The sequence below is a fragment of the Porphyromonas pasteri genome (assembly GCF_014647755.1).
Classification (GTDB): domain Bacteria; phylum Bacteroidota; class Bacteroidia; order Bacteroidales; family Porphyromonadaceae; genus Porphyromonas; species Porphyromonas pasteri.
In genome coordinates this window covers 288357-403699 of sequence record NZ_BMPU01000002.1, presented here as the reverse complement: position 1 = coordinate 403699, position 115343 = coordinate 288357, and the positions used below count along the sequence as shown (strand labels likewise).

Below are 115343 nucleotides of genomic sequence, written 5' to 3'. Positions count from 1 at the left end.
GCTTCGCTCAGCTGTACCAACTGCCCCGAAGTCGTCCAGGCGCTGAACGTCATGGCACTCTACAACGAAGGCCTCGAGCACGAGATGGTCGACGGCGCACTCTTCCAGGACGAAGTGAATGCCCGCAACATCAGCTCTGTCCCCGCCGTCTACGCTGGCGACACGCTCGTACATATCGGTAAGGCTTCCCTCGGTGACCTCCTCGCCGCCCTCGAAGAGAAGATCGGCGCCGAGCCCGTCTCCGCTGAGCCTATCCGCCGCAGCTACGACCTCATCGTCGTCGGTGGCGGTCCCTCAGGTATCGCTTCGGCTATCTACTCTGCTCGTAAGGGGCTCCACGTCGCCGTCGTCGCTGAGCGCATCGGTGGTCAGGTGAACGAGACTACGGGTATCGAAAACATCCCCTCCGTCAGTGCTACCACGGGTACGCAGCTCGCTGCTGACCTGCGCAAGCATGCGGAGATCTATCATATCGACCTCCTCGACAACCGCCGCGTCGAAGCCGTCATCGATGGTGAGACAAAGCTGGTGAAGACGAACCTCGGCGAAGAGCTCTCCGCCGCTCAGGTCATCCTCGCTACAGGTGCCTCTTGGCGCAAGCTCGGCGTCCCTGGCGAAGCTGAATACATCGGTCGTGGTGTCGCCTTCTGCCCCCACTGTGATGGCCCCTTCTTCAAGGACAAGGACATCGCTGTCATCGGCGGTGGGAACTCTGGTATCGAGGCAGCTATCGACCTGGCTGGTATCTGCCGCAGCGTCGTCGTCCTCGAGTATATGGACACCCTGCGTGCCGACATCGTCCTGCAGGAGAAGCTCGCTACGCTGCCCAACGTCACCGTACGCAAGGCCGTAGCTACGAAGGCCGTCCTCGGTGATGGCACGAAGGTCACGGGCCTCACCATCGCTCCACGTGATGGCGGCGACGAAGAGACGATCGCCCTCGACGGCCTCTTCGTACAGATCGGTCTCGCAGCTAACACCAAGCCCTTCGAGGAGCTGGTCGAGCTGCGCCGTGGCGAGATCGTCATCGACGAACGCTGCCGCACCTCTGTCCCTGGCATCTATGCTGCTGGTGACTGCACGACGGTGCCCTACAAGCAGATCGTCATCGCTATGGGCGAAGGCGCGAAGGCAGCACTGACCGCCTTCGACGACCGCATCCGCTCGGCGAAGTAACCCCACCCTATCTTTAGTCCATAATGCCGCAGGCCCCCGCTCTCTGGAGCAGGGGCCTGCGCTGCTTTTGGGGCGATCTACAAGTCCTTTTCAAAAATTTTACGCTGCAATTAAACGCACCCTCCACCCCGTACTCTAAGAGAGAAAGCAAACTCAAGAATACAGCATTTATGAATAGACTCCGTAGCCGCTCCATCATCGGCCTTATGAGCCTCCTGCTCTTGCTGCTTGGCCTGCCCACAGGCCTGCGCGCTCAGGACTCATTATACACGATCACCGGCCGTATCCTCGACGAGAAGAGTGAAGCACTCCTCGGTGCCAGCGTGAGCCTCCTCCAGAGTGACGGCAAGCTCAAGACGGGTGCCATCACCGTCAAGGACGGCGCCTTCCACCTCAAGGGAATCGCCGCCGGAAGCTACACCCTGCGCGTCTCCTACATCGGGTACAAGACCCACACCTCCCCCATCCGTCTCGAGAAGCAGTCACTCACGCTGCCCACCATCACCCTCCAAGCTGAGGGCGAAGTCCTCGAAGGGGTGAAGGTCGTCGGGAAGGCCAGCGACGTCGTCATCAAGGGCGACACGATCGAATTCCACGCTGGCAACTTCACCACGAACCAAGGGGCGGTCGTCGCTGACCTCATCAAGAAGCTCCCTGGAGCCAGCATCGATGAGAACGGCAATATCACCATCAACGGGAAGACCGTCAAGCAGATCATGGTCGACGGCAAGCGCTTCTTCGAGGGTGACCCGAAGGTAGCAGCCAACAACCTCCCCGCCGAAGTCGTCGAGAAGGTACAGGTCCTTGACCGTGATAGCGAGGCAGCACGCCTCTCAGGCTTCTCCGACGGCAATGAAGAGACCGTCATCAACCTCACCATCAAGGCGGGGAAGAAGAAGGGACTCTTCGGTACAGCCTATGCTGGTGCAGGTACGAGCAAGCGCTACGAAGCGAACCTAACCCTCAGCCGCTTCGCTGACGACAATCAGTTCTCCATCATCGGAAGTCTCAACAATACGAACAACGCTGGCTTCACCGACATCAGCCAAGACGGCAATCAGCTCGGCTTCATGATGGGCATGGGTGCAGGTCGTCGTGGCAATAGAGGTGGTGGCGGTATGCCCCGCCGTGATGCCAACGGTATCCTGACCTCGAGAATGCTCGGCGGCAACCTCAATCAGACGCTCTCCTCGAAGCTCCAGCTCAATGCCAACGTCCTCGGCGGTCGCAACACCACCAACAAGATCACGGACAGCTGGCAGCAGAACTACCTCTCCTCCGGCTCAACGACGGAGACAGGCAAGAGCACGGAGCGTAGCGACAAGGACTCCTACGGAGCGAACATCCGCATGGAGTGGAAGCCTGACAGCCTGACGGAAATCATCGTCTCCCCCGAGCTCCGCTACGGCCGCAGTCAAGGCACCTACACCTCCACGACGAAGACCCTCGAGGATGCCACGAGCACGCTGATCAACTCCAGCGACCTCACGCAGAACACCCTACAGAAGAATATCAACGGGACGCTGCGCCTCGATGGTAGCCGTCGTCTGAGTGCCGCAGGGCGTACCCTCACGCTCTCCACGCGCTTCGGTATCGAAGATGAGACGGGCGAGGGGAAGTACCTCTACAACCTCTTCGACCGCACCTCGACGACGAATCAGTCCGTCGACCAGCGCATCGACAGCCGTACGCGTAGCACGAACTATCAGGCACGCCTCGGCTGGGTAGAGCCTCTCGGCAAGGGCTACTTCACGCAGCTCACCTACCAGATCAAGGGCTCACAGAGCAATAGCTCACGCGATGCCTTCGACCCCGACCTCACGGGAGCCTACACGGTGCACAACGCGACGTACAGCAATGAGTTCCGCTCAGAGTACCTCACGCATCAGGCAGGGATCGCACTGAAGAAGAAGGGCAAGACCTACGATGTGACTGCTGGGATCAACCTCGAGTCATCGAGCATCAGCAGCCACTCCGTCGTCGGCGGTATCACGGCTACGCCTATCTCCCGCACGACGCTGAACTTCTCCCCTACCCTGCGTATGAGCTACAAGCCTCAGCGTGGCACGGAGCTTCGCCTCGACTACTTCGGTCGTAGCTTCGCCCCAACCAACGAGCAGCTCTCCCCCGTACAGGATGTGACGAATCCCCTCATCTCCTACGTCGGGAATCAGGACCTGCTCCCAGGCTTCCAGCACAACCTCTTCGGGCGCTTCAGTAAGTACTGGACGAAGACGCAGACGTCGCTCTCCGTCTTCGGTCGTGCTCAGGTCGTACAGCACGATATCATCCAGCGCTCACTCTACGACGTCACGACGGGTAAGCGTACCATCGACTATACCAACGTAGACGGCAATGCCTCGGTCGGTATCGGTGGCTTCCTCACGCAGACCCTCCCAGGGAAGAAGTTCTCCATCCGCGTAGCGTCCTTCAACGACCTGGCTCGTAGCAATACTTATATCAACGGTGACAAGAACCGTAGCCTCGCCCTCCGCCTGCGTGAGGAGCTCGGTCTGAACTACCGCATCACGGGCATCGATATGACCCTCAAGGGTGGCTTCGGCTACTACAACGCCTCGAACACGCTGGCCTCAGCCGTCACTCCCGCGACGAAGGACTACTCGCTCGGCTATACGACCAATATCACCCTGCCGCTGGGCTTTGCCTTCGAGGGTGAAGCGACCTACACCACCTCACGTGGCTACGCCGCTGGCTACAATCAGGATCAAGTCCTGCTGAACGCTGGCCTCTCCTATAGCTTCCTTGCTGGGAAGAAGGCTACCATTCGCCTCAAGGGCTACGACCTCCTGAATAGCCGTCGCAGCATCTACCAGAGCATCACGGCGATGTCCAGCACCATCGAAGAGTCCAACACGCTCGGCCGCTACGCTATGCTCCACTTCATCTACCGCTTCGATAGCTTCAGCGGTGGCGGTAGCAAGAGCGATATGAAGCGTCAGGGCCCTCCAGGACCACCCCCATTCTAAGAAAGTAGTAGTGTATTAGAGAGTGTATTTTCTGTGTATATGCATATGTGTGTGTGATGTGTGGCGGTGGGACTTCGGTCTCATCGCCACATTTCTTTGCTATGCTCCTCGATAGTGAAGCGAGCTATCCTATTATAGAGAGGTGATGTAAACCACTATTGGTCCGTGGTCGGACCAGTAGTGCTTCGCGAGCGAACCAGTAGTGGTTCACGCGCAGACCAGTAGTGGTTCGTAGTAGTGACCAGTAGTGGTCCGACCACGGACCAGTAGTGGTTTATACTACCCCCTCTTACGGAAGTCACTTCTGCAGGCAGAGAAGCACCCCATCTGACGGAGTAAGAATAGGCATAATGAAGAGGCAAGCAAGGGCTTCACCTTGCGAGCACTATCCCCAATTGCTTGGACTAAGATTTGTACCTTTGTAGCCAAATAGATACATAGTAATTACCGATGACCTCCTCGTCTACGTCTTCGGCCCTCACGCCGCTCGGCGCTCAGGTCCGACTTCTCCTCCTGCGCTTCCTCCTCTCCTTCGTCATTTACAGCATCTGCCGAGGGATATTCTGCCTATACAATCAGGATCTCTTAGAGATCGGCTCGGCAGGGCAGCTTGCCCTGATGTTCTGGGGCGGCCTGCGCTTCGACCTCAGCGCTATCGTCTACACGAGCCTGCTGCTGACGACACTAAGCCTCCTGCCCCTACCACAGGCCTACAGCCGTGGCTACCAGCGTATGCTGACGGGGCTCTATCGCATCGTCACGAGTCTGGCTATCATACTGAACCTCGGCGATGTCGTCTACTATCGCTTCACGCTGAAGCGTACGACGCTGGCCGTCTTCGAAGAGTTCGGAGGTGAGAATCCATTCCAGTTCCTCCGCTTCTTCGTGGACTATTGGGGGATAACGCTCTTAGGGATCGGACTTATCATTCTCTTCTGTATCATCGAGGGGAAGCTCTCCCGTCCTAAGCAGCGCCCCACGGGCCGTATGTGGGCCTTCTACCTCACGTCACTGATCCTCCTCGGCGGGAGTATCTACCTCTCCATCGTCGCTGGGCGCGGTGGCTTCACCAGTGAGACCCGCCCCATCACACTGAGCAATGCGAACATCTATATACGCCGTCCTCAGCAGCGTGCACTGGTGCTGAACACCCCATTCAGCCTCATCCGCACCATCGGCAAGTCAAGCCTGCCAGAGTACCAATATATGCCCTTCGCCGAGGTGCCGAAGTACTTCAACTCCGTCTACACCCCTGGCTCGACACCTGTCTCAGGGAAGTACAAGGGGCGCAATGTCGTCCTCATCATCTGGGAGAGCTTCGCACGCGAATGGGTCGGCGGGCTCAACCAAGATATCCCGGGTTACCAAGGCTTCACGCCCTTCATTGACTCGCTGATGCAGCGCTCCTATGTCTTCACCAACGGCTACTCCAATAGTCAGAAGTCCATCGATGCGATGCCTGCGATCTTCGCCTCGGTCCTCAAGCCCCACGTCCCCTTCGTCCTATCGATCTACTCGGGGAACAACATCACGGCTCTACCCGCACGCCTTGACTCGATGGGCTACTCGACGGCCTTCTTCCACGGTGCGCCGAACGGCTCTATGGGCTTCAATGCCTTCGTAATGCAGGCAGGCGTCAAGGAATACTATGGCAAGACGGAGTACGCCAATGATGCTGACTACGACGGCAACTGGGGGATCTGGGATGAGAAGTTCCTCCAGTACGTAGCTCGCCAGATCGGCACACTTCGCCAGCCCTTCTTCGCGGCAGAGTTCACGCTCTCCTCGCACCACCCCTTCCGTGTGCCCGAGGAGTATCAGAAGGTCTTACCCAAGGGTACGATCCCGATGCACCAGGCCGTAGCCTACACGGATATGGCGCTGCGGAAGTTCTTCGAGACGGCGAGCAAGCAGCCTTGGTACGACAATACCCTCTTCGTGATCGTCGCTGACCACGCCGTACCAGGTGCGCTACCCCAGTACAAGAACTCGACGGGTGCCTTCCGCATCCCTATCATCATCTTTGACCCACGAGGCGAACTCGTCGGCCGCGATACGGAGCACCTCGCCTCCCAAGCCGACCTGCTTCCCACGATCCTCGACCTCGTCGGGGATGACAAGCCGATGGTGACCTTCGGTGGTAACCCCTTCGACACGACACGTCCCCGCTTCGTCGTGCAGGATATGGACGGCATCTACCAGATGATCGAGGGGGACTACGCCCTGCACTTCGACGGGCAGAAAGTCACCGCCCTCTACAACCTCAAGACCGATCCCCAGCAGCTCCACAACATCAAGGACCAGCCAGGGACGCCTCTTCCCGCCATGCTTCTCCGCCTAAAGGCCTACCTCCAGGACTACGCTTGGCGCATGAAGTACAACAAGCTCACCGAGCTCCACCCTCAGCGATAACGAGATGACTACTACCGCTCCCGCCACATCTCCCGTCAGAAGCAGCCGTCCACCAGTCAGCTCGCTCTACGTAGCGAAGGCCTTCGCCGCACTGCTCGTCGTCATCGGGCATACCCCTATGGGTATAGTCAAGGAGTGGCTCTACCCACTTACCCTGAGTGCCGTACCTATCTTCTTCCTGATCTCGGGGTACTTCCTCTACTCTCCAGATGAGTCAAAGAGTGCCGAGCGAGCATGGCGCTCCATCAAGAAGATTGTACCCATCTTCCTCATCGTCACACTCATCTACTGGCTGATGATCCTCCCCAACCACGGCAACACCGTCCGTAGCTGGGAGCAGATACGGCACTTCCTCATCTATGGGCAGCTGACGACGGTGCACCTATGGTTCCTCATGGCGATGATCCAGGGGCTATGTGTTCTCGGCCTTGCCCTACGTTGGAGACTGGGCCGCTACCTCTGGATCTTCGTACCGCTGATGCTGACGGCACTCCTCGGAGGGAGGTACTCCTTCCTCATCACGGGGGGCGAACAGCAGAACCTCATCTACGTCTTCAATAGCCTGAGCTATGCCCTGCCCTTCATGTCAGCTGGCTACCTCATCAAGAAGTACGAGGACAAGATCCCCACGCACTTCCCCTGGGTGGTGCTTACGATCCTCATGCTGACTCTGGCCATCGTGGAGCAACCCTTACTGCGCAGTTATGGTTATAACCACGGAGAAGGTCCTTATATCGGGAGCTTTCTCTTCGCAGTAGCCCTCTTCTTCACGGGCATCACTCACAAGGGCTTCGGTACGGGTAGCTGGGCAGAGACTGTCGGCGCTAAGTACTCGGGCAATATCTACTATTTCCACATCGCTGTAGCGACGGTCATAGCTCCGATTTTCATCAAGCTTGGGGCGGGATCCTTCTATATGCAGACAGGGGCTATCTGGGTCTTCGTAGCCTCGCTCCTTCTGGCCTTCGTCATCGTCAAGCTCCAGGATCGTCTGGGGATACATATCCTTCAGTAAGCCCTCTCATAGCCAAGCAATGAAACCAGCTTCGTCAGCGATCAATTCGCTCTACATACTCAAGTGTCTCTTCGCCTTCTTAGTAGTCACTTGCCACACGCCTATGGGGGCAGTCAAGGTGATGCTACAGCCCATCGCCATGGGTGCCGTATGTGTCTTCTTCCTCATCTCAGGGTATTTCCTCTATAGCCCTCAGGCGGAGAAGAGCTACCAGCGAGCGGTGAAGTCTCTCCGTAGCACGGTCAAGATCTTTCTCGTCGTCTCACTCTTCTACTGGGCGTGGCTGTTGCCGAATAACGGGAACCTGCTGAACTCCTTCCAGCAGCTGTGGTCACTCCTTCTCACGGGCTCGCTCTTCTCGGGACACACATGGTACCTCATGGCGATGATCCAGGGGCTCCTTGTCCTCGCCTTGGTCTTCCATCTCGGCATCCAGCGCTATATCTGGGTCCTCACTCCCCTATGTATCTTCGGCCTACTCGGCAGTCAGTACTCCTTCCTACTGACTGATGAGCGTGCAGACTACTACTATTACGTCTACACCTCCATCAGCTACTCCATCCCCTTCATGTCAATGGGCTACCTGATAGCCAAGCACGAGAGCAAGCTACAAGAGTTCCGCCACTGGGGCATACTCTATGCTCTCGGTGTAGCCCTCGCCTATGGAGAGCGCGCCCTCCTCTTCTATGCCGGCTATGACTATGCTGCTGGGGCACTCTTCGGGAGCTTCGTCACCGCCGTCCTCATCTTCATCTGGGCACTACAGCATAAGAGCTTCGGAGCGGGGACGTGGGCTGAGACGATCGGCGCCAAGTACTCGGGCAACATCTACTACTTCCACATCGCTGTAGCGACCATCATCTCTAAGGCACTCTATGCCGCAGGTATGGGGCCCGTCTATGAGCAATTAGGCTCGGCACTCGTCTTCGTAGGGAGCATCGCCGTAGCCTATGTGATCGTGCGTCTACAAGACAAGATCGGGATCCACATCCTCAAGTAACATCCCCCTATAGACTTACATGCAAGATAAGATAAGAGACCTCACCCAAGGCGACCTCTCGAGCCACCTCTACCGCATCGCCCTGCCGATCATGGGGACGAGCTTCGTGCAGATCGCCTACAACATCACCGATATGATTTGGCTGGGGCGACTGAGCTCGCAAGCCTTAGCAGCGGTGGGTGCGGCCTCTGTCTTCCTCTGGATAGCCGTCTCCTTCGCACTCATCAATAAGATCGGGAGTGAAGTGACCATCTCACAAGGCATCGGTGCTGGTCGTCGTGACGAAGCCAAGAGCTACGCCTCGCAGAACGTCTGTATGAGCCTCCTCCTGAGCGTGGGGATGCTGGCGATCTACCTGCTCTTTGCTGGCAATCTCCTTGACCTCTATGCGCTCATCCCGAGCGTACGTGCTGAGGGTTTGAGCTACCTCTACCTCTCGCTCGTAGGCTTCCCCAGCATCTACCTCACCGCCTCCTTCACGGGTATCTACAATGCGATCGGCGATAGCCGTACGCCCTTCCGTATCTCCATCCTCGGGCTGGCGACGAATATGCTCCTTGACCCGCTCTTCATCTTCACCCTCGGCTGGGGTGTGTCGGGTGCGGCACTGGCTACCGTCGTGAGCCAAGGCTTAGTGCTCCTGCTCTTCCTCTATCAGGTGAAGCGTGACAAGCTCTTCGGGGGCTTCCCTTTCCTGGTCCGATTGCACTGGACTCAGATACGACGCATCCTACAGATAGGTGTACCACCTGCCTCGCTGCAGGTCCTCTTCGCCTTCGTCAGTATCTATATCGGCCGTCAGGTGTCCACTCTCGGTGGGCATATCGGCGTGGCGACGATGACGACGGGTGCACAGATCGAGTCACTGACGTGGAACACCGCCTCGGGCGTCACCGAAGCCCTGACGACTATCGTCGGGCAGAACTTCGCCGCAGGCAAGCTCCGCCGCGTCTATACGGCCTTTTGCCGAGCCCTGAGCTTCACGCTCATCATCGGCGTACTGGGGACGATCCTCTTTGTCTTCTGGGGTGAAGAGATCTTCTCCCTCATCGTCCCCGAGGAAGCCGCCTACAAGGCAGGTGCGGTCTACCTCGGTATCGTCGGGCTCTCGCAGGCCTTCATGATGCTGGAGATCACTGCCGAAGGGCTCTTCTACGGGCTCGGACGCACCTACCTCCCCGCAGCGGTCAGCATCGTCGGCACATACCTACGCATCCCGATGGTCCTGCTTTTCGCTTCGTGGGGCTGGGGTATCCGCGCTGTCTGGTGGGCGATCTCCATCTCCTCGATACTCAAGGGGCTCACCATGCTCTACTTCTTCCTGCGCTGGAGACACCGCACTCGGGAGGAGCGGAGACAGCAGAGCCTCGCATAGCGAAGCCATCCTATATATCAACCAATATCCAATTCTAACTTACTCCTCTTATGAACCCTCTTTTCTTCGCACAGATACTACCAGCTGACTCGGCTGCAGGCTCCGAGCTCAAGGAAGCCATCGGAGCTGCTACGCAGCCCCTCAACCTCGACATCAAGCACTGGTTCAGCCGGAGCATGCTCGAGGAATGGCTCAATGCTGGTATCAACTTCGGGCTGCGCGTCATCCTCGTAGTGGTCCTCTTCTGGCTCGGTAAGGTCGTCATCACCCGCCTGAAGAAGATCTTCAACGGGATCCTCCGCCGCCGCAATATCGAGGGAGTAGCCGTCTCACTCCTTGACTCGGTCTTCACTGCGATACTGTACATCGCCCTCTTCCTCTTCTTGGCTGGTGTGCTCGGCGTAAAGTCCGTATCCTTCGCCGCTGTCCTGGCCTCTATGGGTCTGGCTGTCGGTATGGCTCTCAGTGGCCAGCTGCAGAATCTGGCTGGTGGGGTCATCATCATCGTCACCAAGCCCTTCAAGCTCGGCGACTTCATCTCGTCGCAGGGTACTGATGGCACGGTCAAGGCCGTCCGTCTCTTCCACACCGAGGTACTGACGCCCGACAACAAGGCGGCCTTCATCCCCAACAGCCTCCTCAGCAGCAACAGCGTCGTCAACTACTCGCACGAGAATACCCGCCGTGTCGACTGGACCATCGGTATCGAGTACAATGAGGACGTCGACCGCGCTCGCAACCTCCTGCGCAGCATCATCGAGTCCGACGCACGCATCCTCAAGACCCCCGACTACACCATCGCTCTGCTCTCTCTCGGTGCGAGTAGCGTGAACATTGTCATCCGTGCTTGGACGGCAAACGAGAACTACTGGGACGTCTTCTTCGATATCAACGAACGTATCTATAAGGAGTTCAACGCTGCCGGCATCGGCTTCCCCTTCCCACAGCTCACCGTCCATCAGGCGAAGTAATCGCCCTCCCCTCGGATCTATCCAAGTCCCCAGCAGTGGGTCATCTCCATCACCCGCTGCTGGGGATGGAGGTGACCCACTCACTATATCCTCTATATCCCCTCTATCGCTCCATCTATGTCCTTCAAGCTCACCTCACGCTTCCGTCCCACGGGAGACCAACCGCAGGCCATCGACGAACTCGTCCACGGCTTTGAGTCGGGTGTCCCCTTCCAGACGCTCCTCGGGGTCACAGGCTCGGGGAAGACGTTCACCGCGGCCAACGTCATCGCCCGCCTCGGCAAGCCCACCCTTGTGCTTAGCCACAATAAGACCCTCGCAGCACAGCTCTATGCGGAGTTCAAGGCGTTCTTCCCCGACAACGCTGTCGAGTACTTCGTCTCGTACTACGACTACTATCAGCCCGAGGCCTACATAGCCGCCTCCGACACCTATATCGAGAAGGACATGGCGATCAACGCCGAGATCGAGAAGCTCCGCCTACGTGCCACGGCTTCCCTCCTCTCGGGGCGTGAGGATGTCATCGTCATCTCCTCCGTCTCGTGCCTCTATGGCATGGCGGATCCCAAGGCCTTCGAGGAGAAGATCCTGCGCCTACAAGAGGGACAGCGCTACAGTCAGGAGCAGCTCAAGCGTGACCTTGTCCTCAATCACTACGTCAACGACCGCCTGACCTTCACCCCGGGTTACTTCCGTGTCAAGGGTGACACCATCGATATCTTCCCCTCCATCGAAGGCTTCGACGGTGTGGCGTATCGTGTGACCTTCTGGGACGATGAGATCGAGCGCATCGCCTCCTTCGACCCACAGAGCGGTAGAGAATACGGGCCGATGACCCGCCTCATTGTCCACCCCGCGAACCTCTTCGTCACGACACAGGAGCAGGTCAATTCCGCCGTCGGGCAGATCGACGTCGACCTCGGTCAGCGCGTGCAGGAGCTGGAGGACGAAGGCCGTGCCTTCGAAGCCAAGCGCCTCTACGAGCGTACCACCTATGATCTGGAGATGATCCGCGAGCTGGGCTACTGCTCAGGCATCGAGAACTACTCCCGCTACTTCGATGGTCGCCAGCCTGGTGAGCGCCCCTTCTGCCTCCTCGACTACTTCCCGAATGACTTCCTCCTCATCATCGACGAGAGCCACGTGACCGTACCACAGATCCATGCGATGTACGGTGGTGACCGCTCGCGTAAGACGAGCCTCGTGGAGTACGGCTTCCGCCTGCCCGCTGCGCTGGACAATAGACCGCTGAAGTTCGAGGAGTTCGACGACCTCACCCCACGCATCCTCTATATCAGTGCGACGCCTGCCGAATACGAGCTCACCAAGAGCGAAGGCGTCGTCGTCGAGCAGCTCATCCGACCCACGGGCCTTCTCGATCCGCCTATTGAGGTACGCCCCACGCTCCATCAGGTCGATGACCTCGAGCATGAGATCCAGATCTCCATCGAGCGAGGTGAGCGCGTACTCGTCACTACGCTCACCAAGCGTATGGCCGAGGAGCTCTCCGAGTACCTCATCAAGCACGGCGTCTCATGTAGCTACATCCATAGCGACGTCGATACGCTGACACGTGTGCAGATCATGGAGGACCTGCGTAAGGGCGTCTATGACGTGCTCATCGGTGTGAACCTCCTGCGTGAAGGCCTTGACCTACCCGAGGTAGCCCTCGTCGCCGTCCTCGATGCCGACAAGGAAGGCTTCCTGCGTAGCCACCGCTCGCTGACGCAGACGGCAGGGCGTGCCGCGCGAAACGTCAACGGCCGCGTCATCTTCTACGCCGACCACATCACCGAGAGCATGCGCCTGACGATGGACGAGACCGCCCGCCGCCGTGCCAAGCAGATCGCTTACAACGAGGCCAACGGCATCACGCCCCAGCAGATCGTCAAGAATAGCTCCTCCGCCTTCCCCGACAAGAAGGGCGCCGACGAAGCCATCCCCTATATCGAGGCTTCGCCCGAGGCTGCTGTCGAAGACCCCATCGAGCAGTTCCTATCACTCGACCAGCTCCGCGAGCTTGCCGAGACGAAGCGCAGCGAGATGATGGCTGCTGCGAAGGAACTCAACTTCGTCGATGCCGCCCGCCTGCGCAACGAGCTACAGCGCCTCGAGGAGAAGATTCGCCTACTGCAGTAGCCTTCCCCATACATATAGCTATTTTCTTTTAAGCCATGGCACAAAACTTTTCCAGCAGAGAAGGAATAACCTCCACTCCTGCAGAGATCACTATCAGATACGATGCTCCCGAAGGGCTTCGCATCTTCTTATTTGACACCCTACTAAATAGGCTAAAAATAGGCTCCCAAAGGGCACTCTACATCATCAGCGGAATACTGCTTGAGCCAACAGAAGGGAACTGGACACCCGATTTTGTAAAGGATGAAATTCTTAGACTCCTCACTGATGATCGCAGATGTCCTTGGAATAAGATCTATGATATTATAGAGGCATTCCACAGTGAACTCAATGGCTATGCAGAAAATCAAAGGCTATTCACTGAGCAAATAAATGGATACTTCCACAAACATGGAATTGGATGGGAGTTGGAAGATGGGCAGGTTATGCGTAGAGGAGATGACGACTTTGAGCAAGGTTACAAAGAAGCTATTGAACTATCACACAAGAAAGATCTCCCCACAACAGCAGAACATCTTAAAGAGGCGCGCACCGATCTCTCCAGACGACCTGAACCCGATACAAATGGAGCCGTAACACATGCCTACCAAGCCATAGAGTGTCTAAGCCGTGAAGTGGTAGGCAGTAAGAAGGAGACGTTAGGTGAGCTATTAAAAAAGCATCCCGACCTCTTCCCATCTCCTCTCAATCAAGCCTTGGCACAAGTATGGGGATTTGTAAGTAATACTGTGCGACATCCTCGAGAGAGAGAAGGTATATCTATAGAAGAGGTAGAATTACTTGTGGGTATCATTCCCCCATTAGCAAAGTATCTTCTGCATAAATTCCCTGAGAAGGAAGACGACCCACTCCCTTTCTAACAGGGAACAGTGTCTATCTTTTTCAGAAGAAGAGCACAATTAACCCGCTATTCCTATCCCCCCCAAAGCACTCCGCCCCGCTATGCTCACTCGTTGGTGAGACATAGCGGGGCGGAGTGTATTAGCGGATATCGCTCGCAGCGGGGCTATCGATTGATGCGGTAGCTGACGCCGAGGTTGAGGAAGACGTGACGCAGCGAGTAAGGCATGACCTCGAAGCTCTTATCAAAGATCTTCGGCAGACCTACGTTCATACGCGCCGTAAGCCCCCAGTGCGGGTCGATCTGGTAGTCTGCACCGAAGCGCACACCGACGTCATTGCGCACGAGGAAGTCCCCGAGGCTGAAGGCAAGCACCGCGCCCTCCTGATAGACACGACCATCCATGAGGCCGTCACCATCGAGCTTAGCGGTGAACTTACGCTTGAGCGCGTGAGCATAGTAGCCCCCAGCCATGAGGCGGAAGGAGCTATTAGGCAGAGCGTAGCTCACCCCCACGGGCACCACGACGTAGCGCGTATCCATCTCGACACGCTGGTAGCCCGTGTAGTGCTGCTCCTTGAAGTCCTCACTCTGATAGCGGATGGGCATATCTTCGGCTTGGACGGTGGTGCTAAAGCTACGGATATCGTACTCCAGCCCGAGGAGGAGGGAGAAGGGGCTTGCAGGCGTAAAGCGGTAAGAGAGGTCCAGCCCCACGTTGGGCGTCCCCCCGGGCATGAAGGCCGTGACCTTCTTGACGGGCTTGGGGACGGAGGGAGGCAGAGCACCACCGATGTTGAAGCCGAGGTGCACGCCTACACCGAGGCGTGAGGGCTGCTCGTCACCCGTCTCAGCGGCGCGAGCGGGTAGTGCGAGGAGGCCAAGAGAGAGGCCGAGGAGGAGGAGCGTTCGAATCATCTTCATACGGCAGGACTAATGATGGGGCTTAATGCGGTCCTGGAGCTTGACCTCGCGCAGGCGTAGCTCGCTACCCACAGCACCGATGTACTCGGCACCACGGAAGCTCGAGGAGAAGACCAGAGCCAGACGATACTTCTTCTTCGTGAAGTCCACGGCTTCGTAGCGTGCTTCGTCGACGGGCGTGAGACGCAGGCGATAGGTCTGCCACGTGTCAGCGGGAGTCGTAGGCTCCAGCTCGACGTAGCCCTTCGCCACGATGCGCGCATCCGTCTGCAGCGTCACGCCATTGAGGTAGCTCGCATCGTCGGTGACTTCGTAGAAGACAGCCGAGACAGCGGCACGGTCTTCGCTGGGAAGCTCGACCTTCTTATCCTGCCCATGGATGACCTTCTCCCCCGCCTTGTACTGATAGGTGAAGTCCACGATCTCGGGGATACCGCTGGAGTAAGGCTGACCGAAGAGCGTCGACTCGAGGGGCTTCCCCACGAGATTGCGCGCATCGACCTGCCCCGTATAGAGGGCACCCGCGATGACGTTCGTCCCGATACCGAAGAAGTAGAAGCCCTTAATCGAGCGGATGATGGCGCCATGAGCGGCTCCATTCTCCTCAAGTGGCACGACGGGATAGTCCGTAGGCGAAGAGGAGAGCATCGTGTAGCCCTGATTGCTGGCCGAGGCCCAATAGGTATTCTTAGCATCTTCGTCAGCGCTGATAGCGGGCAGACGATAGGCGCCCTTGCTCACATCAATCCAGCGCGTGAAGTCGAAGCTCTGGCTGGCGGTGAGTACACCCTCCTTGTACTGGCGATCGATGAGGCTGCGCTCCTTGCGCGTGATGGGATCATCACACGAAGCGAAAGCCACGGCAAGAGCCATGAGGGCAAGTGAAGTGGAAATTCTTTTCATCAACATCTATGTGAATATAAGCTGGCTATCCCCCGAGGGGATAAGCAAGCATCAGCCCCATCACCGAGCGTGTCGGCGATGGGGCTGTATGCTTGGCATGAAGGCTTGGGGCACCCGTCCGCCGTGAAGCGGAAGAGATCCCCGAGGTCTTCTTACTTCTCAGCGACGTAGCGGCGCTCCTTGATGCGCGCCTTCTTACCGGTGAGGGCACGGAGGTAGTAGAGCTTAGCGCGACGTACCTTACCGAACTTCTCGACAGTAATCTTTTCGATGAAGGGGCTTTCGATCGCGAAGATACGCTCTACGCCTACACCTTCGCTGATTTTACGAACCGTGAAACGCTTCTTGTCACCGTGACCGCTGATGCGGATGACGACACCACGATAGCGCTGGATACGCTCCTTACCCCCTTCGCTGATGCGGTAGTCAACGGTGATAGTGTCACCACTACGGAAGGCGGGGTGGCTCTTACCAGTAGCGAAAGCTTCGTTGACGATCTTAATAAAGTCCATTGTTTGTCCTTTAGCTTATTTGATTAGTACTACACTAAACGCAATATAACAGGCCACACTTATTCATATATTCCTGACAGAGATTACGCAAAGCGTCGCAAAGGTACAAAAAAGCGCGCAATCACAAGGCCTTATCACGCAACACGTCAGGGCTTCCGCATCAAAATCCGAGTACCTGCTTGAGGTAGTCGGATTTGATGCGGGAGCCCTGAGTGAGTAACCCTTACGGGTGAAACTCCAGAGGAATAAATCTAAGCTTAAGGTTAATGTTTGTGTATCCCTCTATTATAAAGGTTTGACTCATAGCTCAATTCTAAAGTTCCGTTCCTATTCCAACCCTCCTTAATGTAGACTGTATCTTATCATTAATATTGAGCAGCTCACTGGAGGGACAAGGGTACTCAGCTAGGATCCTCTCAAGCAAGGATCTTAGATTCTTTAGCGCAGCGCATGCCTGAAATACATTGTTATGGTCTTTTATAATCAATCGATTTAGTTTCCTTTCTGTCTCCATCAGTAGCTTCTGTGACTTTTCTTGGAGCGCTTTAAGGGATCCGTTAATGAGACAAAGCCCCATAACGAGAGCATCAGGTCTGTACTTGGGTTCACTCTGTATATATTCATCAAAGAGAGATTCGGTTAATGTGCGAGATAAAATGTCACGGTCTAATCTGCCATCTTGAATCAGTGGTTCATAAATCTTCCTGATGTACGTTTCTTGCAGCTCTAAAGGATAGTAACCTCTTAATATATCAAGGATATTCTTATAGGCGTATTCTATATCAGATTCCTTGATCTCTTCTGTCAGAAGGTCGTAAATATCATCTCTCTTAATATTCTGTTCCGATGAAAATATGATAGTATTGCATAACGTGATGCGTTCGTCATGACTCTGTAATAGTTCAAGGTGAGGCTTAATATCAAAATTAGAGTCATTAGCCTTATAGATAAGAATAAGAGCGCCGAGTCCTCTACACCAATCGTTACCGTCTATTAGCATTTTCTCCATTAGATCACCGTCCCATCCAAATACTACGGAGTTAAAGATCATACACAGTAGCGTATTTGTAATCTTATATATCGAGGTAATAGTTTTGTCTGTCTTGATACTTACAAGCTGATCTCGTAGCTGTTTAAGGGCGTCAATGGTATCTTGAGCAGAAGCCCTAATAAGTAGCACACAAGCATACTCCATACCCCATATAGGATGGCTGAATCCTATATAGGAATTATCTATCAGATGTGTGTGGTTACGATGGATAATCTTATGATAAGAAAACTCTAAAATATCAGGGAAGTGATTGTTTCGATAACCCCTCCCAGAAAAGCCTTCGAACCCTATAGGAAATGAAGACTTATGATGCTCAAGTATAAAGCTCTTTAGAGCTTCAATAGCTTTAGGATTATTAGCAATTCTAGCTCCCATTACCTGGTGTGTGGAGAGAAGTTCATCATCGCTAATATGTGCGAGATAATAACCAAAGGTTGAAATCCTATCAGTCGTTTTCTCCTTCAGAATATCATTCAAAACTTGATCAAGGCAGTCAGGATCTAGTGGATGATTCATCGCCTGTAGGCAGTCATAAAAATCGGCGTCAGCAATCTCTTTCCCCTCTTGTGTCGAGCTTGATGTACGGTCAGAATAATGATATATGGTTTCAACCTTATCTGGGTCAATGAGCTTGGCAATGTGTTTCTTTACCTTGACTAGCACAGGAGTCCCTATTCGTGTGATAAGTAGCGGGCTTTTCTTGGTGGCCCCTTGTAATGAATTGGATAACATATAACCTTCACATCTACCATCGTCATATCCTATGAATAGGTACCTGTCATGTAGCTTGGGGCTTGACCCTGGCATATCTCGAATGATAAGTTGAATAGAACCATATAGGCTTGGATTATCCTTAATCAAGGATAGAATCTTAGCCTTCCGTTGGGAGGTGCCACTCATAGATATGGTATTATCTGTATTCGTCTTTAGATCTGTTTGTGTAAGGATTATACATTCCCCCTGGATATCTGAGAGGGCAATAAAGGACAAGGCAACATCTTCGAAATAAGGATCCTGGAGGAATACCGACTTAGCCCCTTTGGTTTTAGCTTTGAACCATTCCAGAAATGATAGAGAGCCTGATTCCTGAGTTTCACAGTCCCAACCAGCAGGAAAATAAGCGTCATCACAGCGTTCAATAGGCTTAATCGTCACCTTTCTTTTTAGCCATTGAGGTAAGCCTTTATTTATTCTGTGGTGTGACTCACTACGAGTCCTTTGAATTGACGAGGCTTTGTCGACAAGCTCCTTCTTATGCTTAGGCATAGCTCCCCTAACCCTTTTTAACCAATCCGATTGTATATGAATTTCACTCTGTACTATACCTAGACTGAAACATATTTCTCCGATAAAATGATGAGTCGATAAGTGCACTAGCCTAACCTCAGAGGATTTAGTTAGCCAGATCTTAATCTCTACAGCTTGTGGGGGATATTCAGAGGGTATGGAGAAGGTAGTATTCTCGTTATCATTTGGTTTATCTGACAACAGTGTATCGATGGTTATAACTCCCCCTGCTGTCAATTTAATATTGACAGTCACTAGATCAGCTCCATCAGTAAGTTTGGAAGACAGCTCTACATGTTGAGTAAAGGACTCTTTGTCTTGCCAATGCTTGACTAAGGATCTTCCATAGATATCTTGATCTGGAGCGATAAGTATTTCTAGATTGCCGATATGGTCGTAGCTTGTATCAAATGGTAGGCCTGTTGCCTCCCTAAGCTTAACACTTAGAGTACGCATAGCGTCATCCAACTCTTCTTGTTCTAGGAGATATCCATCGATCTTGAATAGGGTCTCAGGCTCAAGCATGCAGATATACCTACTATCAGATAGCTGATTCCCTAAAATATTTGCTTTATGCCATGGGACAGGAACCCCACCTCGCATATATTCTACATCATACATGAGGTTATCATTGCTGATGCCATATCTACGAAGGCTCTCCTTAAGAGAACTCCCGATGGATAGAGCCTCATATATTCCTAAGATGCTCTCTATCTCGGAGCAAATAGAAATACTCGCTAGGTAGATCTTCTTATTGTCATAGCTTCCAAGCTTAGAAAAGTCACTCCCAGTGGCTTTCTCCATGGCGTGATCACTAGGGGACACAACACCATAGGCTATTCTATAAATAGGATTATTCTTGTCTTCCCCTATCCTTAAGATAAATAAGCGTAGAGATAGATGCTTTATCTCTGGTTTAATAAGGTCACTATTATATGACATAAGACTATACTACCGATTAATTAACGATGCACTTTCCTCAGGGAAGTCCAGCTCATCATCTGCACAAATTTAGAAAGAAAACAGTATAAATAGACAGCAGCACAGGGCTCCCGCACCCAAGGGGCAGGAGGAAAAAGGCGTCGATGAAGCCCCCTCTTCACCGTCCGCTACCCCGCCTCTCCGTGAGCAGGGTGTGACGACCTATATAGGTCACTGCTCCGACCTATATAGGTCACGCGCGCGACCAATAGTGGTTCGTATGCGGACCAATATAGGTTCACTCGCAGACCACTATAGGTTTCACATGCATTCCACTATTGGTTCGCATATGGCACCAATAGTGGAATGACCACAAACGACTATTGCTCTGCCCCTCCCCCCACTATTCCTCCTCCGACACGCACCATACACCCCCCCCTTCAGCAGTGCATCTGATAGGATGCACTACTGAAGGGAAAAGCAACCAGTACTGGTCAGCATCGTGACCAGTACTGGTAAGTAGTGGCGAGCAGTACTGCTTACTGAAGTGACCAGTACTGATCCGATCGGCGACCAGTACTAGTCACTTTTACCCCTCCCAAGAGTTGCTCTACATCAGTGCATTAGGACGGGCAAAAAATGCGCGAAAGCAAAAGTGCCCGCTGCGACCGAAGTCACAGCGGGCACTCGCCGATAGAATATCGAAGGGGGGAGAGCTACTATTCTGCGCTTTCAGCAGCAGGAGCTTCAGCCGTAGCCTTCGTAGAGCGGCGTGAACGACGCGTCTTAGGAGCAGCCTTCTTGTCAGCCTTTTCCTTGAGCATGTTCTCGTTGAAGTCTACGAGTTCGATGAAGCAGACAGCAGCGTTGTCACCGAGGCGGTTACCCGTCTTGAGGATACGAGTGTAGCCACCAGGACGGTCAGCGATCTTCTCAGCAACGGGGCCGAAGAGTTCCTTGACAGCAAACTTATTCTGCAGCTCAGCGAAGACGATACGACGTGCGTGCGTGGAGTCTTCCTTAGCGCGGGTCAGCAGGGGCTCGACGTATACGCGAAGAGCCTTAGCCTTAGCGACCGTGGTGAAGATGCGCTTGTGCAGGATGAGCGATGCAGCCATGTTGGAAAGCATAGCCTCGCGGTGCGCCTTCTTACGACCGAGATGATTGAATTTCTTATTATGTCTCATCTTTCTACTTAGTCATTATCTAAATTGTACTTGCTAACATCCATCCCGAAGGTGAGTCCGAGTCGCTCCATCAGCTCGTTGAGCTCGTCCATAGACTTCTTACCGAAGTTGCGGAACTTGCTGAGCGTATCAGCGTCGAGGACGACGAGGTCGGCCAGACGGAATACGTTGCCGGAGCGGAGGCAGTTCTGCGCACGGACGGAGAGATCGAGATCCTTGAGATCAGTACGGAGCAGCTGAGATACGCGATCGATCTCCTGCATGTCCAGTACCTCCTCGTCGCCTTCCTCGATGACTGCATTCTCTTCTACCTCGACAGGGTCAGAGATGAAGAGGCTGAAGTGCTCGATGAGGATAGCTGCTGCGTCCTTGAGAGCCTGCTGGGGATGAATGCTCCCGTCAGTGGTGATCTCGAGGGTCAGCTTCTCGTAGTCAGTCTTCTGCTCTACACGATAGTTCTCCGTGAAGTACTTGACATTACGGATAGGCGTATAGATCGAGTCGATAGCGATCGTCTGCAGCTCATTCTCCTGAGCCGTGTCGACCAGCTTCTCATCAGCGGGGATGTAACCACGCCCCTTGTTGATGGAGAGCTCGATAGTAAGGGTATACGCCTCATCGATGTGGCAGATGACCAGCTCGGGATTGAGGACTTCGAAGGAAGTAAGCTTGCCGTTGAGCTCGCCAGCGAGGAACTGCTGCTGACCAGAGATCGTCAGGCTGACGGTCTCCTCAGTAGCGTCCTGGACGAGGGCACGGAAGCGGACTTGCTTCAGGTTGAGAATGATGTTAGTTACATCCTCCAAGACACCCGGAATAGTAGCAAATTCATGATTGACACCTTCGATCTTGATGGTCGAGATGGCGTAGCCTTCGAGTGAAGAAAGGAGTATACGACGCAGGGCATTACCGACAGTGGTACCATATCCCGGCTCAAGAGGGCGGAACTCGAACTTAGCGTACGAGTCCGTCGCATCCATCATGAGGACGTTTTCGGGCTTCTGAAATGCTAATATTGCCATGTGAGTGAGATAATAGGGATTATTACTTAGAGTATAGTTCGACGATCAGCTGCTCCTTGATCTCTTCGGGGATGTCTTCACGCTGAGGAGCGCTGAGGAACTTACCGGAGAGAGAAGCCTGATTCCACTCGAGCCAGCTGTAGCTGCTGTGGCTACGACCAGCCAGAGAGTCGGTGATGACCTCTAAGCTCTTCGCCTTCTCACGGACGCCGACGACCTGGCCGGGCTTGAGGGTGTAAGAAGGGATGTTGACTACCTGACCATCGACGGTGATGTGACGGTGCGAGACGAGCTGACGAGCAGCTGCACGCGTCTTAGCGATACCGAGGCGATAGACGACGTTGTCGAGGCGGCTTTCCAGGAGCTGGAGGAGCACTTCACCCGTGACACCCTTCGTGCGCTGAGCCTTTTCGAAGAGGTTGCGGAACTGACGCTCGAGTACGCCATAGGTGTACTTAGCCTTCTGCTTTTCCTTGAGCTGGATGCCATATTCGCTCGTCTTACGACGGCGGTTGTTGCCGTGCTGTCCAGGAGGATAGTTCTTCTTGGAGAGTACCTTGTCGGCACCGAAGATAGGTGCGCCAAGCTTACGGGCGATCTTTGATTTTGGACCTGTATATCTTGCCATTGTCTTCTGTTGTTGAAGCAGTACGAGCGACCTCTCGGGGAGAGGCAACGCTGGAGGCAGAGAGCAGCGAGTGGCGGGAGGGAGGCGGAGTGCAGCCGCGACCGGTTATGAGGAGAGGATAGATATATGAAAGTATAGCCAATCTTTCACTCGTCGTCTACCTCGGCGCCTTGCTTAGCTCAGGACTCTTAGCGTTCGCTCGCGCCCTTGTGCTCGATGGAGGGAGCACGGTGAGCGAAGCGTCTCTGGGAGTGTACTGCGATCTTTATGAAACTACTCTGTGATCTGAAGCGAAGTCAGGGATTAGACGCGACGACGCTTAGGAGGACGGCAGCCATTGTGTGGCATTGGGGTCACGTCGACGATCTCAGTGACTTCGATACCAGCGCCATGGATGGTGCGGATAGCAGACTCACGGCCGTTACCTGGACCCTTGACGAAGACCTTGACCTTGCGCAGACCGAGGTCGTAAGCGACCTTAGCGCAATCCTGGGCCGCCATCTGAGCAGCGTAAGGGGTGTTCTTCTTAGAGCTACGGAATCCCATCTTACCAGCCGAAGACCAGCTGATGACCTGACCTTCGTTGTTGGTCAGAGAGATGATGATGTTATTAAAAGAAGAGTGGATGTGAGCCTGGCCCACAGCGTCGATCTTGACGACCTTCTTCTTTGCGACTACTTTCTTTGCCATATCAATCTCTATTACTTAGTAGCTTTCTTCTTATTTGCGACAGTCTTCTTCTTACCCTTACGAGTACGAGCATTGTTCTTCGTACTCTGACCGCGTAGAGGCAGACCGATACGGTGGCGGACACCACGGTAGCAACCGATGTCCATCAGTCGCTTGATGTTGAGCTGGACTTCGGAGCGCAGATCCCCTTCGACCTTATACTCGGCACCGATCACCTCACGGATAGCGGCAGCCTGGTCATCGGTCCAGTCCTTTACCTTGATATTGCGATCGACCCCAGCCTTATCGAGGATCTTGGTAGCGCTGCTACGACCGATCCCGAAGATGTAAGTCAAGGCAATTTCTCCTCGTTTGTTTTGTGGCAAGTCGACGCCAACAATTCTGATAGCCATACTTATCTTAGTTCGTTAAAATATAGTCCGATGGTTAGAGACTACCCCTGGCGTTGCTTGAACTTGGGGTTCTTCTTGTTGATTACGTACAGACGCCCCTTGCGACGAACGATCTTGCAGTCGGCGGTGCGCTTCTTGAGTGATGCTCTTACTTTCATATCTATATAGGGTTATTTATATCTGAATGATATACGCCCCTTAGTCAAGTCGTAGGGAGACATCTCTACCTTGACCTTGTCACCTGGGAGGATCTTGATGTAGTGCATACGCATCTTCCCAGAGATGTGGGCGGTGATGACGTGTCCGTTCTCGAGCTCGACCTTGAACATTGCGTTCGAGAGCGCTTCGAGGATGACACCGTCGAGTTCTATAGCTGCTTGCTTCGGCATATACTGTGGTTGCGAGATTAAAACTCTCTGTCTACCAAGACTTCCTTGATAAAGTCAAACGAAGAGAGGATATCAGCCTTGCCATCGCGGATAGCGATGCAGTGCTCGAAGTGGGCTGAAGGCTTGCCCGTCTTAGTACGGACGGTCCAGCCATCGCGATCGAAGATGACATTCTTCGAGCCCATGTTCACCATTGGCTCGATGCAGATGCACATCCCAGAGCGGAGCTCAGGCCCCGTGCCACGGCGCCCGAAGTTGGGCACACCTGGCTCCTCATGCATATTCTTCCCGATCCCGTGGCCTTCAAGTTCGCGGACGATATGATAGCCACGTGCCTCACAATACTGCTGGACGGCAGCGCCGATATCACCGACGCGCTTACCCGCTACAGCATGCTCGATGCCGATGTAGAGGGATTCCTTCGTTGTGCGAAGGAGAGCCAGAGTCTCGGGAGCTACCTCACCTACAGCGAACGTGTAGGCGGAGTCCCCAGTGAAGCCTGCGAGCTTCGTACCGCAGTCGACGGAGACGATGTCACCGTCCTTGAGTACGACCTTCGAGGAAGGGATCCCGTGCACCACATGGTCATTGACCGAGGTGCAGAGACTCCCAGGGAAGCCATTGTAGCCGAGGAAGGCGGGAGTCGCACCGTTGTCACGGATGAACTCCTCAGCGCGCTTGTCCAGCTGCAGGGTCGAGACCCCAGGAGCTATGATCTTAGCGACCTCGGCGAGCGTACGACCGACCAGGAGGTTGGCCGCGCGCATGAGTTCGATCTCTTCGTCTGTCTTTAAGTAGATCATCTTAGTAAGCAGCTACAGAGCCGGTACGTCCCTTGATACGACCACTCTTGAGCAGACCATCGTAGTGGCGCATCAAGAGGTGGCTCTCGATCTGCTGGAGCGTGTCGAGGACGACCCCGACAAGGATCAGCAGCGACGTACCACCGAAGAACTGAGCGAATCCCCCAGAGATACCGATGACACGAGCGAAGGCAGGCATGATAGCCACGATAGCGAGGAAGAAGGCACCGGGGAGGGTGATGCGGTCCATGATCGCATCGAGGTAGTCCTTCGTAGCCTTGCCAGGCTTCACACCGGGGATGAACCCATTGTTACGCTTCAGGTCGTTGGCCATCTGCGCAGGGTTGATCGTGATCGCTGTGTAGAAGTAGGTGAAGAGGAGGATGAGGATCGCGAAGACCAGGTTGTACCAAATGCCCGTATTGTCCATAAAGGCCTGTACGAAGCCGTTGGCTTTGTCACCCTGTGCCCAGCTGAGGAGCGTGATAGGGAGCATCATGATCGTCTGCGCGAAGATGATCGGCATGACGTTAGCGGCATTGACCTTCAGTGGGATGTACTGGCGAGCACCGCCGTACTGCTTGTTTCCGACGACGCGCTTAGCGTACTGTACGGGCACACGACGCGTACCCTGGACGAGCAGGATAGCACCGGCCATGACGGCGAGCAGGAAGACGATCTCGAAGAGGAACCACACGAGCCCCCCAGCACCGCCAGAGGCGCGCGTCCCCCATTCGGCGAGCACAGCTCCTGGGAGGCGAGCGATGATACCGATCATGATGATCAGAGATACACCGTTGCCAAGACCCTTGTCTGTGATACGCTCACCAAGCCAAAGGACAAACATACTGCCTGCAGCCATGACGACGATCGCATAGATATCGAACCACAGTCCTTCGGGCAGTGAGCCCCCTGCTTGGCGCAGCTGCATATTCAGGTTGACCAGATAGGCCGATCCCTGGACGAGCAGCAGGACGACGGTTAGATAGCGTGTCCACTGGTCGATCTTGCGGCGCCCGCTCTCCCCTTCCTGCTGCAGCTTCTGGATAGAAGGCACAGCGATAGCGGCGAGCTGCATCACGATAGACGCGGAGATATAAGGCATGATCCCCATAGCGAAGATCGAAGCATTAGAGAATGCTCCCCCTGAGAACATATCAAGGAGTGCCATCAGACCTTCGCTTGTCTGCTTGTGCAGGGCGCTGAGCTGGTTAGGATCGATCCCTGGGATGACGATGTACGATCCCAGGCGATAGATCAGGACGAAAAACAAGGTGGTGAGGATCCGCTGGCGCAGCTCCTCTACCTTCCATATGTTTTTCAGTGTCTCTATTAAGCGCATGAGCTATTAGAGTTTTACTGCACTACCTCCCTGTGCGATGATAGCTGCTTCTGCGGACTTGGAGAAGGCGTTAGCCTCGACCTCGAGCTTCAGGCTGAGCGTCCCGTTACCGAGGATCTTGACGAGGTCGTTCTTACCGACCAGGCCAGCCTCGATGAGGTCTGCCTTAGCGATGCGAGTCAGGCTCTTAGCTTCTGCCAGGCTCTGCAGCGTGGAGAGGTTGACAGGTGCATATTCGACGCGGTTGATATTCTTGAAGCCGAACTTAGGCAGACGACGCTGGATAGGCATCTGACCACCTTCGAAGCCGATCTTCTTAGAATAACCCGAGCGGCTCTTAGCCCCCTTGTGACCACGAGTAGAAGTACCCCCGAGACCAGAACCAGGACCACGACCGATGCGCTTACGCGTCTTGACGGAGCCCGCTGCGGGCTTCAAACTTGATAAATCCATTTTTCTTCTGTCTTTCTTTATAGGGTGATTACTCTACGATGCGCACCAGGTGCTTTACCTTCTCGACCATCCCGCGGATCTGGGGATTGTCCTTGTGCTCGACCGTCTGGTTGAGCTTCTTCAGACCAAGTGCCTGAAGCGTGAGCTTCTGAGTCTTGGGGCTCTTGATCTGGCTACGTACTTGCTGGATCTTTATCGTTGACATTGTACTTAGAGTCTATGGATGATGATTAGCCCTTGAAGACCTTTTCGACAGAGACGCCACGCTGACGAGCGACCATCAGAGGCGAGCGCATCTGACAGAGAGCTTCGATCGTAGCCTTGACGAGGTTGTGAGGGTTAGACGAACCCTTGCTCTTAGCGAGGACGTCCGTTACGCCGACACTTTCCAGGACGGCACGCATAGCACCCCCAGCCTTAACCCCGGTACCGGCAGAAGCGGGCTTGAGGAAGACGCGAGCACCACCGAAGGATGCGGACTGTTCGTGAGGGATCGTACCCTTGTGGAGGGGGATCTGCTTGAGGTTGCGGCGAGCAGCAGCACCACCCTTCTGGATAGCTGCGGATACTTCACCAGCCTTACCCAGGCCGAAGCCGATACGGCCTTCTTCGTCACCGACGACGACGATAGCTGCGAAGGTGAAGGTACGACCACCCTTGGTAACCTTAGTTACGCGGTTGATGGCCACGAGGCGCTCTACGAGCTTATCCTTCTGCTCGGTATCTCGGTTTGTCTTTGTGCGATTATCTGACATTGCGATAGACAGTATTAAAAGTTAAGACCTGCCGCACGTGCAGCATCAGCGAGCTCCTTCACACGGCCGTGGTAGAGGTAGCCATTACGGTCAAATACTACGGTGGATACACCTGCGGCCTGGGCAGCCTTAGCTACCTCCGTACCTACGAGTGCTGCGATCTCCTTCTTCGTACCTTCAGCATTGAGCTTGAGGGAAGAGGCGCTTGCGATCGTGACGCCATCGACGTCGTTGATCACCTGAGCATAGATCTGCTTGTTGCTTCGGAATACCGTCAGGCGAGGACGCTCTGCCGTACCGCTGATCTTGGCACGTACACGCGTCTTGATCTTCTGTCTTCTTATTTCTTTCTTCAACATGATTGCTTTATACGTGTTTTAAGCGGTTACTTACCAGCTGACTTACCCGACTTACGGCGGATGACCTCACCTTCGAAGCGAATACCCTTACCCTTATAAGGCTCTGGCATACGGAAGGAGCGGATCTTAGAGCACACCTGACCCAGCAGCTGCTTGTCAGCAGAAGAGAGGATGATCAGGGGGTTCTTGTTACGCTCAGTCTTCGTCTCCAGGTTGATTTCCTTAGGGAGCTGGAGGAAGATGTTGTGCGTGAAGCCGAGGCTAAGCTCGAGGATCTGACCTTGGTTGGATGCACGATAACCGACACCGACCAGCTCAAGCGTCTTGGTGAAACCTTCGGAGACACCGACGATCATGTTGTTGATGAGGGCACGATAGAGGCCGTGCAGTGAGCGCTCCTGGCGATCATCGCTACCGCGACGGACGACGACCTGAGCATCTTCTACGGCTACTTCGATACGAGCATCTACGCTCTGAGTGAGTTCGCCCTTAGCGCCCTTTACAGTGACGACACCATCCTTCACGGACACCGTTACGCCAGCAGGGATGCTAATGGGGTGCTTACCTATTCTTGACATAGTTTGTACCTCCTTGCTTTAGTAGATGTAACATAGCACTTCGCCACCTACCTTGAGCTGCGAAGCTTCCTTATCGGTCATGACACCCTTCGAAGTAGAGAGGATAGCGATACCGAGACCATTGAGTACGCGGGGCATCTCACGATAGCCGACATACTTACGAAGACCTGGGCGAGAGACGCGCTTCAGGGCCTTGAGGGCGTTCACACGACCCGAGCGGTCGTACTTCAGAGCCACCTTGATGCTCCCCTGAGGGCCATCTTCGACGAACTTAAAGTTGAGGATGTACCCCTTGTCGAAGAGGATCTTCGTGATCTCTTTCTTTAGATTAGACGCGGGGATCTCGACCACACGATGGCCAGCCTTCACTGCATTACGCAGGCGCGTCAGATAATCTGCAATAGGATCTGTCATTAAATTGAGAATTAAATTGATCCGGACGTCCCGGACAATATTTAAACATACTGCTTAGTGCCTTCTTTGCAGCCAAGTACGACCTCTAAAAGGAGCACATCGGCGCATAAAAAGCATGCAAATTTACGAACTATTTGTCACACTTGCAACTCACACAAGCATAAGCATATCATATCAACTCAAAGAGGCAAATCGGAGGGATAAATTTGCCCCTTCAAAGACCCCCCTCCGCCTACCCCACCCCACCATCAAGACACAGAGCCTCCTGAGATGCATGCCACAGCAGGACACACACCTCACGAGAAAAAGGGGGAAAGGAGCTATAACTAGGCTATCCCTCAGAAATAGGACAAGGCAAACATACCGCCCGCGATCACCAAGGAAGCCAAAAGCAAAGCCCGGCTATTCCTCTCTAAACGAGTGCTATAAACAACCCCAAAGCACCATATCGCCGCCACAAAAGCAGGATACAGCCCAAAGTCCGACCAGTCCTCAAGACAGAAATAGAAGGAGAGACTCAGCAGGAGAAACATCAGGTACCGAAGAAAAGGAGAAAGCTTTACCATACGTGTAATTGCTTTGTATTAGAAGTATCAAACAAGGAACCTACTCACGGCAAGGCAATACCAGCGAGCAAGAGAGGACGGATGCAAGAACGCGGACACCCGACCTTGACGACATATGCGAAGGTAGGAGTATTTCTATAAATAATCAAGGACTCCCCAAGCTACCCCACCCCATTCCAGCAGAACAAGACTGCACCCTACACCAAAACACGAAGCAAGGTGTCTCCCGAGGAGGAAAAATCAACCTATACTGGTCCGTGAGCGAACCACTACTGGTCAACGCGCCGACCACTACTGGTCAGAAAACGAACCACTACTGGTTCGCTCACGGACCAATAGTGGTTCATACCACCCACCTACGAGGTACCCTATCTTACAACAGCACAGGAGCACCACATCCTCCTACAACAAAGCGAGATACCCCTCCCACACAGACAAAGAATACCGCCAAGCGCCAGCCCTCTTGAGGGAGCTGGCGCTTGGCGGTATTTGGATGGAGCGGAGCTATAGCCCGCTACCAGTATAGGTCGTAGACGCGGATCTCACTGCGCGTACCTACGCGGTAGGTCGCACCCGCCGAGCCGATACCTGAGGAGATGCACACCTCACGCTCACCCACAGGGCGCGTACCCGAGACCATGCCGTAGCGCCACCAGACCATCAGTTGGCCGGGCCAGATCTGTCCGCCGTGGGTATGACCACAGAGGATGAGGTCCACGGGGCTATCGCCGATGCTATCTATCGAGGCGGGCGTATGCTCCATGAGCACGACGGGTCCGCGCAAGGGATCCGCTTCGTTGGCGATGACCTCGAAGGGCTTTCGGTTGCCATTCACCCAGTCATCACGCCCGATGAGCGTAAGCGGGCCATCCCCAGGGAAGGCGATACTGTCGCGAAGGAGCGTACCACCGACCTCGGAAACCCAGCGGATATTGGCCTCCAGATCGTCACGATATTCGTGATTTCCCAAGACGTAGTACACACCCAGAGGCGCATGGAGTGAGCGGAGCGAAGCCATCACGCGCGGATCATAAGCGTAGACGGCGCGGTGATCGATGAAGTCCCCACCGCAGAGGATGAGGTCAGGCTGCTGGTCTTGGATGAGCTTCACCGCACGAGCGATATAGTCGGGCGTCATCGCTTCGCCGATATGCAGGTCGGAGAAGAAGACCAGACGCATGCGCTTCTCGGGCTGTGCCCCTTCGGGCACTAGACGCTTGACGGTGTACTTCTGATACATGACGCGCGGGTAGCGCACATTGCGGTGGCCGATGACCATCGTCGTGAAGAAGACGGCAAGAGCAGCGATGAAGACAATGACCTTCATCCCCTGCTTTACCGCAGGGCGAGCCGAAGCGTAAAGCTTGAGCGTGCGCGCATCGATATAGCGTAGGATATTCACCCCGACGACGACCGCCGTAGCGTACATCGTAGAGAAGAAGATATACACGCTACCATTCATCACGGCACTCATCCAGTCGGCCTCGAAGCGGCGATGGATGAGGAGCGCGATGGAGAAGAGCACAAAGATCAGCACCAGCAAGCCCCAGAAGGCGCGGCGCAGGCGCGGCCCCAGCACTTGCCCTGCGCGCCACCCGAGGTACGGGAAGAGGAAGAGGCAGCAGAGGACCGAATACAAATAAACCATAGTATAAAGGGAAAGTGGCGTGCGACCTTAGAGCCCCTCGGAGCCGAACTTACGGTCGAAGATCTTGAACTGATAGTACATCAGGATCATCCCCAGCACCCCTGCAGCGATGTCCGAGAAGGGCATAGCGAGCCATACACCCGTAGAGCCCCAGAGCAGCGGGAAGAGGAAGAGCGCAGGCAGGAGGAAGAGGATCTGCCGAGAGAGACTCAAGAGAAGCGCCTTCCCCCCGAAGCCGATACTCTGGAAGAACTGCGTAGCCGTGACCTGGAAGCCTACGAAGGCAAAGCCATAGAGACAGAGGCGTAGCGCATGCACCGAGGCCTCGATCATCTCAGGAGAGCTGGTGAAGAGTGAGGCGATCAAGCCTGGTGCCACCACCGCTACGATAGTCACGAAAGCACCGATACCGAAGTTCGTAGACGAGCAGATCTTGAAGGCCTGACGCACACGGTCCATCGCACGGGCTCCGTAGTTGTAGCCCACGATGGGCTGCATTCCCTGAGCGATACCGAGCATGAACATAAAGCCCACAAGGGCCGCGCTATTGATGATCCCATAAGCCCCCACCGCTCGGTCAGCCATCAGAGAGTTCTCCGCATAGCGAGCCAAGGTAGAGTTGATGAGGAAGGCGATACCACTACTGAGGAGCTGCAGGAAGAAGGGCGACATACCGATAGAGAGGATCGCCAGGATCTGCTCGGAGGAGAGGCGCATATTGCGTCGGCGGAACTGCACCTCGCTCTTGCTGCTGAGGAAGTGCTGCATCACAAACGCTGACGACACAGCCATAGCGATCACCGTAGCCCAAGCAGCCCCCTCAATACCCCAGTCAAAGCCATAGATGAAGAGCGCATCGAGGAGCGTATTGAGCCCTGCCCCGATGAGCATCGTGATCATCGCCTTGTAGGGATAGCCCGAAGCACGCATGATCGCATTGAAGCTGAAGCAGAGCGTCGAGAAGATATTCCCCGGGATCATGATCTTCAGATAGTCGTAGGCGAAGGGGAGCGTGCGGTCGTTAGCCCCCAGAGCTCGGAGGATATCGTCGAGCCAGATCATCACCGGCACTAAGGTCAGCACCTGCGTGACCAGAGTCAGCAGGAGGGCATTACTCAGGATACGCTCGGCCTGATCGTGCTTGTTCTCGCCGAGGAGGATGGACACACGAGATGAAGCCCCGACGCCGATAAGCATACCGAAGGCTTGGATGAAGATCAGGATAGGGAAGGTCAGAGCCAGCCCCGTGATAGCAAATTCGCTGACGCCCTGCCCGATGAAGATGCGGTCGACGACGCTGTAGAGCGCGTTGACCATCGTCCCCACAATAGCTGGGACACCATAGTGAATGAGGAGGCGTGGGATGCGCTCGTGAGCTAAGCGCTCAATGCGCTCGGTGTTTTTTTCTACCTGCGTAGACATGAAGATCTCTGCTTTATAGGGTCGGCACCGCAGCTGATAGAGGCGCGGTGAGGGGAGTTAACTCGGAGGTCTCGAAAAGATAAGAGGCTGCCCGCTTGCATTGCATAGGGCAGCCTCTTGTAGGTGTTTGCTACACTCGGGTAGCGGCGGTGGGTGCAACCTCTATAGTGAGGGCAGAGCACCCGACGAAGTTCGTTCGATTAAGAGAAGAACTCCTTGACGGCTTCGTTGGGGACCATCTCTTCCTGGAAGATGTAAGCACCCGTCTTAGGGGACTTGACCATCTTGATGACCTTAGAGTAGGTACGACCGTCGGCCTTCTTGAATGATGCGACTGCTTTCTTTGCCATTGTCTTGTCTCCTCGTGATTACTTGATTTCCTTATGGACCGTCATACGCTTGAGGATGGGGTTGTACTTTCTCAGCTCAAGACGCTCGGTCGTATTCTTTCTGTTCTTGGTCGTGATGTAGCGGGACGTCCCTGGCATACCACTCTCCTTGTGCTCGGTGCACTCGAGGATGACCTGTACTCTGTTTCCTTTAGCTTTCTTTGCCATGATCTTCCTACTACTTTACTTTGATTTCACTTAGGTAGCCATTGTTTGCAGCCTGACGCACAGCGGCATCGAGACCGATCTTGTTGATGAGGCGGAGGCCTGCGGCAGACACCTTCAGGACGATCCAGCACCCTTCTTCTGGCCAGAAGAACTTCTTGGTAAACAGGTTGACTTCGAAGCGGCGCTTTGTCTTGCGATTGGAGTGCGAGACATTGTTGCCGACCAGGGCTTTCTTACCTGTAATCTGACAAATCTTTGACATTACTCTTATATTTTAGTTTGTTATTTCTAACGTAATCAGCGACTTGTATCTTCACCTCCCTCAGGAGGACTCTACAATCGGTCTGCAAAGTAAGCAAAAAATACGCACATAAGCAACCCACTATACTATGCAGACGTAAAAAATCGTCCACCACAACGAGAGCGGTGAGCGTAGCTCGCTGGCCCCGCGAGTGGAGAGGGAAGACGCAAGCTACGACTCCTCGATGGTGGGATCTTCGGGGAGAGGTTCGTCGCTGAAGATAATGGAGGTAGCGCCGAGCGTGAGCACGTCTCCAGGCTGGAGGTAGCGCCACTCCTTCGGGGCGAGAAGCTCGCCTGCGAGGAAGGTCCCCACACGGCTATCGTCATCTGCCACAGCGAAGCGGAGCTTCCCCGTACGCCCCTCGGTGACCTTGATGATCGCATGATGGCGGTCCATACTGGGGTCGGAGGTGATGACAGGGATATCCGTAGCGGTATCCTTATTTCGACGGCCGATGGCATTCACCCCGACGTAGAGGGGGAAGAGCTGCTTATAGCCGAAGACATTCTCCACCACGATGATATGCCCGACGGAGGTGCGCTGCTCTTGTCGCTTCGTGCTCTTAGCCGAAGGCAAGCGCAGACGCAGGTTGAGCTGATGCGTGCACTGCGGGCAGATGATCGAGAGGCGATCCTCTCCCGAGGCCTGCAGCTCCTCGATACGCTCCCTCCTCAGAGGGATTGCCGTATCGCACTTGGGGCAAAAGATTTTCTTCATCGCACTACTTCGCTGTAGGGGTAGCAGCGGTCTTAGCCTCGGGGCGGCTCAGGACCTTCGTGTAGCGTGCGGGATCTGCGAGGAGATCCTCTGCGGCACGCACCATCTTGTCCTCGGCGACGCTGCGCTCCAGCGCCCCTCGATTGTAATAGTAGCGGGTGAGGATAGCCCCCGTCAGATACTGCTCGATGAAGGGACGATGCTCCTCGAGGTCGTGCTTGAGGTCGGGGACGAGGAGCTTCTTCAGCGCCTCGAAGGCCTCACGACTCTTGTTGTAATAGCCCTCGAACTTCGCCAAGTCCTCCAGCTTCTTCAGCTCCTTGCCACTCTGGCGGTCGTAGTCGAACTTCTTCTCGATCATGTGATTAGAGAAGGAGGCATAGTCTGCATCCGTGAGCTTAAAGTCACGGGGCGAAGCGATCGTGCGGTGGCTGCGCACATAGTCCGTGATCCAGTCGAAGGCATCGTTATTGACACGCAGGTAGTACACCATCGTGGGCAGCGAGTCATTCGTGAGAGCTATGTCGGGGAGGATACCACCAGCATCACGGACCTCACGGCCTGCTCGCGTGTGAAAGACCTTCGTCAGGCTGTCAGGCAGGATCGTAGCGCCCTTACCCTCACGCAGCGACTGGTAGTTGATGCGCTGGATACAGCGACCGCTGGGGATGTAGTACTTCGCCGTCGTGAGCTTGATCGTCCCGTCATAGGGGAGCTGCATCGTCGTCTGCACAAGGCCCTTACCATAGCTCTTGACGCCCATGACGACAGCGCGATCGAGATCTTGCAGAGCACCGCTCACGATCTCGGAGGCCGAGGCTGACTGCCCATTGATGAGCACTGCGATGGGGATCTGCGTGTCGAGAGGCTTGTCGGTCGTGCGATAGACGACCTCCTGACGGCGGGCATTGCGGCCACGCGTCGTCACGACCTCCTCGCCTGCGGGGACGAAGAAGTTGACGATCTTGATGGCTTCGTCGATGAGCCCACCACCATTGTCGCGCAGGTCAAGGATGAGCCCACGGAGCTGGTGCTTGGACTTGAGGTCAAGGAAGGCCTTCTTCACCTCAGCGGCTGCCGTATTGGGGAAGCCCGTGAGGGAGATATAGCCCATATCCTTCCCGATGACACCATAGTAAGGCACGGGGCTGACCTGAATCTTCTGACGGCGGAACTCGATACGGCGAGGCTTCGACTCTCCTGGACGCTGGATGAGGAGCACGATCTTGCTCCCTGGCGTACCCTTGAGGGCGGCACTCACCTTATCGCTGGTCGACTTACGGAAGTCCTGACCATCGACCTCGAGGATGACGTCACCAGCACGCAGACCGGCCTGCGCAGCGGGCATACCCTCCATGGGGTCGTTGATGATGATCGTGCTATCGGGGCGCTGCGAGATGACCGACCCGATACCGCCATAAGCCCCAGTCGTCAGGAGACGGAGCTTGTCGGTATCCTCCGACGAATAGTACTCGGTATAGGGGTCGAGGCTCTCGAGCATACCGTCCAAGCCGATACGGCTCAGACGCTTGATATCGATGGAGTCGACAAAGTGGCGGTCGAGGAGCGCCAGTGAGGAGCCGAAGATATCGACAGCCTGCACGTAGCTAAACTTATTATCCTTCTTCTTCTCTTCCTTGCCCTTCGTCTGAGCCGACGCAGGCGTGAGGAGGAGTAGGCCGAGCGCGAGGCTCAGGATCTTCGTCCAGTAAGTCATAGATGGATTGCTAAATTGAGGTAGGAGTCCTCTCCACGCTGGGCAGCGGGGCGAAGACACCTCGATATATACTATGCGCGGTCTCCGAAGATAGCGGAGCCGACACGCACCAGGGTAGCGCCCTCACGGAGCGCCAGCGGATAGTCTCCACTCATACCCATAGAGAGCTCGGTGAAGAGCTCGGGCTGGAGGAGCACTCCCGAGGAGCGGATCTCGTCGAAGAGACGATGCACCGCAGCGAACTCACCACGGATGACAGCCTCATCATCGACATTGCTCGCCATAGCCATCAGACCATGGAGAGCGACGCCACGATACGTCTCGGGGCTCGAAGCGATGCGCCCGAGGAGCTCACGTAGCTCATCGGGGGAGAAGCCACTCTTCGTCTCCTCACGGGCTACATGCACCTCGAGGAGGATGGGGATGGTGCGCCCCACACGCTGGGCCTGACGGCATATCTCCAGAAGGAGACGCTCAGAGGTGACGCTCTCGATCATATGGATGAAGGGAGCGATGTACTTCACCTTGTTCGTCTGCAGCGGCCCGATGAAGTGCCAGACGAGGTCGGGATAGCGCTCACGGAGGCCCTCCCACTTCTCTACCAGCTCCTGCACACGGCTCTCGCCGAAGAGACGCTGGCCTGCAGCGTGCGCCATCTCGATATACTCCGCAGGGTGGAACTTCGACACGGCCACCAGCCGTGCCCCACCCGTCAGCGTAGAGCGTATCTTATCGAGGCGCTCAGCTATATCCTCACTTCTCAGGGGCTTCATATTGGAAGACGTCTAAGATCTGCGTGTCGGTGACTGCAGCGATCTCGTAGCTGGCCATCTGGCTATCGAGCTGAGCCTTCAGCTCGGTGACAGCGTTAGGCAGCGAATCGGACTTGACGATCATCGTAGCGGAAGTCTTCTTCTCCGAGCCACTCTTCTCATCAACGGTGATGAAGTTCACCTTAGCACGGAAGTAGCGGTCGTCCTCGGCCTCATCGTTGAGGAAGAGCTCAGCGATACGCGCACGGCGGATGTTCACCACCTCCAGCTCACCGACCGAAACGAAGGGTCTAATCTCCTTAATGATACGCTTCTCTGCCTCTGTGAAGGAGAGGGCATCTACCAGGTAGCTTTCGGAAACCTTCTTCATACCCATCGAGTCGGCCTGGCGCTCGTAGGAAACTTTGCATTCGAACCAATAGTTCATCGTCTGTATCTAATTCTTGTATTTATATTCTGTATCAGGGTGTCGAGGCTACTCCTCGTACATGTGGGCGATCTCGCTGGCGTAGTGCTCAGCGACGACCTTACGGCGTAGCTTGAGTGTATTGGTCAGCTCGCCGCTCTCCAGCGTGAAGGGCGTCGTCATCAGGTGGAATTTCTTCACCTTCTCATACTGCGCTACAGAGCTGAGAGCAGCCTCTACGTGCGCCATCACGAGGCGGTGTACCTCATGCTGCTTGCTGAGCTCCTCTTCGCTGAGGTCACGAGACACGCCACGCTCGGCAGCCTCACGGCGCAGCACCTCCCAGTTGGGGTAGATGAGCGCACTGACGAACTTATACCCGTCAGCGATGATAGCCACCTGCTCGAAGAGCGGATCGACCGTGAGCAAGCCCTCGAGCATCTGCGGAGCGATGTACTTACCGTTGGCAGTCTTAAAGAGGTCCTTGATACGCTCCGTGAAGTAGAGCACACCATTCTCCATACGACCAGCATCCCCCGTGCGGAAGAAGCCGTCTTCGGTGAACGCCTCAGCGTTGGCCTCGGGATTATTGTAGTAGCCCGTCGTCACCGTCGGGCCCTTGATGAGGATCTCACTCGTCTCGGGATCGATCTTCACCTCGAGAGCGGGCATGATCGTACCGATGGACTCAAGGTCAAAGCCCACCATAGGCTGGGAGGACACCGTCGCCGTCGTCTCCGACAGCCCATAGCCCACACACATAGGTACATTGATCGAGCGCAGGAAGCGCAGGATCTCGGGCGAGACCGAAGCCCCTGCCGTGGGGAAGAAGCGGCCACGCTGGATACCGATAGCCTTCTTCACCTTCGCAAAGAGCGTCTTATCGTAGACCTTGTAGAGGAGCTTGAGGTAGAGTGGCGCCTTCTTCCCCTCGTTCACGAAGTCGAAGAAGTAGCGATCCCCTACCTGGATAGCGTGGCGAAGGACATAGCGCAGGGGCTTGGGCGAGCGATTGATCTTGTCCTGCACACCGATATATACCTTCTCCCAGAAGCGGGGCACATTGCCCATCATCGAGGGGCGCACCATAGGCAGCGCCTCAAGGATACGCTTCGGGTCGCTGAGGACAGCCACCTGACAGCCCATACTGAGGCAGAGGTAGCTCCACGCCTTCTCGAGGATGTGATTCAGCGGGAGGAAGCACATCGAGACATCGCGATTCGTGATGAAGGGGTACTTGATCTGATGCGCATAGAGCTGCTCTATGAAGTTGCTATGATGCAGCATCACGCCCTTGCTCTTACCCGTCGTACCGGAGGTGTAGATGATGACCGCCAGGTCGGTAGCCAGCGCTTGGCTTGCCGTGACGTTCGCCTTGTTCTCATAGGAGACGGAGTCCCCACGTCGCACGAACTCATCGTAGTACATCGAGGTCGTGTCCCCAGGGGCCAGCACCACCTCGTTGTCGAAGATGATCAGACGGCGAAGAGACCCGCCACGCTGCTGCACCTCATAGGCATTGTTGTACTGGAACTGACCGCCGACGAACATCGTCTCGACGCCAGCATCCTCCACGATGAACTGCACCTGATCGGGCGTACTCGTCGCGTAGAGGGGCACCGAGACGGCACGCATCATGAAGATACCCAGCTCGGTAGTGATGCAGCCCACACGGTTGGGCGAATAGATCGCGATACGGTCGCCCGTCTGGATCTGCAGGTAAGCCAAGCCCTTGGCTGCCGAGAGGCAGAGGTTAGCGACCTGCTCGCCATTGAGCTTCTCCCAGCGCTCATTATGCTTGTTGTAGTAGCGCATAATGGTCTTGCCTGGGTAGCGTACACGGAACTGGTGGGGGAACTCCGCCAGGTGATACTTAGGGTATGGAGGTGTCATTGGTCTGTCTATACAAGTGTGGTCGGGGTGGGATGCCCCGCTAATTCTCTTACAAATTTAGCCTATTCTTCTCGTCCCGCTCTATATTGCTGATTGGGATGCCGTTTTACAGAGAACCTTTGCTCAAGCACGCCTTGCTTGAGGAGGCGAGGTAGGATTACATTTCTCACATGATCCTTTGTCCGATGTAGGTAGTCAGCTATCTCTTGAGCTGTCCGCCATTCGGAGCAGAAGCAGCAAACGAGTCGCTCCGTCTCCTGTGCACTGAGCTTACGCTTGGTAGCTTGCATCATTTGATCTTCTGAGCTTGCATCGTTTGAAGGTGCAGCTTGCATCATTTGAAGGCGCAGCTTGCATCATTAAGATGATAAATGCACCCTCACATACTGCAAAGATACGACGAGCCCTCCGTTTGAAGAGAGTAGATTCCGCACAACAACGACTTTTCACACAAGCCCCAGATAATGAAATACCAGCGATAGCGCTGGGCTATCACTGGTACCCTTTGCAGAGCTACTTAAGCATAGGATTAATACCTCCTATTCTATTCTTGCATTACGCTTAATCCCCCTAAAAAGAGCATTATCCCCAACGCTACGCTCAAACTTATCCTGTTCTCGAGCAGGTAAGTTCATAAAGAAATTAAAGCCAACCATAGTCTCCACTTCCCTTATTGGCTTTGCCACCATGTGGTTCCATTGGTTAAAAATCAATCCCATACCATAGCGAACACCTCCATCTTCATACATCATGACCTTAAAGAAGTGCTTGGGCGTATAGGCAGATCTTCCATTTAGTCTTTGCCGTGCTGATAATGTTGAATGCTCTATGATAGGACCACAAATAACATACAACTTCTTCCCCTCTCGCTTCACAAACTTTGTACACTCCTGCTCCACGTTAAACCACGTCCCTCCAGAGCGATTGAGTTCCTTTCGCTGGGGAGCCAGATTTGAAGCATAATGGCATTCCCGCATTAGCTCAGCACTCCCTGTGTTATCATTAGCTGGACACATATGTCCCTTATCATAACCAGTGCGATTATATTCTTTCTGATTGGTTTGCAAAGAATCTGGAAGAGCGGGATCAGGGAAGAAGCCATATCCAGATCGTCTCTCAACGCTCCTAACTCGATCTGGGTTAATTTCCCAAGCGACCCATAGAGGGATACCATAACGAGAGCTATAAAACACGGTATACCCTTTGTGAAAGATCAAAGCCCCACCCTTTTCTTTAGGATAACTGGGTAACTCTATTATATCAGCTATTCGCCTACCATCTTGAGGTTGGCGATAACTTACATTAACAGGGTTACTTTGAGCAAACAAGCTTTGTATAAGTAGGAACAACAAAGCGACTATTTGCAGAAAGACACGACTACCCATCAAATGCGAGGCTATTATCTTGCTTTATAAAATAAACCCACAAGCTATACAAGGATAGTAACTTCCTGAGTATAGGCTAAGAGAAAAGGCCTGCGATCCACCCCCAAATTGCAGCAAAGAAAGAGCCAATACCAGCAAAGACACCAGCAAAGAAAGAAGCGACCCCAGAGAAGAACGAAGTCTCTTTCATATCTACTCTATCCAAGCGAACTCGGCTATCATATATCTTGTAGTTCAAGACATCTCTATGGACATTCTCAAACTGCATACTATATAGGGTCATTTTCTTGGGGTTACTTGTATACTTATATGTCAGTATCAAATCCTGTGGACCCTTCCACTTAAGTACTATGAATTCACCTTCTTCTCCATAAGGAACTAGAGGCTTATAAGGCATCTTGATAGAGTCACTCGACATGTCATTCAATTTCAAGCTCACCTCAAAAGTCAGATCTTCTGGGCTATAAGGACGACCACGCTGTAGCTTTGCTACGTCATAGTTCAGATATCTCATTGGCTCTGGAGATGCCACAGAGTTCCAAAGATAATACCCAAACCATCGGGTATTATCTTTCAGCTTGAGTTGGATTCCCTGAGCTTTACTCTGATGGTCCTCACAGTATTCCTTAATATCCTGTAGCTCATCCTCTGATAGTTCCCCATAAACACTCAGCTTATCGTGAAGGCTACTACCGGGCGTAAGAGTATTAAAGTCGATATTTCGGCGAACGATATAACTGACATCATCTTGAAGCGGATGAAATAACACAGGGATGGCCTTAGGATAGCTCTTGAAGAAATCAAACTCATCTTCTAACTCTTCTCGGGTCACAGCACCTTCATATTGGGATACCATCTCTCGAATTTTAACGCTCCCTCCACCAATTCTCATCCGATAAACCTCTATATCAGAAACATCTAACTGGTATCTATTTGAGTTAATATTCAATAAGATATTATCATAATCTAGCTTAGGTCCAGCAAGCCAAACGTATCCATTGCCCCAGAAATGTCGTGAAGCAAACTTATCAAAAGAGATTAGAGTACTCAATTCCTTGGGTAGCCCACCGATATTTGATGCAGCCAAATAGCTGAGATAGCTATTCAAACTGATATCCGAAGTAGACTTGACAGCTCTATCAATCGTCTTAAGAGACACAGCATCTGGGCGAGCTACAGATATCCCCTGGACAATAGTCCACACCAGCAAATCTTTATCTGTCGTACGCTCGTTATCTAGCCCCCTACGCAAAAGATCAAAGCCTTCATTGCTCTGCCCCAGCAGTCGATACAACAGCGCTATCTGATTCAAACTAGCTCCATTTTCGGGCAAGTTATTCTTAGCCAACGTTAGCATATCCATTTTTGCCCCCGTTGATAGCCCTGCATCATAAGTCAAGAGAGTAAGTGCAGATATTCCAAGTTTACTATCAATACGGAAGAGAGGCGTTGCCTGCCTTCTGTCAATATAGCTATGGAGATAACGGCACGCTTCTGCATTCTGCTTAATATCCAGATAAGCCATACCTACATAATAATCCCAATCAATAAAGTTAGCATAGGTCTGCTTATTATCTAGGAGCAAGCGCAAGCGCTTAGATGCATCCCCCTCTTGGATAATGTTTGAAAACAAGAGAGCAGTTCGCTCCGTTAGGCGATCACTTTCTTTAAGGTTGTACTTTTTATACAGCTGAACCAATAAACGAAATGCCTCAAGGCGCAAATTCTTAAAGGACTCCAAATCTCTCTTTCTCAGTTCCCAAAAGCTTTGAATTTCTTCTGCTTGCAGCTGATTACCTTGGACTGTATAGTCAACGGCAGAACGAGCAGCAGAAAGAAGCGTATAAAAAGCGAGCTGTGGCGCTGAAGCTACAGAACCACCTGCTCCTGGAACAAGAAGCATAGGCATAGACAGCGCATTTGATATCGCTTGATACTTGACATTATCTCGTCGAATCGTATTTAGTCTACGCAAGACCTTACGCTCCTCTTCATTTATAGCGAGATCACTGGTCACGGACATCAAGTCTTCTCGAAATTCTGCGATTTCATCGAGATCAGCAATGTTCTCTACCGCCAGATTATTGATTAGCTGATCCAGCTCTGACTCATACTGAAGCATAGACTTACTATTTATGATGTTAGTAAGAGCCATATAGCAGTAATTCATCTGCTCAATGATATTCGCGAGAGACACTGTCGCCTTAACTCGGTACACAGAGCTATCACTCACTCCCTCCACAATGGGCTCTTCCACATTCTCTGGGCCTCGTAGTGGCAAAACCTGCGCCACTCCTATACCACATAGAAGCAACCCCATAACTGAAAGACTATAAATTTTTCTACTGATATACATCTTAAGCTTCATAATTGTATCTCTTTACTTGAAGGTAAATGCACACTTGGCTCTCCATAGAAGTATTACAAAAGGGACTTTATGATAGCCTGGGATATTCAAAGGAAACCAGCCCGACTCTTAATTAATTAGTGGGTTTTAGTGGGTTCAAGAAGAGCTTGATTATCCCTCCATCCTTGCGTGATTCTTTCATTTTCAACTCCCACAAAGATATAACTATTCATAAACAGAAAGCCCATTCGCCCACAATAAATATAGACACACCCCGTTTTACAACTCCTACTATATCTCCAATCAGTAGTCATACCACGGCCACGTTGTTTCAACATTCGCAAACTTATCTAGCTACATCGGCTCAATACAGCTATATACTGCAATAAAGGGATAAACCACTTTCCTTCGCCAAGGCAGAGAGATAGCTATATTGATTCAGGAATGAAGATCCCGTAATATGCAGTGCTTTCCATAGAGATTTTGTTACCAACCTATATAGATTGGACTGCGGAGCAGTAGGAGATTTTCTTCGTCCACGTACGTAGATATTAGGACTACGTGCGGAGATGATAGGGTTTAGGTACGTGGACGATAAATCTACGTGCGTGGACAGAGAAAATACAGCGGTGCTGCGGGAGAAAATCCATAGTCGGGGCGAATTATCCCTGTAGTCATCGGGAGGAATAGACGTAGTGCGCGGGCGGGAGGACGAATAGCAGAGCAGAGCTACAAGCAGGCGAGAAGCTGAGCGACACCCCTACGAGGGCGGGGCCGTCCGCCCGCAGGACAATGGAGGTATTTGCGTAACTTCGTAGCGTATAAAAAAGAATTGATCACTTATGAGTATGGATAAAGATTGGGGAGGATCAACCCTTTTGGCCTCACGTAAGCTCAAGGCCGGGACCAGATACTATTACATAGACGCTAAGCTCGACAGCAAGGGCAATAAGTACATCGTGCTCTCAGAGACCAAGCTCAAGGAGAGCGAAGGTAAGCTCGAGCGTCACCGTATCTTCATCTACGAAGAGGACTTTGCGAAGGTCTCAGAGGCCCTGCGCCAGACCATCCTCGAGGTCTCCGACACCGCCCTCGCAGGCGATGAGCCCACTGCCGCCGAGGCAGGAACCACGCACGCTCACCACACAGAGGCCACGACCGAGGGGCTTCACGACGAAGACCTCCAGCTTCAGTCCTTCGATATCGAGTGGACCGACGAAGCTTAACCCCACACCCTTCAGTCACCCACCTCTGATGACTCATCGTCAGCTCTATGGGCTCGCTGCCCTACTCTGGCTCATCGCTGGGGTCAATGTCCTGCGCATTGGCCTGGTGAACTGGCCCAGCGAGACGAATATCCTCGTGAGCATCCTCTGGCTCATCGGGAGCTTGGCTTTCTTCGCCGGCTTCATCTTCCCCCGTGTCGTGAAGCGTAATCTTACCTCCCTTGGACAGCGAGCCGAAGGTACCCTGCGCTGGTACCAGTGCTTCACGCCCTCCTCGTGGATCATCATGGCGGGCATGATCACCCTCGGCATCACCCTGCGCGCCCTTGACCTCGTGCCCCACTCCTTCGTCACAGGCTTCTATACGGGGCTGGGGGTCTCGCTGATGCTCTCCACTAACCCTTATCTCCGCCTTCTCTTCCGACCCAAGCGATGACCGACACCTCTGTCTTCGAAGACAAGAAAGCCGCCTACTACACCCTCGGCTGTAAGCTCAACTTCGCCGAGACGTCGACCATCGGGCGCTCGTTGCTTGCCCAAGGGGTGCGGAGCGTGCGTCCGAGAGAGGTAGCCGACATCTGCGTCATCAACACCTGCTCGGTGACGGAGCTGGCGGACAAGAAGTGCCGCACGATGATCCGCAAGGCTGCCCGCGAGCATCCTGGCTCCTTCGTCGTCGTGACGGGCTGCTATGCCCAGCTCAGCCCCGAGGAGATCGCAGACATCGAGGGCGTCCATCTGGTCATCGGATCGGAGAAGAAGCTCGACATCGCCGACTACCTCGATCTGGAGCGCCCACGTGATGCGGGTGCCAGCATCGTAAGAGGGCGCACGAAGGACATACGCACCTTCCGCCTCAGCTCGTCCTCCGACGAGCGCACGCGCCACTTCCTCAAGGTACAGGACGGCTGTGACTACCACTGCACCTACTGCACCATCCCCAAGGCCCGAGGACGAAGCCGTAGCGGCTCGATCGCCGAGATCGTCGCCGAAGCCGAGCGCATCGCCTGCGAAGGTGCTCGCGAGATCGTGCTGACGGGCGTCAATATCGGGGACTTCGGCAAGGGCCATCCAGGCGAAGACTTCTTCTCGCTCGTCAAGGCACTGGATGAAGTCGAGGGTATCGAGCGCTTCCGCATCGGCTCCATCGAGCCCAACCTCCTCAGCGAAGAGATCATCCGCTACTCGGCCACCTCACGGCGCATCGCCCCCCACTTCCACATCCCCCTACAGAGCGGCAGTGACGAAGTCCTCCGCCTGATGAAGCGCCGCTACGACACAGCACTCTTCCGCTCCCGTGTGGAGCTGATCCGTGAGCTGATGCCCCATGCCTTCATCGGCGTGGACGTCATCGTCGGCACACGTGGCGAAGAGGAGCGCTACTTCGAGGAGTGCTATCAGTTCCTCGAGGGTCTACCCTTCTCCCAGCTCCACGTCTTCAGCTATTCGGAGCGCGAAGGCACGGCAGCCCTCTCCATCGAGCATGCCGTCACGCCCCGCGACAAGCACAAGCGTAGCCAGCGTCTGGCCCACCTCTCCGAGGAGCGTCTGCAGACCTTCTACCGTGCCAACCTCGGTCGTGAGCTGACGGTCATCTGGGAGCACGGCAACTATGACGGCCGTATGATGGGCCACAGTGAGAACTATATCCGTGTGGCGCAGCCCTACGATGAGGCGGCTATCGGCACGACGACACGGATCACCCCACAGCACCTCGACGAGTCGGGGACCTTCGTCTATTGAGCACGTACGAGAGATGACTGAGCAGCTGACCTACCACCTCCTTCGCGGCCTCTTCGGCCTCTTGGCACGCCTGCCGTGGGCGGTCATCCACGCGCTGTGCCATGCGACCGCCTTCCTCATCGGGCGCGTCGTGGGCTATCGCCGTGCCGTCGTGCGAGGCAATCTCTTCCGTAGCTTCCCCGAGAAGACAACAGAGGAGCTGCGACAGATCGAGCGGGACTTCTACCTGCAGTTCGCCTACAACTTCCTCTCCACGCCGAAGCTCCTGCACCAGAGCCCCGAGCGCCTCACCACGGAGCACTTCATCATGCCCGACCTCTCCCCCCTCGTGGAGGCAGCGAAGGAGTATGACTGCGTGCTCGTCGCCCTCGGGCACTACGGCAACTGGGAGCTCTTCTCCACAGGGCAGATCCAGCTCACCACCATCGGCTACAGCATGGATCAGGTCTACCGACCGCTGAAGAGCAAGCCCCTTGACCGCCTCTTCGCTGAGCAACGCCAGCGCTTCGGCGCACGCCTCGTCGCCAAGGACAAGATCGCACGCCACATCGTCGAGTATGTACGTGCCAAGGACGGCCGTCACTGGTTCGTCGCGATGATCACGGACCAAGCCCCGGGCATCGGTCACGCCACCTACTTCACCGACTTCCTCCACCAGCCGACAGCGATCCTCGACGGCATCGAGCGCCTCGGGAAGAAGTACCGCCTACCTATCTTCTACTTCGACATTGAGCGAAGGAGCCCCATCCAGTTCGTAGGGCACTATGTGCCTATCTACGACCCTGCGGAGGGCGACCTGCCCATCTATACCGTCACCGAGCGCTATGCCCGCATGCTGGAGGCAAATATCCAGCGCGACCCTGCAGCCTGGCTCTGGTCGCATAAGCGCTGGAAGCGCCCCCTCGAGAACTACCCCGAGGCCGTGCGCAGTGCCCGACTCCAAGCACTCCTTGACTCTGAGCAAGACAACTAACTATACTACACGCTATGCATCCTACCACACACGCCGAGGTGGCCGTCCTCGTCCTTAACTGGAATGGCCGTAGCCTCCTGGAGACGTTCCTCCCCTCTTGGGTGCAACACACCCCCGCAGGCGCAGACCTCATCATCGTAGACAATGGCTCGACGGACGACTCCGTGGCCTTCGTCCGCGAGCACTATCCCGAGGTGCGCCTCCACCTCTTCACCGAGAACCACGGCTTCGCAGCGGGCTACAACAAGGCCATCGCCGAGCTGGACTACAAGACCGTCGTCCTCCTGAATAGCGACGTCGAGCTCAGCCGAGGCTGGCTCGATGAGCCCCTCCGCCTCCTCGCCTCCGACCCCACGATCGCAGCTGTCCAGCCGACCATCCGTGCACAGCGTGACCCGAAGAGCTTCGAGTACGCCGGTGCCGCTGGTGGCTTCATCGACTCACTGGGCTATCCCTTCTGCCGTGGCCGTCTCTTCGGCACGCTCGAGGAGGACCACGGGCAGTACGCTACCCCCACGGATCTCTTCTGGGCATCGGGCGCCTGCCTCATCATCCGCCGTGACGTCTATCTCGAGGTCGGCGGGCTGGATACGGTCTTCTTCGCCCATCAGGAGGAGATCGACCTGTGCTGGCGACTCAATGCCCGCGGGCATCGCATTGCCTTCGCCCCCACCTCGGTCGTCTACCACGTCGGTGGTGCCAGCCTCTCGGCAGAGAGCCCAAGGAAGGTCTTCCTCAACTTCAGGAACAACCTCCTGATGATCTACAAGAACCTCCCCGCACCCCGCCTGCACCGCGTGCTGCTCTGCCGCTTCCTTCTCGACGTCTTCGCTGCCCTTGTCTACCTCCTTCAGCTCAAGCCCCGTCACTGCTACGCCGTCCTCGAGGGCTGGCGCTGCTTTATGATCAAGCGCCAGCGCTACGAAGAGGTGCGCAAGGAGAATATCGCTAAGACCGTCCGTCCCCTCCCCACCAGCCTGATGAAGCCCTACAGCCTCCTGGTGCAGTACTACCTCCGTGGACGCCGACGCTACAGCGACCTCCCTCAATAACCCCCGCCTACCAGCCCACTCCCGCCTATGACCACCCTCAAGCCGCTGGCCGAGCGCATGCGCCCGACGAGCCTCGAGCACTACTTCGGCCAGTCCCACCTCGTCGGGCCGCAGGGTATCTTACGCCCTATGATCGAGCAGCAGCGCCTCCCGTCGCTGATCTTCTGGGGCCCTCCAGGAGTGGGCAAGACGACACTCTCGGAGATCATCGCCCGCAGCCTCGACACCGCCTTCTACTCGCTAAGTGCCGTCCACTCGGGCGTCAAGGATGTGCGTGAGGTGCTGGAGCGCATCCAGAGTGAGCAGAGCGGGATCTTCGGCTCGTCGGTACGCCCCATCCTCTTCATCGATGAAATCCATCGCTTCAGCAAGAGCCAGCAGGACTCCCTCCTGGCGGCTGTGGAGCAAGGTATCGTCACGCTCATCGGCGCCACGACGGAGAACCCCAGTTTCGAGGTCATCCGTCCGCTCCTCTCCCGCTGTCAGGTCTACACGCTGAGTCCCCTCTCCAGCGAGGAGATCATCGGCCTCCTGCAGCACGCCATCACGACCGATGAACTCCTCTCGCAGCGCCACATCGAGCTCACCGAGACCGCTGCACTCCTACGCTACGCTGGTGGTGACGCACGCCGTGCGCTGAATATCCTCGAGCTGGTCGCCCTATCGACGACCTCCGACCCACTTCAGGTCACCGACGAACTGGTCAGCCAGCGCGTGCAGACGAATCCCTTGGCCTTCGATAAGGGCGGTGAACTCCACTACGACATCGCCTCGGCACTCATCAAGAGCATCCGAGGAAGTGACCCCGACGCCGCTATCTATTGGCTCGCACGCCTCATCGAGGGGGGCGAAGACCCCTCGTTCATCGCACGCCGACTGATGATCTCCGCCGCCGAAGACATTGGCCTTGCTAACCCCAATGCCCTCCTACTCGCCACCTCCTGCGCCGAGACCCTCGAGCGCATCGGCTGGCCCGAGGGACGCATCCCCTTGGCCGAGACGGTCATCTACTTAGCTTGTAGCGAGAAGAGCAATAGCGCCTATATGGCGATCAACCGCGCCCTCGCCTTCGTCAAGCAGACGGGCAACCTCCCCGTACCGCTCCACCTGCGTAATGCGCCCACGGAGCTAATGAAGGACCTGGGCTACGGCGAAGGCTACCGCTACTCGCACGACTACCCAGGACACTTCGTACAGCAAGCCTACCTCCCCGAGAGCATCGGGCGGGAGCGCTTCTGGCAGTCGGACGAGTCCAACGGTGCCGAGGCGAAGATGATGGAGCGTCAGCGCTCGCGCTGGCAAGGCCGCTTCACGCCCCCGAAAGAGCCCGAGAAGTAAGGCCCCACTACAAAAAGCACACGGAGCGAATCATTGTCCCCAATGATTCGCTCCGTGTCTTTTCCCCGCCCCGTAGCCGAAGCTCTGCGGGGCGTCGTCGTATCGTCTCCTTAGCGCAGCGGTGCGAGGCGACCGAGTAGCTCTTCGCCGAGAGCACTCTTCTCCTCGATATGCTGGAGGATGGACTTCACATAGGTATTGCTGTCGAAGTCGCCACGGACCTCCTCGAAGTCCTGCGCCTGCACACGCTCATCGCCATCGGCACCGAAGCCCGTCATCGCCGAGAGGGAGAATTCCTTCTTCGCATCGGCATAGAGCTCGCGGTCCAGCTCGACGACCGAGCTACGCCAGCGCTCGACGAGTTCGGCGATCTGCTCTGCCGTCACCTCCGTAAGGTCGATACCATAGAACTCCTGGATCTTATCATACGCCCACGTCCATTCGTACTCGTAGTAGTGGAGATGCAGGTCGGCAAGGCGCTGCTGTAGCTCACCGATAGCCTCGATGCGGCGCATCTCGATGTCCTCGATGATGCGAAGGATCTCGGCCTTCGGTGCGATGAGGCCCGAGAGGTCGACCCAATCCCCGTGTCCGATGGATGTGCGGGGCTGTAGGGCTTGGCGCACGACTTCGATAGAGGTGCAGGCGACACCCTCGAGACGCTTGATGAGCGAGTTGCCGAGGAACTTATGGATCGCCAGCTCGTAGTAGTGGATCCCCTTACGGAGCGAGGAGGCCTTGATCTTTGCACTCTGGTAGGAGTAGATCTCGGAGGTGGCGCCAGCGACACGCCTTAGCTCGGTGAGGATGGTGCGCCCGTTGAGCATCTTCTGGATGGTATAGGGGCTCAGGAGGTTGTAGTTGATCTGGTCAAGGCGGTGCGGGTCGGTGCGCGCATCACGGCGGGGCCACTTCTGCGCATCGCGGATCGTCCCCACACTCTTGAGGTTGACCCCAGGGATGAGGAAGGTCGTATCGCACGACTCGATGAGGTAGGAGAAGGGGAGGTTCGATAGGTCGGGGTGCGTGGTGTGACGCCCCATGACGAGCGAGAAGGCACCGATACGCGCGGGCCAGAGGATGTAGGAGTCGGACGAAGTCTTCGCACCGCGCTCCATGATGCCCTGATGGATGGGGCCGAGCTTGTACATGTGGTTGCTCTGATTCGAGCCCGAGCCAGCGTTCATGAAGGAGAACTGGCTGGCGATGAGTAGCGTAGACTTGTGGTGCGTCACGGTGAAGGGTCCAGCGAAGATCGCACACGCCTCGCCATTCTCCTCGTGGCAGTTGCTGAAGAAGAGCGAGTCCGAGGCGGAATAGCCATGAGCGAGTGTACACGCCTGCCCGATGAAGCAGCGGGAGAGCGCCGTGCCACTCTGCACGCTTGAGCCCGAGGAGATGATGAAGTCCGTACAGATGACGCTGTAGCCAAGGCTGACAGGCGCTTCCTTCACGCTATTGATACTCCCGTTGTAGAGGCGACGCGTGCCGATGATGCTGGCGTAGGGGCCGATCTTCACATTCGTGATATTCCCCACATCCGTGATATGCGCATGGGCACCGATCGTGCCGTGGGCGGAGCGCAAGCCATCGATATAGCCCCAGATGAGGTGGCGCAGCTCCGAGATGAGCGCAGGACGGTGGCGGTAGATCGCCATGAAGTAGGCTTCGTGCGCTGAGAGCTGGTCGTAGCTCAGCACCTCACGCCCGCCCGTCTCATTGAGGACGGAGACCTCGACGCCATTGCCGAAGGTCGTCTCGCCGTCGACGAGGATAGTATCGACGTTGCTGATGAAGGACTCTTCGCCGATGGTGTAGTTGGCGATATAGTTATTGACATGCTCGATGCAGCAGTTGTCGCCGACCTCGACATTGTGCAGGTAGGTGTAGTAGAGTCCAGAGTGCTTTGAGATACCCCCAGGTAGGTCAAAGGTCTTCTCGAAGAGCCCCAGGCGGACCCAGCCCGAGAAGTGCGTGTTGAGGATGTAGCGGGGGACGAAGCCTTCCTTGACCCAGACCTGGCTCCAGTCGTCGGCGGAGTTGGCGTGCTCACGCAGGACGCTGATCTCTTCAGCCGTCAGCGGGCGGTATTCTTTATGAAGTGCAGTGCTCATTGCCTATACATTTATAAAAGTACACCACAAATGTACAGACTTTCCATAAGTAGTCTCCCCAGCATGGCCCAGCCTCCGAGCAAGCTCCCACCACCCCGACAGGCTCCCATAGACACACAAACGCCAGTAGCAGCTCTAAGGCCGCTACTGGCGTAGAAGTAACGAGGGATCTCCCCTCTCTATCGGAAGTCGCATGCCCCCCCCATTAGAGGGTAGTGATATGGACCTATATTGTTCGGCGGGTGAAGCTATATAGGTCGATATGCTAAGCTATATAGGTGGATATACTTGACCTATATTGGTTCGCCCGCCGACCAATATAGGTTCGCACCACCTCCCCTTAGAGAAGAAAGCAAAGGGGCGCCGTAAAGGGGATGGAAAGCTTAGGAGAAGAGCGCGAAGGGATCTTGCTCAGCGAAGTAGAGGTGGGTATAGCCCGCCAGCACATTGCCACGGTGATAGAGGAGCGTCGGTGCGACTTCGTCACGCGCTGTCAGTTGCTCACCGACCGTCTCTTCGCCGACCTCCTGAGATACGATGGACGAGTAGTGGAACTCATGCCCGCGGTATTCGCGTCCCCCAAGACGGAGCTTGCGGTAACCTAAGCGCAGACGCATCCCCTCCATCGTAGCCTCTTGATCCAGCACACCACACATCGGGTAGGCCTTCCCCTCCTCATCACGGATAGTACGACAGAGATACATCATCCCCCCACATTCGGCTAAGACACGCCCGCCAGCAGCGGCATAGGCAGCGATAGAGCTACGCGAGCGCTCGGCCGCGGCCAGCTCGCTGAGGTAAAACTCCGGATAGCCACCAGGCAGGTAGAGGAGGTCGCACTCGGGAAGTGCCTCATCCTTGAGCGGAGAAAAGAAGGATACTTCGCCCTGTGCAGCGAGTGCGCGGATATTCTCCTCGTAGATGAAGTTGAACGCTTCGTCACGGGCAACGGCGATCTTGCGCCCAGGGGCGGACGTAGGCACAGCTTCCTCCGCAGGGACTGCGGGGCGAGGGCGCATACAAGCCTCGAGCAGGCGATCCACATCGACGTGCTTCTCGATGAGCGCTGCCACATCTTCAGGGAGCGCATCCAGCTCCTGCAGCTCGCGGAGTGAGAGGCCAAGGTGGCGTGATGGCACTTCGAGGAGCTTTGTCTTCGGGATATAGCCGAGGGGAATGACCCCAGCATCTTCGGCAGCCTCACGCAGGAAGCGGTAGTGATTCTCCGAGGCCACGCGATTGAAGACCACCCCGACGACCTCCGTATCCTGACGGAAGTGCTTGAAGCCGTAGAGGAGTGCCCCGACGGAATAGGCGGAGGAGCGCGCATCGACCAGCAGTACCGTCGGGATGCCCACGGTCTTAGCGACCTCGGCCGACGAGCCATGCATACGCACATAGCCATCATACAGCCCCATCACCCCCTCGAGGACGACGGCATCAGCCTCCTGCGTGTGGCGTGCATAGACCGCACGCATATGCTCGGGGCTCATCATGAAAAGGTCAAGATTGATAGAGGGGCGACCGCTGGAGAGCTGGTGGAACTTTGGGTCGATATAGTCGGGCCCGCACTTGAAGCTCTGCACGGCGAGGCCACGACGCTTGAGCGCACGCAGTAGGCCGAGCGTGAAGGTCGTCTTGCCACTGCCCGACGAGCCAGCTGCCACGAGGAGCTGGGGAATGGATGTAGAAGTCATAAGGAAGGTCTTGGTGAAGGATCGTTAAAGCTTCCCCTCGTAGAGGAAGTAGTCCGCACGGCGGAGGGAGTCGAGCTGGAGGGGCTGACGTGACAGGGCGTAGAGCGCTGCACCCGAGCCCGTCATCAGAGCGAAGTCTGCGCCCAAGGCATAGAGCTCGTCCTTGATCTCCGAGAGGACGGGATGATGAGGGAAGAGGCTTGGCTCGAAGTCATTGAAGAGGCAGTCACGCCACTCCGCTACGGGGCGAGCAACAAGCTTCTCGATAGGAGTCGCTACGGGCTTGAGCGGGAGGAGCCCACGGAAAGCCTCTGCCGTAGAGATATGGATGGGAGGCTTGACGATGGTGAGGTGATAGCCCTTGAGATCGAGAGCAAGGGGAGTAAGGACTTCGCCGATACCTCGCCCTACGGCTGGCTGATTGCGCACGAAGATGGGGCAATCGGCGCCGAGCGTGAGGGCGATGGCCTCCAGCTCCTCGGTAGAGAGGCCGAGCGAGCACAGCTCATTGATAGCAGTTAGGGTAAAGGAAGCGTCCGCTGATCCGCCACCCATGCCCGCTCCCGAGGGGATCTGCTTGGTTAGGCGGAGGCGTACTGAGGGGAAGGAGCGCAGCTGACGCAGGGCGCGTACGGCGCGTAGGACGAGGTTGTCCTGCAGGGCTCCTGTCTCTACCCCACCCGTGACGATGAGTTCGTCTTCATCGGCATCAGTGGGCTCGAGCTCCAGCGTGTCGCATAGCGGTACAGGGAGAAAGGCAGTCTCCAGTAGGTGATAGCCATCGGAGCGGCGCCCCGTGACGAAGAGCCCAAGGTTGAGCTTTGCATTAGGATAGACGATCATCGTAGTACGTATCGACATGTATGCATAAACGAAGAGACTCCTCAAGAATTACTTCTCGAGGAGTCTCACTCTCTTTCTTTGTACGCGGGATGAGATTTGAACTCACACGCCGTAACCGGCACTACCCCCTCAAAGTAGCGTGTCTACCAATTTCACCACCCGCGTATTTGAAGCTTGCAAACTGAGGACGCTGTGCGTCAAGGCTGTGCCCAGGACAGGAATCGAACCTGCACGTCTTTTGAACACTCGCACCTGAAACGAGCGCGTCTACCAATTCCGCCACCTGGGCTGACCTGTTTGCACTGCAAAGGTACAACAAAATTTGATACTACCAAATGCCAGGCCCAAGTGGTGGCTGCAAACTCCGCTATCAGTGGCTACTCATCGCCACCTCCAGAGAAGGTCTGGATATGCTTAGAGCGCTTATTCCTAATATGTTCACGCCCCTCTTCATCGCGGTAGCGGAAGCGATCATTAGGCCACAATCCCCCTTCATTTTTTTTCGCGGGACGGCCTCCTTCACGGCGATCTTCGCGGCGTGGGCGGTCGGAGAAGCTCGGACGATCACCATCACGACGGCCTCCTTCGCGGCGATCTTCACGACGTAGACGATCAGAGAAGCCGGGACGATCACCCTCACGACGGCCTCCTTCGCGGCGATCTTCGCGACGGGGACGATCAGAGAAGCTGGGACGATCACCATCACGACGGCCACCTTCGCGGCGATCCTCACGGCGGGGACGGTCAAAGCGACGGGGCTTCTCGGTGCGAGGGCCACGCTCACGCTCGGGGCGGGGAGCACGAGGAGCACGCTCCTCTTCGCCTTCGCCACCAGCACGCTTGAAGTCCTCTCGCTTACCAGCGAAGAGGGTGTAAGCACGCAGCTCACACTCCAGCGAGCCGTTGAGCATCTTGATGCGGTCACTGTGGCGCAGACCGATCTTATCGAAGTGCTCGAGCTTGTAGGCCAAGATCCAAGCCGTCGAGCCGGCATAGTTATGCTTGAGGCGCTCGCCGATCATGCGGTAGAGCTCCTCGCCATCACGCAGACGCAGACGCTCGCCGTAGGGCGGGTTCGTGACGATGAGGGCGGGAGCCTCGGGAGCAGGACAATCCTGCATAGCACGATGGCTGACGGTGATGAGGTCGGCAAGGCCTGCCGTGCGGACGTTGTGACGTGCTACCTTCACCGCCTCGATAGAGCTATCCGAGCCATAGATATGGTGCTCGAAGGGCTTCAGCTCACGGCACTCGGCCTCTACATCAGCAAAGAGGGCGGGATCATAGTCCGCCCAGCGCTGGAAGGCGAAGCTCTTACGGAAGGAGCCTGGGGCGATACCACGGGCGATGAGGGCTGCCTCGATGAGGAATGTCCCCGAGCCACACATGGGATCGATGAAGTCCGTCTCACCCTGCCAGCCAGCCAGCAGCAGGATACCAGCGGCGAGGACTTCGCTCAGCGGAGCCTCCGTCTGTGCTGCTCTCCAGCCACGCTTGTGCAGGCTCTCACCCGAGCTATCGAGTGCCAGCGTCACCTCATCGTGCGAGATATGGATATGGAAGAGGCGGTCGGGATTGTCCAGACGCACCATAGGGCGCTTCTCCCCACGCTCGGTGAAGAAGTCGACGAGGGCGTCCTTAGCGCGGTAGCCGACATATTTACTATGGGTGAAGGTCTCTGAGTAGACGACGGTGTCGAAGGCAAAGGTGTCACCAGCCTGCATCCACTCGCTCCAGTCCAGACGCTTGAGCTGACGATAGAGCTCATCGGGGTCATTGGCGCGGAAGGAGGCGATAGGCAGGAGGATGCGCAGGGCCGTGCGCAGACGATAGTTCGCACGATAGAGCACCTTCTTGTCCCCTGTGAAGGAGACCATACGGCGCCCCTGCTCGATATCGGTAGCCCCGAGGGCCTCGAGTTCTTGTGCCAAGACGGGCTCCAGGGCCTGCAGTGTCTTGGCGATCATACGTGATTCTTGCTTCATTAGTCTATTGGAGAGAGGGATGGAGGCGACGGCCTCACGGCGTAAAGGTACGACATCGGTGCTGAAGCCCACCCTCTCGGAGATGATATAAACGAAGGAGGTCTGACGTAGTGCTCTACATCAGACCTCCTTACTTGTGTCGGGATACCAGGATTCGAACCTGGGACCCCCTGCTCCCAAAGCAGGTGCGCTAACCGGACTGCGCTACATCCCGAGCTTGGCTTTTCGGAAGAGAAGCTGTGCTCACTCCTCCTCGTGGAGAAGGGGACACAGCTCCTTCTGGCGGTATGGACGGGACTCGAACCCGCGACCCCCTGCGTGACAGGCAGGTATTCTAACCAGCTGAACTACCACACCGTACTTGACTTGGCCGTTTGCCTTTTGATGGTGCAAAGATACATATTTCTCATCACACTACCAAGAGGCTTGTTGTCTCGCAAGGATTCGAACCTTGACAAACAGAACCAAAACCTGTTGTGCTACCATTACACCACGAGACAGCCTAATCACTCGCCCACCCCAGCAGGGGCGGAGAATGCGGTGCAAAGATAAGACATTGCCCCCAACTAAGCAAGCAGGCAGCGAAGAAGGCTCTGCCGACTCCCCTACCCCAAAGGGGTACTCCCCCACGGATCGACATAAAAGAGCCCGCCCTCGGCGACGCTGTGGTCAGCCGAGGGCGGGCGTTGGGCGGTGAGCGACAGGGCTCACCTTAGGGAGCTATGAGCGAGGATTACTCAGCGCTCATGAGGACGATACGGTTCCAAACGTTTTCGTTGTAAGGCTGTACCGTGTCACCCTTCCAGTCGATCTTCAGACGATCGCGAGAGATGCCGTACTTCTTGACGAGGATGTCAGCGACAGCTTCTGCACGACGCTTAGAGAGAGCGAGGTTGTAAGCAGGGTTACCAGTCTGGCGGTCAGCATAACCAACGAGCGTGATCGTCTCGGTGTTGCTCTTAGCGTATTCGGCGATGTTGTAGACGTTGACCATCTGGTTCTTGTCGACGACAGCGCTGTTGATACGGAAGTAGATCACGTTACCGATGACCTTAGAGTCAGCTACGGGGACTTCTACGTCAGGGCAGTTGACAGGGCGCTTAGCGAGCTCAGCGTTCTCTGCACGGAGAGCGTTGATCTGGCCGTTGAGGTCAGCGATGAGAGCGGGATCGTTAGGCGTGATAGCTTCGAACTCCTTGCGACCGAGGTGGAAGGTGAGCGAAGCACCAGCCTGAGCGATGAAGCTGGCGTTGCTGAAGTTTTCGCTTGCCGTACCAGCTACACGAGCTTCACCCGCAGAGGGGAGACGCAGGTCGGTAGCCGTGACCTTACCTTCGAGGTTGAAGTCAACGGAGCGAGCGAGGCGGAACTTCAGCTGAAGACCAGCGTCAGCCTGAGGACCGAAGCGGTGGCTGTTATCCTTGACACCAAGGACTTCCGCCTGATGCTTGTAGCCCACACCAACCCCTACGAAGGGAATGAGGTGGAAGAAGCGATCCTCCTTGTAAGGAGCGAAGTAGTTGATGACGTCAAGCATGAAGTCATACTGAGCGGAGCCGTAGATGACGTCAGTGCGGAGGTATGGTGCCCCCGGAGTGAGGTTCGAGATATAGTCGTAGAGCTTACCACCCTGGAGCTGGAGGCGCATCCCGAAGGCGGGAGTTACCCAGCGACCGATAGCGAGGTTAGGGTTGATGAAGCTAACGCGATCGCCGAACTTGACGTCGTAGTTGTAACCGCCGAGGCTGAGGGTAGCAGCGTCCCCGAGTTCGAGGAACCAGTGTGCCGCACCATCCTTGACGAAGGCAGTCTTGTGCGAAGGCTGCTGAGCGGGCTCCTGAGCCTGCAGGGCACTCGTGGCTGCAAGAGCGCAGAGTGCAAGCGTCATTATTTTCGTCTTCATTAGAATTGAATGTCTTGACTTGAGGTGATTACTTAGAGCGAATGATCACAACGCGGTTCCAGCCCTGCTGGTCAGCGCTATAAGGAGCTTCACCAGCTTCCTTCCATTCGACGGTGATCTTATCAGCTGATACGCCATACTTCTCCGTCAGGAGGGTAGCGACAGCCTTAGCACGCTTTTCGGCGAGGCCTGCGAAGCGGCTTTCGTTCTTAGCTACATAACCCGTGACGACGAGTTCACCTTCGCCCTTGTTGACGAATTCAGCAGCGTCGAAGACGGTGATGAGCTGGTCGTTGCTGACAGCAGACTTACCCTGTGCGAAGAGGATAGACTTATCAGCTACGAAGCGGTCGTTAGCCACAGGAGCTGCGACTTCCAGTTCGGGGCACTTTTCGGGGCGCTTAGCGAGCTCAGCGTTCTCAGCACGCAGGGCGTTGATCTGAGACTGCAGGCCATCGATGTAAGCCTGATCGAGGGGCTCAACAGGAGCGAAGCCCTGACGACCGACGTTGAAGGTCAGACCTGCGATAGCAGATACGCGGAATGCGTTGGAGAAGTCAGGAGCGTAAGACTTACGGATGTGGAAGCCGTTGTACGTAGCTTCACCCTCGACGAAGATGTTGACGCGGGGAGCGACGTGGAAGGACAGCTGGAGACCACCGTTAGCCGTAGCAGCGTGCGTGTTGGGCAGACCTGCTACCGTGTGGTTGAACTTGTACTCATAGCCTACCCCTACGTAAGGAATGATGTGGAATACGCGGTTGGGGTTGTAGGTAGAGAAGAAGTTCACTACATCGAACATGAAGTCATAGTGACCACCGACGAAGTAGTTGTCGTTGCGAAGCGCAGAGTTGAGCTTGCTGTAGGTGTAAGCTTCACCTCCGACGACCTTCAGACGAGTAGCGTAGTAAGGGTTGTGCCACTTACCGAGAGAGAGAGCTGCCGTCCAAGAGAGACGGTCGGTGAGCTTGGGCGTGTTGTTTCCTTCGAGGAACATAGCGCCTACACCACCGGCGAGCGAGATGAAGTAGTTAGCTCCGGGCTCGTGAGCGAAAGCTACACGGTGAGCGGGAGCTTCGATCGTTGTGGGCTGCGAGGTCTGAGCCTGTGCGGCCAGGGAAGAGATCCCTGCTAAGACCAGCAGCGAGTACTTGAGATTCATAATTTAACTATACTATTAAGCGAGTTAGCGTATATAGGGATGATGCAAAGTTAACCGATTTTTTCTACCAGAATACTTATGCAGATCACAAGTCCAACTTTTTCACAATTCACACTATCGCCCACGATATGCAATTCCCTTATAATCAAGCGTTAGAAGAGTAGTCCATCGGGCGTTCGCTTGCTGCGCCCTTTCTTTGTGACCACAGACAATATATAATAGTAAACCACAGATGAAGCGATTCACCACTCTTTTACTCCTCGCCTTCGGGGCGATTCTCGGCCTCTCGGCTTGCTCCTCAGAGCCCGAAACGGATGCCCTCACCAGCACAGTCTGGACCATCCCCAACCTCACGACCACCTCGGGTGGCACCACGACGACGATCGACGTCACCATCTCCTTCATCCGCAAGGGTCAGGCCTCCATCGAGGTCGGCTATGGTAAGTTCACCCAGAAGATCCAGGATGGGGGCTCTCAGACCAAGAAGCGCGAGCTCTCTGCTACGATGTCTACCAGCTACGTCTACCGCAATGGCGTCGTCCACCTCAGCCGCCCCAGCTACTCCTCCGACGTAGCGCGCAGCATCAGGGGCACCGAGGTCGAGACCATCATCAACCGCCTCGAGGCCGATGCTGCCGTCGATATACAGGCTGGCACGATGACCTTCAACCCCACGGACAACGCTAAGCGCTTCACCGCTCACCTCAAGTCGAAGAAGTAAGCATCTCCCACTCTACCCTATCACAGCGCCCGCACCGAGCCATCGACTCGGTGCGGGCGCTGTCCATTTCACTACAAGCATTCGCTCGAAGAGCCGGTGCAAAAGCTCCCGATCCGTAGTGCTACTCTGTCGAAACAAGCGAGCTATTTCTTTGTCTACGTACGTGGATTTAAGGTCTACGCACGATGATCCTATGGACTACGTACGTAGATGATAAGACCAGGTACGTGGATCAAACTATTTCCAGTGATTTGGCAAGCTTTTCTCAGCTCAGACGGCCCTTTTTCTTGCGCTGGAGAAGGATCTTTCTTGTGGAGGGAGGCGCACACGCTTCGGAGGTGTCGCCCGCATAAGACAGGGAGAGAAGAGCAAGCGGTCGTAGAGTGCCCAGCACCGAGCTTTCGGACACGGTGATGTAACGCTGGGCGAACTCCTTATATATTATCGTATTTTTGTAGAGTATGAGAGAGTTTATCATCACTGAAGCCAAGAGCGAGGAAGCGGTCCTCGTCGGGCTCATCACTAAGAACCAAAACGAGGAGCAGGCACGCGAATATCTCGACGAGCTGGACTTCCTCTCCTCCACAGCTGGTGTGCGAGCCGTACGTCGCTTCACCCAGCGCCTCGACCAGCCCCACTCCGTCACCTTCGTCGGTAAGGGCAAACTGGAGGAAATCCGCCTCTTCGTCGAGGAGAATGAGATCGGTATCGTGATCTTCGACGACGAGCTCAGCCCCAAGCAGCTTCGCAACATTGAGCAGGCACTGAAGGTCAAGATCCTTGACCGCACCAGCCTCATCCTCGATATCTTTGCCTCCCGAGCTACCACGGCCTACGCTAAGACGCAGGTCGAGCTGGCTCAGTATCGCTATATGCTCCCCCGACTGACCCGCCTGTGGACGCACCTGGAGCGCCAGCGTGGGGGCGTAGGGATGCGCGGCCCTGGGGAGACGCAGCTCGAGACCGACCGCCGTATCATCCAGGACCGTATCGCCCACCTCAAGGCCGAGCTGAAGGTCATCGACCGCCAGATGTCGATGCAGCGCAAGAACCGTGGCAAGCTCGTCCGCGTCGCCCTCGTCGGCTATACCAACGTAGGGAAGTCCACGCTGATGAACGTGCTGTCGAAGAGTGAGGTCTTCGCCGAGAACAAGCTCTTCGCTACGCTCGACACGACCGTCCGTAAGGTCATCGTCCACAACCTCCCCTTCCTCCTCTCCGACACCGTGGGCTTCATCCGCAAGCTCCCTACGGAGCTCATCGAGTCCTTCAAGAGCACGCTCGACGAGGTGCGTGAGGCGGACCTCCTCCTACACGTGGTGGACATCGCCCACCCCAACTTCGAGGAGCATATCGAGGTCGTCTCCTCGACGCTGCGCGAGATCAACGCTGGCATCGACCAGCCGACGATCCTCGTCTTCAATAAGATCGACGCCTTCACCTTCGAGGAGCGTGATGCCGACGACCTCGGCGAGCGCACCCGCCGCAATATCAGCCGCGAAGAGCTGCAGCAGACGTGGATGGCGAAGCTCGGTGAGCAGGGCTGCTGCTTCATCTCCGCTCGCACAGGCGAGGGGATCGAAGAACTGAAGCAGCTCCTCTATGACCGCGCCCGTGAGATCCACGTGCAGCGCTTCCCCTACAATGACTTCCTCTTCCAGGACTACACCCTGGCCGAAGGCGATGAAGCTTAGTACGTCTTTCCCCTCAGCCCCCAAGAGATGAGGACGACACGCCCCTGCCTCTTTGGAGCGGAGTTCCCCGCCAAGCGCGCCACGCTCCTCCTGAACTTAGGCTCCCCCGACTCCCCGTCCGTCCCTGACGTGCGCGACTACTTGCACACCTTCCTCATGGACCGCCGCATCATCGGGATCAGCTATCCGCTGCGCTACTTCCTCGTCCATCACCTCGTCGTACCCCGTCGTGCGCCGAAGTCCGCTGCGCACTACCGCACGATATGGGATGCCGATGCGCAGAACTTCCCGCTCATCTCCCACTCCGCCTCGATAGCCCAGCAGCTCACCGAGCTACGCCGTGAGCCCGTGGCGGTAGGGATGCGCTACGGCCACCCAGGTACGGGCGAAGCCTTAGAGGCCTTGGCCGCCCTCCCCGACATCGAGGAGGTCGTCATCGTCCCACTCTATCCCCACTACGCACGCAGCAGCTATGAGACCGCCGTGGCCTTCGCCCTCGAGGAGATCCGTCGCCTCGGTCTGCGCCCCATGCGCCTGCGTCTGCAAGCACCCTTCTACGGGGAGACGGCCTACCGCACGGCCTTAGCCGATAGCGTCCGCGAGTATCTCACGGAGCCCTTTGACCGCCTCGTCATCTCGATGCATGGCATACCGCTCTCTCACATCCCGAAGGCGTGTCGTGAGCACAACGGCCACTCCACCCACTGCGCTGACCGCCGCACTTGGCATGAGCGCCACGGCGAGGAGGACTGCTACCGCCTGCAGTGCGAGGAGACAAGACGCTACCTCGCTGAGGACCTCGGCCTCGAGCCAGAGCGCGTCGAGCTGGTCTATCAGTCCCGCTTGGGCTTCCACGACTGGCTCCAGCCGTATATGGCACGCCGCGTGAAGGAGTTCGCCCGCGAAGGTGCCGAGCGCATCGCCGTCGTCTGCCCCGGCTTCGTCTGCGACTGCCTGGAGACGATCCAGGAGATCAACGATCAGGGCCGTGCGGACTTCCTCGAGGCAGGAGGCAAGAGCTTCACCTACATCCCCTGCCTCAATAGCAGTACGGCCTTCGTCACTGCCCTCAGCACCCTACTTGACAAAACGATAGCTGAGCCCTCAGCACTCCTCAGTGCAGAGAATCAGCGCAAATACAAATATTAATCCACCCATCCTACCCTTTATGAAGAAGCTAACCGCTGGGATCGCATCTCTACTCCTCGCCCTCAGCCTCCCCATTGGGGGCACGGCACAGAGCAAAGCACCCGCCCCAGTCCACCCCGTCCCTACACGCGCCCAGATCGAGTGGCAGGAGCTGGAGACTTACGCCTTCGTGCACTTCGGCCTCAACACCTTCAACGACCTCGAGTGGGGCTATGGCAACACTCCCGCTAAGACCTTCGCCCCCGAGCGCCTCGACACCGAGCAGTGGGTGCGCACGCTCAAGCGTGCCGGCATGAAGGGGGTCATCCTCACCGCCAAGCACCACGACGGCTTCTGCCTCTGGCCCACGAAGACCACCGAGTACTCGGTGAAGAACAGCCCTTGGAAGGATGGGCATGGCGACCTCGTCCGCGAGCTCAGCGAGTCGTGCCGCAAGCACGGCCTGCTCTTCGGCCTCTACCTCTCCCCATGGGACCGCAATAGCCAGTACTACGGTCAGCCCGAGTATCAGAAGACCTTCCACGAGCAGATCAAGGAGCTCACCACGCAGTATGGCAAGCTCTTCGAATACTGGTTCGACGGTGCCAACGGCGGTAACGGCTGGTACGGCGGCGCAGACTCCACGCGTCAGATCGACCCCAAGAGCTACTACCTCTATGAGGACGCCTCGAAGATGCTCCGCAAGAATAATAAGGACATCATGATCTTCGGCGGTACCGTGCCCACGATCCGCTGGATAGGCAACGAGCAGGGCTGGGCTGGCGAGACCAACTGGGCCATGTACGACGAGGACAAGGCGAAGCACTACAGCGAAGCTCAGTGGGGTATGGAGGACGCTAAGCAGTGGCTCCCTGGCGAAGTCGACGTGAGCATCCGCCCAGGATGGTTCTACCACCCCCGCGAAGACCATCAGGTCCGCTCCGTGGCTAACCTCGTCCGCCTCTACTACCAGAGCGTCGGTCGCAATGCCAACCTCCTCTTGAACTGCCCCATCGACCTACACGGCCGCATCCCTGCTGAGGACTCTACGCGCCTCATCGCTTGGCACGACCATCTGAAGGAGGCCTTCCGTGACAACAAGCTCCGTGGCGTCGCTGTCACCGCATCGAACCTCCGTAGCGGTGATAAGAAGTTCGCCCCCAACCTCTCCAACGACGGCAAGACGAAGACCTACTGGGCTATGGCTGACGGCGTGACGAGCGGCTACCTCTTCTACCGCTTCTCTCGCCCCACACGCCTCAACACCCTCGTCTTGCAGGAGTACATCGCCCTCGGGCAGCGTGTCAAGCGCTTCCGCATCGAGACGGAGACGAGCCCCGGTGTCTTCGAGCCCGTCGCTACCTCCGATAGCCTGACGACCATCGGCTACAAGCGTATCATCCGCTTCGCTCCCGTAGAGACGAAGAGCCTGCGCGTCACCTTCGAGGAGGCACGTGGCCCCGTCTGCATCGCCGAGATCGCAGCTTACCTCACCCCTGAGGTGCTCGAGGCTCCCAAGATCCGTCGTGACGAGAGCGACAAGGTGCACATCACCTCCGTCACGCCAGACGTCGTCATCGAGTACGCTATCGAGGATGCTAAGACCAAGCACCCCAAGGGCTGGCAGCGCTATAAGGGTCCCTTCACCCTCAGCGATGACCACGCTACGATCCGCGCCCGCGTCTCTACGTCGACCAATAAGGACCGCCCTGAGACGACCAAGCGCCTCGGCTTCGCAGCCTCACAGATCCAGACGCCTTCGCTGGGCGCTGATGACCGCAAGGCGCTGCTCGACGGCAACGGCTACACGACGGTCACGCTCGAAGCTGGGCAGACTTCACTCGAGCTGCTCTTCGAGGACGCACGTCCCATCCAGAAGCTCATCTACACGCCCTCTCAGCAGCGTGATGCCTCGGGCCACGTGCGCTCCTACAGCATCTACGTCGACGGGCAGAAGGTCGCTTCGGGCAACTTCGACAACATCCAGAATAACCCCATCCCCCAGGAAGTCCTGCTCCCCGCAGGTACCTCGGGCTCACGCATCCGCTTCGTCGCTGAGGCGATCGTCGGCCAGGGTGGGCGCGTCACCCTCGGCGACCTAAGCATCGAGTAGTATGCCCCACGTGAGTCCACAGCCCTCCCGCCCTGTACGTGTCCTCTTCGTCTGCCTCGGCAACATCTGCCGCAGCCCATCAGCCGAAGGACTCTTCCGCCACTACGTAGCGAGTCAGGGCGCCGAAGGCGACTACGAGATCGACTCCGCGGGCCTCATCGCTCACCACGAAGGCGAGCTCCCCGACGGGCGTATGCGTGCCCACGCCGCCCGTCGGGGCTACTCCCTCGAGAGTCGCTCCCGTCCCATCACCTACGAGGACTTCTTCCACTTCGACTATATCATCGGTATGGACGAAGCGAATCGGGAGCGCCTACTGGAGCTGGCACCCACCGAAGAGCTGGCACGCAAGGTCAGCCTCCTCCCCGAGTGGAGCGAGCGCAGCCCACGCGACCACGTCCCCGATCCCTACTATGGTGGGGCGGAAGGCTTCGAGCACGTCCTCGATCTCTTGGAGATCTGCCTGCCCGACCTATACGAAAAGACCCGCCCCACCGCATAGGTGGAGCGGGCCTACAAAGCGAAAGCGCCGTACTACCTCGTGGTAGTACGGCGCTTCTTCTTGTGGTGACCCCGACAGGATTCAAACCTGTAACCTTCTGATCCGTAGTCAGATGCTCTATTCAGTTGAGCTACGGAGCCATTCCGTCCTTTAGTAGTATCGTCTCATCTCTCCGTGGTGACCCCGACAGGATTCAAACCTGTAACCTTCTGATCCGTAGTCAGATGCTCTATTCAGTTGAGCTACGGAGCCATTCACTTCTCGAGAGGACTCTCTAAAGATTTCGCTTGCAAAGATACACCTAATTTCCGTTTCCACCAAACGAATCCGCAGAAAGCGGCAAGACAGCCACCTCAGAAGCCGAGGGTAGATCGAGGAAGTAGCTACCAGCCGTAAGCGATTTCCTCGGCAAGATGCCCCACTCTGGAGAGCACCTTTGTCCTCACGCTCAATGCGCTCACAGCGATAGGCGAGGCAGGTATTTATAGCACCTCGCAGATGAAGTACTATAGGGAGGTGGCCGAAACCAATACTCGTCTACGCTCGAACCACTATTGGTGTGGGGTGCAAACCAATAGTGGTTCACGAGTCGACCACTATAGGTTCGTAGTAGTAACCTATAGTGGTCAGCGCATCGACCACTACTGGTCGCCCTGCAGGCCCATATTGGGTTGTTGCTCCGCGTAGGTATAAAAGTTGTGGACGAGTAGCAGATAAGTTTGGACTACGTACGTGGTCCTAATATCTACGTACGGGGATATTTGGATTGACGTGCCTGGTCTTTAAGACTACGTGCATAGATAGAAGAATACCACTACGGGAAGACGCTTTTTTCTTCACGAGAACGATGCTTTTTTCTCCGCTGAATAAGAGGAATACTTGTGATAAGGCGAAGCGAAGAAGGGAGCCGACAAATAAGCACGCCCCACCGACAGACAAGTGCTATCGGTGGGGCGTAGCTGTATGCTTATGCGGGCTTAGTGTACGAGCTCCTTCGCCAGCTCGAGGGCAAAGAGCTGCTCCTTCTGCGGCGTATCTACGTGATCAATCTCGCAGATACGGTGCGCACGGCTATAGATAGGCTCGCGCACAGCGAGGGTGTCCTGCACGAAGGCAAGGAGCTCTTCCCCACTCTTGTCGCGTATCGTCGGACGTGTGCGCTTGCACAGCTCGAGGCGAGCAGCGAGGATGGGCGTCGAGCAGCGCAGGTAGATGACGCGCCCCGCCTCCAGTAGGTGATCCATCGTATCGGTATAGCACGGCAGCCCGCCTCCCGTAGCGAAGACGGTATCGGGCATACTCATCAGCTCCTCGATAGCCATACGCTCACGACGACGGAAGACCGCTTCGCCGTGCTCGGCGAACATATCCGTGATGCGCTGGCGGAAGCGCGTCTCGACGAAGACATCCGTATCGATGAAGCGCCGCCCGAGGGCTTCGGCCAGATGGCGCCCGATGGTGCTCTTGCCCGAGCCCATAAAGCCGACGAGGAAGATGGGGGCGTGCATACTACTTCTTGTCGGGGTAAGCGATGCGCGCGTGGTACATCGTCTTGAGCTTGAGGTAGAAGACTTCCTTGATCTCCTGTATATCGTGGAAGGTAAGCGGCGTATCGTTCAGCAGCCCTTCGGAGACGATACCATCGACGATCTTAGCGATGAGGCTGCGGATGCCCTCCTCGGTGTACTCGCCGAGACTACGGCTGGCGGCCTCTACACTGTCGGCGAGCATGAGGATCCCCTGCTCCTTGGTGTAGGGGTTAGGCCCTGGATAGGTGAAGGGCTCTGGGTCGACGACCTCGTCGGGATGCTCGTTCGAATACGAATTGTAGAAGTAGCGCGTGGTGCTGCGCCCGTGGTGCGTGCGGATGAACTCAATGACGGGATCGGGCAGGCTGTGCTTCTGCGCCAGCGTGATCCCGTCGAGGACGTGGCGGATGATGGCGCGCGCACTCTCGTGGTAGGTGAGGTACTTGTGGGGGTTGTTCGCAGCCGAATTCTCCGTGAAGAACTCAGGGTGGAGCATCTTCCCGATATCGTGGTAGAGCGCCCCTGTACGGATGAGCTGGGCATCTGCACCGATCTTCGTAGCGGCAGCCGTCGCGAGGATAGAGACTTGGTACGAGTGCTGGAAGGTCCCTGGAGCGATCTCCGACAGCTCCTGCAGCAGCGGCATATTCGTATCACTCAGCTCGACCAGACGCACGCTCGACACATAGCCGAAGATACGCTCGACGATGAAGGCGAAGATATAGGAGAACATCAGGAAGATGAGGTTCACCCCATAGAGTAAGAGCTGGATCCAGTAGCCGCGTGAGATAGCTCCTTCATGCCCCCACTCGACGATCATCGAGGCGCCGATATAGACGAGGAAGACGAGGAAGGCGGCACGGATGATCTGCCCGCGCGACGTCAAGCTCTGCAGTGAGAAGAGCGCCGTGAAGCCCGCCGAGAGCTGGATGAAGATGAAGGACAGCGGATCCGAAGGCACAAAGTATGCTGAGGCAAGGATCGTGAAGAGATAGGTATTCAGCGCCAGATGGCTCCCGAAGAATGCACGCAGCAGGATGAGAAGCATCACATACGGGATCACCTGAATGGGGAAGAGATTTGTGCGAGCCTGCAGCTCCGTCAGTGCAACGAAGGCAAAGAGGAGCAAGATCAGCAAGATCAGGTTGCGTGGCTGCTGGAGAAAGGGCTTGCAGAAGAGCAGAAGGTAAATGCCGAGGATCGAGAAGAGCAGTAGCAGATAGAGGAAGAGCCCGACGTTGATGATCGAGGCGGTATCTCCGCCGAGGCGATTGACCTGCTCGATGTTGTACGAGCGCAGGATATTATAGATATGTGGCGTGACGATCTCCCCACGGTCGATGATACGCTCGCCCTGCTGCACCATCCCCGTAGAGGCTGAGAGGCTGGACAAGGCATCATCCAGCACCTTCGCCGTGTACTCCTTGTCGTAGCGCACGTTGTCCTCGAGGTAAGAGGCGACGCTGAGCTTCTGCAGCTCCGAGCGCTGCAGCCCCGCCTTCTCCGCATGAGCGAAGATCATATCATACACTTCCTTCAGACTATAGAAGGTCGTGATAGGCGTACGCGAGAGCACATTGTCCGCCCCGAGCAGGTTGATCTCCAGATGCCCCTCGTCCTTGAGCGAAGAGAGTGTCGTAGCCTGCACCATACCTCGGGTGTAGTACTGACGCAGCTCTTCCTTGAGGAAGTTGTAGTACTCACGTGGCAGCGTCTTGCTGAAGCTCCGCTCGTAGTCGTCGTGCAGCTGATTGAGCTTGCGGGGCAGGAGCTCCGCATTGTACGTGTACACGGGCAGCGTCTCCTGACGGATGCTGTCCTGCTCCATACGTAGCTGCTCGGCCGACTTGTAGATGGGGAAGTCGTACGGCGCCGTGATGAGGTCGTACGACCAAGGCTTACCTTCGCTGAAGGCATACTGGAAGCTCCTATTACGGGGCGCCAGGAGCATGATGACGAAGGCCAAGAGAGCGAAGGCCAAGAGCACACGGAACGCCTGCCCTTGGACGATCTTTTTAATGGAGAATGAGAACATATCTGCTAAAGGGTTGCTTCACACAAAGATAACGAAAAGCGCCCGAGAGCGCTATGCTACAGGCCTTCGCCCGTCCTCCTGCACCCTACCGAGAGCTGGCTAAGGGTCATAAAATGGATTGCCCCCAAGGCACCATACGGCACCTCAAGGGCAACTCCTTAGGATAACTCCGTGGACCTTCACAGGGGCACGAAGCACAAGACACTCGCCACTAAGGGCGAGCCACACACTCTATTTTGATACTATTCTGCTGACCAACGGGGGCCCTACGACAGGGTGCCCCTCTGCTTAGTCCTCGCCATCACGGTTGCGACCGCAGTCGCTTCCCGCTGGGAGGACACTTAATAATGGCGGCGATGGTGGCGGCAGCGTGGTGTCTCATAGCGTGCATGTGAAGACGTAAGCGGTCTTGTCATAAGCAATGCAAATTGGATGAAACAACAATGAACACGTAGCAGCCTACCCTCCAAATTGGGTAGCCCGTAGGAGTCACATCACTCCAAGCCCTTCTCAATCATACGAAGAGACAAAGAGTATCCGTTGCACTCCACAAGCAAAGGTACCAAATAAAGTCACATCACCAAGCCTCCGACAAAAGAGCCACCCCTCAGATGTGCGATAGAGCACATCTGAGGGGTGGAAAGGGAGGGGCTAAATACACCCTATGTAAGGAAGGGACTACCAGCCTCGACGGCGGTTAAAGTCCACAGCTCGGCCCGAGAAGACGCTGTAGACCGTACCCGAGTTATCTCCGATAAAGCTGCCGTTGCCATTATTCCCATTAAAGTAGATCATCGACATATCATAGACGACGGCACGACCGCCTTGAGGGAACTGCTGGATATTGATATTACTCAGGCGAGGGATCACAAACTTCTTAGCCTGAGCCTTGTCATACTGATTGCCGACCATAGGATAGTAGGTACCATAGATCGTAGGGAAGACTGGCGTGATCACCCCCAGATCCATAGGATAGACGTAGAGGACATGCATCTTCTCCTTCACCTTGGTACCCCCCATGACTGTCTCACGAAGGGGGTGTATATAGGTCGAATTAGCCGTGCGCGTCAACTTGGGAGCACCACCTGCGGAGAGATCCACCTCTACCTCAGACTCCGAGAAGCGCGAAGTGCCAAAGGTAAAGACCTCTGGAGTAAAGGCGTAGGTCGTATTCGTCGCATAGGTGGGAATGAGGACAAGCACCCCGAGGAACTTAAACTGAATCCCAGAGATCACGTCCGAGCTGGTGCTAAGCGCCGTCTTAGGGAAGTACATCGGGAGGTTCTGCATCGCCTCCCCCTCAAGGACAGCAGGGGGAGCCGAGACCGTAACCTTCCCCGTCGTAGCATTGACACTCGTAGCACCGAGTACACCAGCGACCTCAATAGATGAGCGCGTGACACCCGAGAGAGCTGCAGGGATCTCCGCCTCGATGTCGCCACGATAGCGACCACCTACATTCTTAATCTTGATCTGAGCAGCTACAGGGTATGCAGCCGAGCCATGATAGAAAACGAGGGTCACAGGCTCCGTAGCTTCACCGGTAAAGACCGCCTTACTGGTCTCTTTCCTCATAGGGCGCCAGCGCAGATATGGATACTCGCCAAAGCTATCGCTGCCCTTCTCATCCTGAGGGATGAAGTCCGAGAGACCTGAGGAGACCATCATCGCACGGGCCTTAGAGCCTTCGCCATTGTCAAAGCCCACCGAGAGCTTGATACGCTCGCCGGAGGTCGTCATCACAGAGGCATGCTGACGAGTAAGGGGGGCATCTTCATTCCCACACGAGGTGAGAGTAAGGGCCAAGAGCAGCTGAACTGCCAGAAGTAACTTCTTCATCATACACGTCATCACGTTAGAGAGCGGGCTCATCGACAAGGTCCGTGCCCCAGAAGTCATCGACGAACTCGTCGGAGAATAAGGTACTGAAGATCACCAGCAGATCATGCCCGCCTCCAGTCGTAAGATCAAATTGTTCAGCACAAGGCGCCTCGTAGGGGAGACGTCCGGCTATGGAAGTAGAAAACTCCATTCCGTATTATTTAAATCAAACCGTTCTTTAATTAGCTCCATCTCACTGCTGGTGCAGGATTTCTCAGGAAACCGCGCCTCAAAAAGCGGAGAAGCCAAACACAAAGAACGGCAAAAACATTCATATTCGCATATTGATCTCGTATATTAATGTATAAATCCACTGCATAAACCTTAGTAGCATAGAGAGACACCGCATCAGAAGGAGGCAGAATGGCGCCACGCTCTAATAGTGAAGCCCCCCATCCATCACCAAGCCACCCCTATAAAAGATCCACCCCTCAGATGTGCTCTATCGCACATCTGAGGGGTGGATGTATGTAGCGCAAGAAGCGCTAAAGCAGTGGAGGACTACCAGCCATTACGGCCGTTCTCCCCGACATCACGTCCAGAGAAGACGGAGTAGTCGGTCTTCTGATTATCACCCCTTTGGTATCCCAGCCCGTTATCGCCATTGTAGAAGGCTATCGTCATATCATACACCATGAGACGTAACCCCATTGGGAAGACATCTGTCATCGTGGTAGCGGAACGAGGAATAACAAACTCCTTTTGGTGAGCCTTATTGCCCTTCGGATAATAGGTACCAAAGAGCGTAGGCACATAGAATGTATAGCTGGCGGCAGGTACGGGGAAGACGTAGAGGATATGCGTCTTCGGCTGGTCACCAGAGCGCACCTCGGTCTCACGCAAGGGGTGTACATACGTGGAGCTGGCCGTACGTGTCAGCGTGGGCTGGCCACCAGCAGAGAGATCTACCTCTACCTGAGACTCCGTGAAGCGCTCTGGGCCGAAGGTAAAGACCGTGGGAGTAAAGACCTGGTTCTCAACCCTTAATGAGGTTGGATATACGGACCCTTCAGCTTTCACGGCGACTGGCATCACGACCAGCACACCGAGGAACTTGAAGCGCAGCCCCGTCAGGTGGGTAGAGCTTGCACTAAGAGCCGTCTTCGGGAAGTACATCGGCATCGTCTGCATCTCCTCGCCTTCGACGATGGCGGGGGGAGCCGTGACCGTAACCTTCCCCGTCGTAGCATCGACACTTGTCGCACCAAGGACACCAGCGACCTCGATATCCGAGCGCGTCACACCCGAGAGGGCTGCAGGGAGTGTCGCCTCGATATCACCGCGATAGTGGCCGTTGACATTCTTGAGGCTGATCTGGCTCTCTACAGGATAGGCCTTACCGCCGTGATAGAAGACGAGGGTAACAGGCTCCGTAGCCTCCTGAGAGAAGACAGCTTTCGCATTCACCTTTCTTGTGAAGCGATAAAGCATATATGTAAAGCCGAAGCTTACATCATCTTTTGTTGCTTGCAACCCACTCCCTCCAGAAGTGACAGTCATCGCACGGGGATTAGACTCTGCCTCTGGCGCAAAGTCTACAGAGAGTGTGATACGCTCGCCTGTCGTGGCTCGCTGGTGCACAATGGGGCTATCTTCCTGACCACACGAAGTGAGGCCAAGACCTAAGAGCAGCTGTGCTGCAAGGAATAGTTTCTTCATCATCATTGCATTTACATTAGAGGGGAGGAGTATCCTCCTCATCCAAAGGCTTATCTTCAAACTCTTCATCGAAGTTGGCGCTAAAGCTCACCAGCAGGCTGGGGCTCGCAGCCGCAAGAGCAAATAGTTCGGCACAAGGCGCCGTATATGGCAGACGTCCGTCTACCTGACTTCTAATATTCATTCTGTCTTTTATATAAAGTAAATTGTACAGTAAGTGACTCCTCCATCCTCTATCCCAAGCTTCTCAGCGATGGACAGAACTTCGAAAGAGCATGCAAAGGTATGTAAAATTATCAATATATCAGGATAACTCCCATCTATATTCACATAGATATACCACATAATCCGTACAAAGATCTCCCTTTTCCCCTCTTCTAACAAAGCCAAAACCGCGCACAAGAATCTCGATCCTATCACTACGCCAGCCCCACCATCCAGCAGCTATCCAAGCTCCAAATACCCACAGAAAAAAACCTCTACCAAGCACAAGATAAAGTGCAAGCACCCACCGAAAAACCTTCGCACCACTACGACAACTCCCCTATCCGCGTACCAAGTCTTTATATCCTCGCACGTAAATCGTAAAGACTACGTACGTAGATCTAAGGACTACGCACGTGGATCTAACTCTTCCACTACGGGAAGGCAATAAATACCCGCGAGCTAAGCACGATATCGCCTACACCTGCGCACCTATTATATATAGTGGGTCGTACATCGTCCAGTAAAGAAGCGTCCTCGCTGCCGAGCTGTGAGGACGCACAAAAAAGCCCCGCCCTGACGAGCTGAGGCTCATCAGGGCGGGAGGCTGTATAGAGGGAGGGCTTCGTCCGCCCCTCACTACAAGGTCATACCGATACGCAGGGTGAAGCCCGTCGCTCTGTAAGGAGTAGCCTCTCGGTCGAGCATAAGATCGCCGCCGGAGGAATTGCGCACCGTGCTAACCCCGACGCCACAAGTGAAGCGCCAGAGATCAAGCCCTACCACGGCCGAGCCGTAGAAGCCAGAGACTCTATTCACCAAAGTGAAGCTATAGCCAGGACGCAGGTCCACAAAGGGCTTGATCGGGCCACGGACAGGGAGGTAAGCACGCAGATGCCCATAGATGGGGATCACTAGATCTGCCGACTCAGCCATATCGCGCAAGAAGCCTGAACCGAGACCCAGGAAGAGAGCTCGGCTGAAGCGAGCCCCGTAGCTCACGAACGCCCCAGCATGCTGGCGCTCAGAAGGGCCGAAAAGGTACCCCGCATCAAGATGCCAGTTGAGATAAGGTGTACGAGGCTCTTCATAGAAGGAAGGTCGCCCCGTGGAGTACTCGATACGCTCTAAGTCGGAGTAGGGACAGATGAGGAGGGAGCCATCACGGAGGCGAATCTTCACCTGCGTATCTGGGAGCTCCTCGATGATCTGGCCATAAAGGACCGAGCCATTCTTGAGATAAATGGTGTCGTGCGTGCGCTGCGCCTCGGCCAGACAGGCAAACATAAGGCACGCCAAGAGGGAGAGGAAGAGACGTTTCATGGATACAAAGTTAGCCGAGTCTACAAAAAACAAGTCCTCCCCTCACTCTTCAAGAGAGATGAGGGGAGGACTTTAGGTAAAGGAGCAGTCGAGAGGGCTACTTCGTGATCTTCTCGAGCTTGCGCAGGAGCGTCTGGTAGTGCATGCGCAGGCTTTCGCTCTTCGCAGAGGCGAGGGCCTTCTTCAGCAGCTCTTCAGCGCGATACTGCAGGGGCAGATAGAGGTCGCCCGTCATGTTGATCGCAGAGGTGAAGAGGTCAGCAGGCTCACCGTAGCTATTCCCGAAGTTGAGGTAACCGACAGCATCGATCTTCGTGAGCGGATCATCCGAATGGTCGTGATCCAGCGAGCAGAAGTGCGAGCCGCGGAGCTTAGGCAAGAGGCCGATGAACTCCTCATCGCTCATACCCTCGGTACGGACAGGCTCACCAGCCTTGGCAAGGCCCGTAAGCTCAGCGATCGTCAGAGCAGAGCGACCCGTGGTCTTCGCTACAAGATCCTCCGTATAAGAGGTGATGTAGCGGACGTAGAGCTCCTGCAGCTGCTTCTCAGCGGCAGTGAGATCCTCACGGCCCGCCTCGGTCTTCGCAAAGACACGAGCATAGACATCATCGGCATACTCCATAGGAGAGTAAGACGTCGAGTCGAGGTAGTAGCTCAAGCAGAGGTTGTTGATATTGCGGATCGCCATAGCACGCGTCATAACACCGACGACGACGTAGGGCGAAGAGCCTCCCAGCTCACCCATCGTAGCCTCGAGCGCATCGTTGCGCAGGCTGTCGATAGAGAGGGCCTGGTCGAGGAGCCACATAGCCGAAGCCTTCTGCTGAGCCTTAGGCACGACCTTGTAGCGAGGGAGACCAGAGGCTTCGCTCGTCTGATAGAGGTAGATACCAGGGACGTTGATGAAGACATTCGAGACGTAGCGCAGGGCCTGATCGGAGATACCTTCGTAGAGCGTAGCACGATGCTGAGCTTCCTCGTCGCGTGGGAACCATTCGCCCAGATGAGCGATGATGTACTTGAGGTTCTTCAGCCCGAGGGTGCTGGCAGCTACAGGGTCATTCGACAGGTCTTCCTCGATAGAAGAGGGGTCGTAGCGGTAATCGCCGACCTGCTGCACACCATAGCGGTACTCGGGATCAGCAGCATGCTTCTCAATAAGCTCATTGAGATAGCGAGCTTCCTCGATGGGATTACCCTTGCTGTCGGGGAAGTAGCGGTAGGTCCAGTCGACAGCATACTTATCGTACGTACCGACGGTGGGAGGGTCGAGGCTCACAGCACGGTCTTCGGGCTGGGCAACATAGTTGAAGCGCGCATAGTCCATGATCGAGGGCGTCGTACCGTGCACTGCCGTGAAGGAGGGTGAGCGGAGCGAATCGATAGAGTATGCAGCCGATGCAGCCATGTTGTGCATGAAGCCGAGGGTGTGGCCGATCTCGTGTGCGATGACGTACTTGAGCGACTTGGACATCAGCGTATCGGGGAGCTTCATCGCGCGGACGAGGGGGTCAACCTGAGCCGTCTGGACGAAGCGCCAGTTGTTGTTCAGCTTCGAGACATCACTCCAGACAAGTACCGAGGCATTGATGATCTCACCCGTACGGGGGTCAGCCCAGCTGGGACCCATAGCGTTCTCCGTAGCGATGGGCACGTAGCGGATACAGTTGTACTTGAGGTTGTCGGGGTCGAAGTTGGGGTCATCCGTGGGGAAGTCACGCACCTCGATAGCGTCCTTGAAGCCGATAGCCTCGAAGGCCTTGTTCCAGCGCAGCGTACCCTCCTTCATCGCAGCCTTCCACACTGCGGGGAAGGTATTCTCGACGTAGAAGACGATGGGCTTCTTGGGGCGAACGAGCTGACCCGCCTTGTAGGCAGCGACATCCGAGGGCTCAAGGCGCCAGCGCTTAGCGAAGCGTACGGCCTCGATCTGCTTGGACTCAGGGTCGTAAGCATTCTTCGAGATGTGGAAGACACCGATACGCGTATCAGCCAGACGGGGCGTCATCGGCTCCTCAGGCAGGCGCAGGATGGTAAAGGTCGCCCCGAGAGTCACGGGGTAGTCCTTCAGCGGGCTCTTGCCCCCACGCGAGGAGTTGAGGGTGATGCGGTAGCTACGGTCGATCTTGATGGAGACATTGTCCTCGAAGGCCTTGATCTCACGGATGTAGCTGAGGCCACTCTGCAGGCTTGACTGCACCTGATAGGAGCCGAGGCTCTTCCCGATCAGCGGGAAGTACTTCTGATCCTGCGTGACGAGCGGGGTGATGTCGAAGACGACGGCGGACTTATCCTTGTTCCACGCCTTGATGGGGAACTTATAGAGGGCGAGGTCCGTGTAGTTGGGAGCGAAGGTCGGACGAAGCTCCTTCTCCAGCTGCTCCGTGAGGTAGGGGTCGGAGTTCACCGCCTCAAGCACGATAGCGCTATCACGCTGAGCGAAGCGCATGTGCACGGGGTTGGAGTTCTTGAAGCCGACCATCCCGAGCTGAGGATTGGAGATGGAGGAGAGGGTGACGGCGACGAGGATTTCCTTGCCGATGGTCTTGACAGGGAGCTCGACGTAGAGCTTATTGTCCGTCTTGTGCAGGGTGAGGAAGTCGCCCTTAGCCGAGACGATGGCCTTGTCGGTGAGGATCTTCTCGTAGGCACTCTTCTCGGGTGCCTTCTCCGTCTTGGGCTTCTTCTTCCGCTTGAGGAAGTCGAAGATCCCCGCATGGGCCGTAGCAGGAGCCAGCGTGAGGGTCGCTACGGAGAGGAGGAGTGCTATCTTTCTATTGATCATCTTCGGGTAGTCTATTTCTTAGCATCGAGGAGCTTCGCGACCTTGAAGGCCAAGGTCTGGTAGTGGGCCTTGAGCGTGCGGTCCGTCGTAGAGGCGGCGCGCTGCTCGAGCAGGGGGCGTACCTTCAGAAGGGCAGCGTACATGTACTGCTCTGACGTGTCGAGAGCAGGGACGTTGGCCATAGGATAGATACTTGCCGAGGGGTCGCCACCACCATAGTTGACGCGGCCAGACTTGAGGGCATCGCTGTAGTCCGTCGTAGAGGTGAGGCTGATGAGCTTGCCACCGACAGAGGTGGGTGCACCGGCGAAGCTGTAGGGCATACCAGGCGTAGCGTTGCGGGGATTGACCGTACCAGCGATAGACTTGTCGATGAAGGCGATCTGCATCAGACGCTCCATGTGGTTGGGGCTCTTGCCAGCGATGGTCGAGGCGAAGGTAGCCTGATAGAGGTCGTCGAAGTATTCGCCGAGGCTGTACGTCTTCGAGTCTACCTGCGAAGCGATGATGATACGTGAGCGCAGGTCATAGATATCCTTGATGAGGTACTCGAGGAGCTGATCGTAGTAGCTCACGTCGATGAAGCCCTTACGCTCGAAGTTGCGGTCAGCCTTGCCCTGGAAGTCCTTAGCCTGACGGAGGAGCCACTGGAAGGCTTCGCGCTGCTTAGCCTTAGGCACGACCTGATAGCGGGGCAGGCTCGTCGAGAGGCGGCTCTCCTGACAGACGACACCACCGACGAGGCTCATAGCATTCTTGAGCTGGAGGTAGTAGCCCTGTACGATAGCCAGATAGAGGCTCTTCTTCTTGCGGCTGTCGGGGTCGTTGGTGATCCACTTAGAGAGGTTCGACTGGATGAAGGCAAGGTTCTTCATCGTGAGCTCGGCCGTCTTGATAGGATCGTTACCGAGGTCTTCGGTGCGGACGGTGGGGTCGACAGCGTAGCGCTGCTCAGGAGCATAGCGGAGGTAAGGCTCGCGAGCACGCTTGTCGACGCGGCTCAGCAGTTCCTTAGCCTCAGCAGCGGGATCACCCTTGAGGTCGAAGTAGCGGTAGCCCCAGTCGATAGCGAAGAGGTCGTAGACACCGAGCTGGTCGTTGATGAGGCGTACCCCCTTGTCAGAGGGCTGAGCGAGGTAGTTGTAGGTCACACCGTCGAGGATAGAGGGTGCGAGCCCCGATTCCTTCGTGAACTTAGCCGAGCGGAGCTGGTCCGTGGTGTAGGATGCCGAAGCAGCATAGTTGTGCAGCAGACCGAGGACGCTCCCCATCTCCTGCGTGACGAGCTGCGAGAGCGACTCTTCGAAGAGGGCCTGTGGCAGACGAGACGAGCGCACCTGTGGGTCGACAGCAGCCGTACCGATGAAGCGCTGCTTGTGCATGAGCGCCTCTACATTATTATAGATCATGAGGTTCCCGCTGAAGATCTCACCCGTGCGGGGATCCGCCCAGTTGGACGCAGCGATCGTCTCCTGGCTATTGGGGATGTAGCGGATGCAAGAGTACTCGAGGTTGTCGGGATCGAACTGCTTATCGTTCTTGGGGAAGTCGCGTACCTCGATAGCGTTGCGGAAGCCAGCGGCTTCGAAGGCCTTGTTCCAGCGAAGGACACCCTCACGGATGGGGCGCTGCCAGCTGGAGGGGAAGGCGCTATCCAGATAGAAGACAATCTTCTTCTCAGGCTCAGTGAGCTGACCCTTAGCGTAGGCCTTCTTATCCTTGGGGACGAGCTGCCAGCGGTGTGCCAGATAGACGGGCTCACTCTGGTCGAGGTAGTCGGGGAAGGAGACCTTGCGCGTCGTCTGATAGCCTACGCGGGCATCAGCGAAGCGGGGGATGGCGTTGGAGGCTTCTACGGGGAGGATCGTATAGGTCACCTCAGCAGTCAGAGGCATATCCTTAGCCACGGTGAGCACACCCATGAGCGAAGCGTTCACAGAGAAGTTCATCTCGACACGGACGCTGGCGTTGGAGTCGAAGGACTTCAGCCCCCTGACGAAGGTCAGGCTGCTATTGCGCGAAGAGGTGATCTTGAAGGGACCTTGCTGCGAGGGGACGATCTCGAAGAAGGGGCTGGACTCCGTGACGAGCGAATTGATCTTCAGGACGACAGCGGAGCTATCAGCCTTGTACACCTCGGGGGTGAAGGACTCTACCGACTGGTCGCGGTAGTTCAGCTCGAGGGCCTTCTGCAGCTCGGGCGAAGCGTCACGGCGATAGACGATGGAGTTGGGTGCCTTCATGACGATGACGCTGTCCTGCTTCTCGAAGCGGAAGACGATAGGAGCGGAGTTCATCGAGCCGACAGCCAGATAATCGGGGTCGGTGGTCGAGGTGACCTTGGCACCCATCATCAGCTCCTTGCCGAGGTACTTCGTGGGGAGCTCGAGGTAGACGCTACCATCGATCTTGTGGAGGGTAACGAACTTCCCGCGGGCGGTCTCGACCTTCTTGTCCTTGAAGAACTTCGTGTACTTGTCTTCTTCTTTCTTCTTCTCCTTCTTGGTGTCGTCACCGAAGGCGCGAGAAGAGAGAGCTGAGGGAGCCGCAGCGAGGCTGAGGGAGCCCGCAGAGATGGCAGTAGCCACGAGCAGGCATCGGATACAACTCTTGTGCATGGATGGGGATTATAGTGTGATACTTGATTCAGTGGTGGGTGAGGCTGAAGGGCCTCCTGCTCCTCCCGTGCGCCCTTCTCTCGGCTAAGCCGCAAAGGACGACCGAAGCCCCGCAGCCTCATCCATAGAGGAAGAGGCTACTGGGGCGACGGAGGAGCGAGCCTCCTCCCCGCAGGGTAGGGCGCGGAGAGGAGGCATGATGTTAGTTATTGAACTGACGGTAGACGATCTGCTTGATCTTACCCGTGATACCTTCCTCAGACTTGAGGAGGACGGGGGTAATGCCCGCTACATTGTAGCTGTAGATCGAGCCGACAAGACCCGCGCCTGTGCCGTTAGCCCCGATGAAGAGGCGGTTGTCCGACGTGAGAGCCATCGAAGCAATCGTCTGCCCTGCGGGGAGGGAGATCCAAGCTGGGTGGGTCGTCGCCGTGGCGTTCGCCATATTGTAGAAGTACACCTTGTCCGCAGTCGCTACGAGCGCAGCCGTACCACCGAGGTTAGGCTGCAGATGTGTAGGCGTGCCTTCGGTGAACTCAACTATGGAGACCGTAGCACCATCGACATTCTGCGACTGAGCGAAGTCCCCAGCCGTGAGGCGAGCGACGAAGTACTTGTTATCCGTGTTACGCTTGAGCAGCAGCAGGGTGTAGTTATAAGTATAGTTCCCTTCACCAGCACTCTTCATGTCGATAAGCGTCATATCCTTGAAGGGGTTCTCCTCAGAAGTATCACCAGAGGTGGCACTCGTCGTAAAGGTACGCACCTTCTTTACGATACCCTTCCAACCAAAGCTCACATACAGGAGGTTGCTCCCCGCATTATCGAAGAAGGCTACCCCCTCACTGATACGTGTACCCGTCAAGGCACGCCAGTTCACGATAGCCGGGGCGAGCGAGTAGCCCGAGGCGACGCGCGTGAGACGGTCATTCTGCTTCTTAGCTGGGACAGTAGCCGTCTTGTCCATCTCCCAGACGTTAGCCCCCGAGATGAAGTACTCCTTGACCGTAGCCTGATTGCCACTGGCGTGGCTGAAATCTACGGGGTTCGTGAAGGAGATACGAGGCGTGAGGACCTTCAGCGAGTCAGCCGACACACGGTAGTAGCGCGTAGGGAGACCGAGGGCAATACCGAGATAGCCACGAGAGGCACCAGCACCAGGGACATAGCGGTAGATGACCATCGACTGGGGATCCCCCGTCATATCGATGGCAGGATTGCTTCGCCCGAAGGCATCGAGGTCAAAGGCATCCGTCTTCTCCCCACCAGGCAGGTAGGAGAGGATGGTCTTCCCTTCGTTGCTTGCCAGGACGTACAGCCCATCGACATAGCGGAAGGGCACATCGATAGTGAAGCGGTAGAAGTAGGAGCCATCAGGCGTGTACATACGCAGACGGGCATCATGCTTACCATAGCTCGTAGGGCTATAGGAGAGGTCCTTCTCCGTAGAGACGACCACGCCATCGACGATCCACTCATAGGAGGGCGTCACAGATGCGCCCGTCGTGATGGTATATGCGGGCGACTTGATCACGGTGACCTCACCGAAGGTAGCCGTCTGCACCGAGGCGATGGGCTCTGCTACCTCGACGACGGCCAGAGGGTGATCGCCATTGACCGAGTGGTCCTTGTAGCAGGAGGAGAAGAGTGAGAGGGCCAAGAGAAGGCCCAGTGACTTATAGATCTTATTCATCTTCATTCGTACTCTGTGAGGTTAGCGATACTGAGATAGGAGCTCCACCAGCTTTTTAGGCTTTTCCTCACCATGCTCATCCATATACTTCTCGAGGCGGAGCAGGAGGGGATACAGTATATTGACGTCAGGGCTATAGAATACCTGCTGCACAGGGTCTACCCCATTCTTGGGGAGGCCGTAGGCATTGATGAGCATACGGTACTTCCCCTCACTATACTTCCCGAGATAGACATATTCGAAGAAGCTCCACCAGAAGGGGATCTCGAGCTGATTCGTCACGCAGAGGACGACTGTATTGCGCTTATCGAGCGCTGTACGTAGGTCTGCCGTAGAAGACAGATGCAGCGTGATCGTATCGTACTTCAGGAGGGGGACGTCACCAGGCTTCATATCCGAGAGGGCATCAAGGAGGGTACGGACACCGTCACGAGTGACGATGTACTTCCCATTCTCCTGCTGCACGGTCGAAATCTTCGAGCGATTGAGCTGCAGGGTGAAGGAGCCCTTGATGGAGTCTGCGGGGATCGTATAGCTATCCTGGAGCGCGTCGAACTGCTCACCCGGCGTAGCGGTAGAGCGAGACTTATCAAGCTCCACCTTATAGCTCAGGGGCGAAGAGGAGAACTTCCCGAGGAGGTTCACATCGAAGGTCAAGGGGACCTTCCCATTGTTGTCCTGGAGGAGGGCGAGGTTCTGTACGACGATGGTATCTGCCCCCGAGTTAGGGAAGTAGATCACACGTGACTCATTGTAGTAGCCATCCTTGCTGTACTCTCCGTCGTAGATGTCCGACTTGGAGCAAGCGCTGAGGAGGCCGAGAGCGGCCAGGGCAAGCGAGGCCAGTGAATATCTTCTGTTCATTGTCGTGGGCTTTTACTTATTACCATAGGTGAGCTCATCCGTAGGCCAGGGCAGGACAAAGATGCTGGAGCTGGGCTGGATCGTACTGCTCCCAAGGAGATCGAGGAAGGAGGAGTTGAAGTGCTTCAGCGCAGGGAATATCTGCCCCTCACCTGGCATCTCACGCATATACTCCTTGACAAGCTCTGCCTTGAAGTCCACCTGCGTAGGCAGGTCGCTCGAGGTGAGGGCGTTCAGACCACGGCTCTCGCGCACCTTATTCAGAGCAGCAAGCGCTGCGGTAGGATCAGAGGAGTAGAGGGCTTCGGCCTGGATGTAGTACATCTCTGGCAGACGGATCAGGGTCAGCCCACGCTGCGCAGTCGCTGCAGCCGTAGCTTCCTCCGAGCTGGACGCGAAGCGGATGAACTGCTGGTAGGTATCTACATTGCGATAGAAGGCTGCCTGACGATTGTCGATAGCACCCGCGGCCGCCCCTGTGACAGCATAGAGCTGATCGAGGACGCTTCGGCTGTGTGCCTGGACACCCTCATCGGTACCAGCGACATTCTTCAGGAAGCGATTAGCGAAGTCATCGAGGAAGCTATTCGCATAGAGCCCGAAGATCAGCTCGCCCGTAGCAGGGAAGCGGCGAACAGACTCGAAGGAGTTACGACCTGCGAGCTTGAAGCTCGCCGTATGATCGGTGACCTTCTTAGCATATTCAGCGGCCTTTGCCGAGTTCCCCATCGCCTGATAGACACGAGCCTTGGTAGCGTAGACCGCATACTTATTGAAGTGGATGGCACGGCGTGACCAGAAGTCCGTAGACTGCGTACCCTCGAGGCTCACCGTCTCATCGATATCGGAGAGGAGGCGCTCAGCTTCGTCGAGGTCCTTGAGGATATTCTCATAGGTCCCTGCGACGGTGTAGACCGTACGGTTCTTGAGGTTGAAGTCATACGAGTAAGGGATACCGCGTGAGTCCTTGCCTCTCTGGTAGTCCTCGGCAAAGAGGCGCACGAGGTCAAAGTGCAGGAAGGCACGCAGACCGAGGGCCTCCCCCTTGAGCTGGGAGAGGTGGCTGCTGCTGAAGGAGGGCGACTCGAGGTTCGCCAGGATATTATTGACGTAGGAGATGACCTGGTACTGACCGAGCCACAGGCTGTAGATCTCGGACTTCACGGACACGTCCGCGTAGTTGTAAGCGCGGGTCTTCACTGAGGTCGAGGTCGCACCCGTAGAGCCAAACATCTGAGCGAGCTCGTCGACGAAGCCATTCGTCATACGCTGCCCGTAGAGGTCCGACTTAGCCATCGTCCCGTAGACACCATAGAAGGCATCGTAGTACCCCTGGAGCGAAGAGAACTGGACTTCCTGCAGGAGGGTACCCTTAGGCTGGACATCGAGGAACTTATTGCACGAAGGCAGAGCCGCAAGGCTAAGCGCTCCGAAGGCTATATATAAAGCTGTCTTCTTCATAAACACACTTCTCATTTAGGGTTAGAAGGAGAGACGCAGAGACATCTCTACGCTGCGAGCAAAGGGATAGTCCAGACCACGCTCACGCTTGACCGTGGAGAGATAGAAGAGGTCGTTGGTGAGGAGCTCGACGCGTGCACGGCGCATATGGAGCTTCTTGACCCAAGCGGCCTCGGTCTCATAGGCCAGAGAGAGACTACGCAGCGTGAAGTAGTATTCCTTCTGGATGAAGCGGCTCGTCTGATAGGGGCTCTCCGTAGAGGCAATGTCACGATAGCGGGTGACGTCACCAGCCTGCTTCCAGCGACTCTCGAGGACGCGACGGTCAGCATTCTGCTCCTTCTTTGTACCCTCTACACGAGAGGCGAGCGTAGCGTTGTAGACCGTAGCGCCGAGGGAGTAGCCGAAGTTCGCATTCAGCGAAAAGCCCTTGTACATCAGGTACGAGGTGAGCGAGCCATAGGCCCAAGGTGATGTGTCGCCGAAGACGCGACGGTCATTGGGATCATAGGTGAAGGTGTAGCTACCATCTCGCTTGATGTAGATCTCACGACCAGTAGCAGGGTCGATACCTGCTGAGGGGACGACCTTCAGAGCGGTGAGGGACTCACCTTCCTCGTAGAGAGGCAGGGGTCTCGTACCACGGTTGAGGGAGTCGACACCGAGGTTCTTCTGGTTGAGCGCCTTGAGAGCATCACTCACCTTCTTGACCTTATTGCGGTTGTAGGAGTAGTTCAGCGAGAGCGACCACTGCAGGTCCTTCGTCTGGATGGGGACGACACGCGTCTGGAACTCGATACCATTGTTCTCGACCTCCCCTACATTCTGACGGGCGGTGACAGCACCGATAGAGGGAGCGAGAGAGACGTCGAGCAGGAGGTTGTCCGTCGTCTTCTGGTAGGCATCGAAGGTGAGGTCCCAGCGATTCTTGAAGAGCGTCAGGTCAAGACCGACATTCTTGCTGAGCGTACGCTCCCACTTCAGCTCGGGATTCCCGATAGCCAAGGGCACGGAGCCAGCACCTACGATATAGTTGATACGATTGTTATAGGTATAGGTCGTGAGGGCCTGATAGGGGTCGAAGGAGATATTCCCCAGATACCCGATACTCCCACGGAGCTTGAGCAGCTGGATATTCTTATTGCCCTCGAAGAACTTCTCATTGTGGATGTTCCAAGCCGTACCGAGAGACCAGAAGGGAGCGAAGCGCTGGTTCTTACCGAACTTCGAGGAGCCTTCGTAGCGGTAGACGACGTCCACCGAATAGCGGTTGTCGTAGATGGCGTTCCCGTTGAAGAAGAAGCCGGCAGCCGTAGCGAGCGACTCAGAGCCCGAGGGACGAGCACTACCACCATAGCCGAGGGCGAAGTTGGGGTGCCCAAGGACGTCAGAGTAGAAGCCGAGGCTGGTATAGCTACTGTTGTCCGCCGTCGTGGACTCGAGGCTCGAGCCCGCCATCGACGTGACGTAGAGCTTCTCGAAGAAGGTACGGTTGTAGGACACCATCAGCTTACCGAGGAAGCTCAGACCACGACCGAGGTTCTCGGTCATCGAGCCCTTCTTCGTCAGGTCGCTCTCGTTACGGAATGTATAGGAGAGGGGCGACTTGAAGCTACGCGAGTAGTTATTGCGCGTGGTGAAGGAGAAGTCCCCATCGATACGGAGGTTACGATCGACCCAGTACTGAGCCGTCGTCGTATTCAGGAAGTCCATACTCCCAGCGCGGTTGAAGCTCCCGAGAGAGGCTTCATAGAGCGGATTATCCAGGTTGTGCTCAAGCTTTGCGAGCAGCTCACCATTCGCATCATAGGGCGACTGGTAGGGGTTCTGCTTCGAGAAATTCGAGAAGGAGCCGTAGCTGGGATCCTGCGAGGTAGAGCGGTTCACCGTTAGCGTATTCGAGGCGAAGAACTTACCCTGCTTGTTGTAGGAGAGCTTGAAGGTCCCCGAGAGACGCTCACGTGCGGACTGCATCATGACCCCCGTCTCATTGCCATAGCGGAGCGAGAGGCCGTAGCGCACATACTTGTCCCCCCCGTCGGCACTGACCGTGTGGGAGTGTGAGACACCGGTGCGCAGGGGCTTAGCGAGCCAGTCGGTATTCGTACCGCTCTGGACCATACGCACGACGCGGTCACGACGCTGGTCGTTGAAATGCTGCTGGTCAAAGGAGGGGAGCATCGCTGTACCACCAGCCTTGTAGAGGCCTGCCAAGTCCTCATACTGGAGCTTCTGCTGGGGCGTGAGGAGGTGGTAGTCGCTGAGGTCAGGCATCGAGAGACGCAGGGTACCGCTATAGTTCACGCGGATAGCTCCCTCGCTGATAGGCTTCGTCGTGATGACGATGACCCCTGCAGCAGCCTTAGCACCATAGAGCGCCGAGGCCGAGGCATCCTTGAGGACGGTGACGCTCTCGATGGTGTTCATATCCATATCGTAGATATACTCGACATCCACGATCGCCCCGTCGACGACGAAGAGCGGGAGGTTAGCTGCACCCGAGAAGGTAGCGCGACCACGAAGGTTCAGCTCAGGGCGTGCGTTGGGGTCCGAGCCGAGGTTATTCTGCTGGACGACCTGCAGACCAGGAACGAAAGCCTCGAGGCCCTGCAGGAGATTCTTCGTACCTACCGAGAGGAGCTGCTCTGACTTGATAGTCGTCTGCGCCCCCGTATAGCTCTTCTTATCCTTCTTCGTGAAGCCGGTGACGACTACCGATTCGATCGTCTGATTATCTGGCTCGAGGTCGATGCGCTGGGGCGTACCACCACGCAGGGTGACGGCCTTGGCCTTGTAGCCCATGAAGGTGACGCGTACGCGCTCGGTGGCATTCTTCGTCTTGAACTCGAAGTGCCCCTTGCTATCCGTGATGAAGCCACCTGTCTGACCCAAGATCTGGACGGTGACGAGTGGCATAGGGTCGCCATTCTCATCATATACGGTACCGCTGAAGACGTTCAGCGAAGACGTTGGGTTCTGCTGTGTAGCATAGCCTCCCGATGATGTGGCCAGGCTGGGAGAAGCGGCCTGGGCGGTGACGATGGAGCTTAGGAACCACCCTCCCGCAAGTAACATTGTAACTAATCTCATGCGACCTCGATCGTATTGTTATTCTACTCGTTGTCTTTCGCTCATACCCACCACGCTGGCGCTCTGCCTGAGCACGGGTGGGTTCGGGGCATCCACACAATAATGCACGATACGGAGCTCCCTAAGGGGGACCTCTGTATATGTGAATTAGCATTAGTATAGGGAAATGGATACGCTCCGAAGCAACTATAAAAGTAGTACTTTATCATTAAACATGCAAAAATCAGTCAAACACATGGACGTTTGACTAAAATTTTGAGTATTCCGCAGGCAACTTGACACACTTTTCAGTAAAGAGCGGACCTCAAAACACAGATTCACGCAACTCCCCACCTCCCATATTTCTAAAAATCAACCCTCGAAATCGCCCCGACCACACAATTATAGAGGTGCGCATACCGCCCCTTCCTAAACCCCACACTTCCACCTACGGCGAAGCCCTTCCCATACCCCTCGCCACAATAGCAGCACGCACGCTCCCGCGGAGCCTCTACGAGAGCCTGTTGCCGCGAGTCCTATCCTCTATTTAGCGTACTAAGGCATCGCACGCCCAGCTCCCCGATATGCCTCTCCGAAGTGATCAGGCAAGCCCTTCGCCTTATCGCGAGTATTCCTCTTATCCAGCGGAGGAAAAAGTGTCCTTCTCGTGAAGAAAAAAGCGCTTTCACGTAGTGGTTTTCTTCTATCTACGCACGTAGTCTTAAAGACCACGCACGCAAACCCAAAGATCCACGTACGAAGCTATTAGAGCCACGTACGTAGTCCAAACTTATCTGCCACTCGTCCGCAACTTTTATCCCTATGCGGAGCAACAACCTTTGCGAAGGGGGAAAAGCAACCAGTACTGGTCACCAGTCAAAGCAGTACTGGTCAGCATGAGTAACCAGTACTACTCCACGGCGCGACCAGTACTGGTCACTAAGCCGACCAGTACTGGTCGGAATCACCCCTCCGCACAGTCCTATACTGCAAGCACTTACAGAGGGGGTATTTCCCTCGCGTGCGTGCGATGTGCGCGCACGATATTTTATAGTGGTAGAACAACCCGTGCCCCTCTCACGTTATCCTATAGGTGCTCACACTCTACGCCCGCTAGCTCCGCAGGCTTTTCCATGAGAGACGAAGCACCATCTTTCTGCGTCTTATCACGGCTGTTTACTGTAAATGCGCTAACTTTGCGATATAGGTCAGGGACATAGCAGGCACACCCCTCGCCATGCTCTTCCTCGCATTGAATCGTCCTCAAACACCGAAGTACGCACGATGCAATACCTTCATTACAAACCTCTAAAACAAAGATGAGTACGACTCCCGCTCAAAGGCCCTCTCTACGACAGCGTCTCTCGGCCTTGCGCCCCAACCCCTCGATGTTGCTCTTCCTGGCGACCATCATCGCCGTAGCCATCGCGAACTCCCCCTGGAGCACCAGCTACGGGCACTTCCTCCACTACCCCGTCCAGGTCATCATCGGCGGCATTGAGCTCTTCCGCCACATGGGCCACACGATGACCATCAGTCAGGTCGTCAACGATGCCCTGATGGCGATCTTCTTCTTCCTCGTCGGGCTGGAGATCAAGCAAGAGCTCCTCGTCGGCGAACTCTCTTCGCCCAAGAAAGCCATCCTCCCCGTCATCGCTGCCCTCGGGGGTATGGTCTTCCCCGTCCTCTTCTTCCTCGCCGTATCGCCCAGCCACCCTGAGAGCCTCGGTGCCGCTATCCCCATGGCGACGGATATCGCCTTCGCTCTGGCCGTCCTCGGCTCCCTCGGTGGCCGTGTACCGAAGAGCCTGTACGTCTTCCTCGCCACACTGGCTGTAGCAGACGACATCGGCGGGATCATCGTCATCGCCCTCTTCTATAGCAAGGGCGTATCACTCCTGCCCCTGGGTATTGGTCTCGCACTCGTCGCCCTTCTCCTCCTCCTCGGTCGCCTGCGCGTCACCGCTCTTGAGCCCTATATCATCGCAGGTATCGCCGTCTGGGCACTCTTCCTGCAGTCAGGTATCCACCCCACGATCGCTGGCGTACTCGTAGCTCTCTGCATCCCCGCAGGCTCGAAGGTCCACATCCGCGAGCTCTCACGCAAGCTCCACGAGCAGACCAGCGACCTCTCTACCGAAGCCCGTGAGGCTGAGCGCGCAGTCATCCTCTCGCACGACCAGCTCGAGCGCATCGCCGAGATCAAGAGCACCGCAGGGCAGGCTATCAGCCCTGTCCAGACCCTTGAGCACGCACTCAAGCCTCTGGTAGACTACTTCATCCTCCCCCTCTTCGCCTTCGTCAATGCCGGCGTGTCCTTCGGAGGAGTCTCTGCCGACATGCTCTTAGGCCTGCCTCTGGCTATCTTCCTCGGCCTCTTCCTCGGGAAGACCGTCGGCATCAGCCTCTTCACCTACGTGGCTATCCGCGTGAAGCTCTGCGCTTGGCCCGAAGGCATGAACCTCCCCCGCCTCATCAGCCTCGCCGTCCTCGGCGGTATTGGCTTCACTGTATCGCTCTTCATCGCGAACCTCGCCTACGATGGCCCCGAGATGGCACAGCTCCTCAACGAAGCTAAGCTCGGTATCTTCGCCGGCACGATCATCTCTGGTGTCGTGGGCTACATGCTCCTCAGTCGCTTCCTCCCCAAGAGCGAAGCGAAGTAACCGCCCCGACCTTTAGAGATACGCAACGCACTCAGCCCTAATCGAGTGTAGTTGGCTCTCTAAAGGTTTACTACTATCTTTGCGTCGCAGAGCCTTTGGATTCACCAGAGTTCCTCTCGCGATTTCACAATTCACTTATCCCTATAACCTAATGTTCAAGAAAGTATTCCTTGCTGCACTCGCTCTCATCGGTAGTGTCAGCCTCGCTAACGCACAGGAAGTATTCCACAAGGGTACCACGGCTATCAACGCTGGTATCGGCCTCGGCTCTTACTACTCAGGCATCACTATTCCTCCCCTCTCTGTAAGCCTTGACTACGGTGTCGCTGACAACCTCATCAACGGCAACAACGGTTCGATCTCTGTAGGGGGCTTCGCAGGTTATACTGCAAGCAGCCATACCTATGGCACCTATAAGAGCACGTTTTCTTACATCGCCCTCGGTGGTCGTGGTGCTTTCCACTATCAGTTTGCTCCTAAGCTCGACACCTACGCAGGTCTGATGGTCTCTTACGATATCGCATCGGCATCCTCTAACTCAGACTATGCAGGTGCATCTGTTGCTACCAGCGGCATCAACTGGACTCTCTTCCTCGGTGGTCGCTACTTCTTCACAGAGAAGATCGGTGGCTTCGCTGAACTCGGCTACGGCTTCTACAACCTGAACCTCGGTGTTACCTTCAAGCTCTAATTGAAGTCCCCGAGCTGTAAGGCTCACAAATACAGCAGCGGCTGCGACCTCTCGGAGGTCGCAGCCGCTGCTCTTTTATATGCTATTATAGTACGATGTCTATCGCTTGGGGGCGAAGGCCACGAGGCGCTCAGCCTCGTCGACGATGCGGTCAGCAGCCTCGGGGAGGGCGAGCTTGCGGATCTCTTCGGAGAGCGAAGCGCACTGCGCAGCGTCCTGCACGAGGGCGATGGCGCGGGGCGTCAGCTCTTCGCGTGCCTTGTCGTCGGGGATGAGGAGCGCGGCCGAGCGCGTCGAGAGCGCCAGCGCGTTCTTCGTCTGATGGTCTTCGGCTACATTGGGCGAAGGGACGAGGATGGTAGGCTTGCCGAGGAAGCACAGCTCGGAGATTGAGCTGGCACCAGCACGCGACACCACGACGTCTGCCACAGCATAAGCCAGATCCATACGCTGGATGAAGGCCGACGAGTAGACGGGGAAATCATACGCCTTCAGGAGCTCCTGCGCCTTAGCTTCAAAGCCCTTACCCGTCTGCCAGATGAGGGCGACACCCGACTGAGCCCACTCCTCGAGGCGCGAACCGATACTCTCGTTGATACTCAGAGCGCCGAGACTCCCGCCGATGACGACGACGACGCGCTTCGTATCTGCTGGCAAGCCGAAGTGACGCAGCGCCTCTTCGCGCAGCCCGTCCTGCATATACTCGATAGCAGGACGCAGGGGATTCCCCGTCAGCACGATCTTATCCTTTGGGAAGAAGCGCTCCATCTCGGGGTACGCTACGCAGATGCGGTCGGCACGGCGAGCGAGGAACTTATTCGTCACGCCAGCATAAGAGTTCTGCTCCTGGATGAGCGTGGGGATGCCGAGGCTCTGTGCAGCCTTCAGCGTAGGTGCGCTGGCATAGCCCCCGACGCCGATGACGATCTCGGGGCGGAAGTCACGGATGATATCGCGTGCCGTGATGAGCGCACGCAGGAAGTCTCGCACGACTCCCACATTGCGCCAGAGGCGCTTGCGGTCAAGGCCGCGGATCTTCAGTCCGCGGATGGGGAAGCCCGCCTGGGGCACACGCTCCATCTCCATGCGCCCTTCGGCACCGATGAAGAGGATATCGATCTCGGGGTAGCGCCGGCGAAGGGCTTCGGCGATGGATACGGCAGGGAAGATATGCCCCCCTGTACCACCGCCGCTGATGATAGCTCGCTGGATCATATTTCTATACGTAGTCTTGTGTGTCGGTATCGGGGAGAGGCTCTTCCACGACCTCCTCGGTCGCGGTGACCTCAGTGAACTCTGCCTCCTCCGTATGGGGCTCACGCTTGGGCTTATCGACGCGCGAGGCGCCGATCATGATGCCGAAGGCGATGCTGGTCGCGAGGATCGACGACCCCCCATAGCTGATGAGCGGGAGCGTCTGCCCAGTGGTGATGATCCCCGAGGCGACGATCATATTCACCAGCGCCTGCAGCGGATAGAGGATGCCAAAGCCCTTGATGAGGTTGCTGCGGAAGACGTTCGTCTGCTTGCGCGCCTCACGATAGCCGATGAGCATCCACACCAGATAGAGCGATGGGATGAAGAGCAGACCGAGGAGGCCGTACTCCTCGATGATGATGGCGTAGAGGTAGTCAGAGTAGGCCTGCGAGAGGGAGTCACGCAGCTTGCTATTCCCTGGGCCACGACCGACGAGCTTGGAGTTGGCGATAGCCATGCGACCCATCTGCTCCTGACGGTTCTCGTCGGTGATAGCGAAGCGGTCTTCGCGCTCCTTGACGGCGCCATGCAGACGGTTGTGCCACGTGACGGCACGACCAGGCAGCATGCTCTCGGGCGCTAAGTAGAGGTAGGCACCACCCAAGACCACCGCTATGGCACCGATAGCCGTGATGCGGTACATGAAGCGCTTAGGCGCCTTGAGTACCCACGAGTAGAGGTAGAGGAAAGAGAAGATGATGAGGAAGGTCGACAGGTTGCTCAAGAGCACCATAATCGAGAGGATGAAGATCCATCCCCAGTATGCCCAGTAGCGAGGCTCCTTCCTCGGGTCTTCCACGACATCCTTACCTGCGACATAAGCGCCCCAGATGACGATATAGACACGCAGGAATTCGGCAGGCTGGATGGTGATGAAGCCCAAGTCGATCCAGCGCTCTGCCCCATTGGTGCTCTGCCCTAAGAGGAGCTGCGCAAAGAAGAGACCCACCATGAGGAGCGCCGAGAGCGGTGGCAGGGTATAGCGATAGAAGCGCCCCGAGCATCGGCTCAGCAAGATAGCCGAGCAGATACCGATAGCGAGCATGAGCGCATGCTTGAGGATGGGATTCAGTCGCCCGACGGAGAGGCTCTTATAGATCTCCGAGCTCAGCGCGCTCGATACGGTGTAGAGCGAGACCAAGACGAGCACGAAGTAGAGTGCCCACATGAGGCCGTTGCCCGCGAAGATGCGGCGCAGCCACGAGTCCTTCGGCTGGAGGGAGGTCGTCTGATCGTTAGGCATGCTTCTCCTCAGCTTGGATCAGGCCCTGTACCACTTCGCGGAAGCGGTCGCCTCGATGGATGTAGCTGGTGAAGAGGTCGAAGCTCGCACAGGCGGGAGAGAGCAGGACGGTGTCGCCTGGCTGAGCCATCTCACGAGCGTGGGCGATAGCCTCCTCCATGGAGAGAGCCGAGGCGATCTGAGGCACCTTGCCGTGGAAGCTCTTGTACAGCTTCAGCACGTCGGTCGTGAGGAAGACGAGCCCACGCGCCCCAGAGGTGATGAGCTCGGTGATATCCATGTAGTCATTCCCCTTGTCTTCGCCACCGAGGATGAGCACGTAGGGCGTGGTCATCGTCCGCAGAGCATAGTAGGTGGAGCTGACGTTGGTGGCCTTGGAGTCGTTGATATAGCGCACGCCATCGAGTACCCCGACCTTCTCGAGGCGGTGGGGCACGTTCACGAAGTCGCTGAGCGCACGTCTCAGGACATCATGCGAGACGCCGAGACGCAGGGCTGCGATCGAGGCGGCCATAGCATTCTGCAGGTTGTGCGGCCCCTGGAGTGCGAGCTGATCGATGGGGAACTCAAAGCTCTTCCCGTCGAAGTGCAGGCGCATCATATTGTCGTCCGACTTGTCAGCTGCAGAGCCTACCTGCGGATAGGTCAGGAAGGAGAGCGTCTGCATCGGCATGGGCTGGTGGCTCATGACGTAGCGGGAGACGAACTCATCTTCACCCCAATAGATGAAGGCATCCTCTGCGGTCTGGTTCTGCAGGATGCGCATCTTCGCCATAGCGTACTCCTCGAAGTTGTAGTGATAGCGGTCGAGGTGGTCGGGCGTGATGTTCATCAGGAGGGCGATATGCACGCGGAACTTGTACATATCATCCAGCTGGAAGCTACTCAGCTCGACGACGAAGTAGTCGGGCTGCTCGTCGGGGATCACCTGACGGGCGAGGCTGAAGCCGACGTTCCCAGCCAGTGCGGGCTTCATACCTGCCTCGGTGAGGATGTGGTGCAGCCACATCGTCGTCGTGGTCTTCCCATTGCTCCCCGTGATACCGATGACCTTACCCTTGAGGTAGCGACCTGCCAGCTCGATCTCGGAGATGACGGGGATGCCACGCTCACGGATAGCTACCATGATAGGCGCCTTCTCGGGGATACCAGGGCTCTTGACGATCTCCTCGGCACGCAGGATGAGCTCTGTAGTATGGCTACCCTCTTCGTAGGGGATACCATTGGCTTCGAGCTCCTGCTTGTACTTCGGGGCGATATGCCCGTAGTCCGAGACCATGACGGATATACCACGACTCTGGTATAATAGGGCTGCGCCGACACCACTTTCGCCAGCGCCCAGGACGACGGCCTGGAACTTCTCTTCTATCATCTTATTTGTCTTGCTATGGGGTGCAATGGGAGGTAGGGCAAAGGACCTCTTCACCCTACCTCGCATAGCCTGCTTTTAGACTACAATTTTCGTCATTTTCGCCCATATATGCAAGCTGTATGCGTGCGCACTCGCGCGGGGAAGGAGCGATACGCCTTTGCACGGAGGGGGCAAATAGTCGCTTTTTCTCCCCCACCCTCCCCCTCGATGTGAAGAAAGGATGAGCTTTACCCGCTCCATGCGACATTTAGACAACAGCGAGATATCACATATATCCCCTACCTTTACACCCACAAATACAGCCCCGACACATTACCGAGACAAGATGCAGCCGCACGAGTGGACGACCAATGACTTCAAGGGAGATCCTGGCATAGACTACTGCCATGACAAGTTCCTCTTTGCCAATAGCCTGCACACGCTCCCCGAGCGTATGATAGGCGCACGCATGCGCTTCGGCATGGCGATCTACTGCCGCCAAGGGGCAGCACTGATCACGGTCGACGGCCTGCAGTATCGCCTGAAGCAGGGGCAGAGCTTCAGCTACCAAGAGGGCTCTCTCATCGAGGAATGCCTCGCCTCGAGCGATGCCGATCTGGTCCTTATGGGACTCTCATGGGAGCTCATCGCGGCGACCGAGGCGCTGAATACCATGGTATGGAGCATCGCGGACTATGTACGCCAGTCTCCCATCCACACCCTCAGCGAGGAAGCGCTGAGCGTGACCAAGATCTACCACCAGCAGATCTACAAGCTTTGTCACTCGCCCAATCCCCTCTTCCGTGACGAACTCCTGCACATCCATATCCAGGCGCTCCTCTACTCCTTCATCCGTGAGGTCAGCGAAGAGATCCGCCAAGCGACCCCGCAAGACCTGACCCGTGCCAACCAGCAGATGCGCCTCTTCTTCGACCTGCTGGGCATGCGACGCGGGCACATACGCTCCGTCTCGGAGGTCGCTACCCTGATGAACCTCACGCCGAAGTACCTCTCACGCATCATCAAGGAGCAAACGGGAGAGACACCCATCCACTTCATCCATCAGTACATGATGCGCGCCATCACGCAGGAGCTACGCTACTCAAGCAAGACAGCTAAGGAGATTGCCTTCCAGCAGGGCTTCTCGAGCCTTGCCTTCTTCGGCAAGTTCGTCAAGCAGCAGACGGGCCTCACACCCACCGAGTACCGCAAGAAGCTCCAGGCAGGCGAAGGCGCGACACCGAGCTAAGCCACGACACACCTGCCCGCCCCAGCACAGCATCCCTCTTCCCCGCCATAGTCCGAGCCCCTCGCCTATCGCGGGGATTTTTCTCATCCAGCGGGAGGAAAAGCCTCCTCCTTCACGAAGAAAAAGCCCCTTCCTCTACGGCATTTTCTCTGTCCACGTACGTAGTCCTAAGGACTCGGCACGTAATCTCTATGATCCACGTACGTAGATTTTAGAGCCACACACGTGGACAAAGCTTTTCTACTACTCGTCCGCGACTCTTCCCCGCACTCGGATGAAATTATCCCGCTACTCGTCACCCCTTTTTCTCCCCTAAAATCCAAGGGAAAACTTATTACCTTTGAGTCATCTAACACTTACAGCTACTCTATGGCTCTCTTTACTCTCAGAGAATACACGATCAAAGCTACCCGACAAGTCGGACGCCAATTCAAGATGCTCACCCATCCGATCCCCTCGGCCGTAAGAGCGCTATCGGTCTTACTATTCTTCGCACTCTTTCTCCCCTCTAATGAAGGATATGCTCAGACGCAGGTCGCAGCCTTGCGCGACTACCACCAAGTGGCAGTAAACAATTACTACAATTCTCGAGGCTACTACTTTGAGGACCAACACCACGACCTCGACAAGTTCGTAGGTGAGTGGGAGGGTACTGGCTTTGGTGGCTATCAGTGGCGTACCCGTATCGCGGTGCAAAAGAAAGCGAACTGCCACAATTTCTATTGGTCTGATGCCCTCGGCTTAGAGCTATCAATCAAGAAGGATGGCAAGGACGCTATCACGCCGACCAGGGATTTAATCCCTGGGACCTCTTTTATACAAGGATTTGGGCTTCGATGGGTGAAGCAGCAGCAGGCTGTAGATCCTAACATTTATAAAGTCCTCTTCGCTTATGGTGTATCTGATGAGCCTTACCGAGGGACAGTCGAAGTGCTTCTCTATATCAATGCTACCCATGACACGATCGTGATACGGCGGGGATATACTATCGAGATAGAGTACAGTGCGAACATCCCAGATTATATCCCCTCTGGGGGCTATCTGGCTGAGGTCTGTACGCTACGGCGCGTGAAGAAGTAGGGGAACTCCCCCTGTTTGATACACCAACTCGTCACCCGAACTACTCACCGAATAAACCCGCCCCTTTTTACTATGACCAAGCTAATTAGGCTCTTATCCCTCATACTGCTCCTCTCTGGAGCGAGGGTCTCTGCTCAGACGAAGGTCGCAGCCTTGCGCGACTTCACGCGCGTGTCGGATAACAACCGTGGCAACCCTGAAGGCTACTACTTTGAGGACCGACACCATGACCTCGATAAGTTCGCAGGTGAATGGGAAGGTACGGGCTTTGGCGACCACCAGTGGCGTGCCCGTATCATCGTGCAGAAAAAGGCAAACTATTACGATTCCTACTGGTACGATGCTCTTGGCTTAGAGCTATCAATCACAAAGAATGGTAAAGCGTGTATCACCCCGACGGACTCCTTCCTTCCTGGGACCTCCTTTATTCAAGGCTGGGGGTTTGTCTGGGACAGAGAGAAGAGCTCTCTACAATTAAATGTTTACAGAATGCCTTTCTTCTATGGTAAAGCTGACAAGCCTTATCAGGAACTTGCCAATGTGCTTCTCTGCTTGAATGCTGCACACGATACGATAGTAGTACGCCGAAGTCACTTGGTCGGAATCGATCGTCCTGTGATCATACCTGATTATCTATCGGTCCCGTATGACGCTGAGGTCTGCACGCTACGACGCGTGAAGAAGTAGGGGAAGCTCCTTATACAGCCTCGGGTAAAGCATACGGAAGCCCACCTTGACACGGGGACTACCTCAATCAAAATAGCAGGAGAAGGCAATCGCCTTCTCCTGTCTTGTCTTTGGCTCTATCCTCACTGGGCGAGTAATAGGATATGCAGAGGTCGCGATGAGCAGGAGAAGTACACGTGCATACAATGCAGCGTATAGACGCCAACGGCACGGGAGGATTTCGATGCGCAAGCCCTGCCCACGAGGTCAGCGCCCCCAGAGGCACGGGGGCTTTTCCTTATCTTTGTAACCTAACAGCTATTTAATCGTATAGGAAGAAAACCTACTTTTTACTCGACATGCAGCGCTTGAACTTCCGCCCCATGCTCATCGATAGCCTCAAGGGCTACACGCGGCAGGGCCTCACGCGTGACCTCTTAGCGGGGCTCATCGTGGGGATCGTCGCCCTACCTATGGCCATCGCATTCGCTATCGCCAGCGGGGTATCGCCCGAAGTGGGGCTTATCACCGCCGTCCTCGGGGGGCTCATCGTCTCGGCTCTCGGGGGTAGCTCCGTGCAGATCGGGGGGCCTACGGGGGCCTTCATCATCATCGTCCTCGGCATCATCGGCGAATACGGTCAGGGCGGACTACTCATCGCCACGCTGATGGCGGGTATCCTCCTCCTGCTGATGGGCGCGCTGAAGCTCGGATCGCTCATCAAGTTCATCCCCTATCCGATTATCTTAGGCTTCACGGCTGGTATCGCTGTGACCATCTTCACCACGCAGGTCAATGACCTCCTCGGCCTCGGGCTGACGGGTCTACCGAAGGAGTTTGTACCGAAGTGGGGCGTCCTCCTCTCCTCACTCGGCTCCGTCCACCTGCCTACGCTCGCCATCGGTCTGGGGAGCATCCTCCTCATCCAGCTCACCCCACGCGTCACGAAGGTCGTCCCTGGCTCCCTCGTCGCCATCATCGTGATGACCATCGTCTGCTACCTCCTCAAGGAGTATGCTGGCGTCACGGGCCTCGACACCATCGGCGACCGCTACACGATCTCCTCGAAGATCCCCGACCTCGTCGTGCCCGAGCTGAGCTGGGCGACTATGCAGCACCTCATCGGCCCCGCCTTCACCATCGCCCTCCTTGGCGCTATCGAGTCCCTCCTCTCTGCCAGCGTCGCTGACGGGGTCATCGGTGAGCGCCACCGCTCGAATACCGAGCTGATGGCCCAGGGCGTAGCGAACATCATCGTGCCCTTCTTCGGTGGGATCCCCGTCACAGGAGCTATCGCCCGCACGATGACCAACATCAACAACGGCGCCCGCACGCCCATCGCAGGCATCACCCACGCTCTGGTCCTTCTGCTCATCTTCCTCTTCCTCATGCCCTTGATGGCCTACATCCCTATGGCCTGCCTCTCGGGTGTGCTCGTCGTCATCTCGTATAATATGAGCGGATGGCGCTCGGTACGCGCTTCGCTGCGTGGCCCGAAGAGCGATATCGCCGTGCTTGCCGTCACCTTCTTCCTCACGGTACTCTTCGACCTCACCATAGCTATCGAGCTGGGGCTCCTACTCTCCATGCTCCTCTTCATGCGCCGTATCATCGAGTCCACGCGCATCGTCGTCTCCCGCGACAAGCTCCACGTACACAGCTCCGAGGATGACGGCCAGCTCGCAGGTCGTGAGGAAGCCCTCGACCTGCCGAAGGGTGTCGAGGTCTACGAGATCGAAGGACCCTTCTTCTTCGGTATCGCCAACCGCTTCGAGGAGATCGTCCTCGCCACCAAGGCGCGCCCGAAGGTGCGCATCCTGCGTATGCGTCAGGTGCCCTTCATGGACTCGACGGCCGTGCGCAACCTCCGCATTCTCATCGAGACCTCACAGGCTGAGGGCATCCAGCTCGTCCTCTCGGGCGTGCGCCCCAGCGTCCATGAGACCCTGCGTGCCACAGGTATCGCCGACCTCATCGGTGACACCTACATCTGCCCCAATATCCACGAGGCCCTCACGACGGCCTCCCAATACATAGCCCATATAAGCGAATGAAAATAGGTACGGTCGATCTCGGGGAGCGCCCCCTACTACTGGCCCCTATGGAGGATGTGACGGATGCCGCCTTCCGTCTCCTCTGTCGCCGCTTCGGTGCAGATATGGTCTACACCGAGTTCCTCAGTGCTGACGCCCTCATCCGTCAGGTCGCTGGCACGACGCGCAAGCTCGAGATCAGCACCGAAGAGCGCCCCGTAGCCATCCAGATCTACGGCCGCGAGGTCGAGCCTATGGTCGAAGCTGCCCGTATCGCCGAGACCGCCGGCCCCGAGGTGCTGGACCTGAACTTCGGGTGCCCCGTCAAGCGTGTCGCTGGCAAGGGCGCTGGTAGCGGTATGCTCCGCTGTCCCGACGTCATGCTCCGCATCGTCAGCGAGATCGTCAAGGCCGTGAAGATCCCCGTCACCGTAAAGACCCGCCTCGGCTGGGACAACGATAGTAAGATCATCGTTGAGCTGGCCGAAGCCCTCCAGGACGTGGGCATCCAAGCCCTCACCATCCACGGCCGTACCCGCGCCCAGATGTACACCGGCTCTGCCGACTGGACGCTCATCGGCAAGGTGAAGGAGAACCCGCGTATGCACATCCCTATCATCGGCAATGGTGACATCACCACGGGCGAAGAGGTGAAGCGTGCCTTCGGCACCTACGGCGTCGATGCCGTGATGGTCGGACGTGCTACCATCGGCCAGCCCTGGATCTTCGAGGAGATGAAGCACTACCTCCAGACGGGCGAGCCTGCTCCCCGCCACCCGAAGGCCTTCTACGTCGACGTACTCCGTCAGCTCGTCGACAACAACATCCGCAAGCTCGACGAGCGCCGTGGCATCCTCCACAGCCGCCGCCATATAGCCGCCAGCCCTATCTTCAAGGGTATCGATAACTTCCGCCCCGTACGCATCGCCATGCTCAAGGCTGCCACACGCGAAGAGCTCTTCGCCGAGGTCGCCCGCGCTGAGGAGATGCTCCTCGCCACCGGCGAGCACTGGGACGCCCCCACACTCTAATAGCCCCATCTATCACATACCTCACACGGCAGACAATGAATAAGACGAAGCTCCGCCTCTCCCTCCTTCTCCTCCTCGGCTCCCTCGCTCTCGGCTCCTGCTCCCGCAGCGGAGGCAATGAGTTCACCGCCGAAGGCACCATCACCGATGCCGCAGGCAAGACGCTCTACCTCGAAACGACCGACACCGACGAACCTCAGCTCATCGACTCCGTGACTCTCGACGAGAAGGGTCGCTTCCGCTTCCGTCACGAGGCACATAGCTATCCCGCCTTCTACCGCCTGCGTCTCGGGGAGAGCTTCATCCCCTTCGCAGCCGACTCCGTCACGCACCTCACCCTCTCGGCTTCGGGCAAGGACCTCTTCTCGACCTACAAGATCGAGTCGGGCGACGAGGCCAATAAGCAGATCCGTGAGATCGGTCAGTTGCGCACCGCCACCGACAAGGCTATCGAGGTGATCCTCACACAGCTCAATAATGGCACCCTCGACCGTGGCATCGCTCTGGCACGTATCGACTCACTCTCCACGCAGCTGAAGAACACCCTCACGAGCAAGTATATCTTCAGCGACCCCAAGGGCGCTGCCGCCTACTACGCCCTCTTCCAGAGCTACCTCGGCGGGACGTACTTCTCCATCGACCATCCTGGCGATGACCGCGCCTTCGCCGCTGTCGCCACGGCCTACGATGCCTTCCACCCCAATGCCCCCTACACGCCGCTCCTGAAGCAGGCGGCTCTGCGCTCCATCGCTATGGCACGTGCTCGTCAGCGTGAGGCCCATCCCGACACGACGATGACGGCTGCGCCCGTGGAGGTCGTCGCCTTCCCCGAGATCCGCCTGCGTGATCAGAAGGGACAGATGCGCTCCCTCACGGCTGAGGTCGCTAAGGGTCACCCCGTCCTCGTCTGCTTCACCGCCTACGCTGGCGACTGGTCTCCCGCCCTCGTCGCCGAGCTGCGCGCCCTGCAGTCCGCCCATCCCGACCTCATCATCTTCGAAGTCTCCGAAGACCAAGACGCCTATCTGTGGAAGAATGCTTCACGCGCTCTGCCCTGGATCTGCGTCCAAGACCTCAACCATACCGCAGCTCAGGACTACAATACCCAGAGCCTGCCCTCCTTCTATGCTATCCGCGGTAGCGAGCTGAAGCGCCTCGCTGAGCCCGCCGATATCTTCCGCTAATCCGACATCCCTCTCCGTATGAGTAAGCATTCAGTAGCCCACTACCAGCGGCTCAATGGCCGACGCTCCTTCTCCTCGCCCCACCGCAGTCGTGGCCGAGGCACGCGCGTCTTCGTCATCCTGATCCTCATCATCGTAGCCGCAGCAGCCCTCGCTGGTGGCTATCTCTATACCACACCTGCTGGTCGCCCCGCCACCGACACGACCTACCTTCTCGTAGCCCCAGGGAGCAACTATGCCGAGCTACGTGAGCAGATGCAGAAGAAGCTCTGGCTGCGCTTCCCCCGTGTCTTTGACCGCCTTGCGGCAGTGCAGGGGCTTAGCGAGACGGGCGATGCGCTGCGCCCAGGTCGCTATGCAGTCCTCCGCTCCACGACGATGCAGGAGCTTATCACCCTCCTCAAGGAAGGGAAGGACAGCCCACTGAAGCTCACGCCTCCCTCCGTACGCAAGGACTCCGAGCTCGTGGACTTCCTCGCCCAGCACCTCTGGGTGAAGGCCGACACGCTCCGCACGCTCCTCGCTGACTCCGCCCTCATGGCGCAATATGGCACGAAGCCCGGCGCCTTCTACTCCGAGGTCATCCGCGAGCCCCACACCCTACGCTGGGCAGCCTCAGGGCGCGAAGTCCTCGACAGCCTCCATGCCCACTACCAGCTCTTCTGGAAGGGTAAGCGTACCGAAGAGGCAGAGCGCCTCGGGCTGAATCCCCTCGAGGTGACGACGCTCGCCTCCATCGTCGAGAGCGAATCAGGCAAGCGCGATGAGTACCGCCGTATCGCTGGGCTCTATCTCAACCGCCTACGCAAGGAGATGCGCCTGCAGTCTGACCCCACGGTCAAGTACGCCCTCGGCAACTTCGACCTCAAGCGCATCCGTGGTGAGCACCTCATGGTGAACTCTCCCTACAATACCTACAAGGTCACAGGCCTACCCCCGACGCCTATCGTACAGCCCCGCACGAGCACCATCGACAGCGTCCTCGCGGCCGAGAGCCACGACTACCTCTATATGTGTGCTAAGGAAGACTTCTCAGGCTACCACAACTTCGCCTCCTCCTTCGCCGTGCACATGCTGAATGCTAAGCGCTACCAGCAAGCCCTCAACGACCGAGGCATTCAATGAACCAGCCCCAGCAACAGACTCCTCCCGAGGCGTGGACCGAGCGTACCCGCCTCCTCTTCGGTGACGAGCGCGTGAGCGAGCTCGCCCAGTGCCACGTCCTCATCGTCGGTCTCGGCGGTGTCGGTGGCTTCGCTGCCGAGCTCATCGCCCGCGCAGGCATCGGTCGTATGACCATCGTCGACGCCGACATCGTGCAGCCTTCGAATATCAATCGCCAGCTCGTAGCCACCACCGAGACCATCGGCGAGGCGAAAGCCAGCGTCCTGGCTGCACGCCTTCGCGCCATCAACCCCCACATCCAGCTGGAGGTCATCGAGGCCTTCCTCAAGGATGAGAACATGATCGAGCTCCTCGACCGTCACCGCTACGACTACGTCATCGACGCCATCGACTCGCTGAGCCCGAAGGTGCACCTCATCGCCAAGTCCATAGAGCGCGGCCTGCCGATCATCAGCTCCATGGGTGCAGGCGCCAAGAGCGACCCGACGCAGATCCACCAGGCCGACCTGAATAAGAGCTACAACTGTACGCTGGCACGTGCCCTGCGCAAGCGCCTGCGTAAGTTCGGCATCCACAAGGGACTCCCCGTGGTCTTCTCCACGGAGCTACCGGACTCCGATGCCGTCAAGGAGATCGAGGGCGAGCAGTGTAAGCGCTCTACCGCTGGCACCGTCTCCTATATGCCCGCACTCTTCGGCTGTCATCTGGCGGCCTACGTCATCCAGCATATCCAGCATCACCCCACCACTGAGCCTACCAGCCTATGATCATCGAGGCTACCCATATACATAAGAGCTTCGGCTCACTCGAGGTCCTCAAGGGGATCGACCTCACCGTCGCGCCCCGAGAGATCATCTCCATCGTCGGAGCCAGCGGCGCAGGGAAGACGACCCTACTCCAGATCCTCGGCACACTCGAAGCCCCAGCCGAAGGTGCTTCGCTGAAGATCTGCGGGGAGGAAGTCACCCGCCTCAGCGCCCGCCGTCAAGCCGAGCTCCGCAATCGCCAGATAGGCTTCATCTTCCAGGCGCACCAGCTCCTACCGGAGTTCACTGCACTGGAGAACGTTATGCTCCCCGCCCTCATCGCTGGAGAGTCCCGCTCGAAGGTACGTGAGCGTGCCTTTGGACTCCTCGAGCGTCTCGGCCTTGCGGAGCGTGCCTCACACAAGCCTGCCGAGCTGTCGGGTGGTGAGAGCCAGCGTGTCGCCGTAGCCCGCGCCCTCATCAATTCGCCTGCGGTCATCTTCGCCGACGAACCATCGGGGAGCCTTGACACGGCGAATAAGCAAAGCCTTCACCAGCTCTTCTTCGATCTGCGCGACGAACTCGGACAGACCTTCGTCATCGTCACCCACGACCCCGACTTTGCCGCCCAAGCCGACCGTATGATCGTGCTGCGTGACGGCCGTATCGAGGCCATACACACCCGCACCGAAGCCCCCACCGAGGAGCACATCGGCTAAGCCACCCCAGCGATGCGTCAGAGGAAGACCACCACGAGCCGCAGTGAGCGCCTATTCTTACTCATCCTCTCGCTCATCACCCTCTCGGGGCTGGCACTCTATGCCTTCGCCCCGCACAGCTCGCCCGCCCCACAGCCTACGCAGGCGACCGAAGCGGGGAGCAAGCTCAAGAGCAGCACACCCGAAGGGCAGCAGCCCCACCGCGATAGCCTCATACGTGACCCGCACTATGTAGGCCCGCCAGCAGGAGCTGCAGCGCGTGGGGAGAAGTTCGCCCACTACGTCAGCCTTGACCTCAACCGCATCGACTCGCTGACGCTCCTGCGTGTCCCGGGTATCGGTCCCGCCTATGCCCATCGCATCCTCGCTCTACGTGAGCGCCTCGGTGGCTACTACACCGTCTTGCAGCTGCAGGAGGTCTATGGCATGGATGAGGATAAGTTCCTCGCCCTGCGCCCATGGTTCGTCATCAAGACACCGCCGAAGCGCTTCGCCCTCCCCAAGCTCCGTGCCGACTCCCTCCCCTGGCATCCCTACCTCTCACGAGAGCAGAGTGCCACCCTACGCAAGCTCATCCTGCGCCACGGCAAGCGTCTTAGCTGGGCAGTCCTGCGCACTGCGGGGCCTTTCTCCCGCGAGGATAGCATTCGCCTCAGCCCCTACTTCGTGGACGGCACGGCAGCACACACCACAGATAGTATTCCTAATCAACCATAAGCCCTATGTATCCAATCAGTCGTCTGCGTCGCCTACGCATGACTCCCAACCTCCGTGCGCTCGTTCGTGAGACCGCTCTCGAGCCCGCTGACTTCATCGCTCCCCTCTTCGTCGTCCACGGCAGTGGCATCCGCGAGGAGATCAAGACCATGCCTGGGCAGTACCGCCTCTCGGTCGATGAGCTCGTCAAGGAGTGCGAAGACCTCTACAGTGTGGGCGTACTCTCGGTGATGCTCTTCGGTATCCCCGAGCACAAGGACCACACCGGTAGCGAAGCCTATTCACACAACGGCATCGTACAGCAGGGTATCCGCGCCCTCAAGGCCGCTCTGCCCGACCTCATCGTCATCGCAGATATCTGTATGTGCGAGTACACCGACCACGGCCACTGTGGCATCCTCCATGACCACTATACCGTGGACAATGATGCCACGCTCCCCTATCTCTGCCGTCAGGCGGTCTCCTTCGCCGAAGCAGGTGCCGACATCGTCGCTCCCTCCGATATGATGGACGGCCGTATCGCCGCTATGCGTCAGGCCCTCGACGAAGCTGGCTACGAGCAGCTCCCCATCATGTCGTACGCTGCGAAGTTCAGCTCCGCCTTCTACGGCCCCTTCCGTGATGCTGCCGACTCCGCCCCCAGCTTCGGTGACCGCCGCAGCTACCAGATGGATCCTGCGAATATCCGTGAAGCTATGCGTGAGATCGAAGGCGACATCACCGAAGGTGCTGACATCGTCATGGTCAAGCCCGCCCTGCCCTACCTCGACGTCATCCGCTGGGCACGCGACCGCTACGACCTGCCCTTGGCAGCCTATCAGGTCAGTGGCGAATATGCCATGATCCAGGCCGCTGGTCTCAATGGCTGGATCGACCGCGAGCGCATCATGATGGAGAGCCTGCTCTCGATCAAGCGCGCTGGTGCCGACCTCATCCTCACCTACTTCGCACGCGAAGCTGCTGAGCTTCTTCGCCGCTAAGAGCCGACCGCTATGGCCTACCGTCGTCCCCTGACCCCGACGCAGATGGTCGTCATCACCATCCTCTGGTTGGTGCTGGTCATCTGGATCATCTCCTCTGGCCTGCGCCTCGATGGCTTGACGATCCTCATGCTCGCCTTCTCGGGCGTCACGGTCTTCTATCCCATCATCAAGAGCTGGCGCGAGCGCAAGAAGAAGTAAGCCCAGCCCCACAAAGCGCAGCCCGCCCCCGTCCAACATAAGTGGACGGGGGCGGGCTGCTTTATATCTAATGCGAAGTACTACCTGCGGGCGAGGTCGTCGTGCGTCAGCTGGAGGAGTGCACGGCCGAGGGCTGTGCGGCGCTTCGAGGGCGCGGGAGTCACCTCGATACCACGGCCGCTGACATTGTCCATCACCGTGACGCCCGTGTTGTCGACGAAGCCGAAGCCATCATTGAACGTGTAGTAGGCGAAGGGATAGGTATAGTTCGGCGCAAGGACATTGCGAGCGAAGGTGAACGAGCGGTAGCTGAGTCCAAGCTGCGCTAAGAGCGTCGCCGAGAGGTCGGACTGCGTCATCAGCGCATCGACGACACGGGGCGAGCGCACTGCACCACCGATCCAGAGCAGCGGGATGTGGTGCACGGCCGTACTATTGCGGTCGTCCGAGCCGAGCTCCGAATAGCCGTGGTCCGCTACACAGATGATGAGGAGGTCCTTCCACTGTGGGGTCGCCTTGAGACGAGCAACGAAGCGCCCCAGCGACTCATCAAGGTAGGCAAAGGCATTCGACACGGGTGAAGATAGGCGCTTGTATGGCACGTCAAACGGCTCGTGACTGCTGAGCGTGAGCATCGTCTTGTACCACGGGCGATCCGAGGGCATACGGACAATCTCATCATAGAGGACGTCTAAGGCAGGGCCGTCAGGCACACCCCAGTTCGTCCGCGGAAGGCTATGAGGGAGCGTGTGGTCATCGGTGACCTGCTGGTAGCCCGAGCCGAGGAGGTAGCCCTTCATGCCGGTGAAGTTCGCATCGCCCCCGTAGAGGAAGCTCGTCGCATAGCCCGCATCACGCAGACTCTCCGCGATGGAGGGCAGGGTACGGCTCTTCACAGGGAGCTTCATCACCGAGTGCGTGGGGAAGCTCGTGTAGCCGCTGAGGATGGAGATGAGCCCACGGTCGGTGCGGTAGCTATTGGCATAGCAGCGCGAGAAGAGCACACCTTCGCGAGCCAGGCTATCAAAGTGGGGGCTGACCTCGGGCTTCTCGCCCAAGACACCCGTATAGCGTGCGCCGTAGCTCTCGAGGATGAGGAGGACGATATTCGGTCTTCGGGTCGTCAGCAGCGTATCACCCTCAAGAGACTCGGCGGGGAAGAGGTCTTTGGTCAGCTCGCCGAGCGTCTTCTCATCGAAGGCATTGTATTCGGCACCGTAGTCCTCTGCCTTCCCCAGCGAAGAGAAGAGGCTGAAGAGCGGATTGACGGCTGCGTGATTGAGGTACTGGCGATCGCTGAAGTAGACCTGCCCGACATTGGCGGTAGCTTGACTCACACCCCCACGGATCATAAGGAAGGTCGGGCCTAAGAGGAGGACAAAGGGCAGGGCGTAGAGTCCGCCACGGCGAAGCTCGGGCCAGCGCTTCTCCGTCGTGCGGTCGAGGGCGAAGCCGACGGCAAGGCCGATGACGAGCACCAGAAGGATCGAGAGGAGGATGAAGGGAAGGCTAACACTCGCGAAGGCTTCGCCTGGCTGATCCAGATAGAGGAAGATCGAGGCATCGAGCTTGAAGCCCCAGAAGGGATAGAGCCGCAGGTCAGTGATGCCCACGATGCTGATGAGTGCAGCCGTGAGGATATGATAAGGTCGGAGAGCACGACGCGCGGGGAAGGCGCAGAAGAAGCAGCTCACCGCCGTCGTCAAGAGGGGTATGACGAGTAGGTAGCCCAGTACGGAGAAGTCCAGGCTCAGCCCGTGATAGAGTACAGCGAAGATATCCCCCATACTCAGCGCCCCCTCGGCTGGGACGAGCAGAAGGAAGCATCCCTTGAGGACGAGGAAGCTCAGCAGCACCACAAGGGCGAAGCGGAGGAGGTAAAGGAGTCGTGAGCGCATCGTGCGACGAGTAGATCTATTTCTATTTGTCACAAAGGTACGGCTTGCCCCGCTAATCCCGCTCCCCAAGGAGGTATATTCACCTTTCGCCCCAGCTCTTTGCCCCTCCACACTACGAGGGGGTGATATCGACCTATATAGGATGGTGAAGAAAGCTATATAGCTTTTTGAAGTGACCTCTATTAGGTTGCTGCTCCGCGTAGGGATAAAAGTTGCGGACGAGTGGTAGATAAGTTTGGGCTACGTACGTGGATCTAATATCTACGTACGTGGATATTTGGACTGACGTGCCTGGTCTTTAAGACTACGTGCATAGATGCGGAAAAGCCACTACGTGAAGGCTCTTTTCCCTTCGCGAGAAGGGCACTTTTCCCCGCGCTGAATAAGAGGAATACTCACGATAAGGCGAAGGGCTTGCGTCTCACTTCGGAGAGGCGTATCGGGGAGCTGGGCGTGCGATACCTTAGCCCTCTAAATATAGAGGACAGGATTCTGCAGAAGATCGCATTCAGAGGGCGTGCTGGGAGGAGAGAAAAGAGAAGCCCCACGGCCTCCCTTCGCGAGGGAAGCCGTGGGGCTTATGCGTGGCAGGATCTTACCGCAGTGGCTTAGCCGCGGTGTGCGATGATCTCGATCTCTACGAGGCCGTTCTTAGGCAGCGTCTTCACAGCTACGGCAGAGCGTGCGGGGAAGGTGCCTGTGAACTGCTTCTCATAGACAGCGTTCATAGCAGCGAAGTCGCCCATATCAGCGAGGAAGCACGTGGTCTTGACGACCTGATCGATGGTGAAGCCAGCTTCAGCGAGGATCGCGTGGATGTTGCGGAAGACCTGCTCGGTCTGAGCGGTGACGCCTTCGGGGAACTCGCCCGTAGCGGGATCAATACCGAGCTGACCCGATGCGAAGAGCATATCTCCGACGAGGATAGCCTGACTGTAAGGGCCGATAGCGGCTGGTGCCTTGGTGGTGGCAATGACTTGCTTCATGAGTAAGAGGTTGTATTTAGGTGATGAATAGTTGGACGACGGGGGCGATTACTTAGCGTTGAAGCGGTTCATCGTAGAGGCGATCCCCTCCAGGCAGAAGGCGATGGAGGCGTCGACGAAGGTCTCCAGACGCTCAGGCATCTGCGCCTCTTCCTCAGGGGAGAAACGCCCGAGGACATAGTTTATTTGTGCGCCTTGTGGGAAGTCATTCCCGATACCGAAGCGCAGACGGGCATAGGACTGCGAGCCGAGGAGCTGGGCGATATTCTTCAGCCCATTGTGACCCGCGTCACTTCCCTTGCCCTTGAGGCGGAGCGCACCGAAGGGCAGAGCGAGGTCATCGACGATGACCAGCACGCGCTCGATGGGGATCTTCTCCGTGCTCATCCAGTAGCGGACAGCTTCGCCGCTGAGGTTCATATAGGTGGAGGGCTTGAGCAGGACGATCTGCGCGCTCTTAGCACGACCCATAGCGACATCGCCGTAGCGCTTCGTCTCGAAGCGCACACCCAGACGGGCTGCGATGGCATCGGCTACACGGAAGCCGATGTTGTGGCGGGTCATATCGTATTCAGCCCCGATATTGCCGAGGCCTACGATGAGGTATTTCATTGAGTGAGGTAAGGGGTTATTCGTAGGTGAGGAGGACGTTCTCATACACAGCGGAGAGGTCCCGAGCAAGGCGCTTCGGCGTGAAGCGCTCCACGTACTCGCGGCCGTCGGTGATCATCTTCTGACGCAGGGAGATGTCGATGAGGACGCGGTCGATCATGCTGGCGAGCATCGTGGCGTCACTGGGGTCGGTATAGAGGCTGCTGGGGCCACCAGCTTCCTCCAGACAGGAGCCCGTAGCACCGATGACGGGTACGCCGGCATTCAGTGCTTCGATAAGTGGGATACCAAAGCCCTCGAAGCGCGAGGGGTAGACGAAGACCTTCGCTCCGGCATAGATGCCAGGGAGCATCGCCGATCCGACCCCATGCAAGAGGTGCAGGCGGGAGAGGACTCCCAAGCGGCGGGCGCTGTCGACGACGGTATTCACATAGGGTGTCTTACGACCGACAGCCACGAGGTGAATGTCCTTGTCCTGAAGCTGAGCAAGTGCCTCGACGATGAGAGCGAGGTTCTTGCGCTCCTCGATACTCCCGACGAAGAGGATATAGCGCTCGGGGAGGTTCAGTGCCTGACGTGCCACTACGACATCCTCGGGCGTCACCGCAGCGAAGGCTTCGGAGCAACCCTGATAGACGGTCGTCACACGCTCCTCCTCGATGCCGAAGATATCGATGACATCACGACGCGTCTGGTCACTCACGGTGATGACGTGGTCGGCATGACGGGCCGAAGCGCCGTACTTCTTGCGGTAAAGCAGGCGGTCAATGGGCTTGTAGAACTGTGGGTAGCGGATGAAGGCCAAGTCGTGCATGGTGACGACCGTACCTATGCGCTGGGCATTGTACAGCCCGATGGGGAGCTCGTTGGTCAGCCCGTGGAAGAGGTCGACCTGCTCCGTACGGCAGCGCGAGGCCACGGAGAAGTTGCGCCAGAGATTGCCCCCAGCGAAGGCCAGTGCACGATGGGGCGTGATGAGCCGCACCGAGCGATTGGACAGCAAGCGCTTGTAGAGCGAGGGGTCACCCGTAGAGGGCGAGAAGAGCAGATAGCGGTTCTCTGGGCGGAACTCCGTGAGCGTGTCGAGCACGAAGCGGCTGTAGTTCCCGAGGCCGGTAGCATTGTGTGTAATGCGCTTGGCATCGAAGGCGATATTCATCGGCTCAGTGAGGCTACAAGAGGGATAAGGGACGAGGACGGGTGCACTACTTCGCCTCGGTGGTGGTATTGTAGCGGAAGAGCAGCGCGAAGAGCACTGCTACGACAGCAGCGTAGGCAGCGAAGATGTACCAGCTCATGCTCCAGCCAGCGAGGATCGCCGTCGTGTCATGCTCCGTGTGGACGAAGTGATTGATCACCGCCTGCGCACCGAGCGAGCCGAGCGTCGCACCGATACCATTGGTCATGATCATGAAGAGGCCTTGGGCACTGGAGCGAATCGAGGGGTCAGTCTCCTTGTCCACGAAGAGCGAGCCCGACACATTGAAGAAGTCGAAGGCCACCCCGTAGACGATCATACTCAGCAGGAAGAGCCATACGCCGCTACCTGGGTTACCAAGACCGAGGAGGGCAAAGCGCAGGACCCACGCCACCATAGCGATGAGCATCACACGGCGGATACCGAAGCGACGCAGCGCGAAGGGGATGAGCAGGATACAGAGCGTCTCGGAGAGCTGCGAGAGGGAGATGAGGATATTCGCGTACTTCACGCCGAAGGTATCAGCATAAGCAGGGATCTCGCCGAAGGTGCTGATGAAGGGGTTAGCAAAGCCATTGGTGATCTGCAGGCTGACACCGAGGAGCATCGAGAAGATGAAGAAGAGCGCCATCTTACGCTGCTTGAAGAGCACGAAGGCACGTAGGCCAAGGGCTTCGACGAGGCTCTTGCTCTGCCCCTTGGGAGCCGTGGGGCAGTTGGGTAGCGTCTGCGCGTAGACTGCCAGGACGAGGCTGATGATAGCCGAGACAGCGAACTGCCCACTCGTAGCCTCGAGACCGAGCAGGCTCACCGCGATCATCGTGCAGATGAAGCCCACCGTACCGAAGACACGGATCGGAGGGAAGCTCTTCACCAGATCCAGCCCGGCCTGATCGAGCGAGGTGTAGGCGACGGAGTTGCTCAGCGCCAGCGTCGGCATATAGAAGGCGACACTCAGCGAGTAGAGCGCGAAGAGGCTGGGATAAGAGGGCGCATCGGTCTGCGTGTAGAGGAAGACGCCAAGCATCAGCATCCCTGCCAACATATGGCAGACCCCTAAGAGGCGCTGTGCTGGGATCCAGCGGTCAGCGACGATACCCATGAGAGCAGGCATGAAGAGCGACACGAGACCTTGCATGGCGTAGAAGTTCCCGATCTCGGAGCCGAAGCCTGCGGTACCGAGGTAGCGCCCCATAGAAGTAAGGTAGGCCCCCCAGACTGCAAACTGGAGGAAGTTCATCACCGTCAGGCGGAGCTTGATGGAGGACTGCATAGACGTAGTCGTATAGGTACTTAGGTAGTGTATAGAGTGACGCCCACAAAGAGCAGGGAGTTCTCGGGGTGACGAGGCCTGTTCTCTGTGGGCGTCAGATAGGGGTTTACTGCTGCTGGAGCTGTACGCTCACGAAGCTCACCTGGCGGTCCGTGGTAGCCTTTGAGAGGCGGAGGAAGCTCGGACGGATGAGCTCAGCGATGCTTGCAGAGCCATTGGAGCCCGATGACGTCACCGATACAGGTACGAGGCTCAGCTCCAGTGGCGTGGAGATCGTCCAGCCCGTAGCGGCGGAGTAGGTGGCGTACTTTGCCAGATGCTCCGTGACGATGCGGGCGATGTTGTTGAACTTATACGCCTTGTCGCTGGCGGCATACTTCTTCGAGAGGTACGACTTACCCGACTGGATGGCCTGCACATCGGCCGAGAAGAACTCCGTCACCTTGTCTGAGGGGAGGAGCAGGAGGTAGTCGGGCTGGTTCGTGCGCTGCCCTTCAGGGCTATTGACCTTGACGGAGAAGTTCGCATCAGCGAGCATCCAAGCGCGGCCGATGAAGTCGCTGGGCACAGGCGTCGTGGTGGGCTTAGGCGCGGAAGCGAGGAGCTTCTGCAGCTCGCTCACCGAGAGCGTGTACTTCGTCGTCACGCCAGCAGGGCCCTTGACATAGCTGTACTCCGTAGACGGAGCCGTGAGGCTCGAGATGTCGCCGCTGCTCAGAGCGTTCAGGCGTGAGGTAAGCTTCGTATCGACGAAGGTCTTCACGTACTTCACGCGCTCGGCGGGCTTCTCCTTGTTGGGCACACTGTAGTGGATCATGAGAGCGACCTCCGTGACCTCGAGGAGGAAGCCACGACCCGTGACAGGTGCGACGTAGAAGCCAGGGAAGATCTCGCGGTCAAAGCGCGACTGCGAGTTGAAGGCACTCTTCAGCGTCGACGAGCGCGTCGCATCGAAGAAGTGCTTCCCGAGGCTCACATCCAGAGGGATGGTGAAGTAGCGCATCGTGGAGTTCTGCTGGATGAGCGTCCCAGCGCTGGGCTGGATAGTAGCAGAGCCCAAGAGCGTCGCGCCCGTGCGGTACTGGCCGAGCGTCTGGCTCGAGGTACCAGCCGTGGTGACGGGCTGAGCGAGCTTGTAGACGTTGACCTTAATCTGAGCATCTGCATTCCCCTCGGTGCGGTCCGAATAGATGCGGAAGTAGACCGAGTCAATAGTCAGCTGGGCGTTGTCAGCATCCTCAAAGGCAACCCCTTCGGCAGTACGGATCTGCTTGATGAACTCACCCGTGACGGTCGAGCCCGTCTCGTCGATGAGCGTACCGAGGAGCGAAGTCGTACCATCGGTATAGAGTGTAGGGGTGGCTACCGTGGTGGCGTCGAAGGTGATCGTCGTCGCAAGCCCGGTGACCTTGTCACGGTTAGGCTGGATGCTCTCACCGATACCCGAGAGGTTGTCCTCGGTGCAGGAGGTGGAGAGCGTCGCAAGGCCCAGCGAGAGGAGGCCTACATATAGAGCTGAAGCAAGCTTCATCATGGGAGGATCTTCTTATAGAATTCATTATACACCTCGGCACACCCTTCGACAGGAGTATAGGGGAGGAAGTTCACCCCACTCTCGTCGATGTACTGCTTGAGGCTGGGCGAGATCTCGGCACTACCCTGTACGACCCCGTTGGCGTAGTGGATGGCCAGACGGTTCAGTGCCTCGTAGTCGGTCTTGCCATCGAGTACGGAAAGTGCTGCGGGCTTGATCTTGTCGAACTTCAGGCACTCGAAGAGCGTGTCGGGGATCTCTACGGGAGCGGGCTCATCGTAGAGCGAGTAGATGATCTTGGCCTTCTTCAGGCAAGGGTCATCGTGGTAGTACTTCTTCAGATAGAGCATACCCAGCGCGGTGAAGGTACCGTGGCAGTGGATGATATCGGGGATCCAGCGGAGCTTCTTGATGGCTTCGAGGGCACCACGCACGAAGAAGATCGAGCGCTCGTCGTTGTCGTTGCCTACCTTGGGGTCGACGTCGAAGACGGTCTTACGCTTGAAGAAATCATCGTTGTCAATGAAGTATACCTGCAGGCGGGCGGTCGGCAGTGAAGCGACCTTGATGATCAGTGGATGGTCATTGTTATTGATGATCATGTTGATCCCCGAGAGGCGGATGACTTCATGCAGCTGGTTGCGGCGCTCATTGATGACACCGAAGCGGGGCATGAAGATGCGGATATCATTGCCCAGCTCCTGAATCCCCTGCGGCAGGTGACGTGCCGTCGTCGCGATATCGGATTCGGGGAGGTAAGGGAAGATCTCCTGCGAGATATACAATATTCGTCTTGATTTCATTCGTCTATCGATTATACTTTTTGATGCAGCTCTCCCGAGGGGCAGCCGTAGTAGCCCCGCCGCTGGTAGGGCATAGAGCTTCTACAAAGATACGGAATTTCCCTCGGAGCACTTCCCTACCTGCTTCTCTCAAAGCATCTAATCCCTCTTGGAATGAGCCTCGAACAGCAATTACCTACCTTTGCTTTACTCTCAAGGGAGGCTCCCCTCTCTCATTCATCGCAAGAGTACAGATCGTAACACATCACAAGCAATGACAAAATCACTCATCATCGCAAGCATTATGATCCCCGCTCTGCTCACCAGCTGCGGCGAAGGCAGCAAGGGCACGACAGCCTCCCAGGAGCAGACCACTGCTACCGACAGCCTCCCCCTCATCGGACGAACGCTCCATATCGACTACGGGCAGATGCAGGCGATCGTGACCTACGGGCACGACACGCTCATCTGGCAGACCAGCTCTCCCGACGGCAAGACCTCTGAGCAGACGAAGGAAGAGCCCAACTACGAAGCCCTCGGCGATGGGCGCACCTTCGCCACTTGGCAGGAGGCGAGCGGCGAAGTCGTCGCACAGATCGTAGACCTCAAGGCCCAGCAAGTCACCGCCTTCATCTACGCCCCCCTATAGCAATGCCCCCTCCATCAGTAGAGATGGAGGGGGCATCGTCATATAGAGCAGGCTATTACAAAAGGGGCTCTTGACCAGTCCTCTTCAGATAGCGAGCCTATAAAAGCGAAGCACCGACATACCTCACGAGGAGTATGTCGGTGCTTTTTGCTTGGTAGCCCCTGGGGGAATCGAACCCCCCTTTCAAGAATGAAAATCTTGCGTCCTAACCGATAGACGAAGGGGCCGCCTGAATTCTGTCTCACACCTTCTCCGAGGGGAGGCGCTTGACAGCAGATGGGGAGAGTGGCTACTCTTAGCCGAGGCGTGCGATCTGCTTAGCGAGCTTGCTCTTGAGGTTTGCAGCCTTGTTCTTGTGGATGATCTTCTTGCCAGCGAGGCGGTCGAGCATCGAGCTGAGCTGAGGCAGAGCAGCGCGAGCTTCAGCAGCATCGGTCAGCGCACGGAAGCGACGCACAGCGTTACGAGCCGTCTTGGCGTAGTAGCGGTTGTGCAGACGACGAGCGTTGGTCTGACGGATTCTCTTGATGGATGACTTATGATTTGCCATTTGTATCTTTTCTTTTTGTTGTTATCGTAGCCCATGGGGGAATCGAACCCCCCTTTCAAGAATGAAAATCTTGCGTCCTAACCGATAGACGAATGGGCCTCCCAATGTCAACCGCCTACCATATGAGTAGCATTCAGTTGCGAGTGCAAAGGTATAACAAATTATTTATCCACCAAACACCCCAAGCAAATTTGTCGCCCTTACCTATATACATATAGGCTACTTAACTACGCTCTCCAAGCGGTGCAGCGCGCAGTTCACGGCATTACAGTAGTACGGAGGATAATTAGTAGAGAGCGGATCGTAAGGCATAGCGGACTAGCGAAGCTCCCGAAGCGAGGCGAAAAATCGTCCCTTGCAAGACACTGAGAAGCAAGCCCCAGCGAAGGGGCAAAAAGCAACCAGTACTGATCAGTGAAGCGAGCAGTACTGGTCGCGCGAGTGACCAGTACTGCTTGACTATGGTGACCAGTACTGGTTCGTCGTGCGACCAGTACTGGTTACTTTCCCCCTATCGGGAAAGCCCGTCAGATAGCCGTGCCACTCCCCTCCCCCTGCACTATACGACTCCATTATTTATAGGCTTCGCGAATGAAGCTCGGTAAGTCAAGGCGCAAACAACTACTGGTCTGCACATAGAACAACTACTCGTTTCGGGGTCAAACCACTATTCGTTTCGTATGCGAACAACTACTCGTTCGCCTACGGATGAATACTGGTCTGAGATCAAACGACTATTGGTCATTGCTCCGACCTATATTGGTCGCTGGGCTGACCTATATTGGTCGTCACACGAAGCTATATAGAGACCATTGCGCAAGGCCACCTCTTCATTGCACGTACCTTCTTGCCTCGAAAATCGGAGTCTTTAGGCTGAGAAGTGGGATGGCTGTCTCTCTCCCTTGCCCCCTCTCGGGAGGATCATCCTCCCGAGAGGGGGCTTTTCTGGGCTATTTGGCACTCTGGAGCACAAGAAGCCCAGGCATACGCTTCAGATTGTATGCCATAGCTTCCAAGATATTCTGTGTATGCGTTCGCTCAAGCCCTCGGTAACGACATCGCCCTCCTGAAAACCACCTTCGGATACTCCCGAAGGTGCGCTCTATCAAACAGCGCATTTTGCTGATGGCGTTATTCAGTTCACGTTGTCGCTCTGTAAGCTTCATCCCCTTCTGCGCCTTGAGCATAATTCCATCAATCAAGCCGTGCTCAAGCAGACAAGCCGAGTTCTTCTTGCTACAATACCCTTTATCGGCAAGGACACTAATACCCTGTGTAAGCTCTGCCTTCTCTATCAGCTCGGGCAATACCACCGTGTCGGCACAATTGGCTGGCGTGGTAAT

At 56.6% G+C, this 115343-nt stretch carries 98 protein-coding genes and 9 tRNA genes (2 of these 107 cut by a window edge); 36 read left to right on the top strand and 71 right to left on the bottom strand.

Features of this window, described 5'->3' with window-relative positions; all coding sequences use genetic code 11:
• From ahpF to IEX77_RS05210, 9 genes are all read left to right on the top strand, one after another.
• A protein-coding gene (gene ahpF, locus IEX77_RS05250) for an alkyl hydroperoxide reductase subunit F (RefSeq protein ID WP_188808005.1) crosses the window boundary here: on the top strand, positions 1–1176 show its 3' portion. It extends 369 nt beyond the left edge of the window; the window shows 1176 of its 1545 coding nt (coding positions 370–1545); its start codon lies off the left edge, out of view; the stop codon is at positions 1174–1176.
• 170 nt (positions 1177–1346) lie between these two features.
• A complete protein-coding gene (locus IEX77_RS05245) occupies positions 1347–4163 on the top strand; it encodes a TonB-dependent receptor (protein ID WP_188808004.1) in 2817 nt (938 codons plus the stop codon).
• A gap of 450 nt (positions 4164–4613) precedes the next feature.
• A complete protein-coding gene (locus IEX77_RS05240) occupies positions 4614–6575 on the top strand; it encodes an LTA synthase family protein (RefSeq protein WP_188808003.1) in 1962 nt (653 codons plus the stop codon).
• Positions 6576–6579: 4 nt separating this feature from the next.
• Positions 6580–7590: an acyltransferase family protein gene (locus IEX77_RS05235; protein ID WP_188808002.1), complete on the top strand. Its 1011-nt coding sequence runs from the start codon at positions 6580–6582 to the stop codon at positions 7588–7590.
• Positions 7591–7609: 19 nt separating this feature from the next.
• On the top strand, positions 7610–8590 hold the full coding sequence (locus IEX77_RS05230; protein WP_188808001.1) for an acyltransferase family protein: 981 nt from the start codon (positions 7610–7612) through the stop codon (positions 8588–8590).
• Positions 8591–8609: 19 nt separating this feature from the next.
• Complete coding sequence (locus IEX77_RS05225; RefSeq protein WP_188808000.1) at positions 8610–9965, top strand: MATE family efflux transporter; 1356 nt, start codon at positions 8610–8612, stop codon at positions 9963–9965.
• A gap of 50 nt (positions 9966–10015) precedes the next feature.
• Positions 10016–10936, top strand: coding sequence for a mechanosensitive ion channel family protein (locus tag IEX77_RS05220; RefSeq protein ID WP_188807999.1), 921 nt, complete (start codon positions 10016–10018; stop codon positions 10934–10936).
• Between the two features lie 117 nt (positions 10937–11053).
• Entirely contained in the window at positions 11054–13075 is a 2022-nt protein-coding gene (uvrB, locus tag IEX77_RS05215) for an excinuclease ABC subunit UvrB (protein ID WP_188807998.1), read from the top strand.
• A 35-nt stretch (positions 13076–13110) separates the two neighbouring features.
• On the top strand, positions 13111–13935 hold the full coding sequence (locus tag IEX77_RS05210; RefSeq protein ID WP_188807997.1) for an AbiJ-NTD4 domain-containing protein: 825 nt from the start codon (positions 13111–13113) through the stop codon (positions 13933–13935).
• A 146-nt stretch (positions 13936–14081) separates the two neighbouring features.
• Here IEX77_RS05210 and IEX77_RS05205 read toward each other — a convergent pair whose 3' ends face one another.
• The 19 genes from IEX77_RS05205 to rpsH form a co-directional block, all read right to left on the bottom strand.
• On the bottom strand, positions 14082–14840 hold the full coding sequence (locus IEX77_RS05205; protein WP_188807996.1) for a porin family protein: 759 nt from the start codon (positions 14838–14840) through the stop codon (positions 14082–14084).
• A 9-nt stretch (positions 14841–14849) separates the two neighbouring features.
• Positions 14850–15743, bottom strand: coding sequence for a PCMD domain-containing protein (locus tag IEX77_RS05200; RefSeq protein WP_188807995.1), 894 nt, complete (start codon positions 15741–15743; stop codon positions 14850–14852).
• A 152-nt stretch (positions 15744–15895) separates the two neighbouring features.
• The gene (rplS, locus tag IEX77_RS05195) at positions 15896–16255 is read right to left on the bottom strand and encodes a 50S ribosomal protein L19 (protein WP_188807994.1); all 360 of its coding nucleotides are present in this window, start codon (positions 16253–16255) and stop codon (positions 15896–15898) included.
• 313 nt (positions 16256–16568) lie between these two features.
• Positions 16569–19535, bottom strand: a complete 2967-nt coding sequence (locus tag IEX77_RS05190) for a VPA1262 family protein (protein WP_188807993.1) — start codon at positions 19533–19535, stop codon at positions 16569–16571.
• 698 nt (positions 19536–20233) lie between these two features.
• Positions 20234–20701, bottom strand: coding sequence for a 50S ribosomal protein L17 (gene rplQ, locus IEX77_RS05185; RefSeq protein WP_044114816.1), 468 nt, complete (start codon positions 20699–20701; stop codon positions 20234–20236).
• 8 nt (positions 20702–20709) lie between these two features.
• A complete protein-coding gene (locus IEX77_RS05180) occupies positions 20710–21723 on the bottom strand; it encodes a DNA-directed RNA polymerase subunit alpha (protein WP_009433274.1) in 1014 nt (337 codons plus the stop codon).
• Positions 21724–21745: 22 nt separating this feature from the next.
• Positions 21746–22351 (bottom strand): 30S ribosomal protein S4, encoded by a 606-nt coding sequence (gene rpsD, locus IEX77_RS05175; RefSeq protein ID WP_009433243.1) that lies wholly within the window; start codon positions 22349–22351, stop codon positions 21746–21748.
• Positions 22352–22654: 303 nt separating this feature from the next.
• On the bottom strand, positions 22655–23041 hold the full coding sequence (gene rpsK / locus IEX77_RS05170; RefSeq protein ID WP_044114818.1) for a 30S ribosomal protein S11: 387 nt from the start codon (positions 23039–23041) through the stop codon (positions 22655–22657).
• Positions 23042–23052: 11 nt separating this feature from the next.
• Complete coding sequence (rpsM, locus tag IEX77_RS05165) at positions 23053–23433, bottom strand: 30S ribosomal protein S13 (protein ID WP_009433263.1); 381 nt, start codon at positions 23431–23433, stop codon at positions 23053–23055.
• Between the two features lie 41 nt (positions 23434–23474).
• The gene (gene ykgO / locus IEX77_RS05160) at positions 23475–23591 is read right to left on the bottom strand and encodes a type B 50S ribosomal protein L36 (protein WP_009433293.1); all 117 of its coding nucleotides are present in this window, start codon (positions 23589–23591) and stop codon (positions 23475–23477) included.
• A gap of 12 nt (positions 23592–23603) precedes the next feature.
• On the bottom strand, positions 23604–23822 hold the full coding sequence (infA, locus tag IEX77_RS05155) for a translation initiation factor IF-1 (RefSeq protein ID WP_005468188.1): 219 nt from the start codon (positions 23820–23822) through the stop codon (positions 23604–23606).
• 17 nt (positions 23823–23839) lie between these two features.
• The gene (gene map / locus IEX77_RS05150; RefSeq protein WP_044114819.1) at positions 23840–24625 is read right to left on the bottom strand and encodes a type I methionyl aminopeptidase; all 786 of its coding nucleotides are present in this window, start codon (positions 24623–24625) and stop codon (positions 23840–23842) included.
• A gap of 1 nt (position 24626) precedes the next feature.
• Positions 24627–25967, bottom strand: a complete 1341-nt coding sequence (secY, locus tag IEX77_RS05145) for a preprotein translocase subunit SecY (RefSeq protein ID WP_188807992.1) — start codon at positions 25965–25967, stop codon at positions 24627–24629.
• 6 nt (positions 25968–25973) lie between these two features.
• A complete protein-coding gene (rplO, locus tag IEX77_RS05140; RefSeq protein WP_009433238.1) occupies positions 25974–26420 on the bottom strand; it encodes a 50S ribosomal protein L15 in 447 nt (148 codons plus the stop codon).
• Between the two features lie 28 nt (positions 26421–26448).
• Positions 26449–26625, bottom strand: coding sequence for a 50S ribosomal protein L30 (gene rpmD, locus IEX77_RS05135; protein WP_009433280.1), 177 nt, complete (start codon positions 26623–26625; stop codon positions 26449–26451).
• Positions 26626–26650: 25 nt separating this feature from the next.
• Positions 26651–27175: a 30S ribosomal protein S5 gene (gene rpsE / locus IEX77_RS05130; protein WP_044114823.1), complete on the bottom strand. Its 525-nt coding sequence runs from the start codon at positions 27173–27175 to the stop codon at positions 26651–26653.
• Positions 27176–27189: 14 nt separating this feature from the next.
• Positions 27190–27534: a 50S ribosomal protein L18 gene (rplR, locus tag IEX77_RS05125; RefSeq protein WP_009433271.1), complete on the bottom strand. Its 345-nt coding sequence runs from the start codon at positions 27532–27534 to the stop codon at positions 27190–27192.
• 26 nt (positions 27535–27560) lie between these two features.
• Positions 27561–28112 carry a 50S ribosomal protein L6 gene (rplF, locus tag IEX77_RS05120; protein WP_009433290.1) on the bottom strand — a complete coding sequence of 184 codons (552 nt, stop codon included), beginning with the start codon at positions 28110–28112 and terminating at the stop codon, positions 27561–27563.
• Between the two features lie 18 nt (positions 28113–28130).
• A complete protein-coding gene (rpsH, locus tag IEX77_RS05115; RefSeq protein WP_009433286.1) occupies positions 28131–28526 on the bottom strand; it encodes a 30S ribosomal protein S8 in 396 nt (131 codons plus the stop codon).
• Between the two features lie 115 nt (positions 28527–28641).
• On the opposite strand from rpsH, the gene IEX77_RS05110 reads away from it, so the two are divergent.
• Positions 28642–29100 carry a hypothetical protein gene (locus tag IEX77_RS05110; RefSeq protein ID WP_188807991.1) on the top strand — a complete coding sequence of 153 codons (459 nt, stop codon included), beginning with the start codon at positions 28642–28644 and terminating at the stop codon, positions 29098–29100.
• Positions 29101–29606: 506 nt separating this feature from the next.
• On the opposite strand, the gene IEX77_RS05105 is transcribed toward IEX77_RS05110, so the two are convergent.
• The 12 genes from IEX77_RS05105 to IEX77_RS05050 form a co-directional block, all read right to left on the bottom strand.
• The gene (locus IEX77_RS05105; protein ID WP_229770801.1) at positions 29607–30740 is read right to left on the bottom strand and encodes a metallophosphoesterase; all 1134 of its coding nucleotides are present in this window, start codon (positions 30738–30740) and stop codon (positions 29607–29609) included.
• Positions 30741–30767: 27 nt separating this feature from the next.
• Entirely contained in the window at positions 30768–32162 is a 1395-nt protein-coding gene (locus tag IEX77_RS05100; RefSeq protein WP_188807990.1) for an MATE family efflux transporter, read from the bottom strand.
• A gap of 200 nt (positions 32163–32362) precedes the next feature.
• The gene (locus IEX77_RS05095) at positions 32363–32512 is read right to left on the bottom strand and encodes a DUF4295 domain-containing protein (RefSeq protein WP_009433277.1); all 150 of its coding nucleotides are present in this window, start codon (positions 32510–32512) and stop codon (positions 32363–32365) included.
• Positions 32513–32530: 18 nt separating this feature from the next.
• Positions 32531–32719 (bottom strand): 50S ribosomal protein L33, encoded by a 189-nt coding sequence (gene rpmG, locus IEX77_RS05090; RefSeq protein WP_009433251.1) that lies wholly within the window; start codon positions 32717–32719, stop codon positions 32531–32533.
• A gap of 10 nt (positions 32720–32729) precedes the next feature.
• Entirely contained in the window at positions 32730–32981 is a 252-nt protein-coding gene (gene rpmB / locus IEX77_RS05085; protein ID WP_009433260.1) for a 50S ribosomal protein L28, read from the bottom strand.
• 210 nt (positions 32982–33191) lie between these two features.
• Positions 33192–33740: an FHA domain-containing protein gene (locus tag IEX77_RS05080; RefSeq protein ID WP_188807989.1), complete on the bottom strand. Its 549-nt coding sequence runs from the start codon at positions 33738–33740 to the stop codon at positions 33192–33194.
• Positions 33741–33744: 4 nt separating this feature from the next.
• Positions 33745–35457 (bottom strand): S41 family peptidase, encoded by a 1713-nt coding sequence (locus IEX77_RS05075; RefSeq protein ID WP_009433241.1) that lies wholly within the window; start codon positions 35455–35457, stop codon positions 33745–33747.
• A gap of 71 nt (positions 35458–35528) precedes the next feature.
• A complete protein-coding gene (locus IEX77_RS05070; RefSeq protein WP_188807988.1) occupies positions 35529–36230 on the bottom strand; it encodes a YggS family pyridoxal phosphate-dependent enzyme in 702 nt (233 codons plus the stop codon).
• On the bottom strand, positions 36211–36657 hold the full coding sequence (locus IEX77_RS05065; protein ID WP_188807987.1) for a DUF4494 domain-containing protein: 447 nt from the start codon (positions 36655–36657) through the stop codon (positions 36211–36213). The genes IEX77_RS05070 and IEX77_RS05065 overlap by 20 nt, the downstream gene beginning before the upstream one ends.
• Before the next feature lie 48 nt (positions 36658–36705).
• The gene (locus tag IEX77_RS05060) at positions 36706–38529 is read right to left on the bottom strand and encodes an AMP-dependent synthetase/ligase (RefSeq protein ID WP_188807986.1); all 1824 of its coding nucleotides are present in this window, start codon (positions 38527–38529) and stop codon (positions 36706–36708) included.
• Positions 38530–39068: 539 nt separating this feature from the next.
• Complete coding sequence (locus IEX77_RS05055) at positions 39069–39914, bottom strand: DNA/RNA non-specific endonuclease (protein ID WP_188807985.1); 846 nt, start codon at positions 39912–39914, stop codon at positions 39069–39071.
• Between the two features lie 76 nt (positions 39915–39990).
• On the bottom strand, positions 39991–42282 hold the full coding sequence (locus IEX77_RS05050) for a hypothetical protein (protein ID WP_188807984.1): 2292 nt from the start codon (positions 42280–42282) through the stop codon (positions 39991–39993).
• 827 nt (positions 42283–43109) lie between these two features.
• Between IEX77_RS05050 and IEX77_RS05045 the strand changes: the two genes are divergently transcribed.
• Genes IEX77_RS05045 through IEX77_RS05020 form a run of 6 tightly spaced genes read left to right on the top strand, consistent with a single transcriptional unit; the run spans position 43110 to position 48593 of the window.
• Positions 43110–43487 (top strand): DUF3276 family protein, encoded by a 378-nt coding sequence (locus IEX77_RS05045; RefSeq protein WP_229770800.1) that lies wholly within the window; start codon positions 43110–43112, stop codon positions 43485–43487.
• 28 nt (positions 43488–43515) lie between these two features.
• Positions 43516–43923 (top strand): hypothetical protein, encoded by a 408-nt coding sequence (locus tag IEX77_RS05040; RefSeq protein ID WP_188807983.1) that lies wholly within the window; start codon positions 43516–43518, stop codon positions 43921–43923.
• Positions 43920–45230, top strand: a complete 1311-nt coding sequence (gene mtaB / locus IEX77_RS05035; protein ID WP_188807982.1) for a tRNA (N(6)-L-threonylcarbamoyladenosine(37)-C(2))-methylthiotransferase MtaB — start codon at positions 43920–43922, stop codon at positions 45228–45230. The genes IEX77_RS05040 and mtaB overlap by 4 nt, the downstream gene beginning before the upstream one ends.
• A 13-nt stretch (positions 45231–45243) precedes the next feature.
• The gene (locus IEX77_RS05030; protein WP_188807981.1) at positions 45244–46203 is read left to right on the top strand and encodes a lysophospholipid acyltransferase family protein; all 960 of its coding nucleotides are present in this window, start codon (positions 45244–45246) and stop codon (positions 46201–46203) included.
• 14 nt (positions 46204–46217) lie between these two features.
• Positions 46218–47255, top strand: a complete 1038-nt coding sequence (locus IEX77_RS05025) for a glycosyltransferase family 2 protein (protein WP_188807980.1) — start codon at positions 46218–46220, stop codon at positions 47253–47255.
• Positions 47256–47282: 27 nt separating this feature from the next.
• The gene (locus tag IEX77_RS05020) at positions 47283–48593 is read left to right on the top strand and encodes a replication-associated recombination protein A (protein WP_188807979.1); all 1311 of its coding nucleotides are present in this window, start codon (positions 47283–47285) and stop codon (positions 48591–48593) included.
• Between the two features lie 110 nt (positions 48594–48703).
• Here IEX77_RS05020 and IEX77_RS05015 read toward each other — a convergent pair whose 3' ends face one another.
• From IEX77_RS05015 to IEX77_RS04965, 11 genes are all read right to left on the bottom strand, one after another.
• Positions 48704–50707: a DUF4954 family protein gene (locus tag IEX77_RS05015; protein WP_188807978.1), complete on the bottom strand. Its 2004-nt coding sequence runs from the start codon at positions 50705–50707 to the stop codon at positions 48704–48706.
• A gap of 383 nt (positions 50708–51090) precedes the next feature.
• A complete protein-coding gene (locus IEX77_RS05010; RefSeq protein ID WP_188807977.1) occupies positions 51091–52404 on the bottom strand; it encodes a cobyrinic acid a,c-diamide synthase CobB in 1314 nt (437 codons plus the stop codon).
• A 24-nt stretch (positions 52405–52428) separates the two neighbouring features.
• On the bottom strand, positions 52429–53265 hold the full coding sequence (gene ispE / locus IEX77_RS05005) for a 4-(cytidine 5'-diphospho)-2-C-methyl-D-erythritol kinase (RefSeq protein ID WP_229770799.1): 837 nt from the start codon (positions 53263–53265) through the stop codon (positions 52429–52431).
• A gap of 63 nt (positions 53266–53328) precedes the next feature.
• Positions 53329–53412: transfer RNA gene (locus tag IEX77_RS05000), tRNA-Leu, on the bottom strand.
• A 41-nt stretch (positions 53413–53453) separates the two neighbouring features.
• Positions 53454–53536: transfer RNA gene (locus tag IEX77_RS04995), tRNA-Leu, on the bottom strand.
• A gap of 88 nt (positions 53537–53624) precedes the next feature.
• A complete protein-coding gene (locus IEX77_RS04990) occupies positions 53625–55232 on the bottom strand; it encodes a THUMP domain-containing class I SAM-dependent RNA methyltransferase (protein WP_229770798.1) in 1608 nt (535 codons plus the stop codon).
• Positions 55233–55371: 139 nt separating this feature from the next.
• Positions 55372–55446, bottom strand: a tRNA-Pro gene (locus tag IEX77_RS04985).
• A 66-nt stretch (positions 55447–55512) separates the two neighbouring features.
• A tRNA-Asp gene (locus tag IEX77_RS04980) sits at positions 55513–55589 on the bottom strand.
• A gap of 72 nt (positions 55590–55661) precedes the next feature.
• Positions 55662–55732 (bottom strand) — tRNA-Gln (locus IEX77_RS04975).
• Between the two features lie 233 nt (positions 55733–55965).
• The gene (locus IEX77_RS04970; protein ID WP_229770797.1) at positions 55966–57135 is read right to left on the bottom strand and encodes an OmpA family protein; all 1170 of its coding nucleotides are present in this window, start codon (positions 57133–57135) and stop codon (positions 55966–55968) included.
• Positions 57136–57163: 28 nt separating this feature from the next.
• Complete coding sequence (locus tag IEX77_RS04965) at positions 57164–58297, bottom strand: OmpA family protein (protein ID WP_188807976.1); 1134 nt, start codon at positions 58295–58297, stop codon at positions 57164–57166.
• Positions 58298–58529: 232 nt separating this feature from the next.
• Between IEX77_RS04965 and IEX77_RS04960 the strand changes: the two genes are divergently transcribed.
• The 5 genes from IEX77_RS04960 to IEX77_RS04940 all read left to right on the top strand — a co-directional run bounded on the left by IEX77_RS04960 (position 58530) and on the right by IEX77_RS04940 (position 64455).
• Positions 58530–59018 (top strand): hypothetical protein, encoded by a 489-nt coding sequence (locus tag IEX77_RS04960; RefSeq protein ID WP_188807975.1) that lies wholly within the window; start codon positions 58530–58532, stop codon positions 59016–59018.
• A gap of 461 nt (positions 59019–59479) precedes the next feature.
• Complete coding sequence (gene hflX, locus IEX77_RS04955; protein WP_060935623.1) at positions 59480–60712, top strand: GTPase HflX; 1233 nt, start codon at positions 59480–59482, stop codon at positions 60710–60712.
• Positions 60713–60739: 27 nt separating this feature from the next.
• Positions 60740–61861: a ferrochelatase gene (locus IEX77_RS04950; protein ID WP_188807974.1), complete on the top strand. Its 1122-nt coding sequence runs from the start codon at positions 60740–60742 to the stop codon at positions 61859–61861.
• A 19-nt stretch (positions 61862–61880) separates the two neighbouring features.
• Entirely contained in the window at positions 61881–63953 is a 2073-nt protein-coding gene (locus IEX77_RS04945) for an alpha-L-fucosidase (RefSeq protein ID WP_188807973.1), read from the top strand.
• 1 nt (position 63954) lies between these two features.
• On the top strand, positions 63955–64455 hold the full coding sequence (locus IEX77_RS04940; RefSeq protein ID WP_060935626.1) for a low molecular weight protein-tyrosine-phosphatase: 501 nt from the start codon (positions 63955–63957) through the stop codon (positions 64453–64455).
• A 63-nt stretch (positions 64456–64518) separates the two neighbouring features.
• Here the strand turns inward: IEX77_RS04940 and IEX77_RS04935 are convergent.
• The 15 genes from IEX77_RS04935 to IEX77_RS04865 all read right to left on the bottom strand — a co-directional run bounded on the left by IEX77_RS04935 (position 64519) and on the right by IEX77_RS04865 (position 85585).
• Positions 64519–64595: transfer RNA gene (locus IEX77_RS04935), tRNA-Arg, on the bottom strand.
• Between the two features lie 35 nt (positions 64596–64630).
• Positions 64631–64707: transfer RNA gene (locus IEX77_RS04930), tRNA-Arg, on the bottom strand.
• A gap of 725 nt (positions 64708–65432) precedes the next feature.
• On the bottom strand, positions 65433–65963 hold the full coding sequence (locus tag IEX77_RS04925; protein WP_188807972.1) for a shikimate kinase: 531 nt from the start codon (positions 65961–65963) through the stop codon (positions 65433–65435).
• A 1-nt stretch (position 65964) separates the two neighbouring features.
• Entirely contained in the window at positions 65965–68019 is a 2055-nt protein-coding gene (locus IEX77_RS04920; RefSeq protein WP_188807971.1) for an HD family phosphohydrolase, read from the bottom strand.
• A 678-nt stretch (positions 68020–68697) separates the two neighbouring features.
• Positions 68698–69861, bottom strand: coding sequence for a hypothetical protein (locus IEX77_RS04915; protein ID WP_188807970.1), 1164 nt, complete (start codon positions 69859–69861; stop codon positions 68698–68700).
• Positions 69862–69874: 13 nt separating this feature from the next.
• Positions 69875–70051 carry a hypothetical protein gene (locus IEX77_RS04910; protein WP_188807969.1) on the bottom strand — a complete coding sequence of 59 codons (177 nt, stop codon included), beginning with the start codon at positions 70049–70051 and terminating at the stop codon, positions 69875–69877.
• Positions 70052–70401: 350 nt separating this feature from the next.
• Entirely contained in the window at positions 70402–71559 is a 1158-nt protein-coding gene (locus IEX77_RS04905) for a hypothetical protein (protein WP_188807968.1), read from the bottom strand.
• A 16-nt stretch (positions 71560–71575) separates the two neighbouring features.
• The gene (locus tag IEX77_RS04900; RefSeq protein WP_188807967.1) at positions 71576–71743 is read right to left on the bottom strand and encodes a hypothetical protein; all 168 of its coding nucleotides are present in this window, start codon (positions 71741–71743) and stop codon (positions 71576–71578) included.
• Positions 71744–72402: 659 nt separating this feature from the next.
• Positions 72403–73086, bottom strand: coding sequence for a hypothetical protein (locus tag IEX77_RS04895; RefSeq protein ID WP_188807966.1), 684 nt, complete (start codon positions 73084–73086; stop codon positions 72403–72405).
• 97 nt (positions 73087–73183) lie between these two features.
• Entirely contained in the window at positions 73184–75874 is a 2691-nt protein-coding gene (locus IEX77_RS04890) for a zinc-dependent metalloprotease (protein ID WP_188807965.1), read from the bottom strand.
• Between the two features lie 11 nt (positions 75875–75885).
• Positions 75886–78492: a zinc-dependent metalloprotease gene (locus IEX77_RS04885; protein WP_188807964.1), complete on the bottom strand. Its 2607-nt coding sequence runs from the start codon at positions 78490–78492 to the stop codon at positions 75886–75888.
• Positions 78493–78694: 202 nt separating this feature from the next.
• The gene (locus IEX77_RS04880) at positions 78695–80185 is read right to left on the bottom strand and encodes a hypothetical protein (protein WP_188807963.1); all 1491 of its coding nucleotides are present in this window, start codon (positions 80183–80185) and stop codon (positions 78695–78697) included.
• 21 nt (positions 80186–80206) lie between these two features.
• A complete protein-coding gene (locus IEX77_RS04875) occupies positions 80207–81049 on the bottom strand; it encodes a DUF4843 domain-containing protein (protein ID WP_188807962.1) in 843 nt (280 codons plus the stop codon).
• 12 nt (positions 81050–81061) lie between these two features.
• Positions 81062–82510, bottom strand: coding sequence for a RagB/SusD family nutrient uptake outer membrane protein (locus IEX77_RS04870; protein WP_188807961.1), 1449 nt, complete (start codon positions 82508–82510; stop codon positions 81062–81064).
• A gap of 21 nt (positions 82511–82531) precedes the next feature.
• On the bottom strand, positions 82532–85585 hold the full coding sequence (locus IEX77_RS04865; RefSeq protein WP_188807960.1) for a SusC/RagA family TonB-linked outer membrane protein: 3054 nt from the start codon (positions 85583–85585) through the stop codon (positions 82532–82534).
• 1313 nt (positions 85586–86898) lie between these two features.
• On the opposite strand from IEX77_RS04865, the gene nhaA reads away from it, so the two are divergent.
• Positions 86899–88245, top strand: coding sequence for a Na+/H+ antiporter NhaA (nhaA, locus tag IEX77_RS04860; RefSeq protein WP_188807959.1), 1347 nt, complete (start codon positions 86899–86901; stop codon positions 88243–88245).
• 151 nt (positions 88246–88396) lie between these two features.
• Complete coding sequence (locus tag IEX77_RS04855; protein ID WP_188807958.1) at positions 88397–88936, top strand: hypothetical protein; 540 nt, start codon at positions 88397–88399, stop codon at positions 88934–88936.
• A gap of 99 nt (positions 88937–89035) precedes the next feature.
• Here IEX77_RS04855 and murG read toward each other — a convergent pair whose 3' ends face one another.
• Genes murG through murD form a run of 3 tightly spaced genes read right to left on the bottom strand, consistent with a single transcriptional unit; the run spans position 89036 to position 92808 of the window.
• A complete protein-coding gene (gene murG, locus IEX77_RS04850; RefSeq protein WP_188807957.1) occupies positions 89036–90151 on the bottom strand; it encodes an undecaprenyldiphospho-muramoylpentapeptide beta-N-acetylglucosaminyltransferase in 1116 nt (371 codons plus the stop codon).
• A gap of 4 nt (positions 90152–90155) precedes the next feature.
• Positions 90156–91436 (bottom strand): FtsW/RodA/SpoVE family cell cycle protein, encoded by a 1281-nt coding sequence (locus IEX77_RS04845; protein ID WP_188807956.1) that lies wholly within the window; start codon positions 91434–91436, stop codon positions 90156–90158.
• Complete coding sequence (gene murD, locus IEX77_RS04840) at positions 91429–92808, bottom strand: UDP-N-acetylmuramoyl-L-alanine--D-glutamate ligase (RefSeq protein WP_044114872.1); 1380 nt, start codon at positions 92806–92808, stop codon at positions 91429–91431. The genes IEX77_RS04845 and murD overlap by 8 nt, the downstream gene beginning before the upstream one ends.
• Before the next feature lie 325 nt (positions 92809–93133).
• Between murD and IEX77_RS04835 the strand changes: the two genes are divergently transcribed.
• The 12 genes from IEX77_RS04835 to IEX77_RS04780 all read left to right on the top strand — a co-directional run bounded on the left by IEX77_RS04835 (position 93134) and on the right by IEX77_RS04780 (position 104518).
• Positions 93134–94036: a helix-turn-helix domain-containing protein gene (locus IEX77_RS04835; RefSeq protein ID WP_188807955.1), complete on the top strand. Its 903-nt coding sequence runs from the start codon at positions 93134–93136 to the stop codon at positions 94034–94036.
• 369 nt (positions 94037–94405) lie between these two features.
• A complete protein-coding gene (locus IEX77_RS04830; RefSeq protein ID WP_188807954.1) occupies positions 94406–95116 on the top strand; it encodes a hypothetical protein in 711 nt (236 codons plus the stop codon).
• 72 nt (positions 95117–95188) lie between these two features.
• On the top strand, positions 95189–95803 hold the full coding sequence (locus IEX77_RS04825) for a hypothetical protein (protein WP_188807953.1): 615 nt from the start codon (positions 95189–95191) through the stop codon (positions 95801–95803).
• 338 nt (positions 95804–96141) lie between these two features.
• On the top strand, positions 96142–97836 hold the full coding sequence (locus tag IEX77_RS04820) for a SulP family inorganic anion transporter (RefSeq protein WP_188807952.1): 1695 nt from the start codon (positions 96142–96144) through the stop codon (positions 97834–97836).
• A complete protein-coding gene (dusB, locus tag IEX77_RS04815; protein ID WP_188807951.1) occupies positions 97833–98846 on the top strand; it encodes a tRNA dihydrouridine synthase DusB in 1014 nt (337 codons plus the stop codon). Before IEX77_RS04820 ends, dusB begins: the two co-directional genes overlap by 4 nt.
• A gap of 35 nt (positions 98847–98881) precedes the next feature.
• On the top strand, positions 98882–100030 hold the full coding sequence (locus IEX77_RS04810) for a DUF4369 domain-containing protein (RefSeq protein WP_188807950.1): 1149 nt from the start codon (positions 98882–98884) through the stop codon (positions 100028–100030).
• An 18-nt stretch (positions 100031–100048) separates the two neighbouring features.
• Entirely contained in the window at positions 100049–101155 is a 1107-nt protein-coding gene (gene mltG / locus IEX77_RS04805; RefSeq protein WP_188807949.1) for an endolytic transglycosylase MltG, read from the top strand.
• On the top strand, positions 101152–101922 hold the full coding sequence (locus IEX77_RS04800) for a tRNA threonylcarbamoyladenosine dehydratase (RefSeq protein ID WP_188807948.1): 771 nt from the start codon (positions 101152–101154) through the stop codon (positions 101920–101922). The genes mltG and IEX77_RS04800 overlap by 4 nt, the downstream gene beginning before the upstream one ends.
• Positions 101919–102620, top strand: a complete 702-nt coding sequence (locus tag IEX77_RS04795) for an ABC transporter ATP-binding protein (protein WP_188807947.1) — start codon at positions 101919–101921, stop codon at positions 102618–102620. The genes IEX77_RS04800 and IEX77_RS04795 overlap by 4 nt, the downstream gene beginning before the upstream one ends.
• A gap of 12 nt (positions 102621–102632) precedes the next feature.
• Positions 102633–103337: a ComEA family DNA-binding protein gene (locus IEX77_RS04790; RefSeq protein ID WP_188807946.1), complete on the top strand. Its 705-nt coding sequence runs from the start codon at positions 102633–102635 to the stop codon at positions 103335–103337.
• A gap of 5 nt (positions 103338–103342) precedes the next feature.
• Positions 103343–104317, top strand: a complete 975-nt coding sequence (gene hemB, locus IEX77_RS04785; protein ID WP_188807945.1) for a porphobilinogen synthase — start codon at positions 103343–103345, stop codon at positions 104315–104317.
• Positions 104318–104329: 12 nt separating this feature from the next.
• Positions 104330–104518 carry a hypothetical protein gene (locus IEX77_RS04780; RefSeq protein ID WP_188807944.1) on the top strand — a complete coding sequence of 63 codons (189 nt, stop codon included), beginning with the start codon at positions 104330–104332 and terminating at the stop codon, positions 104516–104518.
• Positions 104519–104598: 80 nt separating this feature from the next.
• On the opposite strand, the gene IEX77_RS04775 is transcribed toward IEX77_RS04780, so the two are convergent.
• The 7 genes from IEX77_RS04775 to IEX77_RS04745 all read right to left on the bottom strand — a co-directional run bounded on the left by IEX77_RS04775 (position 104599) and on the right by IEX77_RS04745 (position 112822).
• Positions 104599–106416, bottom strand: coding sequence for an LTA synthase family protein (locus tag IEX77_RS04775; protein ID WP_188807943.1), 1818 nt, complete (start codon positions 106414–106416; stop codon positions 104599–104601).
• 608 nt (positions 106417–107024) lie between these two features.
• Positions 107025–107402, bottom strand: coding sequence for a RidA family protein (locus IEX77_RS04770; protein ID WP_060935655.1), 378 nt, complete (start codon positions 107400–107402; stop codon positions 107025–107027).
• Positions 107403–107450: 48 nt separating this feature from the next.
• Positions 107451–108014: an aminoacyl-tRNA hydrolase gene (pth, locus tag IEX77_RS04765; RefSeq protein ID WP_188807942.1), complete on the bottom strand. Its 564-nt coding sequence runs from the start codon at positions 108012–108014 to the stop codon at positions 107451–107453.
• Between the two features lie 16 nt (positions 108015–108030).
• On the bottom strand, positions 108031–109173 hold the full coding sequence (locus IEX77_RS04760) for a glycosyltransferase family 4 protein (RefSeq protein ID WP_188807941.1): 1143 nt from the start codon (positions 109171–109173) through the stop codon (positions 108031–108033).
• A gap of 46 nt (positions 109174–109219) precedes the next feature.
• Positions 109220–110485 carry an MFS transporter gene (locus IEX77_RS04755; RefSeq protein ID WP_188807940.1) on the bottom strand — a complete coding sequence of 422 codons (1266 nt, stop codon included), beginning with the start codon at positions 110483–110485 and terminating at the stop codon, positions 109220–109222.
• Between the two features lie 106 nt (positions 110486–110591).
• Positions 110592–112019 (bottom strand): DUF4270 family protein, encoded by a 1428-nt coding sequence (locus IEX77_RS04750; RefSeq protein ID WP_188807939.1) that lies wholly within the window; start codon positions 112017–112019, stop codon positions 110592–110594.
• Positions 112016–112822 (bottom strand): glycogen/starch synthase, encoded by an 807-nt coding sequence (locus IEX77_RS04745; RefSeq protein ID WP_188807938.1) that lies wholly within the window; start codon positions 112820–112822, stop codon positions 112016–112018. Before IEX77_RS04745 ends, IEX77_RS04750 begins: the two co-directional genes overlap by 4 nt.
• Before the next feature lie 253 nt (positions 112823–113075).
• Here IEX77_RS04745 and IEX77_RS04740 point away from each other — a divergent pair, with 253 nt between their 5' ends.
• Positions 113076–113450 (top strand): MoaF-related domain-containing protein, encoded by a 375-nt coding sequence (locus IEX77_RS04740; protein WP_188807937.1) that lies wholly within the window; start codon positions 113076–113078, stop codon positions 113448–113450.
• Between the two features lie 152 nt (positions 113451–113602).
• On the opposite strand, the gene IEX77_RS04735 is transcribed toward IEX77_RS04740, so the two are convergent.
• The 4 genes from IEX77_RS04735 to IEX77_RS04720 form a co-directional block, all read right to left on the bottom strand.
• Positions 113603–113677: transfer RNA gene (locus IEX77_RS04735), tRNA-Glu, on the bottom strand.
• Between the two features lie 68 nt (positions 113678–113745).
• Entirely contained in the window at positions 113746–114000 is a 255-nt protein-coding gene (gene rpsT, locus IEX77_RS04730; RefSeq protein ID WP_009432837.1) for a 30S ribosomal protein S20, read from the bottom strand.
• 27 nt (positions 114001–114027) lie between these two features.
• Positions 114028–114099 (bottom strand) — tRNA-Glu (locus tag IEX77_RS04725).
• An 851-nt stretch (positions 114100–114950) separates the two neighbouring features.
• Positions 114951–115343, bottom strand: partial view of an IS5 family transposase gene (locus IEX77_RS04720; RefSeq protein WP_188807936.1) — the 3' portion only. Its footprint extends 690 nt past the window's final position; the window shows 393 of its 1083 coding nt (coding positions 691–1083); the start codon falls outside the window, past its right edge — the gene reads right to left on this strand; the stop codon is at positions 114951–114953.

What these genes read in the sequence shown, in the direction of transcription:
- IEX77_RS04770 (WP_060935655.1), bottom strand. Translation starts at nt 107,402, where the DNA reads ATGAAGCAAGTCATTGCCACCACCAAGGCACCAGCCGCTATCGGCCCT.
- IEX77_RS04790 (WP_188807946.1), top strand. Translation starts at nt 102,633, where the DNA reads ATGCGTCAGAGGAAGACCACCACGAGCCGCAGTGAGCGCCTATTCTTA.
- IEX77_RS04950 (WP_188807974.1), top strand. Translation starts at nt 60,740, where the DNA reads ATGAGGACGACACGCCCCTGCCTCTTTGGAGCGGAGTTCCCCGCCAAG.
- IEX77_RS04740 (WP_188807937.1), top strand. Translation starts at nt 113,076, where the DNA reads ATGACAAAATCACTCATCATCGCAAGCATTATGATCCCCGCTCTGCTC.
- IEX77_RS05105 (WP_229770801.1), bottom strand. Translation starts at nt 30,740, where the DNA reads ATGGTTTATTTGTATTCGGTCCTCTGCTGCCTCTTCCTCTTCCCGTAC.
- IEX77_RS04905 (WP_188807968.1), bottom strand. Translation starts at nt 71,559, where the DNA reads ATGAAGAAACTATTCCTTGCAGCACAGCTGCTCTTAGGTCTTGGCCTC.
- IEX77_RS05225 (WP_188808000.1), top strand. Translation starts at nt 8,610, where the DNA reads ATGCAAGATAAGATAAGAGACCTCACCCAAGGCGACCTCTCGAGCCAC.
- IEX77_RS04925 (WP_188807972.1), bottom strand. Translation starts at nt 65,963, where the DNA reads ATGCACGCCCCCATCTTCCTCGTCGGCTTTATGGGCTCGGGCAAGAGC.
- IEX77_RS04970 (WP_229770797.1), bottom strand. Translation starts at nt 57,135, where the DNA reads ATGAAGACGAAAATAATGACGCTTGCACTCTGCGCTCTTGCAGCCACG.
- IEX77_RS05070 (WP_188807988.1), bottom strand. Translation starts at nt 36,230, where the DNA reads ATGAAGCCCCTGAGAAGTGAGGATATAGCTGAGCGCCTCGATAAGATA.
- rplO (WP_009433238.1), bottom strand. Translation starts at nt 26,420, where the DNA reads ATGGATTTATCAAGTTTGAAGCCCGCAGCGGGCTCCGTCAAGACGCGT.
- rplS (WP_188807994.1), bottom strand. Translation starts at nt 16,255, where the DNA reads ATGGACTTTATTAAGATCGTCAACGAAGCTTTCGCTACTGGTAAGAGC.
- IEX77_RS04885 (WP_188807964.1), bottom strand. Translation starts at nt 78,492, where the DNA reads ATGCACAAGAGTTGTATCCGATGCCTGCTCGTGGCTACTGCCATCTCT.
- IEX77_RS05180 (WP_009433274.1), bottom strand. Translation starts at nt 21,723, where the DNA reads ATGGCAATATTAGCATTTCAGAAGCCCGAAAACGTCCTCATGATGGAT.
- IEX77_RS04990 (WP_229770798.1), bottom strand. Translation starts at nt 55,232, where the DNA reads ATGAAGCAAGAATCACGTATGATCGCCAAGACACTGCAGGCCCTGGAG.
- IEX77_RS05020 (WP_188807979.1), top strand. Translation starts at nt 47,283, where the DNA reads ATGACCACCCTCAAGCCGCTGGCCGAGCGCATGCGCCCGACGAGCCTC.
- IEX77_RS04945 (WP_188807973.1), top strand. Translation starts at nt 61,881, where the DNA reads ATGAAGAAGCTAACCGCTGGGATCGCATCTCTACTCCTCGCCCTCAGC.
- IEX77_RS04835 (WP_188807955.1), top strand. Translation starts at nt 93,134, where the DNA reads ATGCAGCCGCACGAGTGGACGACCAATGACTTCAAGGGAGATCCTGGC.
- murG (WP_188807957.1), bottom strand. Translation starts at nt 90,151, where the DNA reads ATGATCCAGCGAGCTATCATCAGCGGCGGTGGTACAGGGGGGCATATC.
- IEX77_RS05040 (WP_188807983.1), top strand. Translation starts at nt 43,516, where the DNA reads ATGACTCATCGTCAGCTCTATGGGCTCGCTGCCCTACTCTGGCTCATC.
- IEX77_RS05230 (WP_188808001.1), top strand. Translation starts at nt 7,610, where the DNA reads ATGAAACCAGCTTCGTCAGCGATCAATTCGCTCTACATACTCAAGTGT.
- rpsM (WP_009433263.1), bottom strand. Translation starts at nt 23,433, where the DNA reads ATGGCTATCAGAATTGTTGGCGTCGACTTGCCACAAAACAAACGAGGA.
- nhaA (WP_188807959.1), top strand. Translation starts at nt 86,899, where the DNA reads ATGAGTACGACTCCCGCTCAAAGGCCCTCTCTACGACAGCGTCTCTCG.
- IEX77_RS04760 (WP_188807941.1), bottom strand. Translation starts at nt 109,173, where the DNA reads ATGAATATCGCCTTCGATGCCAAGCGCATTACACACAATGCTACCGGC.
- IEX77_RS04830 (WP_188807954.1), top strand. Translation starts at nt 94,406, where the DNA reads ATGGCTCTCTTTACTCTCAGAGAATACACGATCAAAGCTACCCGACAA.
- IEX77_RS05075 (WP_009433241.1), bottom strand. Translation starts at nt 35,457, where the DNA reads ATGACTTACTGGACGAAGATCCTGAGCCTCGCGCTCGGCCTACTCCTC.
- IEX77_RS04920 (WP_188807971.1), bottom strand. Translation starts at nt 68,019, where the DNA reads ATGTTCTCATTCTCCATTAAAAAGATCGTCCAAGGGCAGGCGTTCCGT.
- IEX77_RS05045 (WP_229770800.1), top strand. Translation starts at nt 43,110, where the DNA reads ATGGATAAAGATTGGGGAGGATCAACCCTTTTGGCCTCACGTAAGCTC.
- IEX77_RS05050 (WP_188807984.1), bottom strand. Translation starts at nt 42,282, where the DNA reads ATGAAGCTTAAGATGTATATCAGTAGAAAAATTTATAGTCTTTCAGTT.
- IEX77_RS04810 (WP_188807950.1), top strand. Translation starts at nt 98,882, where the DNA reads ATGAATAAGACGAAGCTCCGCCTCTCCCTCCTTCTCCTCCTCGGCTCC.
- IEX77_RS05030 (WP_188807981.1), top strand. Translation starts at nt 45,244, where the DNA reads ATGACTGAGCAGCTGACCTACCACCTCCTTCGCGGCCTCTTCGGCCTC.
- hflX (WP_060935623.1), top strand. Translation starts at nt 59,480, where the DNA reads ATGAGAGAGTTTATCATCACTGAAGCCAAGAGCGAGGAAGCGGTCCTC.
- rpsT (WP_009432837.1), bottom strand. Translation starts at nt 114,000, where the DNA reads ATGGCAAATCATAAGTCATCCATCAAGAGAATCCGTCAGACCAACGCT.
- rpsK (WP_044114818.1), bottom strand. Translation starts at nt 23,041, where the DNA reads ATGGCAAAGAAAGTAGTCGCAAAGAAGAAGGTCGTCAAGATCGACGCT.
- map (WP_044114819.1), bottom strand. Translation starts at nt 24,625, where the DNA reads ATGATCTACTTAAAGACAGACGAAGAGATCGAACTCATGCGCGCGGCC.
- IEX77_RS05220 (WP_188807999.1), top strand. Translation starts at nt 10,016, where the DNA reads ATGAACCCTCTTTTCTTCGCACAGATACTACCAGCTGACTCGGCTGCA.
- IEX77_RS05080 (WP_188807989.1), bottom strand. Translation starts at nt 33,740, where the DNA reads ATGAAGAAAATCTTTTGCCCCAAGTGCGATACGGCAATCCCTCTGAGG.
- ykgO (WP_009433293.1), bottom strand. Translation starts at nt 23,591, where the DNA reads ATGAAAGTAAGAGCATCACTCAAGAAGCGCACCGCCGACTGCAAGATC.
- uvrB (WP_188807998.1), top strand. Translation starts at nt 11,054, where the DNA reads ATGTCCTTCAAGCTCACCTCACGCTTCCGTCCCACGGGAGACCAACCG.
- IEX77_RS04800 (WP_188807948.1), top strand. Translation starts at nt 101,152, where the DNA reads ATGAACCAGCCCCAGCAACAGACTCCTCCCGAGGCGTGGACCGAGCGT.
- IEX77_RS04870 (WP_188807961.1), bottom strand. Translation starts at nt 82,510, where the DNA reads ATGAAGAAGACAGCTTTATATATAGCCTTCGGAGCGCTTAGCCTTGCG.
- IEX77_RS04820 (WP_188807952.1), top strand. Translation starts at nt 96,142, where the DNA reads ATGCAGCGCTTGAACTTCCGCCCCATGCTCATCGATAGCCTCAAGGGC.
- IEX77_RS04900 (WP_188807967.1), bottom strand. Translation starts at nt 71,743, where the DNA reads ATGAATATTAGAAGTCAGGTAGACGGACGTCTGCCATATACGGCGCCT.
- IEX77_RS04825 (WP_188807953.1), top strand. Translation starts at nt 95,189, where the DNA reads ATGACCAAGCTAATTAGGCTCTTATCCCTCATACTGCTCCTCTCTGGA.
- IEX77_RS05235 (WP_188808002.1), top strand. Translation starts at nt 6,580, where the DNA reads ATGACTACTACCGCTCCCGCCACATCTCCCGTCAGAAGCAGCCGTCCA.
- IEX77_RS05095 (WP_009433277.1), bottom strand. Translation starts at nt 32,512, where the DNA reads ATGGCAAAGAAAGCAGTCGCATCATTCAAGAAGGCCGACGGTCGTACC.
- dusB (WP_188807951.1), top strand. Translation starts at nt 97,833, where the DNA reads ATGAAAATAGGTACGGTCGATCTCGGGGAGCGCCCCCTACTACTGGCC.
- mtaB (WP_188807982.1), top strand. Translation starts at nt 43,920, where the DNA reads ATGACCGACACCTCTGTCTTCGAAGACAAGAAAGCCGCCTACTACACC.
- rplQ (WP_044114816.1), bottom strand. Translation starts at nt 20,701, where the DNA reads ATGAGACATAATAAGAAATTCAATCATCTCGGTCGTAAGAAGGCGCAC.
- IEX77_RS04965 (WP_188807976.1), bottom strand. Translation starts at nt 58,297, where the DNA reads ATGAATCTCAAGTACTCGCTGCTGGTCTTAGCAGGGATCTCTTCCCTG.
- ispE (WP_229770799.1), bottom strand. Translation starts at nt 53,265, where the DNA reads ATGTCGATACGTACTACGATGATCGTCTATCCTAATGCAAAGCTCAAC.
- mltG (WP_188807949.1), top strand. Translation starts at nt 100,049, where the DNA reads ATGAGTAAGCATTCAGTAGCCCACTACCAGCGGCTCAATGGCCGACGC.
- hemB (WP_188807945.1), top strand. Translation starts at nt 103,343, where the DNA reads ATGTATCCAATCAGTCGTCTGCGTCGCCTACGCATGACTCCCAACCTC.
- IEX77_RS05055 (WP_188807985.1), bottom strand. Translation starts at nt 39,914, where the DNA reads ATGGGTAGTCGTGTCTTTCTGCAAATAGTCGCTTTGTTGTTCCTACTT.
- rplR (WP_009433271.1), bottom strand. Translation starts at nt 27,534, where the DNA reads ATGTTGAAGAAAGAAATAAGAAGACAGAAGATCAAGACGCGTGTACGT.
- rpsD (WP_009433243.1), bottom strand. Translation starts at nt 22,351, where the DNA reads ATGGCAAGATATACAGGTCCAAAATCAAAGATCGCCCGTAAGCTTGGC.
- murD (WP_044114872.1), bottom strand. Translation starts at nt 92,808, where the DNA reads ATGATAGAAGAGAAGTTCCAGGCCGTCGTCCTGGGCGCTGGCGAAAGT.
- pth (WP_188807942.1), bottom strand. Translation starts at nt 108,014, where the DNA reads ATGAAATACCTCATCGTAGGCCTCGGCAATATCGGGGCTGAATACGAT.
- IEX77_RS05110 (WP_188807991.1), top strand. Translation starts at nt 28,642, where the DNA reads ATGCAAATTTACGAACTATTTGTCACACTTGCAACTCACACAAGCATA.
- IEX77_RS04795 (WP_188807947.1), top strand. Translation starts at nt 101,919, where the DNA reads ATGATCATCGAGGCTACCCATATACATAAGAGCTTCGGCTCACTCGAG.
- IEX77_RS05010 (WP_188807977.1), bottom strand. Translation starts at nt 52,404, where the DNA reads ATGACTTCTACATCCATTCCCCAGCTCCTCGTGGCAGCTGGCTCGTCG.
- IEX77_RS05240 (WP_188808003.1), top strand. Translation starts at nt 4,614, where the DNA reads ATGACCTCCTCGTCTACGTCTTCGGCCCTCACGCCGCTCGGCGCTCAG.
- IEX77_RS05210 (WP_188807997.1), top strand. Translation starts at nt 13,111, where the DNA reads ATGGCACAAAACTTTTCCAGCAGAGAAGGAATAACCTCCACTCCTGCA.
- IEX77_RS04755 (WP_188807940.1), bottom strand. Translation starts at nt 110,485, where the DNA reads ATGCAGTCCTCCATCAAGCTCCGCCTGACGGTGATGAACTTCCTCCAG.
- IEX77_RS04940 (WP_060935626.1), top strand. Translation starts at nt 63,955, where the DNA reads ATGCCCCACGTGAGTCCACAGCCCTCCCGCCCTGTACGTGTCCTCTTC.
- rpmG (WP_009433251.1), bottom strand. Translation starts at nt 32,719, where the DNA reads ATGGCAAAGAAAGCTAAAGGAAACAGAGTACAGGTCATCCTCGAGTGC.
- IEX77_RS04880 (WP_188807963.1), bottom strand. Translation starts at nt 80,185, where the DNA reads ATGAATAAGATCTATAAGTCACTGGGCCTTCTCTTGGCCCTCTCACTC.
- IEX77_RS04960 (WP_188807975.1), top strand. Translation starts at nt 58,530, where the DNA reads ATGAAGCGATTCACCACTCTTTTACTCCTCGCCTTCGGGGCGATTCTC.
- IEX77_RS05025 (WP_188807980.1), top strand. Translation starts at nt 46,218, where the DNA reads ATGCATCCTACCACACACGCCGAGGTGGCCGTCCTCGTCCTTAACTGG.
- IEX77_RS05060 (WP_188807986.1), bottom strand. Translation starts at nt 38,529, where the DNA reads ATGACACCTCCATACCCTAAGTATCACCTGGCGGAGTTCCCCCACCAG.
- rpsH (WP_009433286.1), bottom strand. Translation starts at nt 28,526, where the DNA reads ATGACAGATCCTATTGCAGATTATCTGACGCGCCTGCGTAATGCAGTG.
- infA (WP_005468188.1), bottom strand. Translation starts at nt 23,822, where the DNA reads ATGCCGAAGCAAGCAGCTATAGAACTCGACGGTGTCATCCTCGAAGCG.
- secY (WP_188807992.1), bottom strand. Translation starts at nt 25,967, where the DNA reads ATGCGCTTAATAGAGACACTGAAAAACATATGGAAGGTAGAGGAGCTG.
- IEX77_RS04775 (WP_188807943.1), bottom strand. Translation starts at nt 106,416, where the DNA reads ATGCGCTCACGACTCCTTTACCTCCTCCGCTTCGCCCTTGTGGTGCTG.
- IEX77_RS05100 (WP_188807990.1), bottom strand. Translation starts at nt 32,162, where the DNA reads ATGTCTACGCAGGTAGAAAAAAACACCGAGCGCATTGAGCGCTTAGCT.
- IEX77_RS04845 (WP_188807956.1), bottom strand. Translation starts at nt 91,436, where the DNA reads ATGCCTAACGATCAGACGACCTCCCTCCAGCCGAAGGACTCGTGGCTG.
- IEX77_RS05205 (WP_188807996.1), bottom strand. Translation starts at nt 14,840, where the DNA reads ATGAAGATGATTCGAACGCTCCTCCTCCTCGGCCTCTCTCTTGGCCTC.
- IEX77_RS04745 (WP_188807938.1), bottom strand. Translation starts at nt 112,822, where the DNA reads ATGAAATCAAGACGAATATTGTATATCTCGCAGGAGATCTTCCCTTAC.
- IEX77_RS05245 (WP_188808004.1), top strand. Translation starts at nt 1,347, where the DNA reads ATGAATAGACTCCGTAGCCGCTCCATCATCGGCCTTATGAGCCTCCTG.
- IEX77_RS04910 (WP_188807969.1), bottom strand. Translation starts at nt 70,051, where the DNA reads ATGGAGTTTTCTACTTCCATAGCCGGACGTCTCCCCTACGAGGCGCCT.
- IEX77_RS04865 (WP_188807960.1), bottom strand. Translation starts at nt 85,585, where the DNA reads ATGTTACTTGCGGGAGGGTGGTTCCTAAGCTCCATCGTCACCGCCCAG.
- rplF (WP_009433290.1), bottom strand. Translation starts at nt 28,112, where the DNA reads ATGTCAAGAATAGGTAAGCACCCCATTAGCATCCCTGCTGGCGTAACG.
- IEX77_RS05065 (WP_188807987.1), bottom strand. Translation starts at nt 36,657, where the DNA reads ATGAACTATTGGTTCGAATGCAAAGTTTCCTACGAGCGCCAGGCCGAC.
- IEX77_RS05190 (WP_188807993.1), bottom strand. Translation starts at nt 19,535, where the DNA reads ATGTCATATAATAGTGACCTTATTAAACCAGAGATAAAGCATCTATCT.
- IEX77_RS04915 (WP_188807970.1), bottom strand. Translation starts at nt 69,861, where the DNA reads ATGATGAAGAAGTTACTTCTGGCAGTTCAGCTGCTCTTGGCCCTTACT.
- IEX77_RS04750 (WP_188807939.1), bottom strand. Translation starts at nt 112,019, where the DNA reads ATGATGAAGCTTGCTTCAGCTCTATATGTAGGCCTCCTCTCGCTGGGC.
- IEX77_RS05015 (WP_188807978.1), bottom strand. Translation starts at nt 50,707, where the DNA reads ATGAGCACTGCACTTCATAAAGAATACCGCCCGCTGACGGCTGAAGAG.
- IEX77_RS05200 (WP_188807995.1), bottom strand. Translation starts at nt 15,743, where the DNA reads ATGAAAAGAATTTCCACTTCACTTGCCCTCATGGCTCTTGCCGTGGCT.
- IEX77_RS04855 (WP_188807958.1), top strand. Translation starts at nt 88,397, where the DNA reads ATGTTCAAGAAAGTATTCCTTGCTGCACTCGCTCTCATCGGTAGTGTC.
- IEX77_RS04875 (WP_188807962.1), bottom strand. Translation starts at nt 81,049, where the DNA reads ATGAACAGAAGATATTCACTGGCCTCGCTTGCCCTGGCCGCTCTCGGC.
- rpmB (WP_009433260.1), bottom strand. Translation starts at nt 32,981, where the DNA reads ATGTCAAAGATTTGTCAGATTACAGGTAAGAAAGCCCTGGTCGGCAAC.
- rpsE (WP_044114823.1), bottom strand. Translation starts at nt 27,175, where the DNA reads ATGTCAGATAATCGCACAAAGACAAACCGAGATACCGAGCAGAAGGAT.
- IEX77_RS04890 (WP_188807965.1), bottom strand. Translation starts at nt 75,874, where the DNA reads ATGATCAATAGAAAGATAGCACTCCTCCTCTCCGTAGCGACCCTCACG.
- IEX77_RS04780 (WP_188807944.1), top strand. Translation starts at nt 104,330, where the DNA reads ATGGCCTACCGTCGTCCCCTGACCCCGACGCAGATGGTCGTCATCACC.
- rpmD (WP_009433280.1), bottom strand. Translation starts at nt 26,625, where the DNA reads ATGTCAACGATAAAGATCCAGCAAGTACGTAGCCAGATCAAGAGCCCC.
- IEX77_RS04895 (WP_188807966.1), bottom strand. Translation starts at nt 73,086, where the DNA reads ATGAAACGTCTCTTCCTCTCCCTCTTGGCGTGCCTTATGTTTGCCTGT.